This is a genomic window from Crossiella sp. CA198 (genome assembly GCF_052078295.1).
Taxonomy (GTDB): Bacteria; Actinomycetota; Actinomycetes; order Mycobacteriales; family Pseudonocardiaceae; genus Crossiella.
In genome coordinates, this window is record NZ_JBQJIM010000005.1 from 332,897 (window position 1) to 442,413 (window position 109,517).

Annotated in this window: 109 protein-coding genes and 1 tRNA gene (1 of these 110 cut by a window edge); 60 read left to right on the forward strand and 50 right to left on the reverse strand. The window is 70.1% G+C overall.

Annotated features, from left to right (window positions below; translation table 11 throughout):
- The 29 genes from ACTOWY_RS10625 to ACTOWY_RS10765 form a co-directional block, all read left to right on the forward strand.
- Nucleotides 1-168 carry the 3' end of a hypothetical protein gene (locus ACTOWY_RS10625; RefSeq protein WP_441309425.1) on the forward strand. The gene continues 267 nt to the left of window position 1, outside the view, so only the last 168 of its 435 coding nucleotides appear in the window; its start codon lies beyond the left edge, outside the window; its stop codon occupies nt 166-168.
- A 27-nt stretch (nt 169-195) separates the two neighbouring features.
- A complete protein-coding gene (locus ACTOWY_RS10630) occupies nt 196-1,227 on the forward strand; it encodes a phage tail tube protein (protein ID WP_441309538.1) in 1,032 nt (343 codons plus the stop codon).
- Between the two features lie 112 nt (nt 1,228-1,339).
- Nucleotides 1,340-1,672 carry a hypothetical protein gene (locus ACTOWY_RS10635; protein ID WP_441309426.1) on the forward strand — a complete coding sequence of 111 codons (333 nt, stop codon included), beginning with the start codon at nt 1,340-1,342 and terminating at the stop codon, nt 1,670-1,672.
- A 15-nt stretch (nt 1,673-1,687) separates the two neighbouring features.
- A complete protein-coding gene (locus tag ACTOWY_RS10640; RefSeq protein ID WP_441309427.1) occupies nt 1,688-1,963 on the forward strand; it encodes a hypothetical protein in 276 nt (91 codons plus the stop codon).
- Nucleotides 1,964-1,980: 17 nt separating this feature from the next.
- A complete protein-coding gene (locus ACTOWY_RS10645; protein WP_441309428.1) occupies nt 1,981-2,127 on the forward strand; it encodes a hypothetical protein in 147 nt (48 codons plus the stop codon).
- 11 nt (nt 2,128-2,138) lie between these two features.
- Nucleotides 2,139-4,793, forward strand: a complete 2,655-nt coding sequence (locus tag ACTOWY_RS10650) for a phage tail tape measure protein (protein WP_441309429.1) — start codon at nt 2,139-2,141, stop codon at nt 4,791-4,793.
- A 127-nt stretch (nt 4,794-4,920) separates the two neighbouring features.
- Nucleotides 4,921-5,682 carry a hypothetical protein gene (locus ACTOWY_RS10655; RefSeq protein WP_441309430.1) on the forward strand — a complete coding sequence of 254 codons (762 nt, stop codon included), beginning with the start codon at nt 4,921-4,923 and terminating at the stop codon, nt 5,680-5,682.
- A gap of 16 nt (nt 5,683-5,698) precedes the next feature.
- Entirely contained in the window at nt 5,699-6,769 is a 1,071-nt protein-coding gene (locus ACTOWY_RS10660; protein WP_441309431.1) for a hypothetical protein, read from the forward strand.
- The gene (locus ACTOWY_RS10665; RefSeq protein ID WP_441309432.1) at nt 6,766-7,833 is read left to right on the forward strand and encodes a hypothetical protein; all 1,068 of its coding nucleotides are present in this window, start codon (nt 6,766-6,768) and stop codon (nt 7,831-7,833) included. The genes ACTOWY_RS10660 and ACTOWY_RS10665 overlap by 4 nt, the downstream gene beginning before the upstream one ends.
- Nucleotides 7,826-8,611: a hypothetical protein gene (locus ACTOWY_RS10670; protein WP_441309433.1), complete on the forward strand. Its 786-nt coding sequence runs from the start codon at nt 7,826-7,828 to the stop codon at nt 8,609-8,611. Before ACTOWY_RS10665 ends, ACTOWY_RS10670 begins: the two co-directional genes overlap by 8 nt.
- A complete protein-coding gene (locus tag ACTOWY_RS10675; protein ID WP_441309434.1) occupies nt 8,604-8,912 on the forward strand; it encodes a hypothetical protein in 309 nt (102 codons plus the stop codon). The genes ACTOWY_RS10670 and ACTOWY_RS10675 overlap by 8 nt, the downstream gene beginning before the upstream one ends.
- A 26-nt stretch (nt 8,913-8,938) precedes the next feature.
- A complete protein-coding gene (locus ACTOWY_RS10680) occupies nt 8,939-9,733 on the forward strand; it encodes a peptidoglycan recognition protein family protein (protein ID WP_441309435.1) in 795 nt (264 codons plus the stop codon).
- Nucleotides 9,733-10,305, forward strand: coding sequence for a hypothetical protein (locus ACTOWY_RS10685; protein ID WP_441309436.1), 573 nt, complete (start codon nt 9,733-9,735; stop codon nt 10,303-10,305). The genes ACTOWY_RS10680 and ACTOWY_RS10685 overlap by 1 nt, the downstream gene beginning before the upstream one ends.
- Before the next feature lie 100 nt (nt 10,306-10,405).
- Nucleotides 10,406-11,152 carry a hypothetical protein gene (locus ACTOWY_RS10690; protein WP_441309437.1) on the forward strand — a complete coding sequence of 249 codons (747 nt, stop codon included), beginning with the start codon at nt 10,406-10,408 and terminating at the stop codon, nt 11,150-11,152.
- Between the two features lie 118 nt (nt 11,153-11,270).
- Complete coding sequence (locus tag ACTOWY_RS10695) at nt 11,271-11,936, forward strand: hypothetical protein (RefSeq protein ID WP_441309438.1); 666 nt, start codon at nt 11,271-11,273, stop codon at nt 11,934-11,936.
- A 53-nt stretch (nt 11,937-11,989) separates the two neighbouring features.
- The gene (locus tag ACTOWY_RS10700) at nt 11,990-12,334 is read left to right on the forward strand and encodes a hypothetical protein (RefSeq protein WP_441309439.1); all 345 of its coding nucleotides are present in this window, start codon (nt 11,990-11,992) and stop codon (nt 12,332-12,334) included.
- A 138-nt stretch (nt 12,335-12,472) separates the two neighbouring features.
- Nucleotides 12,473-13,267 carry a hypothetical protein gene (locus ACTOWY_RS10705; RefSeq protein WP_441309440.1) on the forward strand — a complete coding sequence of 265 codons (795 nt, stop codon included), beginning with the start codon at nt 12,473-12,475 and terminating at the stop codon, nt 13,265-13,267.
- A 34-nt stretch (nt 13,268-13,301) separates the two neighbouring features.
- Nucleotides 13,302-13,607 carry a hypothetical protein gene (locus ACTOWY_RS10710; protein WP_441309441.1) on the forward strand — a complete coding sequence of 102 codons (306 nt, stop codon included), beginning with the start codon at nt 13,302-13,304 and terminating at the stop codon, nt 13,605-13,607.
- Between the two features lie 66 nt (nt 13,608-13,673).
- Nucleotides 13,674-14,369 (forward strand): recombination directionality factor, encoded by a 696-nt coding sequence (locus ACTOWY_RS10715; RefSeq protein ID WP_441309442.1) that lies wholly within the window; start codon nt 13,674-13,676, stop codon nt 14,367-14,369.
- Between the two features lie 150 nt (nt 14,370-14,519).
- Nucleotides 14,520-16,853 (forward strand): phage/plasmid primase, P4 family, encoded by a 2,334-nt coding sequence (locus ACTOWY_RS10720; RefSeq protein WP_441309443.1) that lies wholly within the window; start codon nt 14,520-14,522, stop codon nt 16,851-16,853.
- Between the two features lie 71 nt (nt 16,854-16,924).
- Nucleotides 16,925-18,799, forward strand: coding sequence for a DNA polymerase (locus tag ACTOWY_RS10725; RefSeq protein WP_441309444.1), 1,875 nt, complete (start codon nt 16,925-16,927; stop codon nt 18,797-18,799).
- A 245-nt stretch (nt 18,800-19,044) separates the two neighbouring features.
- Nucleotides 19,045-19,449, forward strand: a complete 405-nt coding sequence (locus ACTOWY_RS10730; protein WP_441309445.1) for an HNH endonuclease — start codon at nt 19,045-19,047, stop codon at nt 19,447-19,449.
- 23 nt (nt 19,450-19,472) lie between these two features.
- Entirely contained in the window at nt 19,473-19,880 is a 408-nt protein-coding gene (locus ACTOWY_RS10735; RefSeq protein ID WP_441309446.1) for an endonuclease domain-containing protein, read from the forward strand.
- On the forward strand, nt 19,877-20,218 hold the full coding sequence (locus ACTOWY_RS10740) for a hypothetical protein (RefSeq protein ID WP_441309447.1): 342 nt from the start codon (nt 19,877-19,879) through the stop codon (nt 20,216-20,218). The genes ACTOWY_RS10735 and ACTOWY_RS10740 overlap by 4 nt, the downstream gene beginning before the upstream one ends.
- A 589-nt stretch (nt 20,219-20,807) precedes the next feature.
- Nucleotides 20,808-21,713 (forward strand): RNA polymerase sigma factor, encoded by a 906-nt coding sequence (locus ACTOWY_RS10745; RefSeq protein WP_441309448.1) that lies wholly within the window; start codon nt 20,808-20,810, stop codon nt 21,711-21,713.
- 4 nt (nt 21,714-21,717) lie between these two features.
- The gene (locus ACTOWY_RS10750; RefSeq protein ID WP_441309449.1) at nt 21,718-22,212 is read left to right on the forward strand and encodes a hypothetical protein; all 495 of its coding nucleotides are present in this window, start codon (nt 21,718-21,720) and stop codon (nt 22,210-22,212) included.
- Between the two features lie 664 nt (nt 22,213-22,876).
- Entirely contained in the window at nt 22,877-23,302 is a 426-nt protein-coding gene (locus ACTOWY_RS10755) for a hypothetical protein (protein ID WP_441309450.1), read from the forward strand.
- Between the two features lie 108 nt (nt 23,303-23,410).
- Nucleotides 23,411-23,734 carry a hypothetical protein gene (locus tag ACTOWY_RS10760; RefSeq protein WP_441309451.1) on the forward strand — a complete coding sequence of 108 codons (324 nt, stop codon included), beginning with the start codon at nt 23,411-23,413 and terminating at the stop codon, nt 23,732-23,734.
- Nucleotides 23,735-23,813: 79 nt separating this feature from the next.
- Nucleotides 23,814-24,239, forward strand: coding sequence for a hypothetical protein (locus tag ACTOWY_RS10765; RefSeq protein WP_441309452.1), 426 nt, complete (start codon nt 23,814-23,816; stop codon nt 24,237-24,239).
- Between the two features lie 55 nt (nt 24,240-24,294).
- Here the strand turns inward: ACTOWY_RS10765 and ACTOWY_RS10770 are convergent, their stop codons facing one another.
- Together ACTOWY_RS10770 and ACTOWY_RS10775 are read right to left on the reverse strand one after the other, a co-directional pair.
- Nucleotides 24,295-24,777 (reverse strand): DUF397 domain-containing protein, encoded by a 483-nt coding sequence (locus ACTOWY_RS10770; protein ID WP_441309453.1) that lies wholly within the window; start codon nt 24,775-24,777, stop codon nt 24,295-24,297.
- 17 nt (nt 24,778-24,794) lie between these two features.
- Nucleotides 24,795-25,661: a helix-turn-helix domain-containing protein gene (locus ACTOWY_RS10775; protein WP_441309454.1), complete on the reverse strand. Its 867-nt coding sequence runs from the start codon at nt 25,659-25,661 to the stop codon at nt 24,795-24,797.
- A gap of 867 nt (nt 25,662-26,528) precedes the next feature.
- On the opposite strand from ACTOWY_RS10775, the gene ACTOWY_RS10780 reads away from it, so the two are divergent.
- From ACTOWY_RS10780 to ACTOWY_RS10810, 7 genes are all read left to right on the forward strand, one after another.
- Nucleotides 26,529-26,984: a hypothetical protein gene (locus tag ACTOWY_RS10780; RefSeq protein WP_441309455.1), complete on the forward strand. Its 456-nt coding sequence runs from the start codon at nt 26,529-26,531 to the stop codon at nt 26,982-26,984.
- Between the two features lie 97 nt (nt 26,985-27,081).
- Nucleotides 27,082-27,348: a hypothetical protein gene (locus ACTOWY_RS10785; protein WP_441309456.1), complete on the forward strand. Its 267-nt coding sequence runs from the start codon at nt 27,082-27,084 to the stop codon at nt 27,346-27,348.
- A gap of 393 nt (nt 27,349-27,741) precedes the next feature.
- Nucleotides 27,742-28,095: a hypothetical protein gene (locus ACTOWY_RS10790; RefSeq protein ID WP_441309457.1), complete on the forward strand. Its 354-nt coding sequence runs from the start codon at nt 27,742-27,744 to the stop codon at nt 28,093-28,095.
- A gap of 510 nt (nt 28,096-28,605) precedes the next feature.
- Nucleotides 28,606-28,857, forward strand: coding sequence for a hypothetical protein (locus ACTOWY_RS10795; RefSeq protein ID WP_441309458.1), 252 nt, complete (start codon nt 28,606-28,608; stop codon nt 28,855-28,857).
- 2 nt (nt 28,858-28,859) lie between these two features.
- Complete coding sequence (locus ACTOWY_RS10800; protein WP_441309459.1) at nt 28,860-29,633, forward strand: DddA-like double-stranded DNA deaminase toxin; 774 nt, start codon at nt 28,860-28,862, stop codon at nt 29,631-29,633.
- Complete coding sequence (locus tag ACTOWY_RS10805) at nt 29,630-30,094, forward strand: Imm1 family immunity protein (RefSeq protein ID WP_441309460.1); 465 nt, start codon at nt 29,630-29,632, stop codon at nt 30,092-30,094. The genes ACTOWY_RS10800 and ACTOWY_RS10805 overlap by 4 nt, the downstream gene beginning before the upstream one ends.
- A gap of 241 nt (nt 30,095-30,335) precedes the next feature.
- Complete coding sequence (locus ACTOWY_RS10810; protein ID WP_441309461.1) at nt 30,336-30,704, forward strand: hypothetical protein; 369 nt, start codon at nt 30,336-30,338, stop codon at nt 30,702-30,704.
- Nucleotides 30,705-30,716: 12 nt separating this feature from the next.
- On the opposite strand, the gene ACTOWY_RS10815 is transcribed toward ACTOWY_RS10810, so the two are convergent.
- From ACTOWY_RS10815 to ACTOWY_RS10860, 10 genes are all read right to left on the reverse strand, one after another.
- On the reverse strand, nt 30,717-31,376 hold the full coding sequence (locus ACTOWY_RS10815) for a hypothetical protein (protein ID WP_441309462.1): 660 nt from the start codon (nt 31,374-31,376) through the stop codon (nt 30,717-30,719).
- 102 nt (nt 31,377-31,478) lie between these two features.
- Nucleotides 31,479-32,234, reverse strand: a complete 756-nt coding sequence (locus ACTOWY_RS10820) for a DUF2334 domain-containing protein (RefSeq protein ID WP_441309463.1) — start codon at nt 32,232-32,234, stop codon at nt 31,479-31,481.
- A gap of 67 nt (nt 32,235-32,301) precedes the next feature.
- The gene (locus ACTOWY_RS10825; protein WP_441309464.1) at nt 32,302-33,195 is read right to left on the reverse strand and encodes a phosphoribosylaminoimidazolesuccinocarboxamide synthase; all 894 of its coding nucleotides are present in this window, start codon (nt 33,193-33,195) and stop codon (nt 32,302-32,304) included.
- A gap of 160 nt (nt 33,196-33,355) precedes the next feature.
- Nucleotides 33,356-33,937 carry a TetR/AcrR family transcriptional regulator gene (locus tag ACTOWY_RS10830; protein WP_441309465.1) on the reverse strand — a complete coding sequence of 194 codons (582 nt, stop codon included), beginning with the start codon at nt 33,935-33,937 and terminating at the stop codon, nt 33,356-33,358.
- A 139-nt stretch (nt 33,938-34,076) separates the two neighbouring features.
- Nucleotides 34,077-35,510 carry an adenylosuccinate lyase gene (purB, locus tag ACTOWY_RS10835; protein ID WP_441309466.1) on the reverse strand — a complete coding sequence of 478 codons (1,434 nt, stop codon included), beginning with the start codon at nt 35,508-35,510 and terminating at the stop codon, nt 34,077-34,079.
- A gap of 135 nt (nt 35,511-35,645) precedes the next feature.
- Nucleotides 35,646-36,491, reverse strand: a complete 846-nt coding sequence (locus ACTOWY_RS10840) for a hypothetical protein (protein WP_441309467.1) — start codon at nt 36,489-36,491, stop codon at nt 35,646-35,648.
- Nucleotides 36,491-37,033 carry a SigE family RNA polymerase sigma factor gene (locus ACTOWY_RS10845; RefSeq protein ID WP_441309468.1) on the reverse strand — a complete coding sequence of 181 codons (543 nt, stop codon included), beginning with the start codon at nt 37,031-37,033 and terminating at the stop codon, nt 36,491-36,493. Before ACTOWY_RS10845 ends, ACTOWY_RS10840 begins: the two co-directional genes overlap by 1 nt.
- A gap of 66 nt (nt 37,034-37,099) precedes the next feature.
- Nucleotides 37,100-37,717, reverse strand: a complete 618-nt coding sequence (locus tag ACTOWY_RS10850; RefSeq protein WP_441309469.1) for a TetR/AcrR family transcriptional regulator — start codon at nt 37,715-37,717, stop codon at nt 37,100-37,102.
- Between the two features lie 26 nt (nt 37,718-37,743).
- Nucleotides 37,744-38,493, reverse strand: coding sequence for a hypothetical protein (locus ACTOWY_RS10855; RefSeq protein WP_441309470.1), 750 nt, complete (start codon nt 38,491-38,493; stop codon nt 37,744-37,746).
- Between the two features lie 32 nt (nt 38,494-38,525).
- On the reverse strand, nt 38,526-39,044 hold the full coding sequence (locus ACTOWY_RS10860) for a SigE family RNA polymerase sigma factor (RefSeq protein WP_247755244.1): 519 nt from the start codon (nt 39,042-39,044) through the stop codon (nt 38,526-38,528).
- A gap of 162 nt (nt 39,045-39,206) precedes the next feature.
- On the opposite strand from ACTOWY_RS10860, the gene ACTOWY_RS10865 reads away from it, so the two are divergent.
- Nucleotides 39,207-40,253 carry a threonine aldolase family protein gene (locus ACTOWY_RS10865; RefSeq protein ID WP_441309471.1) on the forward strand — a complete coding sequence of 349 codons (1,047 nt, stop codon included), beginning with the start codon at nt 39,207-39,209 and terminating at the stop codon, nt 40,251-40,253.
- Between the two features lie 15 nt (nt 40,254-40,268).
- Nucleotides 40,269-40,880 (forward strand): HAD family hydrolase, encoded by a 612-nt coding sequence (locus ACTOWY_RS10870; RefSeq protein ID WP_441309472.1) that lies wholly within the window; start codon nt 40,269-40,271, stop codon nt 40,878-40,880.
- On the opposite strand, the gene ACTOWY_RS10875 is transcribed toward ACTOWY_RS10870, so the two are convergent.
- Nucleotides 40,852-41,013 (reverse strand): hypothetical protein, encoded by a 162-nt coding sequence (locus ACTOWY_RS10875; protein WP_441309473.1) that lies wholly within the window; start codon nt 41,011-41,013, stop codon nt 40,852-40,854. The genes ACTOWY_RS10870 and ACTOWY_RS10875 overlap by 29 nt on opposite strands.
- Before the next feature lie 86 nt (nt 41,014-41,099).
- Here ACTOWY_RS10875 and ACTOWY_RS10880 point away from each other — a divergent pair, with 86 nt between their 5' ends.
- Nucleotides 41,100-41,618: a MarR family winged helix-turn-helix transcriptional regulator gene (locus ACTOWY_RS10880; RefSeq protein WP_247755240.1), complete on the forward strand. Its 519-nt coding sequence runs from the start codon at nt 41,100-41,102 to the stop codon at nt 41,616-41,618.
- On the opposite strand, the gene ACTOWY_RS10885 is transcribed toward ACTOWY_RS10880, so the two are convergent.
- The 10 genes from ACTOWY_RS10885 to ACTOWY_RS10930 all read right to left on the reverse strand — a co-directional run bounded on the left by ACTOWY_RS10885 (nt 41,619) and on the right by ACTOWY_RS10930 (nt 49,898).
- The gene (locus ACTOWY_RS10885) at nt 41,619-42,008 is read right to left on the reverse strand and encodes a hypothetical protein (protein ID WP_247755239.1); all 390 of its coding nucleotides are present in this window, start codon (nt 42,006-42,008) and stop codon (nt 41,619-41,621) included.
- Nucleotides 42,009-42,109: 101 nt separating this feature from the next.
- Entirely contained in the window at nt 42,110-43,285 is a 1,176-nt protein-coding gene (locus ACTOWY_RS10890) for a pyridoxal phosphate-dependent aminotransferase (protein WP_441309474.1), read from the reverse strand.
- Nucleotides 43,286-43,305: 20 nt separating this feature from the next.
- A complete protein-coding gene (locus tag ACTOWY_RS10895) occupies nt 43,306-44,421 on the reverse strand; it encodes a WXG100 family type VII secretion target (RefSeq protein WP_441309475.1) in 1,116 nt (371 codons plus the stop codon).
- Nucleotides 44,418-44,720: a hypothetical protein gene (locus tag ACTOWY_RS10900; RefSeq protein ID WP_441309476.1), complete on the reverse strand. Its 303-nt coding sequence runs from the start codon at nt 44,718-44,720 to the stop codon at nt 44,418-44,420. Before ACTOWY_RS10900 ends, ACTOWY_RS10895 begins: the two co-directional genes overlap by 4 nt.
- Nucleotides 44,721-44,738: 18 nt before the next feature.
- The gene (purD, locus tag ACTOWY_RS10905) at nt 44,739-45,986 is read right to left on the reverse strand and encodes a phosphoribosylamine--glycine ligase (protein WP_441309477.1); all 1,248 of its coding nucleotides are present in this window, start codon (nt 45,984-45,986) and stop codon (nt 44,739-44,741) included.
- A gap of 11 nt (nt 45,987-45,997) precedes the next feature.
- Entirely contained in the window at nt 45,998-47,167 is a 1,170-nt protein-coding gene (locus ACTOWY_RS10910) for a glycoside hydrolase family 76 protein (protein ID WP_441309478.1), read from the reverse strand.
- 63 nt (nt 47,168-47,230) lie between these two features.
- Nucleotides 47,231-47,881 carry a TrmH family RNA methyltransferase gene (locus tag ACTOWY_RS10915; protein WP_441309479.1) on the reverse strand — a complete coding sequence of 217 codons (651 nt, stop codon included), beginning with the start codon at nt 47,879-47,881 and terminating at the stop codon, nt 47,231-47,233.
- A gap of 5 nt (nt 47,882-47,886) precedes the next feature.
- Complete coding sequence (gene pyrE / locus ACTOWY_RS10920) at nt 47,887-48,450, reverse strand: orotate phosphoribosyltransferase (RefSeq protein ID WP_441309480.1); 564 nt, start codon at nt 48,448-48,450, stop codon at nt 47,887-47,889.
- Nucleotides 48,447-49,112, reverse strand: a complete 666-nt coding sequence (locus tag ACTOWY_RS10925) for a hypothetical protein (RefSeq protein ID WP_441309481.1) — start codon at nt 49,110-49,112, stop codon at nt 48,447-48,449. Before ACTOWY_RS10925 ends, pyrE begins: the two co-directional genes overlap by 4 nt.
- A gap of 6 nt (nt 49,113-49,118) precedes the next feature.
- Complete coding sequence (locus ACTOWY_RS10930; RefSeq protein WP_441309482.1) at nt 49,119-49,898, reverse strand: SDR family NAD(P)-dependent oxidoreductase; 780 nt, start codon at nt 49,896-49,898, stop codon at nt 49,119-49,121.
- A 106-nt stretch (nt 49,899-50,004) separates the two neighbouring features.
- Here ACTOWY_RS10930 and ACTOWY_RS10935 point away from each other — a divergent pair, with 106 nt between their 5' ends.
- From ACTOWY_RS10935 to ACTOWY_RS10950, 4 genes are all read left to right on the forward strand, one after another.
- Entirely contained in the window at nt 50,005-50,538 is a 534-nt protein-coding gene (locus tag ACTOWY_RS10935; protein ID WP_441309483.1) for a hypothetical protein, read from the forward strand.
- A 117-nt stretch (nt 50,539-50,655) separates the two neighbouring features.
- Nucleotides 50,656-51,177, forward strand: a complete 522-nt coding sequence (locus tag ACTOWY_RS10940; RefSeq protein WP_441309484.1) for a hypothetical protein — start codon at nt 50,656-50,658, stop codon at nt 51,175-51,177.
- Between the two features lie 35 nt (nt 51,178-51,212).
- Nucleotides 51,213-51,737, forward strand: coding sequence for a hypothetical protein (locus ACTOWY_RS10945; protein ID WP_441309485.1), 525 nt, complete (start codon nt 51,213-51,215; stop codon nt 51,735-51,737).
- On the forward strand, nt 51,734-52,291 hold the full coding sequence (locus ACTOWY_RS10950) for a hypothetical protein (protein ID WP_441309486.1): 558 nt from the start codon (nt 51,734-51,736) through the stop codon (nt 52,289-52,291). The genes ACTOWY_RS10945 and ACTOWY_RS10950 overlap by 4 nt, the downstream gene beginning before the upstream one ends.
- 1 nt (nt 52,292) lies before the next feature.
- On the opposite strand, the gene ACTOWY_RS10955 is transcribed toward ACTOWY_RS10950, so the two are convergent.
- Entirely contained in the window at nt 52,293-52,994 is a 702-nt protein-coding gene (locus tag ACTOWY_RS10955) for a hypothetical protein (RefSeq protein WP_185000829.1), read from the reverse strand.
- A gap of 133 nt (nt 52,995-53,127) precedes the next feature.
- The gene (clpB, locus tag ACTOWY_RS10960) at nt 53,128-55,710 is read right to left on the reverse strand and encodes an ATP-dependent chaperone ClpB (RefSeq protein ID WP_441309487.1); all 2,583 of its coding nucleotides are present in this window, start codon (nt 55,708-55,710) and stop codon (nt 53,128-53,130) included.
- Between the two features lie 115 nt (nt 55,711-55,825).
- On the opposite strand from clpB, the gene ACTOWY_RS10965 reads away from it, so the two are divergent.
- The gene (locus ACTOWY_RS10965) at nt 55,826-56,422 is read left to right on the forward strand and encodes a histidine phosphatase family protein (protein WP_441309488.1); all 597 of its coding nucleotides are present in this window, start codon (nt 55,826-55,828) and stop codon (nt 56,420-56,422) included.
- Nucleotides 56,423-56,482: 60 nt separating this feature from the next.
- Here the strand turns inward: ACTOWY_RS10965 and ACTOWY_RS10970 are convergent, their stop codons facing one another.
- The 4 genes from ACTOWY_RS10970 to ACTOWY_RS10985 all read right to left on the reverse strand — a co-directional run bounded on the left by ACTOWY_RS10970 (nt 56,483) and on the right by ACTOWY_RS10985 (nt 59,934).
- Nucleotides 56,483-58,123, reverse strand: coding sequence for an MDR family MFS transporter (locus ACTOWY_RS10970; RefSeq protein WP_441309489.1), 1,641 nt, complete (start codon nt 58,121-58,123; stop codon nt 56,483-56,485).
- Between the two features lie 65 nt (nt 58,124-58,188).
- Nucleotides 58,189-58,590, reverse strand: a complete 402-nt coding sequence (locus ACTOWY_RS10975) for a MarR family winged helix-turn-helix transcriptional regulator (RefSeq protein ID WP_441309490.1) — start codon at nt 58,588-58,590, stop codon at nt 58,189-58,191.
- Nucleotides 58,591-58,700: 110 nt separating this feature from the next.
- Entirely contained in the window at nt 58,701-59,180 is a 480-nt protein-coding gene (locus tag ACTOWY_RS10980; RefSeq protein ID WP_441309491.1) for a MarR family winged helix-turn-helix transcriptional regulator, read from the reverse strand.
- A gap of 58 nt (nt 59,181-59,238) precedes the next feature.
- On the reverse strand, nt 59,239-59,934 hold the full coding sequence (locus ACTOWY_RS10985) for a pyridoxamine 5'-phosphate oxidase family protein (protein WP_441309492.1): 696 nt from the start codon (nt 59,932-59,934) through the stop codon (nt 59,239-59,241).
- 575 nt (nt 59,935-60,509) lie between these two features.
- On the opposite strand from ACTOWY_RS10985, the gene ACTOWY_RS10990 reads away from it, so the two are divergent.
- Entirely contained in the window at nt 60,510-61,613 is a 1,104-nt protein-coding gene (locus tag ACTOWY_RS10990; RefSeq protein WP_441309539.1) for an FAD-binding oxidoreductase, read from the forward strand.
- 45 nt (nt 61,614-61,658) lie between these two features.
- Here ACTOWY_RS10990 and metG read toward each other — a convergent pair whose 3' ends face one another.
- From metG to dnaK, 5 genes are all read right to left on the reverse strand, one after another.
- Entirely contained in the window at nt 61,659-63,176 is a 1,518-nt protein-coding gene (gene metG, locus ACTOWY_RS10995; protein ID WP_441309493.1) for a methionine--tRNA ligase, read from the reverse strand.
- Nucleotides 63,177-63,358: 182 nt separating this feature from the next.
- Nucleotides 63,359-63,811, reverse strand: coding sequence for a heat shock protein transcriptional repressor HspR (locus tag ACTOWY_RS11000; protein WP_441309494.1), 453 nt, complete (start codon nt 63,809-63,811; stop codon nt 63,359-63,361).
- Nucleotides 63,808-64,992: a molecular chaperone DnaJ gene (gene dnaJ / locus ACTOWY_RS11005; protein ID WP_441309495.1), complete on the reverse strand. Its 1,185-nt coding sequence runs from the start codon at nt 64,990-64,992 to the stop codon at nt 63,808-63,810. The genes ACTOWY_RS11000 and dnaJ overlap by 4 nt, the downstream gene beginning before the upstream one ends.
- Nucleotides 64,993-65,024: 32 nt before the next feature.
- On the reverse strand, nt 65,025-65,666 hold the full coding sequence (grpE, locus tag ACTOWY_RS11010; protein ID WP_441309496.1) for a nucleotide exchange factor GrpE: 642 nt from the start codon (nt 65,664-65,666) through the stop codon (nt 65,025-65,027).
- Nucleotides 65,667-65,692: 26 nt separating this feature from the next.
- Nucleotides 65,693-67,546, reverse strand: a complete 1,854-nt coding sequence (gene dnaK, locus ACTOWY_RS11015) for a molecular chaperone DnaK (protein ID WP_441309497.1) — start codon at nt 67,544-67,546, stop codon at nt 65,693-65,695.
- Between the two features lie 209 nt (nt 67,547-67,755).
- Here dnaK and ACTOWY_RS11020 point away from each other — a divergent pair, with 209 nt between their 5' ends.
- Nucleotides 67,756-68,076: a hypothetical protein gene (locus ACTOWY_RS11020; RefSeq protein ID WP_441309498.1), complete on the forward strand. Its 321-nt coding sequence runs from the start codon at nt 67,756-67,758 to the stop codon at nt 68,074-68,076.
- A 22-nt stretch (nt 68,077-68,098) separates the two neighbouring features.
- On the opposite strand, the gene ACTOWY_RS11025 is transcribed toward ACTOWY_RS11020, so the two are convergent.
- Together ACTOWY_RS11025 and ACTOWY_RS11030 are read right to left on the reverse strand one after the other, a co-directional pair.
- Nucleotides 68,099-69,148, reverse strand: coding sequence for an alpha/beta hydrolase (locus ACTOWY_RS11025; protein ID WP_441309499.1), 1,050 nt, complete (start codon nt 69,146-69,148; stop codon nt 68,099-68,101).
- 35 nt (nt 69,149-69,183) lie between these two features.
- Nucleotides 69,184-70,500 (reverse strand): cytochrome P450, encoded by a 1,317-nt coding sequence (locus ACTOWY_RS11030; RefSeq protein ID WP_441309500.1) that lies wholly within the window; start codon nt 70,498-70,500, stop codon nt 69,184-69,186.
- Between the two features lie 162 nt (nt 70,501-70,662).
- Between ACTOWY_RS11030 and ACTOWY_RS11035 the strand changes: the two genes are divergently transcribed.
- From ACTOWY_RS11035 to ACTOWY_RS11060, 6 genes are all read left to right on the forward strand, one after another.
- Entirely contained in the window at nt 70,663-71,478 is an 816-nt protein-coding gene (locus tag ACTOWY_RS11035; protein WP_441309501.1) for an SAM-dependent methyltransferase, read from the forward strand.
- Nucleotides 71,479-71,485: 7 nt separating this feature from the next.
- On the forward strand, nt 71,486-73,648 hold the full coding sequence (locus tag ACTOWY_RS11040; RefSeq protein WP_441309502.1) for a putative bifunctional diguanylate cyclase/phosphodiesterase: 2,163 nt from the start codon (nt 71,486-71,488) through the stop codon (nt 73,646-73,648).
- Between the two features lie 121 nt (nt 73,649-73,769).
- Nucleotides 73,770-75,869, forward strand: a complete 2,100-nt coding sequence (locus tag ACTOWY_RS11045; protein ID WP_441309503.1) for an Ig-like domain-containing protein — start codon at nt 73,770-73,772, stop codon at nt 75,867-75,869.
- Nucleotides 75,870-76,052: 183 nt separating this feature from the next.
- The gene (locus ACTOWY_RS11050) at nt 76,053-78,038 is read left to right on the forward strand and encodes a hypothetical protein (protein ID WP_441309504.1); all 1,986 of its coding nucleotides are present in this window, start codon (nt 76,053-76,055) and stop codon (nt 78,036-78,038) included.
- A 102-nt stretch (nt 78,039-78,140) separates the two neighbouring features.
- Nucleotides 78,141-78,875 carry an ESX secretion-associated protein EspG gene (locus tag ACTOWY_RS11055; protein ID WP_246492863.1) on the forward strand — a complete coding sequence of 245 codons (735 nt, stop codon included), beginning with the start codon at nt 78,141-78,143 and terminating at the stop codon, nt 78,873-78,875.
- Nucleotides 78,876-78,987: 112 nt separating this feature from the next.
- Nucleotides 78,988-81,201, forward strand: coding sequence for a (Fe-S)-binding protein (locus tag ACTOWY_RS11060; protein WP_441309505.1), 2,214 nt, complete (start codon nt 78,988-78,990; stop codon nt 81,199-81,201).
- 47 nt (nt 81,202-81,248) lie between these two features.
- Here the strand turns inward: ACTOWY_RS11060 and ACTOWY_RS11065 are convergent, their stop codons facing one another.
- Nucleotides 81,249-82,334, reverse strand: a complete 1,086-nt coding sequence (locus ACTOWY_RS11065; protein ID WP_441309506.1) for an SdrD B-like domain-containing protein — start codon at nt 82,332-82,334, stop codon at nt 81,249-81,251.
- Between the two features lie 147 nt (nt 82,335-82,481).
- On the opposite strand from ACTOWY_RS11065, the gene ACTOWY_RS11070 reads away from it, so the two are divergent.
- Nucleotides 82,482-83,483, forward strand: a complete 1,002-nt coding sequence (locus tag ACTOWY_RS11070; RefSeq protein WP_441309507.1) for a cation diffusion facilitator family transporter — start codon at nt 82,482-82,484, stop codon at nt 83,481-83,483.
- 1 nt (nt 83,484) lies between these two features.
- On the opposite strand, the gene ACTOWY_RS11075 is transcribed toward ACTOWY_RS11070, so the two are convergent.
- Together ACTOWY_RS11075 and dcd are read right to left on the reverse strand one after the other, a co-directional pair.
- A complete protein-coding gene (locus tag ACTOWY_RS11075; protein ID WP_441309508.1) occupies nt 83,485-89,307 on the reverse strand; it encodes a DUF7507 domain-containing protein in 5,823 nt (1,940 codons plus the stop codon).
- 75 nt (nt 89,308-89,382) lie between these two features.
- A complete protein-coding gene (gene dcd / locus ACTOWY_RS11080) occupies nt 89,383-89,964 on the reverse strand; it encodes a dCTP deaminase (protein ID WP_441309509.1) in 582 nt (193 codons plus the stop codon).
- Nucleotides 89,965-90,037: 73 nt separating this feature from the next.
- Here dcd and ACTOWY_RS11085 point away from each other — a divergent pair.
- A tRNA-Gly gene (locus ACTOWY_RS11085) sits at nt 90,038-90,111 on the forward strand.
- A 247-nt stretch (nt 90,112-90,358) separates the two neighbouring features.
- Here ACTOWY_RS11085 and ACTOWY_RS11090 read toward each other — a convergent pair.
- From ACTOWY_RS11090 to ACTOWY_RS11100, 3 genes are all read right to left on the reverse strand, one after another.
- Nucleotides 90,359-90,559, reverse strand: a complete 201-nt coding sequence (locus ACTOWY_RS11090; RefSeq protein ID WP_441309510.1) for a DUF433 domain-containing protein — start codon at nt 90,557-90,559, stop codon at nt 90,359-90,361.
- Nucleotides 90,560-90,772: 213 nt separating this feature from the next.
- A complete protein-coding gene (locus tag ACTOWY_RS11095) occupies nt 90,773-90,970 on the reverse strand; it encodes a DUF433 domain-containing protein (protein WP_185000852.1) in 198 nt (65 codons plus the stop codon).
- A 136-nt stretch (nt 90,971-91,106) separates the two neighbouring features.
- On the reverse strand, nt 91,107-92,627 hold the full coding sequence (locus ACTOWY_RS11100) for a sodium:solute symporter family protein (protein ID WP_441309511.1): 1,521 nt from the start codon (nt 92,625-92,627) through the stop codon (nt 91,107-91,109).
- 206 nt (nt 92,628-92,833) lie between these two features.
- Here ACTOWY_RS11100 and ACTOWY_RS11105 point away from each other — a divergent pair, with 206 nt between their 5' ends.
- Nucleotides 92,834-93,466: a LysE family translocator gene (locus tag ACTOWY_RS11105; protein WP_441309512.1), complete on the forward strand. Its 633-nt coding sequence runs from the start codon at nt 92,834-92,836 to the stop codon at nt 93,464-93,466.
- A gap of 147 nt (nt 93,467-93,613) precedes the next feature.
- On the forward strand, nt 93,614-95,449 hold the full coding sequence (locus ACTOWY_RS11110) for an acyl-CoA dehydrogenase (protein ID WP_441309513.1): 1,836 nt from the start codon (nt 93,614-93,616) through the stop codon (nt 95,447-95,449).
- Nucleotides 95,450-95,515: 66 nt separating this feature from the next.
- Here ACTOWY_RS11110 and ACTOWY_RS11115 read toward each other — a convergent pair whose 3' ends face one another.
- The 4 genes from ACTOWY_RS11115 to ACTOWY_RS11130 all read right to left on the reverse strand — a co-directional run bounded on the left by ACTOWY_RS11115 (nt 95,516) and on the right by ACTOWY_RS11130 (nt 101,896).
- On the reverse strand, nt 95,516-96,322 hold the full coding sequence (locus tag ACTOWY_RS11115) for a DUF1206 domain-containing protein (protein WP_441309514.1): 807 nt from the start codon (nt 96,320-96,322) through the stop codon (nt 95,516-95,518).
- Nucleotides 96,323-96,372: 50 nt separating this feature from the next.
- Nucleotides 96,373-99,468, reverse strand: a complete 3,096-nt coding sequence (locus tag ACTOWY_RS11120) for a VanW family protein (protein ID WP_441309515.1) — start codon at nt 99,466-99,468, stop codon at nt 96,373-96,375.
- A gap of 71 nt (nt 99,469-99,539) precedes the next feature.
- A complete protein-coding gene (locus ACTOWY_RS11125) occupies nt 99,540-99,860 on the reverse strand; it encodes a GroES family chaperonin (RefSeq protein ID WP_185000857.1) in 321 nt (106 codons plus the stop codon).
- 107 nt (nt 99,861-99,967) lie between these two features.
- Complete coding sequence (locus ACTOWY_RS11130) at nt 99,968-101,896, reverse strand: NHL domain-containing thioredoxin family protein (protein ID WP_441309516.1); 1,929 nt, start codon at nt 101,894-101,896, stop codon at nt 99,968-99,970.
- Between ACTOWY_RS11130 and ACTOWY_RS11135 the strand changes: the two genes are divergently transcribed.
- Nucleotides 101,895-102,368: a hypothetical protein gene (locus ACTOWY_RS11135; protein ID WP_441309517.1), complete on the forward strand. Its 474-nt coding sequence runs from the start codon at nt 101,895-101,897 to the stop codon at nt 102,366-102,368. The two genes, ACTOWY_RS11130 and ACTOWY_RS11135, sit on opposite strands and share 2 nt — an antisense overlap.
- Before the next feature lie 661 nt (nt 102,369-103,029).
- On the opposite strand, the gene ACTOWY_RS11140 is transcribed toward ACTOWY_RS11135, so the two are convergent.
- The gene (locus ACTOWY_RS11140; protein ID WP_441309518.1) at nt 103,030-103,410 is read right to left on the reverse strand and encodes a hypothetical protein; all 381 of its coding nucleotides are present in this window, start codon (nt 103,408-103,410) and stop codon (nt 103,030-103,032) included.
- Between the two features lie 163 nt (nt 103,411-103,573).
- Nucleotides 103,574-104,140, reverse strand: coding sequence for a hypothetical protein (locus tag ACTOWY_RS11145; protein ID WP_441309519.1), 567 nt, complete (start codon nt 104,138-104,140; stop codon nt 103,574-103,576).
- Nucleotides 104,141-104,240: 100 nt separating this feature from the next.
- On the opposite strand from ACTOWY_RS11145, the gene ACTOWY_RS11150 reads away from it, so the two are divergent.
- Nucleotides 104,241-104,987 (forward strand): class I SAM-dependent methyltransferase, encoded by a 747-nt coding sequence (locus tag ACTOWY_RS11150; protein ID WP_441309520.1) that lies wholly within the window; start codon nt 104,241-104,243, stop codon nt 104,985-104,987.
- Nucleotides 104,988-105,254: 267 nt separating this feature from the next.
- Here the strand turns inward: ACTOWY_RS11150 and ACTOWY_RS11155 are convergent, their stop codons facing one another.
- Together ACTOWY_RS11155 and ACTOWY_RS11160 are read right to left on the reverse strand one after the other, a co-directional pair.
- The gene (locus ACTOWY_RS11155; RefSeq protein ID WP_185000864.1) at nt 105,255-105,401 is read right to left on the reverse strand and encodes a hypothetical protein; all 147 of its coding nucleotides are present in this window, start codon (nt 105,399-105,401) and stop codon (nt 105,255-105,257) included.
- 156 nt (nt 105,402-105,557) lie between these two features.
- Nucleotides 105,558-106,751: an AAA family ATPase gene (locus ACTOWY_RS11160; protein WP_441309521.1), complete on the reverse strand. Its 1,194-nt coding sequence runs from the start codon at nt 106,749-106,751 to the stop codon at nt 105,558-105,560.
- Between the two features lie 151 nt (nt 106,752-106,902).
- On the opposite strand from ACTOWY_RS11160, the gene ACTOWY_RS11165 reads away from it, so the two are divergent.
- Together ACTOWY_RS11165 and ACTOWY_RS11170 are read left to right on the forward strand one after the other, a co-directional pair.
- Nucleotides 106,903-108,681, forward strand: a complete 1,779-nt coding sequence (locus ACTOWY_RS11165; protein WP_441309522.1) for an APC family permease — start codon at nt 106,903-106,905, stop codon at nt 108,679-108,681.
- A gap of 97 nt (nt 108,682-108,778) precedes the next feature.
- Complete coding sequence (locus tag ACTOWY_RS11170) at nt 108,779-109,387, forward strand: SIMPL domain-containing protein (RefSeq protein ID WP_441309523.1); 609 nt, start codon at nt 108,779-108,781, stop codon at nt 109,385-109,387.
- Nucleotides 109,388-109,517: the final 130 nt, after the last annotated feature.

Sequence of the window (109,517 nt, forward strand, 5' to 3'; positions counted from 1 at the left end):
CGCGCCGACATTGACGCCGTGGTGCTGGATGAGTTCGACCTGGCTTCGGTGCCGGGGCTGATCGACGTGCGCCCGGTGCGGACGACGGTCACCAACGGCGAGACCGGCGGCGGGTCGGCGGCGCAGCTCGACTACATCGTGCGCATCCGTGCGCACCTGATGTCCTAGGGGGACACACTGGCTCTGGATGCCGCTATTTCCATTGGTACAGAACCAAGTTTCGGTCAGTCCGCGACCACCACCGTGGGGTACGAAGGGCAGGGGGACGCGTGGAAAACCAGCCGGGAATTCGTTGAGGCCAAAGGTTTCCGGAGCGGGCTGCAAACCGTCCGCGCGGACCGGCGGCGCATCGTCGACATGGGCGGAGAGGGCGAGATCGAGTGCGCCGTGCTCGACTCCGGCGCGGGGGCGTTGCTCGCCGCGGCGTTCGACACCACCACGGTGACCCCGGGTGCCGACGGTGCACCGTCGACCGTCCGGTGCCGTACCGCGCCGGTGCCGACCAGCCCGAGCATGACGGCGCAGATGATCAGGCCGTTCGTCGACGGCGGCCGTGTGGCGTACCGGCATCTGGGGTGCGCGGTCACCGAGTGGGAACTGACGCAAGAGGTGGAGGAACCGCTCACCCTCAAGGCGTCGTTCGACTTCCGCACGGTTAGCCACTCCACCACGGAATCGGAGTTTCTGCCGATCACCTACCCGGCGGCGGCCGTGGCCTATGACTGGACCCGCGGGGCGGTGTACCTGACCCGCAATGGGGCGGAAACCCTTGTGCCCGTTAGCCAGTGGTCACTCAAAGCCGAACGCGGGCTCAAGACCGACCGCAGGGCGGTGCAGGCGGATCCGTTGAAGCGCAGACAGGTTCGCGCAGAGCTGCCCGAGTATGAGGGCGAGTTTGAGTTGGAGTTCGACCGCTCGGCGTTGCCGTGGTACGAGGCGTTTGTTGCGGGTGAGGTGCTTGGCCTGCGGATCTCCTACACCGGAGTCACCAAGTCCGGCAACGGGTCTGCCGCCCGCCTGGACATCACGGTGCCCGCGGTGCAGTTCACCGGGGAGTCTCCGCAGGCGGAGTTGGACGACCTGTCCACGATGGCGCTTCCGTTCCGCGCGCTGGACCCGGGCACGGGCGACACGGTGACAGTGACCTACCTGGACCCGGCGGGTGGGGCCGGACTGTCCACACCGGACAGCGCGCCGCGGGCCGCCGGGCGGAGCCGGGCCGCGTGACCGCGGTTGGTGTGCACACCACAACATTCCAAGCCCGGCGGGCTCGGTGACAGGTGAGCCGTGGAAGGTTGCCGTTGAGGGACACCGAGAACTGCGGCGCAGCATCCGAGCGTTGAAGGACAAGGCCGTCACCGCCGAGCTGAAGGGCGCGCACAAAGACGCGGCCAACCTGGTAGTGCCGCCCGCCAAGGTAGAGGCGCCGGAACGCTCCGGTGAGCTGGCGGCATCGATCCGTCCAGCCTCGAACGTCAAGGGCGCGATCATCCGCGCCGGTTCAGCAAAGGTCGTGCCCTACGCCGGACCCATCCATTGGGGCTGGGAAGACCGCAATATCAGGGAAAACCGGTTCCTGATGCGCGCCGCGGCGGCCCGGATCAAGGACGTCGCGGCTCTGTTCGAGACCCGCATGCGCGAGCTGGTCAACCGGTTCATTGGATCAAAGTAGTTGGGGGACAACATCATGAACGCGCTCACCGTGCGCCTGGACGACCTGACCGTGGGCGAGATCGACACGATTGAGGAAGTTACCGACGCTCCGATTGATGCCGTGGGGCAGCCCGGCGCCCGCAAAGGAAAATTTCTGATGGCGGTTGCTCTGGTTGTCCTGCGGCGTAGCAACCCCGCGGCCACCCTCGCCGACGCTGCCAAGGTCAAGCTCGACCTTGCGGGGACGCCGGACCCTTCCGCCGGGGGCGTGGCCGAGCCCGCCCCCGATCCGGCCGCGCAGCGCGCGTAGTCACGAACGCCCGTCTGGTGGCCCATTTCCGGGGGCTCACCCTCGCCGACATTCGCGGGCTGCACCTGGACGAGTACCGCGCGCTGGTCGACGCCATGGCGGCCGATCTCAAGGCACGTCAAGGAAAGCCGGGCGGCGAGCGGCGCGAACCGGTCATGCGATGAAGGGGTGAGGCATGGCTAAACCTATTCAGGTCAGCATCCTGGGCGATGTCCAAGACCTCATGCGGTCGCTGGGAACGGCCGAGGGCGGCATCGCCGCGTTCGTCGGCAAGCTCGGCGGCGCAGCATCCTCGGCCACGGCCAGCGCGCTGAAGTTCGCCGCGGCAGGACTCACCGCCGGTGGCATCGGTGCCAGCATCACGGAAAGCCTGGACCGGGCGAAGATCAGCGCGAAACTGGGCGCGCAGCTCGGCGCGACGGCCGAGGAGTCCAAAAGGTACGGCGACCTAGCGGGATCGATGTACGCCAAGGGCTACGGCGCGAACTTCGGCGCGGTCGCCACGGCTATTAAGACCGTCACGCAGGACATGACCGGGCTCGGCGTCACCGGCTCAGCCGAGCTGGAGAAGATCACCGGCAAGGCTCTGACAGTCGCCGAGACCTTTGATCAGGACCTGGGCGGGGTGACCCGCGCGGTATCTCAGTTGCTGCGCACGGGGCTGGTAAAGGACTCCAACGAGGCGTTCGACGTGATCACCCGCGGCATGCAGCTTGGAGCCGACAAGTCCGGTGATCTGCTCGACACGCTCAATGAGTACCCAACCCAGTTCCGTGACCTCGGACTGTCTGGTCAGCAGGCAATGGGACTGCTGACCCAGGGTTTGCAGGCCGGTGCGCGAGACAGCGACATCGTCGCCGACGCACTCAAAGAGTTCGCGATCCGCGCCAAAGACGGGTCCAAGACCACCACCGAGGGGTTTGCCGCGATCGGCTTGTCTGCGGACAAGATGGCGCAGACCTTCGCCAAGGGTGGCCCTGCCGCGGCGCAAGCCCTGGACACCGTGCTGGACCGGCTCCGAGCGATCCCCGATCCTGCCAAGCGATCGGCGATTGCGGTCAACCTCTTCGGTACCCAGTCCGAAGACCTGCAACAGGCTCTGTACGCGTTGGACCCGTCGGCTGCGGTCGGCGCACTCGGTGAAGTAGCCGGGGCCGCCGACCGGGCTGGTGAGGCGTTGCACGGCTCGGCACAGTCCAGGTTGGACACGTTCGTCCGGGGCCTGCAAGGCGCATTCGTCAACGCCATGGGCAGCTACGTCATTCCGGCAGTGGAACGCCTGACCCAGCTCATGACCACCTACCTCGGCCCGGCGCTGACTGTGGCGGGCGCGGTGCTGACCGGCACCGTGATTCCAGCGTTGTCCGGTCTGGCCAAGTGGCTCGGGGACAACCACGAGTGGCTGTCCATTGTGGCCGGTGTCGTCGGCGCTCTGTTCGTTCCGGCGTTGGTGTCTATGGGAGTCGCGGCGACCGTTGCGCGAACCAAGTTGATCGCTACCTGGGTGGCTGCCCGGTACGAGGCGATAGCCACGGCCACCAAAACGGCGTGGGTTACCACAACGATCATTTCGCGGTTTGTGGCCATGGGGGCCGTCGCGGTGTGGGAAGGCGCCAAGGTGGTCGGCGCGTGGGGTTTGGTAGCTGCGGGTGCGGTGCGCGACGCGGCGACGACGGCCGGATCGTGGGCGCTGGGTGCGGCGAAAACCGTTGGTAGCTGGGCCATGCTCGCCGCGCGCGCGACCTGGGAGGGTGCGAAGACCGCCGGGGCGTGGGCGCTGACCGCGGCCAGGGTCATCGGCTCGGGCGCGTTGATGGCGGGGCAGGCCGTGGCGCACGGCGCGGTGGTGGCCGGATCATGGGCGCTGACCGCGGCCCGTGCGATCGGCTCGGCCGCGGTCATGGTGGGCAGCATGGCTCTCACGGCGGCGTCTGTGGTCGCCGGATGGGTTGCCATGGGCGCGGCGGCACTGGTTCACGGGGCTCGGATGGCGGCGGGCTGGGTCCTGGCCATGGGGCCGGTGGGCTGGATCACCGCGGCCGTCATCGCACTGGTGGCGTTGATCATCGCTAACTGGGACACCGTGGTCGAATGGACCACAAACGCGTGGAACGCCGTGTCGGACGCGATCACGTCAGTAGTCGACGCGATCGTGTCCATTGTGGACTCTGCGATTCAGAGCGTACTGGACGCCGTGGACGGGCTGAAGGAGTTGCACGTCAAGGCGTTGCTCTGGTTCGGGCGGCTCTACGAAGGCGCAGTGGCCAAACTCAACGAACTGTGGGCGTGGGTCAAGATGCTGCCTGAAAGGCTGGTGACCGGGATCGGTGACCTCGGGCAACTGTTGTGGGACAAGGGCACTGAGTTCCTGTCCGGCCTCTGGGCGGGCATCCAGGACCGGGCGCGCTGGCTGCGCGACAAGATTTTCGGGTTCTTCCGGAACCTGCTTCCGGACTGGGTGCGTGATGCGCTGGGTATCGCCTCGCCGTCGCGGGTCATGATGGAGATCGGCCGATGGCTGCCAGTGGGAATGGCTGCGGGTATCGACCGGACTGCCCGCGTCGCGCTGGCCGCGGCCGGTTCGCTGGCCGCCGGTGTCGCCGACGCCATGACTCCAGCCTCTATGCCGACCGTGGCGCCTGCGCAGTTCGGCCGGGGCATGGTGCCGGGCGGGCCGGGAGTGTTGGCGGCCCCGGCATGGGTACCGCGGATGGCGCCCGGCGCGACCGTGCCGACGCGCACGGACATCACGGTGCACGTGGCCACCAACGCCGACCCACACGAGATCGGGCGCGAGATCGCGTGGTCCCTACGCACACAGGGGAGGTGATCCACTGACAACCGAACCCGTTGCACTGCCCACAGAGTGGACCGCGGAGTACCGGGGACTGCGCATCGGCGAACCGGGCTCGCCGCTGGCACTGTTGGAGCTGTCCGGGCTGCTGGACTTGCCGCCGGTGCGTACCGCTGACCGCGCCGTTCTCGGCCGCCACGGCGAGATCACCGCGCCGGACTGGCTCGGCCCACGCACCATTACGGCCTCGGTGGAGGTCACCGCGGCCGAGCGTGCCGAGTTCGGCCAGGTGCTCGCGCAGCTCGCCGACGCGCTCGCGCCCGGCGTGCTCGCGCCGCTGGCGCTGAACCTGCCCGGGGTTGCGGGCGGTGGTCCGCGGTTCGTGTGGGCCAAGGTGCGTCGGCGCTCGGCGCCGCTGGATGTCTCCTACTCCCACTGCCGCGCGGTGGTGGCGGTGGAGTGGTATTGCCCGAGCCCGTATCTGCTGGACGTGCACCGCCAGAGTGCCAGCGCGCGCCTGCCGTCCGGGGCCGCAGGCACCGGCATCCGGTTCCCGCGGGCGTTCCCTGTGGTGTTCGGGACGGCGCCGGACCCAGGGGTGCTGCGTATCCACAACGCGGGCAACGGCCGCGCGTACCCGCGTTTGAGGGTGACCGGTCCTGTTGCCATGCCCCGGATTGTCAACCTGTCCGGCGGCGGCGAGCTGGCGTTGCGGTACGTGCTGCTGGCCGGACAGTGGCTCGACGTCAACACCGAAACCCGAGAGGTGCTGCTCAACGGGCTTGCCCCACGGTGGGTGACGCCGGGCCGGGACACCTGGTGGCCGGTGGCCGAGCCCGGCACCACGCCGATTGCCTTCCGCGGTGAGCGTCTGGACGGCGGTGAGGCGGAGCTGACTGCGGAGTGGCGTTCCGCCTGGATCTAGATGGAGGGGAGTTCTGTTGGCAGAGCAGCGAATGCCGTTGCCGCCGCTGTTGCTGGACGGCGCGGAGTACCACGCCGACCCGATCCGCCGGGCACTGTCCGCGCTCGCCGGAGATCGCGCCGGACGGTTCGCGCCGGGCGACCTGGCGGCGGCCATGGGCAGCGACTACACGATGACCGTGACACCGGGCCGGGCCAGCGTGCCCGCACCGGCCGACGGCACCGGCGGGGTGTACCTGGTCGAGTCGGCCGCCCCGGTGACGCTCGCGGTCACGCCGCCGCACGCCACCCGCGACCGCATTGACCGCCTGGTCGCCTATGTCGTTCCGGCGCAGGCCGGAGGAACGCCCGGCGCGTGGTACCTCGCGGTGCGCGAGGGCGAGCCCGCGGCGTCCCCGGTGCCGCCCGCGGTCGGGGCGGCCCTGGTGCTCTATGACCTGTGGGTGCACTCCGCGGCGTCGGGCCGTCCGATCGAGCTGTCCGACATGCGTCTGTCCGGCGGCCAGCAGATGTTGGCAGGGGGCACCCTGGCAGGCGCTGAGCGGCCCGCTACGGCCCCGGCGGGCACCGTGTGGACCTCGACCACCACCCGGCAATCCTGGGCCTACTCAGGGACAGCGTGGCGGCTGCTCGGTGTCCAGGACGACACCCTTGCCTCCCACGCGTTGTCCGGCTCGCGAGCCTGGGGACCTGGCGTCAATGAGCAAGCGGTGGACAACCTCACATTCGGCCCCGGGCGCAACGGCGGGCTGATCGAGCTATCCGCCGGGGTGGTGCACCTGTCCCGCCCGGGGCGCTGGGCGTTGAGCATGCAGGCGTTCAGCGACGACGGAACGCCGGGTTCGTCGAAAGTGTGGCTCGACTGGCCGGGCGGCCCATGGCTGACGCGGGATCTGTGCGACACCCGCATGCGCGGCGGCGGATTCGCCGGTGCGGGGGTGCTGCACCAGCCGATCAGTTGGACCGGGGTCGTCACCAGCGACCAGGCGCTGAACGCCATCACGATCCGCGGCGCGTTCACCCCGTCCACCGGCGGCAACCGCCCGAGCTACATGGTGTGGCTCTACGTCGACTACCTCGGGAGGTGAGCGCGGCGTACCGGGTGCTGTTTCAGGATGTGCTCTCCGGCTACATCCATGGCGAACTTCCGATGGAGAAACTCAGCTATACCAACACCTTGAACGCGCCCGGTGCGGCGGCGCTAACCATCCCGCTGGACCCTGGGGTGTCCACCGTGACCGCGCAGACCGTGGTTCCTGGCGCGGCCACGGCCGTCTACATCGAACGGTCCGGACGCATGGTGTGGTCCGGGCTGTACTGGGACGGCAACCCTGACTACACCGCAGGCACCCTGACCATGCAGTGCGAGGGGTGGTTGTCGTACTTCCGCTTGCGGAACATCTTGACCACGTTGCAGTACAACCAGGTCGACCAAGCCGCCATTGCCCGCGACCTGTTGCGGAATGCCGGAACCTACGGTCCGGGATCGTTGCTGGGCATGATCCGCTACGGCACGGAGACCACCGGCGTTCGCCGCGACCGCACGTTCAAAGAGAGCGAACGCAAGAGCCTCGGTGAGGCGGTAGAAGAACTGGGCGCAGTCATCAACGGGTTCGACTTTGAGTTTGTGTCCACTTGGGATGGGCCGGACATTGCGACGACATTCCACGTCCGGTACCCGCGTACCGGCCGCCGCCGGGAGTACGCGCTCACCGCGGGCACCAACTGTGAGATCACCTCCGCCACGGTCGGTGGCAAGAGCGTCCGAACCTTCGCCGTGGCAACAGGTTCTGGTGACGGTCCGGACCAGGTGTGGGCCAGCGCTGAGCAGTTCTCCAACGTTCACCCGCGGCTGGATCAGGTGGACAGCTACAGCGACGTCAAGGAATACGACACCCTGCACGCCAAGGCTCGGGGCCGACTCCGCGTCGGAGCAGCTCCGGTGATCCTGCCCACGGTCCGCCTGCACCCCGGCGTCATCGGGCTGGATGCCATCACCCTCGGGGACCAGGTGCCCGTGCACGGCGGCGGCGGGCTCGTGCCGATCCAAGGTGACTGGCGCGTAACGGAAATTGCGGTGTCGGTCGATCAGAGCGGCGACGAGACGACGGACCTCACTGTTGCCCCGGTGGAGGCGTTCGAGGATGCCTAACCCGACCCTGCCACCGAGCCTGGGCGCGGAGTTCGCCGCGGTCGACCGGCGGCTGTCCGCGCTGGAACGCGGTGACCGCCAACTCACCTACCGGCAGGCATTGACCACTAACGACGCGAGCGTCGCCCGTGAGCGCCGATCCGCCGACGGCGGGTTCGGTGACATGTACTCGGCCGCCCTGGTCAACCCTCGGTACCCGGTGATGGTGGCGCGATGGCTGGTCTACGTCATGCATCCGGCTCAGGCCCGTATCCAACTGCACGCGGGCATGCCGGGACACGAACGCCTATCGCGGGTGTGGGAACTGGTGCCCGCGTCGACCGACCCCGGGTTCCGGATCTACGTCATGACCGTGGCTTGGCTGCACGGGATGCCCATTGAGCAGTGGGGCGAGACCGCGGAGCAGACCAGGCTGAGGTTAGGCAACATCCAGTTCCGTTGCCAGGTCACCAAAGACGCGCTGGCCTACCCCCGGGAAGAACTGACCGCGGGCGGAGTGTTCACCGGGGTCCAAGCCGCAAGGCTGCGAGATTGGTTTGGCGACAAGAGCAACCTGTACCCGGTCTTCTTCCGCGAGCCGGAGTACGTGTTTCTGGCTCCGCGCACCGCTTTTCCCATGGCGTCGCCGGAGGGCACGGAGATCAATCCTGGTGCCGCGGCGGCGTACCTGGCGGACTCGAACAACGGGCCGGAACGCTCGCTGTGGCCGAACCAGCCGGGGGTTTGGCCGCTGCCGCCGCGCGATTTCGGTTACCAGACAGGGGGATCTGATGAGTGATGCAATCCTGGTCGCGCTGATCGCGTTGGCCGGTACCACGGTTGCCGCCGTCCCCGCTTACGTGGCGGTGCGGCGCTCGCGCCGGTTGGTGCACGAACAGGGAACCGCCATCACCGGCGCGGTCTCCACCCTTGAGGGCGCACTCGCGCCGCTGAACGCCCGGCTGGACGGGCTCTCATCGCAACTGACCGCCGTCGGCGCGGACGTGACGGATCTGCGGATCTCCGTTGCAGTGCATGACGATCGTTGGACTCGCGGCCGGATGCCGGTCGAGGTCCGGACATTGGAGGGGGAACGCTGAACTACACGTTGGGGTGGCTCGCGGATGTGCTGCGCGCCGCCGGGCTCCGAGTCCACGAAGAACCGGGCTGGCGTACCCGCGGGCACGGCCACATCCGTGCCGTTCGAGGTGTCCTGGTTCACCACACCGGAACCGATGCGGGCGGGGTGTACCCGTCGCTGCGAGTGGTCCGGGATGGACGGACCGGGCTGGCGGGACCGCTGGCACAGCTCGGACTCGGCCGCGACGGCACCTGGTACGTGATTGCCGCCGGACTGGCCTACCACGCTGGAAAGGGCGTCGCACCGGACATTCCGACGGACGCAGGCAACAACTACCTGATCGGCGTTGAGGCCGAGTCCACCGGCCGCGGCGACTGGACGGCGGCGCAGCGGGAGAGTTACCCGCGCGGGGTGGCCGCGATCCTGCGGCATGCGCGACTTGGTGCCGACCGGTGCATTGCGCATAAGGAGTACGCGCGACCCGTTGGCAGGAAAGTAGATCCGCACGGGTGGCCGGGCGATATGAACGGATTCCGCGCGACAGTGGCCGCGTGGCTCAGGGGAACGAACGAGGGGGACGACATGGCGAATGTTCCGCAGTGGCAATGGGATCGAATCTATGACCGCGTGCTGACCAACAGCAAGGGTGTGAGTGGCCAGAACCACGACGGCGCGCAATACGCGGAGCTGCGCACCGAGGTGTACGACCGGCTCGCCCGCGTTGAGGGGGTTGTTGCCGAGATCGCGCGCAAGATCAATGACATCCAGGTCGGCGGGGTGAATGAGGCCGAGTTGGCCGAGCGGCTCGCCGTGAACATTGCGGGGAGGCTGGCCGCCTGATGCTGCCCAGCATCGGTCTGGTGGGGCGCCAGGGCGCAGGCAAGGACGCATTGGCCGCGTGTCTGGGCGCCATGGGGTACGTGCGCGTGGCGCTGGCGGACCCGATCCGCCGGTACGCGCAGGCGCTGGACCCGATCGTGACTGTGACCGGCGGCGAGCCGGTGCGCCTGGTCGACGTGCTGGCCCGCTACGGGTGGGAGGGCGCCAAGCGCAGGGTCCCGGAGGTCCGGCGGGTCCTGCAACGGCTCGGCACCGAGGTTGGTCGCGAGCTGGCAGGGCCTGATGTGTGGCTGGACCTGGCGGTGCGCCGCGTCGCTGAGCTGCGCGCCGCCGGGCGGCCCGCGGTGATCACGGACGTGCGGTTCGCCAACGAGGCGCGGGCGCTGCGGGGGCTCGGCGTGGTGCTGGTGCGGGTGCTCCGCGACGTCGACCAGGTGGACGGCGAGGCGCACGAGTCTGAGCGGCAGGCGCTGGAGATCCCCACCGATGTGGAGATCGACAACCGCGGCACGCTGCCCGAATTGAGTGTGCAGGCACGGGGCCTGGTGGACCGCTTGCGGTCTGCTGCCTGAGTGCTGGTTGTGGTGTGCACACCAAGTTGGGGCTTGTGGTGTGCACACCACCTCGTGCTAAGTTACGAACATAGTGTTCGGAACTTAGGGAGGGGAAGCGATGTTGGAAGCGGGCTCGAAGATCATCGTCGCGATTGAGTCGGCGTGGCGGGACATGCAGGCCCACTGCCCGGAACTGCCGCCCGTGGTGGCCGTGACCGGCTCCGGCCTGCACCAGGCCGGTAGTCACCGCTGGGCGCACTTCTGGGCTGAGCGCTGGGCCGAGCACACCGACGACACCGGCCAGCCCGCGCCGCTCAAGCCCGAACTGTTCATCTCCGGACAGCTGCTCGCACAGCCCGGTTGGCGGATCATGCAGACCCTGCTGCACGAGGCGGCCCACGGGCTCAACCACGCCCGTAAGGAGAAGGGCACCAACGTCAACGGCCGTCACAACAAGACGTTCGTCCGCGCCGCCGTCGAACTGGGCTGCGAGTGGCCGGAGGGCAAAGCCGCGCACAAGTCCATCGGGTTCTCCGATGTCGAGATCACCGAGGACGCGCGGAAGCGCTACGCCGCGACGATTGAGGCACTGGAAGCCGCCCGGCTCGCGCACCTGCGCGACCTGGAAAGCGTCCAGGTCGGAACGACCGACGATGACGACGAGGACACCACCGAGACCGGCGGCAGGGGAAGCCGCGGCGGCAAGGGCGGCGGCCGGAGGCCACACGCGGTCTGCGCTTGCCCGGAGCCCGACGGGTTCCCGATCACCGCCGCCCGGCTACGGCGCACGCCGATCATTTGCGGTGAGTGTGACGCGCCGTTTGCCCACCCGGATGACGAGGACGCCGAGCGAATCGCCGCCTGACCAGCCGCCGACACCAACGCCGCCGGAGCCCACGGGTTCCGGCGGCGTCGCGCCGTCCGGGGCGGATCGCTCGCTGTTACCCTCGGCAAACTGCCTGCCTACCAAGGGGAATGCCGACATGGGATCGAACAAGCGTTCCCGGAACCTGCCCGTTGACACCGGCAGTCCGGAGTTCGCGGCGGCCGTGGACGCCGCGCGCGCGTTGGTCAGCCAACCGGATAGCAAGACGCGCGTAGCCGGACTGGCAACGGCAATGGTCGCCCTGCGGGGGACCTATTCCCGCGCGGACGGATTCCCTGACCTGGCAGGGGTTACCGCCGCGTGCAAGCTCGCCGCCAGGGAGGTCTACGGCCTGGCAGGCATCGGCGGGAAGGACAAGGCGTCGGTTGCACTGCAAGTCCGTGTCCGCCGTCAGGTGCAACGGCAGGTTCGCGAGGTGCTGAGGGGAATGGCGGGAGGCAGCGAGGCGAAGTACCGCGAGCTGTGCGCCGACTACGGCATTGCCGAGCAAACCCCCGTCCAGGCCCAGCATGCCCGGCAGGCGCAGGCGGCGGCCGGAACCAGCGAGCCCGCCCCGATGACCCTCAGTGCGGCCCTGGCCGCGCTAGAGGCCGCCTCGGCGCGCCTCGCGGAGGTGATCGACCACCCGCCGACGGCAGGCGGCCCGAGTGAGGCCGCGCGCGCCCGCGCGGTCAAGCGCATGGATGCGGTTGTCGAGCAGGTGCAGCACCTGCGGGGGCGGCTGGATTCGATCAAAAGCCTTGCCTCACAAGGGGAATGGTAGAATAGGGTTGACGCGGCGTTAGCCTGCGCTCTCTACGGCGTCAGGGGCACTAGATGACCATGGGCGAAGATTTCGTTGCAGGACAGGCGAAACTGCTGGACAGGCTCCGCGAAGAGACCGCCGACAGGAAGGCGCACGCGCGCTACCTGGACCGGTTGATTCGGGTGCCGTTCGACCAGATCGACTACGTAGAGCCGGATGCAGGGGTCGCCGACCGCGTGGCAATCGCCCTGCGGGATGACGTGCACTGGTGCCGCGCCGAGCCGCCGCCGCCGGGGTGGTTCTGCTCCGAGTTCCCGGGTGCGTATGCGGAGCTACGGCTCAAGGCTGCCCGTGCCGCCGTCAAGCGCGAGCGCGCCGCGGGCGACCTGGGGTCGCTGCTGCGGCTGGACCCGTAGCCGCATCCGTCCTTTGTGGCCTGTAGCCGAGCGGGCAGCCAGCTATGCAGAACTGTGACGCCAGTCACATGTGGTTGCTGATCGGTGCGGCACGGGGGGTGTCGGTGATGTCAGACAGCAGACATCACCGGAGGCCACATGACCGGACTATCCACGATCAAGCGCGGCGGCTCGCGCTACTACGTCCACCCGGAGACCCGGGAGAAGTTCCCCGGGGTTACCTCCGTGATCGACCAGCTTCCTAAACCATTCTTGAAGTTCTGGGCTGCCAAAGTTGTTGCGGAGTCCGCGGCCGATCACATCGGCTCGGTGGTTCAGTTGCTTGTGGATGGTGACCGTACCGGCGCGATCGACTATCTCAAGCGCTCGCCGCACCGCGTCACCTCCAACGCCGCCGACGTCGGCACCGAGGTACACGGGCTGTTCGAGCGCCGCGCCCGCGGCGAAGCGGTCGGCCGTCAGCACCCGGACATGGCGCTGTATCTCAAGCACGTCAACGATTTCCTGACGACCTGCCGCCCGGAGATCCTCCACCTTGAGGACACAGTGTGGTCGGACACCTACCGGTACGCAGGTAGCTTTGACGGCATCGTGCGTCTGGACGGCGAAACGGTGATGCTGGACGTCAAGACGTCCCGGTCAGGCGTGCACGATTCGGTGGCGTTGCAGCTCGCCGCCTACGCCCGCGCCGACCACATCATCACCCAGGCCGGGGACACAGTGCCGATTCCGGAGATCACCGCGCATGCCGTGCTGCACTTGCGGCCGGAGGGCTGGAAACTCGTACCCGTGCGCGCAGACGACGCGGTGTTCGCCGCCTTCCTGCACCTGCGCGCGGTATTCGACTGGGTGAACGAGACGTCCAAGGGCGTGCTCGGCACGCCGGTACATGACACCACTGCAAGCACCGGCGCTCAGCGTCGCGCAGCCTGAAACGCAAGGGGGACAAGCAATGCCTACGTGGAACGTGACCTACAGGACTACCGACGAACCCGACCGCTCCGCGCTGCCGGACGGCGCACAGATTCAGAAGACGTCCAACTATCCGGTCCTGATCTACGCCTCCGGCGTGCGCGTTGAGCTGCACCGCGTCAAGCCCAGTCCACTGGGATACAGCCCGTCGGAGGCAGTCCGGGTGGAAATGTCGTTGGGAGATAAGCGCATCGTGTGGCTTCCGTCCCTGAGTCAGGCTCAGACTTTCGTATCGGAGCTGAACACACTCGTGCGGGAACGGAGCCGGGCGGCGCTGAGCAACAGCTACCAGCGGCCCTGACCGAGTGCACCGGCTCTCGTGGGGGTGGAGCCGGTGCACCACAACACAATTCATGGGGGAGATCGTTTGTCGCTGCGGATCTTTGAGACCGATCCGGACGCAAAACCGCGCCCGCGCAACGTGTTCATGGACGACATCGTTGGCCGATTCCGCGGAGGAATGCTGGTCGGCCGTCGGCCGGTCGCGCTGGCCGAATGGCGGGTCACCACCGATGACCCGGACGTCGCTGACCGTATCGCCGAGCTGTTCGGCGGCACGGCGGAAGAGTGGGACACTGACCGGGCCGACAACCGGCAGGTCATGACCGAAACCGCGGCGGTGTCGATCGTGATCGAGCAGGCGGACCACCTGCGGGCGCGGATGGTGCTGCTCGGCCTACAGGGGCCGGTGCACCAGTGCGACGGTATGTACAGCCTGGCCGATGACGACCGCGGCGAACCGTGCGGATGCCCGCGTTCGTTGCAGGAACGCAAGGACAAGGCCAAGTCAGGCAAGGGGCCGCGCCCGGACATCTCGCTGAAGTTCCGGCTGGCCGATGATCCGGAGTTGGGCTACTTCCTGTTCGGGTCGGGTTCGTGGACTCTGGTCTCGGACCTGCCGGAGCTGGAGAACCAGCTCGCGCAGGCGGGGGGCCCGGTGCAGGCCGATCTGAAGATCACCCACGTCGCCTACACCACCAAAGCCGGTCGGGATGTGGAGTACCACCGGCCGGAGATCGTACTCAAGGGCGCTGTATCGGTGCCGCTGGCCGCGGCTGCCTGATCGCGCCATGCCAAGGGGGCGGGGCCGGTGACTGTCTGGGGAGACAGTCACCGGCCCCGATTTTCGTTGTGGGACAGGGGGATCGTGCACATAGACCAACTGCTACACCGGCTCGGCGGCGACGGGGGCGTAGTTGCAGAGCCCGGCGGGGTGCTCTTGCGGTGTCCCGCGCACAGCGACGGCCGCCCGAGCCTGTACGTCTCGCTCACCCCGGAGGGCCGGGCACTGGTGTACTGCCGCGCCGGGTGCCCCACCGACCTGGTGTTGCAGCGCGCGGCGGTGAGCACGGCCGAACTGTTCGACGTGCGCGGCGACCCCACGCTGACCGGCGGCCCGGTCACCGAGCTGGACGCCGCCGCGGTGGCCGCGCTCGGCGTCTATGTCGCCGCGGCGGCCGAGCGCTACCCGGGGTCCCCGGCGGCGGACTACGCCGCGCGCCGCTTCGGGCTCTCCGCCGACGCGGCGGCTCAGCTCCGGCTCGGGTACGACGACGCCACGGTGACCGTCGGGCAGGCACGGGACTACCGGCCCGCCGGGTACCTGGCCCACCCGCGGCTGGTGGTGCCCTTCGCCGACGCCGACGGGGTGCCCCGCGGACTACAGGGCCGCGACATCGGCGGCGCGTGCCCGGCGCGCTGGATGAACCTGGCCTCACCGGGCGGCCAGCAGTGGGACGCCTGCGCGGTGTTCCGCCTGCCCGGCGCGTTCACCACCACCGTGGTGACCGAGGGACCTGGGGACGGGCTGACCGCGGCAGGGGCCGGGTACACCGCCGTGGCCGTGCGGGGTGCTGGTGTTGCCCGTGCCGAGCGCGCCGCGCGCGAGATTGCCCGGGTGGCTGGGCAGGGCGGCGACGTGGTGCTGTGCGGGGACAACGATGACGCCGGGCGCGCGTTCGTCGCGGCGCTGGCCGCCGGGCTGATCGCGCTCGGCATCACCCCGCGCGTGCTGGTCGTCCCCGACGACGCTGACGACCTGACCGCGTGGCGGGCGCAGACCGGCGAGTCCTTTGCGAGCGAGCTGCATCGGGCGGTGGGCTCGGCGGCGCCGTGGTCGGCCGAGCCAATCTGGGTCACCGCGCCGACCAAACCGGCGGGCACCATGCAGGGCACCGACATTGAGAACGCCCGGCTGGCCCTGAGTATCGTCGGCCCGGACACGTCCTATGTGGACGGCATAGGATTTCTGAGCTGGACAGGGCGGGTCTGGCAGCCTATGAGCAGCACCCGGGAACGCGCCATCGGCCACCGGGTCGCCGACGCCATGCGCCGGGCATTGGAGGAGATGCCCCGCGGTGACGCCGACGGGTCCCGGGAACAGCAACGGCAGGCAGAGGAGCACGGGCACGCGGTGCGCCGGACCCGCCGGATGCACATGGATACCGGCATCCGCGCATGCCTGGATCACCTGCGCACGATCACCGCGGCCGACCCGGGAGATTTCGACCGGGCCGAACACCTGTTGTCGTTCACCAATGGCACGGTGGATCTCCGCACCGGCGTGTTGCGGGAGCACCGCCGGGAGGACCGGCTCACGCGGATGGTGCACCTGGACTACAACCCCGACGCCGAGTGTCCACGATGGACACAGTTTCTGGCCGAGGTGTTCGAGCACGACCCAGACCTGCCGGACTACCTCCGCCGTCTCATCGGCTACGGCATCACTGGCAGCACCCGTGAGCACGTGTTCGCGGTGCTGTATGGCAGTGGCGCCAACGGCAAGAGCGTGTTCGTCAACACCCTGGCACGGGTGTTCTCCGGTATCACCGGACACCTGTCGCAAGCCGCGATCGGCTACACCCGCTCGTTTGATCCGTCCGCGCCGAACCCGGCATTGGCTGCGCTGCGCGGGGTGCGGCTGGCCATGCTGTCCGAACTGTCGGACGGTCTGCGGCTCAATGAGGCTCTGCTCAAGCAGATCACCGCGGGTGATCCGGTGGTGGCGCGCGAGCTGTACAAGGGACAGTTCGTGTTCACGCCGACGGCGCTGTTGCTGTTGGCCACGAACTACAAACCGGATGTGCGGGGGCAGGATGACGGGTTCTGGCGGCGTACCCGGCTGGTCCCGTTTCGGCGGGGGTTCGTTGGGGCACAGCGTGATCCGGGGTTGCTTGGGCGGCTGCTCGACGAGACCACGGGGATTGCGGCGTGGGCGGTCCGGGGGGCGGTGGCGTGGTACCGCGACGGGCTCGGCGAGCCGGAGTCCGTGCGCGCCGCGGTCGCGGAGTACCGGCGGGCATCCGACCAGTTGGACGGCTACCTGCCCGGCGTGCTTGTGCGCGACCCCGGCGGCGAGATCCCCCTGGACGAGGCGTATTCGTCCTATGTGGACTGGGTTGACGTTGAGCAGGGCGGCGGGCAGCGCCCGTGGGGGAAGATCACGTTTAGGCGTGCGATGGAGTCCCGCAAGGTCGGTACGACCCGGCGCGCCCGCGGGGTGATCCTGCGAGGGGTGCGCCGCGCCCGCGCTGAGGAAATGGTTTAGCAGCAACGAATGACGGCCGGACCGGGGCGACCTGGTCCGGCCCGTTCGTGCTGCCCGGGGAGAGGGGGGTTGTGCGGGTACAGCATCACCGCATCGCAGGCGAACAGGTCGTCATCCGCGTGGCCGAGTCGCGCGCCGACCTGGACGAGTTCGAGCGTTGGGCCGCTGAGCAGGGACGGCGGCCGGTGGCGGTCGACACCGAGGCGACCGGGCTCAACGCGTTCTCCGCCGGGTTCCGGTTGCGCATGGTCCAGTTCGGTACCGCTCGTGAGGCGTGGGTCATTCCTGTTGACACGCAAGGAATCCCGCCCGAGATGAGTACAGCCGGACTGGGGTCTGCCCGGCGTGTTCTTGCCTGCCATCCGGCGCTGGTGGCGCACAACGCGCCCTTCGACGCCCTTGTGCTCGACCGGCACGCCGGGGTCGATCTGGACGCCCTGTGGCCGCGGCTGACTGATACCGCGATCCTGGCGCACCTGTGCGACCCACGCGGCCCGGAAGACGGCGGCCCGGGACTCAAACTCAAGGGACTGGCCGCGCTGCACGTCGACCCGGACGCGCCGGACACCGCCGACGGGCTCACCGCCGCGTTCCGCACGCTCGGCCTCACCACGGAAACCGGGTGGGCTCAGATCCCGCTGGACCACCCGACCTACACCCTTTACGCCGGACTGGATGTCATCCTGACGGCGCGTCTGCATACGGTCCTCGCCGACCTGGTGGCCGCCCGCGGCTTCACCCGGCTCGCCGAGTTCGAGGCCGCGGTTGCCCTGGTGTGCGCCAAAATTCAGCGCCGCGGGGTGCGAGTCGACCCGGAGTACCTGACCGCCTTGCGGGCGGATCTGCTCAGCGACGCGGAGCGGTGGACGGATGTCGCCGCCGGGTACGGGGTGCGCTCGATCAACGCCCCGGCGCAGGTCGTGAACGCGTTGCTGGGCATGGGCGAGACCCTGACCGAGATCACCAAGTCCGGCGCGCTCAAGGTCGACAAAGAGGTGCTGGCGCCGCTCGCGGACCTCGACCGTGAGTGGGAACGAATCGGTGCCCGGGAACCGAACCTGTTGGCGGATGCGGTAATCCGCGGCAAGCGGTCCGCCAAATGGGCGGTCAGCTACGCGGGTGCGATGCTCGACTACCGCGACGCGGACGATCGGATACATCCGTCGATTGCGTCCTTGCGGGCGCGGACGGCCCGCATGTCGATCAGCCGCCCGGCGCTGCAACAGTTGCCCAGCAAGGAAGCCAGGGTGCGGCGGGGCATGCTCGCCGACGACGACGCGTCGGTGTGGGGCTCGGTGGACTACCAGGCCGTAGAGATGCGCGTCATCGCAGCCCTGTCCGGCGACCCGGTCATGATCGAGGCTATCCGCGCCGGGCGGGACCTACACGGCTATACGGCCGAGCTGGTGTACGGGCCGGACTACACGCTGCGGCAACGGAACCTGATGAAAGGTGTGGGGCTGGGCAAGCTGTTTGGGGGCGGCGCAGACACCCTTGCCCGCCAGACAGGGGCACCGGTCGACCAGGTGCGCCACGCCACCCGCCGGTACGACCGGGTGTACCGCGGCATCACCCGCTACTCGGCCCGCCTGGTCCGGCGCGCGGAGTACGGGCGCAGGGAGGTCACCACACCGACCGGGCGCGTGATCCCGCTGGACCGCAACCGCCTGTACGCCGCGACGAACTACATCGTCCAGTCGACGGCACGGGATGTGCTCGCTGACGCGCTGTTGCGTGTGGACGACGCCGGGCTGCTCGACTACGTGCGGCTTCCGGTGCATGACGAACTGGTGTTCAGCGCGCCCGCCGACACCGCGCACGAGGTCGGCCGTGCCCTGGCCGAAACGATGGCGGTCACCGACTTCCTTGGTACGGGCGTGCCGCTGACGACCGATCTGGAGATTGGGGGGCGCTCGTGGGGGAGCCTGTACGAACTGGCCGCGTGATCCGGTGTACACGCTGCGGCACAACGGAAGCCGTGCGCGCCTACCCGGCGTGGCCGCGGCGATTGCGGCTGTGCAGGGAGCACGCCGCGGAGCACTTCAAGCGGGTCCGCCGGGATCAGTGCGCGAAAACCGTTGCTGTGTATGGGGATATCGCGCGCCGCGTTCGGCAGGCGGAGGCCCATCACGCGGCGCTGCGGGATGTGACCGTTGAGTACTTGGTGTGCACACCACAACAACTAGAGGACGTGTGCACGCTGCTGGCCGCCGCCGAGCAGCTGTCCGTCCGGTACTTCGCGGAGTTCACCGATCAGGCGTACCGGGTGTTCCCGTCCCGTCGCGACCGGGCCCGCGCGCGGGGGCACCAGGTCCGGGCAGCCGAGCGCGGCGCGTACCGCCTGGCGGTCGACGTGCCGTGGCTGCGCAGGCTCTACCGGGACCGCTGCCTGTACTGCGGGGCGCGCTCGGAGCACCTGGACCACCTGTGGCCGCTGGTGCACGGCGGCGACGATGCCGCCTGGAACCTCGCGCCCGCGTGCGCGCGCTGCAACTTGTCCAAGGGCGGCCGGTCGCTGGGGCAGTGGCTGCCGGGCCGTCTGGACGCCGTGCCCGCCGCGCACCGAGCCCAGTGGGTGACGTGGGCGCAGAGTTGACCCGGTGCCCACGGTGCGGAGCGGTGAAACCGGCCGCGGCGTTCCCGCGAGATGCCACGCGCCCCGGCGGGCGCCACCCGCACTGCTCGACCTGCCGCCGTGCCTACCGCGCCGGGCAGCGTGACGCCGCCCGCGACCGGCGGTACCGGTCCCGGTACGGGCTCACCGCCGACCAGGTCGACCAGGTCCGCGCCGACCAGCACTACCGGTGCGCGGTGTGCGGGCGGCACGAGGACCAGCTTCCGCACGGCCTGGTGGTCGATCACGACCACGTGTCGGGGCTCGTGCGCGGGCTGCTGTGCAGCACCTGCAACGCGCTACTCGGACTCGCCCGGGACTCCGCCGCCGTACTCGCCGCGGCACAGCACTACCTGCACAGGGCGGCCGAGGCCGCCGCGACCGTCGACACCGACAACAGGGGGACTGGATGACCATGCGCGCGGAGAAGTTCACGGTGCTCGCGCAGCGCCTGCGGGCCGCGGCGGACAAGGTGGAGGACTGGGCGGCCGTGGCCGAGGCGACCGCGGAGCAGCACCCGGAGGTGGTGCCACGGGTTGTCGTCGGCGGGGCGCTGCGACCAACCGAAGCGCTCGCCCTGGCCCGCGTCGACCAGGGCGTCACTGCCGGGCTGGACGCCGCCCGCGCCCATCTCATTCAGGCCGTGCTGGCCGCGGAGGCAGTGCCCGGCTACGTCGGCGCGGCCGAGCGGGCACTCACTCAGGGTCGCGAGACCGTGACCCGAGTAGAACCACCTAGCTCGACCGGGTGATAGCGGAGCACTCCGGCGACAACCGTGATACATGTCACGTTCGTTGTTGATCGTTCAACTATCACTCGAACGGATTAGTTGACGGACGGTCGTGTTTACGAATTCTGGAACGATCGCCCCATAATGTCACGGTCCGTATCCGGTCCAGTCACGCAGGGACAAAAGCCCGGTTACGCAACGTGATAGCGGCCCGTTACAGGGGTAACCGCGAGTGGTCGCGGACCGACTGGTCCATTTCCGAAGTGGGCGTTGCGTAACCGGCCTGCCCGTGTTTGGCTCGAACGAACCTAGACAAGACGGGCAGACGACACACGACGCCGGGGGGCAACGTGGACAGGGCGGCACACCAACGCAGGCAACGCACGAATCCCTTACGTGCCATACCCGTCTAGGTGACCGGGACGGCGTCGCCGTCCACAGTAGACAGACCGGCTGATCAGCCGAGGACCCGCCGGGGCATCCCCCGGTGCGGAGTGCACCAGCGCGTGCGGGGGCGCGCGGAGGGCCGCAGTAGCGCCCGCGCTGCCGACTATCTCTAGTAGACGGCCGCGCTGGATGCTGCGCGCACGAAAGAGGGGGGCGTACACGAGTGTGCAACTTCTGCGCGGGGACGAACGCGCGGGACCTGATCACCGACATCCGGGCGGGACTGGATGCGGCCAAACCACCGGAACACCGGGGCGCGGCGCTGCCGCGCATGCTGCGCTCGCTGGCCACCAGCTCGACCGCGGCAACCGACTACGCCGACCCGCGGTCGACACCGGAACTGCTGGCCGCGGTGGCCGAGGGCGACCGCGCGGCCGAGTCGGCGCTGTACCTGCGCGCCGCGCCGGAACTGGACAAGATCGCCTCCGCATCGGTGGGCAGCTCGGCCCTGGACCGGGAAGACCTGCACCAGGAAGGCGCGGAACGCCTACTTGCCGACGCGCGTTCGGGGAAGATCCGCAACCAGTTCGGCGGGCATCTGGGGCCGTATCTCGGCCTCGCCATCCGAGGCCACATGGTCAACGTTGCGGGCACGCAGGTGTGCGGCAAGCCGTCCGACCCCGGGCGGTTGACGCAGAAACTCCGGCAGTCCCTGCGCGCGACGGCAACCGTCGACGGCGAGTACGACATGGTGGCCGCCGCCGCCCACGCCCGCGAACACCATGGGTGGGCGCTGGACACGTTCTGGGCAGTCCGGGACGTGATGTTCGGGCAGTACGAACCGCTGAGCGCGGCCGAGATGGTCGCCGACGACGCGGTAGCCGACCGGCTCGCCCGGGTTGGGGTGATCACCGAGGTACGGGCGCTGCGCGCCGCGGCACGGCTGAGCCCGCGCGAGCGCGAGGTGATCGACGCCCTCTACGGCGAGGAGCAGTCCACGGTGAGCGCGGCCACCACGCTCGGGGTGTCCAGGCAGGCCGTGAGCAAGTCGCACCTGAGCGCGCTCGGGAAGATGCGCAAGCACGCGATCGTGAAGGGGGACAACGAGATTGCAGACGTGGCCGTGTAAGGAGATGCCGGGTGATCACCTCTCGCTCGCACGCACCGTCGACGGGGTGGTTGTGGTGATCAAGGAGACCGCGCAGCCCGGCGCGGCGGAGATGACGCTCCGGGGGGCGGAGATCGGCGAGGCCGCCGGGTTCCTGCACGGGCTGGCCGAGGGTGCCGACGGCGAACGGGAGTTCGGAGCGCTCTCCGTTGCCCGCGGCGTTGAGGCGGACACGGTGCTGTTCTCGGCCACCAGCGGCACCAGCCGGAGCCCGGTGAACTCGGTGATCCTGGCCAACGCGGCGGCAGGGGAGATCGCCGCGGCCCTGTGGACTGCCGCCGCAGACGCCGAGCTGGGCGGGCTGGACACGTCGACCAGCTCGGCCCCGGTCGCCGTGCCGCCCGAACTGGTGGCCGAGATGGCGCCGCGCGTGCTGGCGGTCGCCTCCGCCTACACCGCGCTCGGGCAGCAGCGCGCCGACGTGGTGGCCGCCGCCCGGTTCATCCACACGGGGCGGTGATGCCGTGGCGGCGCAGGACCCACCCGTGCCACCGGCCGAGCGCGGAAGCCGTCGCCGCCGCCGGAGCGGGGATCGGGTCGGAGTGGGCATGCCGGGAGTGCGGGGCGGTGCACGTCGTGGTCGACGTCGACATGCGCGAGTACGCCGGAATGGTTCAACAGGTAGTGCAATGGCTCAGGAAAGAGGGGGGAAATGAGCAGAGATAGCGTGATTCTTCACGTGGTCAATCCTTGTGAACATGGCATCGTGCATGATATTTGCGAGCTGACTCCGAACGCCGAGTTCACGATCAGCGCGTGCGTGAACTCACGCGGGCGGCGGCGGGTGCACCGGGTTACTCCAGAGAGCTACCCGCGGACAGTGCACCGCGCCTGACTAGGGTTCCCTGCCTGATCAGGTCGTTCGTCGACCTACTGAGCGGCCCGCCGGTCAGCGCGGCGTGAGCGGCGTGAACAACAACCGTGAACCATACTGTCGGCATGCAATTAGGGCGTGCTAACCTGCGTGCCAGGGGTGGACGTAAAAGCCAGCCCCAAGAGGCCCCCGCCCGGTTATCCGGGTGGGGGCTTTCTTTTTGTTGTGCACACCACAACGTAATGATTCGGATCGCTCGCGCGACGTAACGGGCGCGCTACCGACACGCACCACAGAGGGGACGCTCTACATGTACCGAATCGCCAGGCTTGCCGTTGCTGCCGCCGCGCTGACCGCGCTCGCCGGATGCGGCGGAAGGGACGCCGCCGCGCCGCAGAACACCACGAGCGCCGCCACCACCAGCTCCGCGGTGAGCACCAGCTCCGGCGGCGACGAGACCGTGCAAGGGGCCACGATCAAAGCGGCGCTGGACAAGGCCCACGGCAAGGCAGCGTGGCTGACGGCCGTGAAGTCGGTGACGCTGGACGGGGCCGCGGTGGTCGTGGTCGCCGACCTGCCGAAGCGGGACCCGGCGGCCGTGCCGATGTGCGAGGCCGTGTACGCCGCGGCCGAGGCGGCGAAGGTCGAGTTTCAGAGCGTGGCCGTGCGCTCGACCACCAACAGCACCCTGTCCAGCCGGAACAAGCTGTCCAAAGACACTGCCTGCAAGGCGTAGGGGCGGCCAGGTTGACCCGGGGCACCTGGACAACCAGGTGCCCCGTTCTGTGCGCGCCAACCATGATCGGGTTGGACGTGCACCGCTCTAGGTATCAGACTCGAACACATGTTCGATGCGGAAGCGTGGGATCGAGCCCACGAACTCGTTGCCGCGGTGCGCGATCCGCCCGTGGCCGTGGACATCAGGCTGGCCGAGCTGTACCGCCACGTCGACCCCGGGCCGGAGCGCGAGGCGGGGCGCCTGATCGTGAGGGCACAAGGGCTTCACCTGCCGGAGGTTGCCCGGGGGCAGCTCCACTTGTGGCGGCGGACGATCACCGGGGCCTACATGGGCTGGGTGACCTATGAGCTTCCCGGGCCGATCAGCCTCCCGGCGCTGCACGCGGCGCACTTCGTTCCGCGGACCCTGCTCAGGCCGGTAGTCGAGTAGGCCACGGTGCCGCCGGGGCGGTCACCACGCGGACGCGGATAGTATCGGGATCGTGGCTGACCGTAGCGACACAGAGCTAATGAGCCGACGGGAGGCGCGTTCCGCCGCCGTCCGGGCGGCCGTGCGTGCCCAGCCTGCGGTGACCTGGGCCGTGGTCGAGACCTGCCCGGCGGAGAACCTGCGTGACGCCGACGGCATGCCGACGCCGGACATCACCACCGCAGGCTACGGCGGCTACATCCAGCGGGAGCAGTTGCCGCAGTTTCGGGACGCCGTGTTTGACCACCTGGTCGCGCACGCCGACTATGCCGTACACGGTCGCGTTGAGACATGCTCGGTGCGCGACGGGCGAGTGTTCGTCGGGTGGGAGTGGGACGACGCGCCGACTCCCACCGAGCGGGCGCAGGTCGAGGCCGCCGAACGGGAAGCCCTGCGCGCGGAACGCCGTGCCGCCTTGCAGCTGGGTGCGGCGCGACGCCGGGCGCGTGAGGAACTCGGCGGCTGACAGCAACGGGGCACCCGGATGACCGGGCGCCCCGTTTTTCGTTGCGCTGCAATGGCTATGCGGGTGTAAGCGCCGGGTTGAACTCGTTGTCCATCGCGCCGAGCACGAAGGCGCTCCACTCGGCCGCATCGAACAAGAGCTCGCCGCGCCACTCGGCGCTGTTGCGCATGGCGACGAACACCGCGCCCGCGTGCGAGAGGAACGCGTACTCGACCCGTGCGCCATCGTTCGGATCAGCGCCGCGCCAGTCGGCGTGTGCGAGGTCGAGCAGCGGCCGGACGCCGTCCTTGTCGCCGCGGCGACCGGGGACGTAGATGCTCATCGGCCATGTGGCGCGCTCGGCCGGGTCGGTGATCAGCGCGAGGTGGGACGTCCAGGCTGTGCGAGAGAAGGTCAGTTCGCCGCGATGGCGGTTCTTGCTGTCTCGGACAGCAACCGCGTTCGGCCGGAACTCGATCTCCACACAGTCCTGCTGTCCGCCCCCTTCACTCCATCTGCTCTTGATCCAAGCAGCGTTGCTTGCCGAGTGTGGCGACATCGTGTGGCACTCCTAGTTCAGCGGGGATCAGCAAGCTCCATCATGATGGAGCTGGTCGCCTTCCAATCGAGCGCGACGGTCTCCGCGAGCCAGTTGAAGTTTTCGCTATACCCACTCACAGCCGCAGGGTTCTCGACGTAGATCGGTCCCTGGTGCGAGTCGAGGATGGCCACATCTGTGTAGGAGCGGTGCGGGAAGGACAAGACAGCGAAGGGCTGCCCCATGCTTGTGTGGAACTTGACCCTGGACGGGATCACCTGGATGTTGACCGTCTTCCCGTCATTCTGATTGATCATCTTGTGTAGTTGCTCTCGCATGATCGGGGCAACCACGGGGTCATCCTGGTCGAACTCAAGCACTCGCATAGACAGCACCGCGTGCACCGTCAGCGGGTTTTCACCGGTGAGCCGAGCCTGACGGCGCATGCGAATCTCAGTGGTCTTCGCAACCCCTTCCGGGGTGGTTGGCGGCACCCACAGTGTCCCGAGATTCCTGGTGTACGCCTGCGTCTGAAGCAGCCCAGGGACCAGTTCGTTCTGGAACGTCCGGAGTAGGTTCGCCTCGCTCTCCAGTTCAATGCGGTCGCCGAGCCCGCCGGGGCGTGCCTGGTCTTCGTAGCTTGCCCACCATCCGCGTACCCCGGCCCGCTCGTTCAGGTTGACCGTGTCGTCTCGCTCGTCTTCGGGTACGCGGTAGTGGGCGGCGAGCGCCAGGATGTCCCCGGTTGTCGGTGCCTGACGCGCAGTCTCGATCTTCGAAATCTTTGACTGCGGCCACCCCAAGACCTGGGCGACGGCGTTGGCCTTCAGCCCCTTGGCCTCCCGCCAGTCGACCAGTATCCGCGCGACCCATCGCTGACGGATGGTCGGCGCGTACTCCGCCATGCCTGCACCTCCCTTGCTGCCCTGGGCGTACTGATGCGCGGTACAGCCTACGGCCGCAGTTGATCTACCTCTCTTAGCCCGAATGAGTGTATGAGAAACTATTCTCGGGCAGCCTGCTTGCGTGGCGAGAATTTATTCTCCACCCTGGGTGTGCCCCGCTCCGGCGGGGTGGCGCGGGGATCAGCAATCAGCCGCGCCGGTGGACAGGGCCGGGTCCCTCCACGGCTCCCGGCCCTGTTCACCCCGCAGACGAGCACCACCATCCGCACGTGCCCCCGGCGCACGCGGAGTCAGCGGCCAGTCGTCCCCCGACGAATGGACGCGGCGGTGCTCAGGCGGGCGGGGCTACCCATCTCCCTCGCAGGCAGCCCCGCCCGCCCGCAAGCGGCACCCGCGTTGCAGGGGCGCGGGTGCCCCGAGCACGGTCGTGTCGCCCGGCGTTCTCCCCGCCAGGCGGCGTCTGGTCGCTGACGCGGCCGTGCTCACCCGGGTGGACGGGGCGGCTGGGGTCACGCCGACGCAGTCCCGTCCACCCGCCGAAACGGCGGCGGAGCACGGGAGCATGGCGCGGACCGTGCTCCGCCGTTCCCAACGGTGGACAGGGGTAGGGGCATGGTCAGTTCGATCGTGGACGCGTTGGCGGGGTTCGTCCTCACGCTCGCGTTCGTCAACGGGGCACGGTGTGCGCGGTGAACCGGCCGCCCGAACCGTTCCTGTGCGCCGGATGTCAGGCGCACCAACACAAGGCGGACCCAGGAGCGCGTTGCGAATGCCACGAGTGTGACTGCGGAGCTACCGCGTTCGTCAACAACATCGTTCCTGCGCAACAGGAATCGCCCGCACCAGCCGACACCGAGGGGGCCGACGATGCCCAGCACTGACTACCTCCACGGGATGGCGGCCGGGTTCGTCTCCCTGCTCATGATTCTGCTGCTGGTCGGCGCAGCGATGGTGTTCCGGGCCTGCCGGATGGAGGCCGAGGCCGCCGGGTTCGACGCGCACAGGCTCATCCAGGCCGAGCGCACCGGCGCGGCCGAGGCAGACCAGGCGGCGGCCGATCCTCTCTCCGAAGCCGAGCAAACCCTTGATGCCCAAGCGGATCGGCGCGACCACTACGCCAAGCTGAAGGATGGCACGTCTCAACACGCCGTGCCATACGGAACCGTCCGGATCGAACAGACGGGGCCGCAGAACCTCCCCGCTCCCATCATTCCCGTTGCGCGCCACGGCAATAGTCCGCGGCACGCATTGGTCCGACCCAGACAGCTCGACCAGCCCACAGAACAGATCCCTGTGATCCGCGACGTCCTAGCCGGGTTGTGACGTCATGGCTCGCTGGGAAACGGCGCGTCTGTCCCTTTCGGACAGAGAGCAACGGGACATACAGGTTGCGCTCTGGCACAAGCTAGACACGTGCGGCATGAACCTGTGGGGGGCAGCGCAGGCGCTGGATGTGCCGATGGACGTGATCAGGTCAATCTTTAGCGGCTTGGGGCGTCCGACATACCGGACGCTCAACCCTGATGAACGCCGCCGCCTCGCCGGTGTTGTCCGCGAGCTTGTTACCCGCAAATCCCCTGTGCCCATCAGCGATATCGCGGCGGTCATCGGCTACAGCTCCTACGCCGTCACCGCGCTGTTGGCCGAGCTGCAACGGGGATCTGAAGACCCGGCGGGGGTGGCGTGATGACAGGTAGCACAAGGCGGACTGACGAGCAGAAGACCAGGGACGCCAAGCTGTTCAAACGGCTCTACCTGGGCGAGATGTGGAGTACTCCGAAGATCGCGGCATATGCAGAGGTCAGCACACAGACTGTGTGGCGCACGCTGAGGAGCGCGGGCGTGCGGATGCGTCACCGCGGCCCGATTCCGAAGAGGAGTGGTGCCGAATGACTGTCGACGTCGCCGACGCACACGACCCCGGCGTGTGCCACCACGGCCCCAACACCGGACAGCCGCACAACTTCGCCGTCGACTCGGCCCGGGGCTTGGAATGCATGTGGTGCAGCGCAAAGCATTCGCCGCACCCGGTGTTCTGGACCGGCCACATCGTGTGGCCCAACCAGGGAGGGACGGACTCGTGATCCCCGGGGAAGACCACCTGCGGGACCTGTTCGAGCGCCAAGACAGGCTGCGAGGGCAGGCCATCCACCACATGCAGGGCACGCAGCGCGCGCAGATGCTCAGGGACCGCTGGGCGATAGTCGAGAACCGCGCGAAGCCGTTGACGTGGTTTCTCAACAACGAATCTCGGCCCGAACACATGACGGAAGCGCAGGCGGGCGCAGCGTTCCTCGCGCTGTTCCACGCGGTTGCCGAGCTGGGCAGCGATTTTGCGTACTGCATGCGCACGGTACGGGACGTCGCGGACGCCCTGTCGGCCGCGGAGAAGCTCCTCGCAGCCCGCCCTGACCGCGAGTCCACGCCCGACTGACCGCCCACAAGCCCCGGCGGGCATGCGCACCGCCGACCGCACAACAGGAAGGAGACCGACACGACACCGCTCTGACCCTTTCGCACGCCGGACGAACGCGACGCTGCGATGTCCGGCCCCGGCACGCGTTGTATCCCCAATGTGCCGGGGTTTCGGGGCCGGTACGCCTTCCTCGCCAGGTCGGGCGTACCGGTCCCGCCATTGCTGTCGACAAGGAGAGGTAACCCGATGGCGTGCCAGAAGTGCGGCGACGTTGGTCGGCTGCTCAGCAGGCCGGTCGTCACAGTGCACCGGCTAGACGACGAACGTACCGAGGTCGGCAGACAGGACCGGGGAGCTACCGAGTTTCCCTGCCCGGAGCCGAGCTGTACGGCAGGCGAGCGCGAGCGCCGCCGGACGAACGGCACATAGCCCCATCCGGCCACCCTCGGCCGGGTTTGTGGTGCACACACCAACGCCTGTCGGCCCCCGATGCCACCATGAGGTGAACCGAGCATCGGGGGCCGTCGTATGTCCGCTGGAGAGCTAGCCGCCCTGTACGGGGTCATCGCCGACGCGGTGGAGAACATGCCACTGCTGGACTACGCCGAGACCACCGATCGCGTCCAGGCCGAGTGTGCCACCGTGCTCCGCACCTCCAACCGCCCCGGCGGCGCCACGATCCCCGCCACGCTCGCCGGAATGACGGGTGACCTCCGGGAGGCTGCCACGGTCGCCGCCGCCGCGGTAGAGGCGCTGCGGACCGCCGCGAGGGGAGTCTGAGCGTGACCACCGAAACCGACGTCGCGGACGTCCTGCGCGCCGCCCTGGGCCGCTTGCCCGTGCCCGCCGTCCAGGGCTGCATCACCGAGCTGGACGACCTCCGCGGCCAGCTCGGCCGCGCCGCCGATGGCAGCGCCTCCACCGCCGGGGCCGAAGCGGCGGGGCTGCTCGCCCGGCTGGACGGGCTGCTGAACGACGCACTGAGGAATGCCGGCATGGCTGCGCGCGAGGTGGAGAACTGGGCCGCGGCCAAAGCGCCAACGGCCGCGCCACCGACGAAACCGGCGGCAGGCGAACAGCCGTCACGGCCGACGCCGACCGCCGATCCAGTCGCGAAATGGGCGCGAGACCCTCGGCCACCCGCAGAGGTCATGCGCGACGTGCTCACGGCATTGCCGGAGCGTCCCAACAGCGATGGACTGACGCGCGGGTTGTGGATCAATCCGAGCGAGCGGACCGGCCGCCAAGAAGTGAGCGGCCAAGCCGACCAAGCCGAAGCAGTCGCTGTGCTCAAGAAAAACGGCCTGATGCCCCCTAGCGGGTCGTTGAGCGTGACTGCGCACGTGGAAACCAAGGTCGTTGCGAAAATGCACGAGAGTCCCGAAACGCGTGACGTGCACCTGGCCATCAACAACGCCGACGGGCCTTGCAAGGGGCCGCGCAGCTGCGACCGCATCGCACCGATCTTGCTGCACCCCGGGCAGTCCCTCACGGTCTACTGGCGCACCGGCGATACGATCAAAACGAAGACATACACGGGTAGGGAACCGAAATGACGCCTGAACACTGCGTACACGCGACCGTCGTTCCCGATGACGAGCCCTTCGTGATCACCACGGCAGAAGACGTCGATCGGCTGTACGACTACGTGCATCAGCGCATCCGCGAACGCGGCGGAAGCCCCTTGTTCGTCGAACTGGCATACATGACGGACGTAGCCGAGGACGAATTCCCAGTCGCGGAGTTCCGACTCGGGCTCAACCCGCGCAATGGACGCGGCGTGCTCAGCTATTCCGGCATCGAGCCGCCGGGAACCTGGTTCAGCATCGATACCCAGACGACGCCCCCCGGCGTAGACATCACGGTGACCTACCAGGAATGGGGAGGCGAGCGCGACGTACCGGCCAACAGCGAGATCCCCGAAGAGGACACGAAGCGCGCCATGGTCGAGTTCATGACCTCCGGCGGGGCACTGCCCACGGTGATCGAATGGCAGGCAACGGGGGCCGGGCAGTAGCCCAGAACGGGTGACCGCCCGTTGCCCGCCGCGGCCGGACTCGGTATCGTCGCGGCCGTCCCGCTCCGGCTAGACGGTCCCCGCCCCGGCGGGGTTGGTCCGTCTTACTGCTTGACGCGCCATAAATCCCCGCGCTTGCGGAGTTGGTCCGGTACCCGTGCACGCCGATGACGCGACGGGGTATCTGTCCCCGCACATGCGGGGCTGCCATACGCAAGATTGCGACTGCGAGGGGACCTCTGTGCACCTTGACGTATCCCGTTGGCGCGCGGGTGCCCGTGATCCGGCCGCCAGGGAGGCCTACAACGATGACTCCCGCGACTGGCGGCGAACCATCAACGATGCAGTGCTTCCGCCGGAACTCCGCGAACAACTTGTTGCTGACCTGACCGCAAACGGGGACGTGCACGCCGCCGCTGATCGGCAAGGGCTGCACTCCAATGCGGTGTACGGCCGCATGCGCTGGGATCTTGAGTTTGAGGCGGCCATAGAGGCGGCGCTCAAGACGTACTGCGATCAGCACAACCCGAAGTGCGGCAGTGCGTCCGGCTACAAGTACTGGCGCGGGCGGTGTCGGGCCTGCCGCGCGGCACACCGGCCCGGCGGATGACGACGGGCGGCGTCAGTGCAGGTCAACCATGGTGTGTGGTTTATACTTGTTGGTGAGCATGCGGTTCTTCTCGCCGACCCGCCAGGCGGTGCACAGCGAGGAACCGTTGCGCAGCAGCTTGGCTACCGGCTTGGTGCGGGCGAACTCGGTCGGGTTCGAGGTCTGGTAGCAGGCCACGTCCTGGTAGTTGTTCGCACCGCAGATGCTGCGGGTCTGCCTGTCCTGCGCGGCCTTGAACTCCGCCGGGGTGAAGCCGCGGGTCAGCTTGTCGATGGTGGCGGTGGAATCGGGCGATGCCGGGCCGCCGTCCTTGCCGGCCAGGCTCAGCACCGCGGTCTCCCCGGTGACCGACATGGCCCAGAACCCGGTCGCGTCCGGGCTGGCGGCTACATCGTCCGCGCCGGTGTAGGTGTAGCTCTCCCGGCCGCTGGGGTCGGAAATGCGGAGCACATCGCCTGACCGCAGTTTCAGGCCGGTGACGTGTGCCTTGACGTAGCCGGATTCCGCGCGCCGCAGGGTCAGCGCGCCCTCGCCACCGGCAATTGTGTGCGCCACGTTTTCCTCGGCGCCGACCTTCTCGTCCTGGGGCACACTCGCCGCGGCTGCCGGGGCCGGGGTGGAAAATCCGAACGAGCCCGCCGCCGGGATGGCCATGGCGGCAACCAGGAACAATTTCGTAATTCTGTTCATACGCACCTCACCGCAGGGTTGGGAGGGGACGACCTCGATCGTCCGGTGCGGTGATTGGCGCCGTCACTCGTTCATGCGCCGTAATTATCCGGCATTCAGCCCACGACGTTCGGCGATACGGCCCAGACCGAGGTCTGCATATGTCCCACCGAGCGCGCCCAGCGCCAGCGCGCCGCTGATCGCACCGAGCACCGCGCGGGCCGGTTGCGGCCGGGACAACTCGGCCGCGTCCACCGCGATCCGGACCAGTCCGCCGCGCCGCCCGCCGCGCAGCGCGGCCCGCACCCACAGCTCGCCCCGGCCGACCTGGTGCACCCGGCCCCGGTGCAGCACCCCGGTGCGCAGGTCGTGCACGCCGGCGGCGTCCGCGCAGACCTCGAACCCCCTGCGCCGCAACGCGACCACCGTGCCGGCCGAGGCCAGCCAGCTCGGTGGCGCGAAGCACTTGGTGCGCAGTTCCAGGCGGTCCAGCACCGCGGTGGCGGCCAGCAGCCGCAGTCCGGCCTCGTGTGCGGGCAGGTCGGCGAACTCGGCTCGCCGCCAGATCCGGCCGCCTGCCCAGCTGGCCGCGGGGGCCAGCCTTGGCAGCGGCAGCCAGGCCCCGCTGGGCTGGGCCACGTGGTCAAAACCGTGCAGCACCAGGGCGTCCCCGGCCTGTTCGCGGGCCCTGATCCAGTCCAGCACGGGCGAGTCCCTGGTGGGGCGCTCGCTGTTGGGTTTGGGGGTGAGCAGCAGGGACAGCGGCAGGCCGCGCCGGTCCAGCGCGGCGGCGAACGCGGTGCACTCGGCCAGGGTCGCGCGGCCGATGCCCGAGAGCGAGACGAGCAGTCTGGGGCGCATGACCCTATTGCGCCATGGCCGCGTGACCACGACCTGCCACTGAGGTTGCGCGCAGGCGCAACTCTGCTTAAGCCTCCGGGGACGGCCAGTCCGCCAGCGAGCGGCCGGTGATCCGCTCGTACGCCTCGACGTAGCGGGCCCTGGTGGCCGCCACGACCTCCGCGGACAGTGGCGGCGGCGGGGTGTCCGAGGCCCGGTCCCAGCCCGAGGCGGGCGAGGTCAGCCAGTCGCGGACGTACTGCTTGTCGAAGGAGGGCTGGACCTGGCCGGGGGTGTAGCCCTCGGCTGGCCAGAACCGGGAGGAGTCCGGGGTGAGCACCTCATCGGCCAGCACCAGCTGCCCGGCGGAGTCCACGCCGAACTCGAACTTGGTGTCGGCCAGGATCAGGCCCCGGCTCTCCGCGTGCGCGGCCGCCCGGCCGTAGACGGCCAGGGTCAGGTCACGGAGCTGCCCGGCCTGCTCGGCGCCCACCGTCTCGACCACGGCGGCGAAGGAGACGTTCTCGTCGTGCGCGCCGATCTCCGCCTTGGTGGCCGGGGTGAAGATCGGCTCCGGCAGCCGGTCGGACTCGACGAGACCGGCGGGCAGTTCGACCCCGCAGACCGCGCCGGTGCGCCGGTAGTCGGCCAGGCCGGATCCGGTCAGGTAGCCCCTGGCCACGCATTCCACCGGCGCCATCGCCAGCCGCCGGACCAGCAGCGCGCGGCCGCGGACCTCGGCCGGGATGCGCGGGTCGTCCCAGGCCACCACGTGGTTGGGCACCACGTCGGCGAGCAGCTCGAACCAGAACACGCTCATCGCGGTGAGCACCCGGCCCTTGTCCGGGATGCCGTTGGGCAACACGAAGTCGAAGGCCGACATCCGGTCGGAGGCGACGAACAGCAGGTGCTCGTCGTCGACGGAGTACAGCTCACGAACCTTGCCCGCGGCGATCAGCGGGTAGTCGGCGAGGGAGGTCACGGCCTCACCCTAGGCAATGCACCGCACGTGACCTGCGTCGCACCACAGGTGTCAAGAACCGACAAACCGTGCCATCATCTCGGCAACAGTTTTCCGCCACTTTCTCGGGGATCGTCCGGCGGATTCGGGATCGCCCGGCTCGGGGGCTGGGCGATCCTTTTTATTGCCGGACCATCGCGGTCGCCAGGTCCAGCACCAGCGATTCCGGCACCGCCTCGCCCCGCAGCCGCCGCTGCTCGAAGCCCAGCACCAGCGCGCGCACGCCCAGCGCCAGGTACCCGGCCCGCCGCTCGTCCACCACCAGGCCGCGTTCGTCCCGGCGGCCGGTCAGCGATTCGGCGAACTGGCGGTCCGAGCGCACCGAGATCTCCCGCAGCCGGGTGCTGACCACCGGATCACTCTGCGCCAGCCCGGACAACTCGGTCTCGAAGGCCAGCAGCGGCGCGGCGTCCTTGGCATCGGCCGCGCGCAACCGCCCGGCCACGTAGACCGCGATCACCTGTTCCAGCGAAAGTCGCGGATCGCTGAGCTGTTGCAGATCGGCAATGACACGTCGGTGAATGTCCTCGATGACCGCAATCAACAGGTCGCGCTTGCTGCCGAAAATCGAGTAAATGGCGCCGGTGGTGAGGCCGGCCCGGCCCGCGATCACGCCAAGGGAGGCCCCGCGATGCCCTTCCTCGACGATGACTTCCCTGGCTGCTTCCAGTAGCGCGGTGCGGTTTCGGGCCTTCCCCTCCATCCGTGCGACCAAAGTTCACTCCCCAGTGACCCGACATGTTGTCTCGCGAGTCATTCTCAGGGGCGAATGTGCGCAATGCCCCGGTACTTAGAGGGTTCCGAAGTACCGGGGCACCAGTTCTGCCGGTTCGAAACCGGGTTCAGAGGATGGCGCCGGGGCTGTACTTGGCCGCCTCCGGGTACCGCGCCAGCACTGCTTCGATCCGCGTCACCACCGCGCTGACCTGCGCGCCCGCCGCGCCGGTGAACGGCAGCCGGTCGGCCAGCAGCGCGTCCAGCGCGACCCGGTCCAGCGGCAGCCGGTCATCGGCGGCCAACCGGTCCAGCAGGTCGTTTCGTTCCAAACCTTCACGAAGCTCCAGCGCGGTGGCGACCGCGTTCTCCTTGATCGCCTCGTGCGCGGTCTCCCGGCCCACTCCGGCCCGCACCGCGGCCATCAGCACCTTGGTGGTGGCCAGGAACGGCAGGTAGCGGTCGAGTTCGCGGCCGATCACCGCGGGGAAGGCGCCGAACTCGTCCAGCACGGTCAGGAAGGTCTCCAGCAGCCCGTCGAAGGCGAAGAAGGCATCCGGCAGCGCGACCCGGCGCACCACCGAACAGGACACATCGCCCTCGTTCCACTGGTCCCCGGCCAGCTCGCCGACCATCGAGGCGTGCCCGCGCAGGATCACCGCGAAGCCGTTGACCCGCTCGCAGGACCGGGTGTTCATCTTGTGCGGCATGGCCGAGGAGCCCACCTGACCGGGCTTGAAGCCCTCGGTGACCAGCTCGTGCCCTGCCATCAGCCGGATCGTCTTGGCCAGGCTGGACGGCCCGGCGGCCAGCTGCACCAGCGCGGTGACCACCTCGAAGTCCAGCGAGCGCGGGTAGACCTGGCCGACACTGGTCAGCACCTGGCCGAACCCGAGATGCCCGGCCACCGCGGTCTCCAGCCGGGCGAGCCGGTCCGCGTCCCCGTCCAGCAGATCCAGCATGTCCTGCGCGGTGCCCACCGGGCCCTTGATGCCACGCAGCGGGTACCGCGCGAGCAGGTCCTCCAGCCGGCCGAACCCGGTCAGCAACTCATCGGCCGCGGTGGCGAACCGCTTGCCCAGCGTGGTGGCCTGCGCGGCCACGTTGTGCGAACGCCCGGCCATGACCAGCTCGGCGTGTTCGGCCGAGAGCGCGCCCAGCCGGGCCAGCACCGCGACCACCCGGTCCCGCACATGCTCCAGGCTCAGCCGGATCTGCAGCTGCTCCACGTTCTCGGTGAGGTCCCGCGAGGTCATGCCCTTGTGCACGTGCTCGTGCCCGGCCAGGGCGTTGAACTCCTCGATCCGGGCCTTCACATCGTGCCGGGTGACCCGCTCCCGCTCGGCGATGGAGCCCAGGTCGACCTGCTCCAGCACCCGCTCGTAATCGGCCAGCGCACCGGCGGGCACCTCGATGCCGAGATCCACCTGGGCCCGCAGCACGGCCAGCCAGAGCTGCCGTTCCAGGACCACCTTGTGCTCGGGCGACCACAGGCGGGCCAGCTCAAGCGAGGCGTACCGGGAGGCCAGGACGTTGGGAATGCGCGGCTTGGTCGAGGTCACGTTCACACAGCCTAGTTGACCAGCGCGTATATGAGCACGTGGCGGTCGGCACCCCCAGTGTCGACCGCCACGTGGCCGACGCTGAAGATCAGCGCCGGCCACTGTGAGATGTCCGGATCCCCCCGTTGGTTCCGGCTAATTCAGGTTCAGCCCGGGATTGGTGACGATCCGGACCGCCTCGTTGTCGGTGAGCGCCTGCGGTACTCCCATCGGCACCCCAATCGTCCCCAGCAACTGGACCAGGGTGCCGTCGGTGCGGAAGTGGCTGACGGTCAGCATCTTCAACTTCTCGCCCTCCGGGACCCCGCTCGCGCCGATCGAGCCATTAAGGGTCACGATCTGCTCCTCGACCACCACCGTGCTGCCGTCCTTGCGCGGGAACTTCTGGCACCGGGTGCCCGGTCCCGGCTCCTCAGTGCGCGGCTTTCCGTTGACCGGCGGGTAGACCAGCACCGCGCACTTCTCGTTCAGGTTGAAGCCGCCCTGGTACTTCATCGCCTTCCCGAAGATGCCCAGGTTGTAGTTCTGCTCGCCGCTCGGGCCGACGAACCCGACGCCGATGGAGACGTGGTCCCAGTTGTTGGGCTGATACTGGTCAATCCGCCCCACCTTGAGCTGCGCGCCCGGCTTGGCCTGCTCGATGATCTCCGGCAGCTCGGCCTTGAGCCGTTCCATCTGCTTGCTGAGGTCCACGTTGGGGCTGGGCATATCCGACTGCCGTGGCGCCACGGTCACCGTGGGCCAGCTCGTCGGCGCGGCCGCCATCCCGATGTCCTCCTCGGCATCGCCCGGCAGCACCAGGCTCACCGAGAAGGCGGTCGCGGCCACCGCCACCGCGACGCCGAGGCTGACCCCGGTCAGGGCCCGCCGCCGCTTGTGCAGCTTGGCCGCGGTGTCGGCCACCCGGTCCGGGTCAAAGCCCAATGGCGGCTCCGCTCCGCCGATTCCGCGCAGATCGTCGATCAACTGGTTGTCCTTCATCACACGCTCCTCCCGGCGGCCGGCACGTACTCGACGTCCAGCCGCTCGACGACCGCGCGCAGGGCGTCCAGCCCCCGCGCGGCCTGGCTCTTGACGGTCCCTTCCGAGCAGCGCAACGCGATCGCGGCATCCGCGATGGACAGGTCTGCCCAGTAGCGGAGGACCACGGCGGCGCGCTGCCGCGGTGGGATCTCGGTGAGCGCGCGCAGCAGTAGGTCCCTGGTCCCCGTGGCCGGTCCGGCCAGTGCGGGATCAAGGTCGGCGCCGGGCTGGTCGGGCACCTGGCCGTCGCGGTTCTCGACGGTGCGCCAGGGTTTCCTTCGCTCGTCCAGCCAGCAGCGGAGCAGGACCTGCCGCGCGTAGTTGTCGACGGTGTTCTTCCGTTGCACCTTGGGCCAGGCCCGGTACATCTTGATCAGCGCTGTCTGCGTCAAGTCCTCGGCGAGGTGCCAGTCCGCGCACAACAGGTAGGCCAGCCGCCGTAGCGACATGGCTTTCGCTCTGGCGAACTCTCGATAGCTCGCGTCATCCTCGGCTCGCATCCAGCGCCTCCCATCACCCAGATCCGCCTTTACTCACGGAGGCAGCCGGGAACAGGTTGCACGGTGTCAGCCGCGGCCGGGCAGGTTCGCCCGCAACATCCGGCGGGCGCCGTCCCTGGGATCCGGGTTGCTCTCGATCAGCGCGTTCACCACCGCGCCGTCCACCAGCGCGACCAGCTCGTTCAGCCTTTCCCGGCTCACCGGGGTGCCGGAATGCGCGAACAACTCGGTGAGCAGGGCCATCAGCTCCTCGCCAAGGCCGCGCATCAGCTCGGTGAGGAAGGGCCGCCGGGCGCTGCCGACCAGGCGTTCATAGCGCAGCAGCACCGGCTCCAGGCCGCCGTCCCTGGAGGCGCGGCCGAGCAGCAGGTCCAGCATCAGCTCGACCAGGTCCGCCGCGCACACCGGACCGTCCCGGTCGGACAGCTCGTCCAGGCAGGTCCGGCCGAAGGTCAGCTCGGCCCGGGAGCTGTGCTCGATCGCGGCCGCCACCAGATCGTCCAGCGAGCTGAAGTAGTAGGTGGTGGAGGCCAGCGGCAGTTCGGCCCGCTCGGCCACCGCGCGATGCCGGATGGCGTCGAACCCGCCCTCGGCGAGCAGCGCGGCGGCCGCCTCGATCAGCGCGTGCCGCCTGCGCTCGCCCTTGGGCGTGCTCGCGGGATGTCTGCCGGGGGTCTCGGACATAACCCGCGATCGTGCCAGAAACGGACTCAGAACACCTCGGAGAGCGCCTTGGCCAACCGTTCCAGATCAGCGGCGTACGGCGGGGTGGGCTTGCCCTTGACCGGTTTGCTGAACAGGGTCAGCGGGGCGCCCTTGGCGGTGTAGGCGGTGTAGCCGCGGCTACGCTCCGGCCCCTCGAACGCCTGGCCGTTCCTGGCCATCGGGCCGCCGTCCGGGCCGAGCACCACGGTCAGCTCGCCGTCGGGCAGCTTCAGCGCGACCCCACGCGAACCCGGTGCCGTGCACAGCTCGCCCTGGGGCTGTTCCAGGGGAAGGGAGGTGACGGCCGGAAGCTCGGCGGCGAGGGCGGCTGCGAGCTTCCGGTCCGCCATCCCGCACCCTTCGGTGCCACCGGCCGAGGGGCCGGCGCTCGCTGATGTTTCCCCCTGCTTGGAAACATCAGGCGAGGTCTTGGGGTTGGACCGGCTGGTGCCGGGGTTGCCGGGATCCGCGGTGGAGGCATCACCGCCGGGGCCGCGCAGCACGCCGCCCTCCGCCGTGGCCTCACCAGAGGACGCCGTGTTCGCCGGGGTCGGCTCCGGTCCGAGCAGGTTGCTCACCACCAGCGTGCCGCCGAGCAGCAGCGCCGCGCCGAAAGTCGATCCGGACAGGATCAGCTTCCGTTGCCGCGCGCTCGCCCGGTGCGAGGCGGTGACCACGTCCTGCTCGTTGAAGGACGGCGGTGGCACCTCACGCACGGCATCGCGGAGGGCGTCCGCGAGTTTGTGCTCGTCCACCTACATCCACCTCCTCGACCCGATGATCCCGCTCATGTGGCGGACCTCAGATCGTCCAGTGCGTCACCCAGCGCCTCCCGCAGGGCATCGAGCCCGCGGGCGGTCTGACTTTTCACGGTTCCCTCCGAACAGCCCAGCGCCTTGGCCGCGGCCGAGACGTCCAGACCCTCCAGGAACCGCAACACGAGCACCGCGCGCTGACGCGGCGGGACCCGCCGCAAGCCGTCGAGCAGAGCCGACCTGGTGGCCACCGAGTCACCGACCTCCGGTGTGCTCGCCGGAGTCTCCGGCAGCTCGTCCACGACGCGTTCGCGCCGCCACGGCCGCCGGGACTCGTCGATCGACGCGCGCACCAGCGTGCGTCTGACATAGGCATCCAGGGCACCCTTGTCCCTGACCTTGCGCCAGCGCCGGTGCAACGCGACGAACGCGGTCTGGGCCAGGTCATCCGCCCGGTGCCAGTCGCCGCAGAGCAGGTAGGCCGTCCGTCGCACCGCATCGCGCCTGGCGAGGAAGTACTCGGCGAACTCCTGCTCCTCGTGATGGTCCACGCGGAACTCTCCGCTCGTCTGCTTGCACCTACTGGACGAAACAACTGCGCACAACGGTTGCACGTTCCCGGGAAGAGATCCACGTCACCCCCCGCGTGCCCGAGCCCGCGAGCTGGGCATTCGCCGCTCGATCCGCGGCGGCGAGTGTGGTGTGATCGTATCGTGACCTACTCGGCTCCGATTGACCTGCGATCGGACACCGTCACCAAGCCCGATGACCGGATGCGCGCGGCCATGGCCGCCGCCGAGGTCGGTGACGACGTCCTGGACCGCGACCCGACGATGCGCGCGCTGGAGGAACGCGCCGCCGAACGACTCGGCATGGCCGCCGCGCTATGGGTGCCCAGCGGCACCATGGGCAACATCATCGCGCTGATGATCCACCTGCGCCGCGGCGACCGCTTCCTGGCCGCCAAGGACGCGCACGTGCTGCAGAACGAGCTGGGCGCGCCCGCCTGGCTGGCCGGCGGCATGCCTGCCGAACTGCCCTGCGAGCTGGGACCCGGCCGGATGGCGCCGGAGACCGTGCGCGCGGCGGCCGGCGCCGCCGGTCCGTACTACGCGCTGCGCACCACGCTGCTGTGCCTGGAGAACACGCACAACGCGGCCGGTGGCGCGGTGGTGCCGATCGAGGAGCACACCCGCCTGGTCGCCACCGCGCGCCAGACCGGGCTGCGGGTGCACCTGGACGGGGCCCGGATCTGGAACGCCTCGGTGGCCCTTGAGGTGCCACCGGCGGCGCTGACCGTGGGCGCGGACTCGGTGCAGTCCTGCCTGAGCAAGGGCCTGGGCGCACCGGTGGGTTCGGTGCTGGCCGGGTCGGCGGAGTTCGTCGACGAGGCGCGCCGGGTGCGCAAGATGCTCGGCGGCGGGGTCCGCCAGGGCGGTGTGCTGGCCGCGGCCGGACTGCTCGCGCTGGAGCGGGTGGGCGAGCTGGCCGAGGACCACGCCAACGCCCAGCTGCTCGCCGACGGGCTGACCGAACAGGGCTGGCGGGTGCAACGGCCGCAGACCAACATCCTGCTGGCCGGGGTGCCGGACCTGGACCTGGCGTTGCAGCGGCTGACCGGCGCGGGCGTGCTGGCCACGCCGATGGCCGGGCAGGTCCGGTTCGTCACGCACCGGGATGTGGACCGGGCCGGGATCGTGGAGGTCCTGCGCCGGATCGAGAAGGAAGACGTGCTCCGCAACCAGACCGCGGCGCGATAAGGGGAGAGGGAACACATGTACTGGGTGGTTTTCGACTACGGCGAGGTGCTCAGCCGGAAGACGGCCGCGCTGCCCGCGCTGGCCCAGCAACTCGGCGTGACCGCGGCGGAGTTCGAGCCCGCCTACTGGGCCGAGCGGGAGGCCTATGACCGCGGCTGCCCGGACGCGCAGTACTGGCGCGCGGTGGGCGATCGGCTCGGGGTCGCGGTGGACGAGGAGACCGTGGTCGCGCTGACCAAGGCCGACGGCGAGGGCTGGCTGGTCTTCGAGCCGGCAGCCGAGGCGCTGCTGGACGAGCTGCATGTGCGCGGGGTGCCGCTGGCACTGCTGTCCAACGCGCCCGCCGCCTTCGGGCGTGCGGTGGAGCAGCGGGACTGGTCGGCCAAGTTCCGCACGCTGGTCTTCTCCGGCGACCTGAAATACGCCAAGCCCGACCCCGAGATCTGGGCCGAGCTGGTGCGCAGGCTGGATGCCCTGCCGGAGCAGTGCGTGTTCTTCGACGACCGCCAGGTCAACATCGACGGCGCGCTGGCCGCGGGACTGGACGCCAGGCTGTGGGCCGGGGCGGCGGACGCCCGCGCCTACCTGGCCGGGAAGCTCAGTGGATCTGGCGGTTCTGCTTCTTGACCCAGGCCACCGCGGTGGCCCCGACGAAGATCACGCCACCCACGATGGCCAGCCAGAACAGTCCCTTGACCAGGAACCCGATCACGGACAGGGCGATCCAGCCGACCAGCAGGATCCCGATGATCATCAACATAACGCTCTCCCCTCGCGAACCTCTCGGTCGATGAACGATCGAACGGCCAGCGGAGTTCCATCCGGCCCTTTGGCAATAATGGCCAGGTGAGCGAACCACGCTGGCTGAGCGAAGCCCAGATGCGCGCCTGGGTCCACTTCCTGGACGCCAGCCGCCTGGTGGAGGAGCGGGTGGCCCAGCAGCTGCGCCGGGACCACGGCATCACGCACTTCGAGTACGAGGTGCTGGTGCGGTTGTCCGCGACCCCGCAGCGGCGGATCAGGCTGGCGGACCTGGCGGCGCAGGTGGTGGCCGCCAGGCCGCGGCTCACCCACGTCATCGACCGGTTGCAGCAGCGCGGCTGGGTGCGCCGGGAGGCGGTGCCCGATGACGCCCGCGGGTACTTCGCGGTGCTCACGCCGGAGGGATACGCCGCGCTGGAGAGCTTCGCGCCCAGCCATGTGGAGACGGTGCGGGCCGCGCTGATCGACCAGCTCACCCCGGGGCAGATCGACGCGCTGGGCGATGTCATGTCGCACCTGTCGGTCAAACTGCGCTCGGACCGCGAGGGCGGTTGCGGCTGGCCGTCGGCGGGAGTGCGCGGCACCGGCACCGAATCCGGCTGATCAGCAGTCGTTGTACTTGGCCCCGATCGGCGGGAACTCCTGGAGATCGGCCCACAGTGCGAGACAGCGGCCGTTGGGGTTGAACGGCGAGGCGACCAGGGTCACCACGAACTTGGCCACCGGTCCGCACAGCGCGTTGGCCGGTGCGGGCACGATCACGCTGCACCCCAGCGAGACCAGGGTTTCGCCGCCGGTCTTAGCCGCGTCGTAGAGGAACTTGGTCTCCTCCTTGGTGAACTGGTGCCGCAGGCCCTGCTGGGCGACGGCGAGTTCAGCTCCGGAGAGGGTCATGACGGGTTCGGCGCTGGCCGGGGCGGACAGGCCGAGGCCCGCGACCACGGTGACCACGGCGGTGGCGGCCAGGCGGCGGAGGAAGGTCGAGGCGCGCATCCGTTCGTCCTTTCTGGACGGTGAGGGAAGGACGTCCCGACGCTAGGCGCGGGTTTTCCGCGGCTGCCGCCCCGTTGGTCGGGTATCGGCTATGCCCCGGGTCACAGCGTGGGCAGCCAGCTCCCGATGCGCGCCACGGCCTCGGTGATGGTCGCGGTGGCCGAGGCGAAGGAGAGCCGGACGAACCGGTTGCCGTGCACCGGGTCGAAGTCGATGCCCGGCACCACCGCGACCCCGGTGTCGGCCAGCAGTTTCCGGCAGAAGCCCATCGAGTCCTCGGTGAGGTGGCCGATGTCGGCGTAGACGTAGAAGGCGCCGTCGGCCGGGGCCACCCGGTCGATGCCCAGTCCGGCCAGTCCGGCCAGCAGCAGGTCCCGGTTGGTGCGGTAGCGCAGCACGTGCGCGTCCGCCTCGGCGTAGGACTCCTGGGTGAAGGCGGCCACCGCGGCGTACTGGGACAACGCGGGCGGGCACAGGGTGAAGTTGCCGGTCAGGCAGTCCACCGCGCGACGCAGTCCGGCGGGCAGCAGCAGCCAGCCCAGCCGCCAGCCGGTCATCGCGAAGTACTTGGAGAAGCTGTTGGCCACGATCGCTTCCCGCGAGGTCTGCCAGGCGCAGCCGAGTGGCTGGCCGTAGCTGATGCCGTGGTAGATCTCATCGCTGACCAGCCGCACCCCGTTGGCCGCGCACCACTGCGCGATCCGGGCCAGCTCGGCCGGGTCCAGTCCGGTGCCGGTGGGGTTGGCCGGACTGGCCACGATCAGCCCCTTGATCGGCTGGTCCAGGGATTCCAGCAGCTCCACGGTTGGCTGGAACCGGGTCTCGTGCTCACACGGCAACTCGACCACCTCGCAGCCCAGCGCGCGCAGGATGTTGCGGTAGGCCGGATACCCGGGCCTGGTCAGCGCGACCCGGTCACCGGGATCGAAGGCGGCCAGGAAGGCCAGCAGGAACCCGCCGGAGGACCCGGTGGTGACCACCACGTCCTCCGGGCTGACGTCCAGGTCGTAGGTGCGCCCGTAGTGCCCGGCGATGGCACTGCGCAGCTCCAGGATGCCGAGCTGCTCGGTGTAGCCCAGGGTCTGCTTGGCCAGCGCCTCGGCCGCGGCCGCGCGCACCGGCGCGGGCGCGGGGCTGGACGGCTGCCCGGCGGCGAGGGAGAGCACGTCACCGCGTTCGCGTTGCCGCCTGGCCGCCGCGGAGACCACGTCCATGACGTGGAACGGCGGGATGTCGGCGCGGGCGGCGACGGAGAACAGCGAGGTCGGCTGGGCCATGGCCGCAGCCTAAACAGCGCCTAGTAACCCCGGTAACCCGATCCGGTTTTCACGCCGACCACTCCCGGCACGTTCGAGACCGAGCCGTAGCGCTCCACCGAGTACCGGATGCCCGCGATGATGTTGTCCACCGGGTTCCAGATGTCCTTGTGGCCTGGCACTGACCAGCGGTCGAAGGTCGGGTCGATGGTCTGCATGAGGCCCTTGGACGGGGTGCCCTTGGCCGCGTTGGAGTCCCAGTTGTTGATCGCCTGCGGGTTGCCGCCGGACTCCTTCTGGATGATCATCCAGATGTCGTTGGGGTTCATCTTGTCCACCGGGTAGCCCTGGGCCTTGAGGATCTCGATGGCCTGGTTGATCCACTCGGCCACCTGGCCCTGTGGCGCGGGCCCGCCGCCGGGCGGTGGTCCGCCGCTGGGGCCAAGGCCACCACCGCCGCCTCCGCCGGTGCTGCCACCCCCGCCGCTGGAACCGGACCCGCCGCCGCTCTCCCGCGGTCGTTCGGCCGGTCGGTCTTCCTTCTTCGGCTCGGGGCTGGGCTGCCAGTCGACCTTCTTGCCCGGTGCGGGCGCGAAGGGCTGGCCGTCGGGGGCGTCGAGCTTGGCGAACTTGGGTTCGGCGGACCGGCCGCGCAGGGCGCCGAGTGCGCCGCGCAGGGCGGATTCGGCCTCGGTGACCTTGGGCTGGGCGTCGGCGATGGCCTCCTTGACGAAGCCCTCGATCACCGGCCGCACGTCCTCATCCGGCTGGTTCCGGTTCTGCTGTTTGAAGGTGCGCACCCGGCTGAGCAGGTTCTCGCAGATGGTGTTCACCGACTGCTCGGCGCCGGAGAGGGCGTCCGCGGCGGCCCGGAGGTCGCCTGCGGCCTGGGTGAGGGTGGTCTGCGCGGCGGTGGCCGCGGTGTCGAACTTGCCCATGTAGCCGACGAAGCCGTCCGCGGAGCTGCCCTGCCAGGCGGCGTCCAGACTGGTCACCGACTTGCGCACCGCGCCGGCGCACTCGCCAGCCTTGCCCGCGGCCTCGGTCCACCGGGTGGCGACCGCGCGGATGGCCTCCGGATCGCCGTTGACCTTGTCGCAGATCTCGGCGAGGGCCTGGCCGCCGGGCAGGCCGGCGACCGCGTCCCTGGCGCTCACCGGCGCACCCCGTCGGCGTTGGCGCGCTCGGTGTCCGCCACCGTGCGCGCCACCGCGTCCAGCGCCCGGTCGATCTTGCCGAGCAGCGTCTCGGCCGCGTTGAAGTCCTCGTTCATCGACTTGTCCAGGGCGTCCAGGGCCTGGGCGAACGCGCCGGAGTCGGCGAGTTTGCCGAACATGGCCGCGTTGCTCGCCGCCTTGGGGAAGCCGTCGCCGACCGCGCCGAACTGACCGGCCTGGCCTGCCACCGTGGTGCGGCAGCCCTCCAGCGCCTCCCGGTTGAACTTGACCATCCCCACAGTGGGGAGGGTAGGACGTCAGCGGGCTCCCTGGGCTGCCTTCAGGGCAATGTCCGTTCGGTGGTGTGAACCGGTGAGGTGCACCCCGTCCACCCGCCGGTACGCCTCGGCGCGCGCGGCGTCCAGGTCGTCCCCGGTGCCGACCACGGACAGCACCCGGCCGCCCGCGGAGACCACCGCGCCGTCGTCGCGGCGGCGGGTGCCCGCGTGCAGCACGCCCTCGGCGTCCGCGCCGGTGATCACGTCGCCGGTACGCGGCAGGCTCGGATAGCCCTCGGCCGCGACCACCACGGTGACCGCGGCGCCCTCGGCCCAGTCCAGCTCGGCCTGCTCGTCCAGCCCGCCCTCGGCCACCGCGAGCAGCAGACCGGCCAGCGGGGTGCGCAGCAAGGCCAGCACGGCCTGGGTCTCCGGGTCGCCGAAGCGGCAGTTGAACTCGATCACCGACGGGCCCTCGGAGGTGACCGCCAGGCCCGCGTAGAGCACGCCCTGGAACGGGGTGCCGCGCTTGGCCAGCTCGTCCACCACCGGCTGGGCCACCGTGGCCACGATGGTCTCGACCAGGTCGGGGGCGGCCCAGGGCAGCGGGGCGTAGGCGCCCATGCCACCGGTGTTCGGGCCGCTGTCGTTGTCGCCGACCCGCTTGAAGTCCTGGGCCGGCAGCAGCGCGCGCACGGTGCGGCCGTCGGTGAGGCAGAACAGCGACACCTCTGGACCGTCCAGGAAGGACTCCAGCAGCACCGGGTGGCCGCCGTCGAGCAGCTTCATCGCGTGCGCGCGGGCCGCGTCCAGGTCCCTGGTGACCACCACGCCCTTGCCCGCGGCCAGCCCGTCGTCCTTGACCACCCAGGTCGGGCCGAACCGGGCCAGCGCGGCGTCCAGCCGGGCCGGGTTGTCCACGATCTCGCTGTGCGCGGTCGGCACACCCGCGGCGGCCATGACCTCCTTGGCGAAGGCCTTGGAGCCCTCGATCCGGGCGGCTTCCTTCGACGGCCCGAAGCAGGGGATGCCCGCGGCACGCACCGCGTCGGCCACCCCGGCCACCAGCGGGGCCTCCGGGCCGACCACGACCAGGTCGGCCTTCCACTCCGCGGCCAGCGCGGTCACCGCGGCCGGGCTGGTCGCCTCCACGCCGTAGTTCTCCGCGACCGCGGCGGTGCCCGCGTTGCCGGGGGCGCAGGCCAGCGCGGTCACCCCGGGATCACGGGACAGGCCAAGCAGCAGGGCGTGCTCTCGGGCACCGGAACCAATCACCAGGACGCGCACGGAGCGGCAGTTTAGAGGGTGCGGGGGCGGCGGGCGGAGCCGCGGTCGTCGCTGTGTTTGCCTTTATGGCCAGCCCGCTCCAGCAGCGCCGCCGACTCCAGCGCCAGCCAGCCCGCGAGCTGCACGGACAGCTCCCGCTCGGCCCGCGGTCCCGGCGCGGGGGCCTCCCCGGCCACCGGGCGTTCAGTGGGTGAGATGGCCGGGACCGTCCACTCCGGACCGAACAGCGGGCCGCCCCTGGCCACCGCCCGGTTGCGCCAGGCCGCCTCGGCCGAGGCGAAGACCACCCGCGCGGCCAGCACCGCCGCCGGATCGTCGCGCAGGGCCAGCGCGGCCGAAGCCAGGTTGCGGGACAGGATGCCCAGCGCCGGACCGGGTTCGTGACCGCGCAGCACGTCGTCGGCGTCGGCCAGCCGGTCGGCCACCGCGGTGACCACCCCGGCGGCGGCCTCCGGCCAGCCGCGTTCGCCGGTGCTGACCGCCAGCCGGGCGCAGGCGCCGAGCAGATAGGCGTTGCCGGTCACCGAGATCGCCCGGTCCAGCGCGCCGGGGCCGCCGTCTGGGGCCACGCTCAGGCCGGTGACCACCAGACCGTCGTCGAGCAGGTGCTGCCGCATCCAGTCCACTGTGGACCGGGCCCGGTGCAGATCGGCCTTCTCCCCGCCCTCGGTGGCCAGCTGGGCGAACAGCAGCGCGGCCGCGCCGTTGGCAGGCGCGCCCTTGCGCCCGGCCGGTTCGTCCGACCACAGGCCGCCGCCTGCGTGATCGCTCCAGCTCTCCCGCAGCCTGCGCAGGGCCAGCCGGGCCAGCGCGGGCCGGGCGGGTGCCGCGGCCCGGCTGTGCGCGCGGTGCAGGGCCAGCGCGAGCGCGGCCAGTTCGGCGTTGCCCAGCTGTTTCGGCCGCGCCCGCAGCCCGCGGATCAGCCCGGTCAGCCGGGCCTGCCGATCGGCGGTCGGCGCGCGCAGCCAGGCGTCCACCGCGCAGTCCAGCAGGGTGGCCCGCCACGGCGAGCGCCGCGGCGGCCGTAACCGGCTCGCGGGCCAGACATCGAGTTCGCGCAGGCGGCCGGTCAGCAGGCCGCGGCGCAGCTGGCGGGCGCAGACCGCGCGTTCGGCCACCGCCGCCCGCGCCGCCCACAGCTCGGGCCGGTCATCGCCCCGGCCGCTCCGCCTGCCACTCATCCGCCCATGGTCCGGGCCGCCTGGGACGGATCGGCGCAACCGCCACCCGACGCACCGGGAATCTCACCAGGCCGTGTCCAGATCCGCGTGCGCCCGCACCCAGGCGTGCATGACGATGCCCGCGGCCACGCCTGCGTTGATCGAGCGGGTGGAGCCGAACTGGGCGATCGACACGGTCAGCTCGGCCGCCCGCGCCGCCGCCGGGGTGAGCCCCGGCCCCTCCTGCCCGAACAGCAGCACGCAGTCCCTGGGCAGGGTCACCGTCTCCAGCCGGGCCGCGCCAGGGGTGTTGTCCACCCCGACCACCACCAGGCCCTGCTCACGAGCGTGCGCCGCCAGCGCGGCGATGTCCTCGTGGTGGTGCACGTGCTGGTACCGGTCGGTGACCATGGCGCCGCGCCGGTTCCATCGTTTGCGCCCGACGATGTGCACCGCGCGGGCGGCGAAGGCGTTGGCGGTGCGCACCACGGTGCCGATGTTGTGGTCGTGCTGGAAGTTCTCGATGGCCACGTGGAAGCCGTGCCGCCGGGTGTCCAGGTCGGCCACGATCGCCTCCCGCCGCCAGTACCGGTAGGCGTCCACCACGTTGCGGCGGTCGCCCTCGGCGAGCAGCTCGGGGTCCAACCGCGGATCATCAGGGGCCGGACCCGCCCACGGACCCACCCCGACCTGCTCGGCGCCCCATTCGGTTGGGCCAGGTTCGTCGACGAACACCGTGGTCAGAGCCCCAGGTCTGCCAGGTCGAGCAGGTAGCGGTAGGGCAGCCCCTCGGCTTCGATCGCCTCCCGCGCGCCGGTGCCCCGGTCCACCACGGTGGCCACGCCGATGACCTCGGCGCCGACCTCGCGCAGGGTGGTCACCGCGGTCAGCACGCTGCCGCCGGTGGTGGAGGTGTCCTCCACCGCGAGCACCCGCTTGCCGACCACGTCCGGGCCCTCGACCGAGCGCTGCAGGCCGTGTGCCTTCTGCGCCTTGCGCACCACGAAGGAGTCCACCGTGCGCAGCGCGGGATCGGCGGCGCTGGCGTGCATCATCGCGGTGGCCACCGGGTCCGCGCCCAGGGTGAGTCCGCCGACGGCGGCGTAGTCCCAGTCCGCGGTGAGCTGGGCGAGCAGGCGGCCGATCAGCGGTGCGGCCGCGTGGTGCAGGGTGGCCCGCCGCAGGTCGACGTAGTAGTCGGCCTGTTTGCCGGAGGACAGCGTCACCTTGCCGTGCACCACGGCCAGTTCACGCACGAGAGCGGCCAGCTCGGCCTTGGCCTGGGGGTTGATCTGGGAGGTCACGAAGGGTCAGCTAAGCACATCAGCTCACCGGCGTACTCGGCGAGCCACCGCACCGCGGGCAGCTCGAACCGCCCCGGCCACCACAGCACCAGATCACCTGGCCCCCAGCGCAGGCTGACCTCGCGGGCGTGCGGATGGTGCAGCAGCCAGTGCCGCAGCCGCGGGTTGAGCAGGTGCCCGACGAACTCGGGCACCTGGCACTCGACGAAGAAGTCGTCGTCGAAGGCCGGATCGCCGGTGGGCTGACGCCGGGTGCCGAACAACCGCAGCAGCCCCTGCCCGGCCCGGCGCTGGACCAGGGTCAGCTCGGGCGCCGGTGCCCGCAGCGGCAGGGCGAGCACCACGAAGTCGATGGTGGACTGGGCATCGTGCACCTGCTGGCTGACCTGGGCGCGGAAGGCCACCAGCGGCAGCCCCCGGTGCGTCCCGGTGATCGACTCACCGCTGGGCAGTCCCGGTCCGAACGGCGAGTTCCGCACGGTGAACCGGTCCCGCAGCACCTTGGGCGGGGTCCAGCCGTGCTGCCAGCCGAGCTGGGCGGCGGCCACGGTCAGCGCGGCCTGCCGCGCCCGCTCCCGGCGATGCGCCCACACCAGCAGGACCGGCACCCCGATCGCCACCGCGGCCACGAAGACCAGCACCAGCACCAGCAGGAAGGCCATCGCGGATCAGGTGCGGCCGCGGCCCCCGCCGACGCGGGAGGCCAGTCTGCGGAGCAGGGTGCGCGGCAGGAACTTGGTGATCGCGACCAGCGCCTTGTACTGGAGGCTGGGCACCGAGACGATCTTGCCGGCGCGCAGGTCGGCCAGGCTGTCGTGCACCAGGCGGTCGGCGTCGAGCCAGAAGAAGCCCGGCGTGCCGGACATGTCGATCTGCGCCCGCTGGTGGAACTCGGTGCGCACGAAGCCGGGGCACAGCGCCATGACCTTGACCCCGGTGCCTGCCAGGCTCATCGCCAGGCCCTCGGACAGCAGGGTCACGTAACTCTTGCCCGCGCTGTAGGTGGAGCCGCGGCCGGGGAAGAACCCGGCCACGCTGGACACGTTGATCACCGCGCCACTGCCGCGCTCGCGCATGCCCGGCAGCACCGCGTGGGTCAGCCGCAGCACGCTGGTCACGTTGACCTCGTGCTGGTGCAGCAGCTCTTCCGGGCTGTTCTCCAGGAAGTCCCGGCCGGTGCCCAGACCGGCGTTGTTGACCAGCAGGTCGATCGGCGCGGCGGTGTCCCGCAGCCGCGCCTCCACCGCCGCGCGCTGCCCGGGGTCGGCCAGATCGGCGACCAGCACCTCGGCCTTGATCCCGTGCCGCGCGGTGAGCTGATCAGCGAGTTCACCCAGCCGGGTGGCATTGCGCGCGACCAGCACCAGATCGTGCCCCTCCGCGGCCAGGCGGCGGGCAAAGGCCGCGCCAATCCCTGCGGTGGGCCCGGTAACTAGCGCGATCGGCATAACAAGCAACCTACCGGGCTGCACTCGGCGTAGAGAACTGGTAACGAAGTGGATATAACGGGACGAAGTCACCCGTGTAGGTGATCAAGCACTCGGGGGGACGTGCATGCGAACGACCATCACAGCGCTGGTGATCGTCTCAATCGGCTTGCTGGGCGGCTGCGGACTCACTCTGCCCGCGCCGCCGACACCGACCACCCAGTCCACCTCGACCATCCCGCCGATCCCGAGCTTCGGCGGCCGGTTCGCCTGGCCGAGCGGCCTGGAGATCACCCTCGGCGCGGCCACCCCGCACACCCTGTCCGAACAGGCCCGCGGGCTGTACCCGAACATCGGCCGGGTGATGGCCTTCGCGGTCACCCTGGTCAACCGCACCGACCGCCCGGTCAAGCCGGCGATCATGGTCTTCTCCGCCCGCCGCACCGGGGTGCCCGATCCGGAGGCCGCCAAGGCGCCCAGCATCCGCGACCAGGCGGCCAACATCGGCATCGGCCTGGACACGCCCGACCTGGCGCCGGGCCAGACCTTCCAGGGCACGGTCGCCTTCGGCCTGCCGGAACAGCCAGGGCCGCTGCGCGTGGAGGTGTCCCCTGACCTGGTCGGGGCGCAGCCGAGGGCGGTCTTCGAAGGCACCGCCTGAGCCGTCAAGACCCGGCAGGGAGGTCTGCCCGTTAGGGCCGAATAAGGTGACCAGGAAGTTGATCAGCGGGACAATGACAGCCGGGGGGCGATCATTGTTGATCGAGGGGGACACACCATGAAGCGTGCGGCATTCGCCACCGCTGTCTGCGGCCTGACGCTGGGCGCGACCGGCTGCCTGCCCGCACTGCCGGAGCAGCATGGTTCGACCGGGCAGTACACCGCGACCGTGCCGCGCACCGCGCAGTTCGGGCAGCGCTACAGCTGGGCCGACGGCGTGTCCGTTGAGTTCTCCCGCCCCACCCCGCTGCGCTCGCCGCTGATCGGCCCCGGCCGCCGCGGCGTACAGCTCACCATGACCGTCAGCAACGGCGGCAGCGCGCCGCTGCGGCTGCCGATGACCAAGCTGGACGGCACCTTCTCCGAACGCGGCACCGGCCGGATCGTGGACGCCGAACCGCTGGTGGACAAGGTCGGCAAGATCGGCATCAGCCCGGATGCGGCGGAACTGCCCGTCGGCCGCACCATCCACTGGCAGGTCGGCTTCTCCGTCAGCGAGTCGGCCGGGACCCTGCTGGTCGCGGCCTCGCCCGACCAGGGCGCGAAGTACCAGGACGTCACCTTCGCCGGCGAGGTCTGACCGGCAATTCGGGCGCAGCTCTGGGGGAGATCAACTTGCGCGCAATTTCCATCGTTGTAATCGGCACCCTGCTACTCGGTTCGGCGGGCTGCACGCTCATCCCGGTGCCGGTCCCGGTGCTGCCGAGCGGCCTGCCAGGGCCCAGCTCCACGGCGGCGCGGACGGGCAAGTTCGGCGAGGCGGTGGAGACCCCGGGCAAGGTGAAGATCGAGTTCGCCAAACCGGAGCCGTACCAGCTGGACCAGACCCTCGACGAGGACGACCGCAAGCACGCCCGCTGGGTGCTGCTCGTCGCGACCATCACCAACAACACCAGCAAGACCCTCACCGACCTCTTCATCAGCCGCTCCGGCTCCTTCACCGAGAACGGCGGCAAGGAAGTCGTCGAGGTGAGCGCGGTGACCGCGTCGGACACCACGATCAGCGTGCCGGACCTGCCGCCAGGCAAGCTGACCAAGGTCCGGCTCGCCTTCGGGCTCGGCGCGAAACCGGGTCTGCTCCGGCTGGACGTACGGAACCTGGCCGGGGGCGCCCAGGTCTACTTCGAGGGGGAGGTGTGAGCACCCGGCGCGGCACACTGCCGCTGGGCCTGGCCGTGCTCGCCCTGGCCGCCTGCACCCCGGAACCGCCACCCGAACCATCGGCGCCCGCACCGGCCACCAGCATGGTGGTCCGCTTCGCCAACCCGCCCGGCACCGCCTTCGACGCCGAGGTGACGCTGGCCGCGGGCTACCGGCTGACCGTCTCCACGCCCCGGCCGATCCCGACGGCCGAGCTGCCCGAGGACGCCCGGCGTCCCGGCAAACGCGCAGTGGTGTTCACCGTGACCGTGGTCAACACCAGCCCGGCGCCGCAGCCCTTCCCGGATCCGACCTTCAGCGGCTCGTTCGCCGCGCACGACTCGGCCGAGGTGGTCAGCGCGACCGGCCAGCCCACCGAAGAGTTGACCAAGCTGCGCGACGAGGACAAACCGGTCCCCGCCGGTGGCACGGTGCGGGTGGACCAGTGGCTGCTGGTGCCCGACCGGCCAGGCGTGCTCCAGCTCAAGGGGCTCACCCGCGGCGCCAAGGACGGCGCCGGCTACGAGAAGTTCGCCTACGAGGGCGAGGTCTGAGTCAGTGCGGGGTGTGCTGGGTGCCGTCGGCTGAGGGCGCCGCGGTGTCGTCGGCGGCGTCCACGTCGAACGGGTCGACGAAGTCGGCCACCTCGCCCAGATCGCTGAGCAGCCGCTCCAGCCGGGCCGGGTCGGCGTTGGGCGGGGCGGCGGCCAGCACCCAGGAGCCCTCCAGCCAGACCACCATGATGTCGTCGCCGATCTCGTCGATGGTGTCGACGAAATCCGGCGTGATCAGCGGGTGCACGATGGCCATGTCAGTGGTGAAGCCGTAGCGGTTGCCCACCGGGCCGTACAGGTCCAGCTCGGCCTCGCGTTCGCGGGCGAACGGGACGCTGGGCTCCCACAGCTCCAGGATGGTGGGCACGGTGCGGCGCATCCGGACCGCGGCGATCACCATCGTCACCTTGTTCGACTGCTGGTGATCAAGCACCTGCACCAGGCGGCGGCCGTCGGCGGTGAACATCGAGCCGGTCACCACGTCGACCGCGACGCCCTGCTTGGAATAGGCGAGCCCGCCGTGTTTCCACTGGGTGAGCAGCACCTGGTCCTCATCGGTGAACCGCCAGCCGCGCAAGGCGGCCCAGCGACGGCGCTCCCGATTGCGCGCTGTGCGTTGCGCCCGGTCCGTGCCCAGCAAGACCGCGCCGGCGATGGCCGCCAGCACGGCCACCGAGAACCAGATCCACGCAGGTATGCCCACAGTCGCAGCCTAGCGGTGCGAGCCGTCATAGCCGAGATCACATTCGGTCCAGTAGGCACCAATTGGCCCTGAAGTCGGACCCGGAACGGCGTAGCCCACCCGTCTGGCGGAGTGGGCCACGCCGATTCCCGCCTTATGCCTTGGCAACATCCAGGCCGGAATTGTCGTCCCGGACATCGACCATGACCTTGTCCCCGTCGGTGATCTCCCCGGCCAGCAGCTTGCGGGCGAGCTGATCACCGATCGCCGAGGACACCAGCCGCCGCAATGGCCGCGCGCCGTAGACCGGGTCGAAGCCCTGCAGGGCCAGCCAGCCCTTCGCCGATTCGGTGACTTCCAGAACGAGTCGCCGCTCGGCGAGTCGCCGGGCCAGCCTGCGCACCTGGATGTCCACAATGGAGGTCAGTTCCTCGGTGGCCAGCGCGTGGAAGACCACCACGTCGTCCAGCCGGTTGAGGAACTCCGGCTTGAAGTGCCGCTGCACCACCGCGAGCACCGCGTCCTTGCGGGCCAGCTCGGACATGGTGGCGTCCGCGATCACCTGCGAGCCGAGGTTGGAGGTGAGCACCAGGATGGTGTTGCGGAAGTCCACCGTGCGGCCCTGGCCGTCGGTGAGCCTGCCGTCGTCGAGCACCTGGAGCAGCACGTCGAAGACGTCCGGGTGCGCCTTCTCCACCTCATCCAGCAGCACCACGCTGTACGGCCGCCGCCGGACCGCCTCGGTGAGCTGACCGCCCTGGTCGTAGCCGACGTACCCGGGCGGCGCGCCGACCAGGCGGGCGACGGTGTGCTTGTCGCCGTACTCGCTCATGTCGACGCGGATCATGGCCCGCTCGTCGTCGAAGAGGAACTCCGCGAGGGCCTTGGCCAGCTCGGTCTTGCCGACGCCGGTGGGGCCAAGGAACAGGAACGAGCCGGTCGGGCGGTCCGGGTCGGCGACCCCGGCCCTGGCCCGGCGCACCGCGTCGGAGACCACCCGGACCGCCTCGGCCTGGCCGACCACCCTGGCCCCGATGGCCTCTTCCATCCGCAGCAGCTTGGCGGTCTCGCCTTCGAGCAGCCTGCCTGCCGGGATGCCGGTCCAGGCGGAGACCACATCGGCGACATCGTCCGCGGTGACCTCCTCCTTGAGCATGGCCTGCTTGTCCTCGGTGACCGCGGTGGCCGCCTCCAGCTCCTTCTCCAGCGCCGGGATCCGGCCGTAGCGCAGTTCGGCGGCCCGACCCAGATCGCTGTCCCGTTCGGCCCGCTCGGACTCCCCGCGCAGCTGCTCCAGCTGTTCCTTCAGCTCCCGGATGCGGTCGATCGCGCCCTTCTCGCCCTTCCAGCGCACGGTCAGCTCGGCGAGCTGCTCGCGCCGGTCGGCCAGTTCGGCGCGCAGCGTGGCCAGCCGGTGCCTGGACCCGGCATCGTCCTCTTTGGACAGCGCCATCTCCTCGATCTCCAGCCGCCGCACCGCCCGCTCGACCTCGTCCAGCTCCACCGGCCGGGAGTCGATCTCCATCCGCAGCCGGGAGGCGGCCTCGTCGACCAGGTCGATGGCCTTGTCCGGCAGGAAGCGCGCGGTGATGTAGCGGTCGGACAGGGTGGCCGCGGCGACCAGCGCGCCGTCGGTGATCCGCACGCCGTGGTGGACCTCGTAGCGTTCCTTGAGCCCGCGCAGGATGCCGATCGCGTCGGCCACACTGGGCTCGCCGACCAGCACCTGCTGGAACCGCCGCTCCAGTGCAGGGTCCTTCTCGATGTGCTTGCGGTACTCATCCAGCGTGGTCGCGCCGACCAGCCGCAGCTCACCGCGGGCCAGCATCGGCTTGATCATGTTGCCCGCGTCCATCGCGCCCTCGCCGGTGGCGCCCGCGCCGACGATGGTGTGCAGCTCGTCGATGAAGGTGACCACCTGGCCGGCGGAGTCGGTGATCTCCTTCAGCACGGCCTTGAGCCGCTCCTCGAACTCACCGCGGAACTTCGCGCCCGCCACCATCGCGCCCAGGTCCAGGGAGACCACTCGCTTGCCGCGCAAGGATTCCGGCACATCGCCTGCCACGATCCGCTGGGCAAGGCCCTCCACGATCGCGGTCTTGCCCACGCCCGGCTCGCCGATGAGCACCGGGTTGTTCTTGGTGCGCCGGGACAGCACCTGCACCACCCGGCGGATCTCCGCGTCCCGGCCGACCACCGGATCCAGCTCGCCCTTGCGGGCGCGCTCGGTCAGGTCGACGCCGTACTTCTCCAGCGCCTGGTAGGTGCTCTCCGGATCGGCGCTGGTCACCCTGCCCGAACCGCGCACCTTGTCGAATGCCTCGCGCAGCGCCTCGGCACTCGCGCCGTGGCGGCGCAGCAGATCGGCCACCTTGCCGCCCTCGGCGGCCAGGCCGACCAGCAGGTGCTCGGTGGAGACGAACTCGTCGTTCATCTCGGTGGCCAGCTGCTGGGCATGGGTGAGCACCCGCAGGCTCTCCCGGGAGAACTGCGGGGCGGAGACCGTCGCGCCGGTGGCGGACGGGAGTTGCTGGGCCAGCCGGTCCAGTTCGGGCCGCACCCTGGCGACATCCGCGCCAACCGCGGCCAGCAGCGGCGCCGCGAGGCCGTCGGCCTGCGCCAGCAGCGCGCCCAGCAGGTGCACCGGCCCGACATCGGGATTTCCGGCCACCCCGGCGGCCTGCACCGCCGACGTGATCGCCTGCTGGGTCTTCGTGGTCGGGTTGAAAGCGTCCATCCCTCACCTCATCGGCACGTTCGTCCAGTCACAGGGATAACGTCAGAAAAGTTGAGCGTGTTCCGCTCAACTCCACTTTTGACAACCGAGATCCGGGCCACACGTCCCACAAGATATGGCGAACCGACTGCTGTACCTCCTCCGGCACGGCGAGGCGGCCGAGGACGACTCGCTCACCGAGCTTGGCCGCAGGCAGGCCCGGCTCACCGCGGCCCGGCTGGCGGAGGTGTCCTTCGCCGCGGTGCACCACAGCACCACGACCAGGGCGGTGCAGACGGTCAAGGTGCTCGCCGAGGTGCTGCGGGATATCCCGCACTACCCCTCTGACCTGCTGCGGGAGTGCGTGCCGAGCATCCCGGAGCACCGGTTCCTGACCCCGGCCCAGGCCGGGTTCTTCACCGGGTTGTCGCCGGGGGTGCTGGCGGATGAGGGGCCGGGACAGGCCGCGGCGGCGCTGGCCCGCTACGCCGGGACGGCCGAGGAGGACCGGCGGGAACTGGTGGTCACGCACGGGAACCTGATCCGGCACTTCGTGGCCGCGGCCCTGGGCGCGCCCAGCCATGCCTGGCTGAACCTGGCCGACTACAACTGCGGGCTCTCGGTGATCCTCTACCGGCCGGAGCGGCCGAGCGTCGTGGTGGTCTACAACGACGTCGGCCATCTGCCGCCGGAACTCCGCGGCACCGAGTTCCCGGCCGAGCTGCGGGTGTGAACAGCGGGAAAACGGCGGGTTATTTGTCCACAGGTGGCTCATCCCCAGCTCAGAGCGGTTTTACACAGGGTTGTCCACAGCCTTGTCCACCGTCCGTCGGCAGCCCTCCACAACCTGGGCAAACCTGCCCCCAACTGCACTGATGGGCCGCGAAGGCGTCAACAGCCTGTCCACCGGCGGGACGCGGTTATCCACAGCTTCCCCAGGGTTGTCCACAGGTTTGGGGGTGGCTGTGTGTTCACCTGTGGAGCCTGGCGTGTTGTTGCGCAGCGGGACTTCCTTGATCAGCGCGATCGAGACCAGGGCGACCAGGGCGAGTGCGGCGGCGATCAGGAAGACCAGGCCGCTGGCATCGCCCTGGGCGTCCCGGACCGGCTCGCCGTGCCCGACCAGCTGGCCGACCCGGCCGGCCAGCACCGCGCCGAGCACCGAGACCCCGGCCGCGCCGCCGAGCGAGCGGAAGAACATCACCGAGGAGCTGGCCGCGCCGAGGTCGGTGGCCTGCACCGCGTTCTGCACCGCGAGCACCAGGTTCTGCATGGTCAGGCCCATGCCGATGCCGACGATCAACAGGTAGCCCGCGAGCAGCCAGACCGGGCTGGTGTGCGTGATGGTGGCCAGCAGGGCGAGCCCGGCGAAGAGCGCGATCGCGCCGGTGACCAGGTAGATCTTCCACCGGCCGGTCTTGGTGATCCGGCGGCCGGACCAGGTCGAGGTGAGCACGTAGCCCAGGGCCAGCGGCATGCCGAGCAGTCCGGCCACGGTCGGGCTGAAGCCGCGGGCCTGCTGGAAGTACTGGCCGATGAACACCGAGGCGCCGAACATCGCGGTGCCGATGCCCAGGCTGGCCAGCACGGACAGCAGCACGGTGCGGTCCCGGAACAGCCGGGGCGGCACCACCGGCTCGGCCGCCCTGGACTCCACGAACACCGCGAGTCCGAGCGCGAGCACCGCGCCCAGCAGGTAGAGCCCGCTGGTCGGGGAGATCCAGCCGAAGTCCTTGCCCGCGAAGGAGACCCACAGCATCAGCAGGCTGACCCCGCCGATGATCAGGGTGGCGCCCAGCCAGTCGATCCGGACCTTGCGGCGCAGCACCGGCAGGTGCAGCGTCTTGTGGATGACCACCATCGCGGCCAGGGCCAGCGGCACGACCAGGAAGAAGCAGTAGCGCCAGCCCAGCCACGGGGTGTCCACGATGAACCCGCCGACCAGCGGTCCGCTGACTGTGGCCACCGCGATCACCGCACCGGTGTAGCCGGCGTAGCGGCCGCGTTCGCGCGGGCTGACCATGGCCGCGATGACCACCTGGGCCAGTGCCTGCAGGCCGCCGACGCCCAGGCCCTGCACCGCGCGGTAGGCGATCAGCTCGGGCATGGAGGTGGCGATCCCGGCCAGGATCGAGCCGAGGGCGAAGAGCCCGATGGCCACCTGGTAGAGCAGTTTCTTGCTGAGCAGGTCGGCGAGTTTGCCCCAGATCGGGGTGGTCGCGGTGGCGGCCAGCAGGGTCGCGGTGACCACCCAGGTGTACTGACCCTGGCTGCCGTGCAGGTCCTTGAGGATGCTGGGCAGCGCGTTGGCCACGATGGTGGAGCTGAGGATGGCCACCAGCAGGGAGAGCAGCAGGCCGGTCAGCGCCCGCAGGATCTCCCGGTGCGACATCGGCGCCAGCGCCTCGGGATCCCGGGGTTCGGGCGGGCTCACCCGGTGGCCGCCACCCGCTTCGGACTCAGTCCGCCACGCAGGTCGCAGGTCAGCCGTTCGATCAGTCAGCTCGCCCTGGCGAGATCCTCGTCCGTCCAGTCCGACAGCGCGCTCCGCATCCACTCGATCTGCTCCTGTTTCCACTGCTCGATCAGCGTGATCCCGGCCGGGGTCGCGCTGAGCAACATGGCCCGCCCGTCCTCCGGCGAGATCCGGCGTTCCACCAGACCGGCGCGTTGCAGCTGGGCCACCTGCCTGCTCACCACGGAGGGATCGACCGCGCGTTCCTGGGCGATCTCGCCGGAGCGGCGCGGTCCGTTGACCACCAGCTCGGCCAGCAGGCCGACCGCGGCGAGGTGCAGCTCGCGCTCGTCCCGCCAGACCCGGTGCGCGACCGCGTGCCGGATCTGGACCAGGTTCTTCACCTGCCGGAGCAGTTCGAAGACGGAATCGGGTCGTGGGTCCACGTTGACCACCCCCATGGTTGCCTGACGCAACTATATCTCGTTAGTTGCAGATAGCAACCTTTTTACGGTCGGTAGCCGCTGAGGTCTCGATCACACCTTCGTGGAGTGGGTCAGAGATCCTGGTTGAGCCTGCCGAGCAGACCCGACAGCGATTCGAGGTCGCCGGTGCTCCAGGTGCGGAAGTGCTGACGCAGTTTGCCGCGCCGTTCGTGCCGCACCTCGGAGAGGCGCTGGCGGCCGGAAGCGGTCAGCTGGACCAGCCGGGCCCGCCCGTCATGCGGGTCGGCCACCCGCTCCACCAGCTCCAGCCGGTGCAGCTGGGCGATCTGCCTGCTCAGCGTGGACTTGTCCAGGCCGAGCTGTTCGACCAGGTCAGTGGCGCGCACCGACTCGCGGTCATCGATCAGCAGCAGCAGCGCGTAGGCCGCGGAGTCCAGCTCGGGGTGGATCCGGGCGGCCAGGGACATCGACATGCTCCTGGACCGGCGCATCAGCAGGGCCAGCTCACGCTCCACCGCCTCGGCCGCCGTCCGGCGCACCGGGTCGTCGCTGTCTCCGGAGACCTGCTTGCCAGGGTCGACCAATGTCACAGCGCTCCCGTACGTACAGCCTGCCCCCAGAACCAGGACATACCGTACCCAGTGCAGGTCAAGACCCGGTGGAGTCCCGCCACGGCTTCGGCATCGCCTTGGCCTCGAAGTAGTCGCCGCCCTTGCGCTTGACGTCGTCGGTGCCCCAGTCCCGGTCCCGCAGCACCGGCACCATCCGCGGGATGTGCTTGCGGCAGTGCACGTAGGCCTCCTCGACCTCGACCACCACCCAGCGTTCCGGGGTGCGCCCGCGCTCGAAGTCCGCGGGCAGCCGCGGGTGCTCGGTCCGCAGGTCGGCGTCATCGACGATCCGGGCCCGCCCGTTGACGTGCAGACCGATCACGTCATCCACGAAGTCGATCATCATCAGGCCGACGTGCGGGTTCTCACTGATGTTGCCGAGACTGGCCAGCACCCCATTGCCCCGGTACTCCGGGTAAGCGACGTGCTTGTCATCCAGCACCTGGATGAACCCGCGCGGCCCAGCACGCAGTGAAGAATCACACTCTCCGTGACCATCGGCGGTGGCCACAAACAGCATTTCCATTCGCCCGACGAACTCGGTCATCACCGGATTGAGGTGATCCAGCACCTGATCCGAGTAGAACCGGGCCGCCCTGGACTCGGTGCCGAAGGCACGCTGCAACAGGTGCTCGCCGCGGGATCCGGGCAGGCCGGCGGGGGCGGGCGGCAGTGGATCGGCCGGGCCGGAGAGGCCGCGCGGGGGCAGTTCGATCCGCCTGGTGGTCTCCATGCCGAGGCTCAGTTGCTGTGCAGGCCGGGCGATGACCCGGGTGGGGGCATCCAGTTGGCGGGTACGCGCGGCTGAAGTGTCGTTACCGCTCGTCGCGCTGCGAGCGGAATCCGCAGATTCCTCGACTGGCACACTGGACGTGACGGCCTGCTGCCGTGTGTGATCACCGGGTACGACCGCCGCCACCTCGGTGACACGGGCCGGTGAATCGGACAGCTCCAGTAGCAACAAGTCAGGATCGGCAGTGCCGGTCGGGACCGGAGTGTCGGGCATCACGGTGCCCACCGTGTCACGAGGAGGTGTGGTCACGCACATCGCCCTGCCAACGGTAGCCCGTTGCGCGGAGCACATGTACACACGCAGTAAGCAAATTGCACTCGAACGTGGCATCAAGGCTCCGATGACCCGAGGGAGGGGTTAATGTCCAACTCTGTCGGGGGATGCTGGTCACCATCGGTGCGTCGGATGGGCGTGCCGAACAACGTGGAGAAGACTGCGCCCGGACTATGACCGCGAACGCCGTGCTCAACCCGACCCAGCCCCCGCACCGGGAACCTCCGCCAGGGGTCACCGCGATGGTGCGCCTGATCCGCGAGAGCTTCGCGGTGATCGAGCCGCGCGCCGAGGAAGTCGCCCAGTTCTTCTACGGGATGCTCTTCAGCCTCGCACCGACCACCCGTGAGCTGTTCCCGGCCAATATGGAGGTGCAGCGCAGCCGCTTGCTGCGCGCCCTCGTCCACGTCGTGCAGATGGTGGACCGCCCAGACGATCTGGTGCCCTTCCTCAAGCAACTCGGCCGCGACCACCGCAAGTTCGGTGTGGTCTCGGTGCACTACGAGGCGGTGGGCACCGCGCTGCTCGCCGCGATCAAGCGGTTCGCCGGCGACGCCTGGACGCCCCCGGTGGAACGTGCCTGGGCCGAGGCTTACACGATCATGGCCCAGACCATGCTCGAGTCGGCGGCCACCGACGACAATCCGGCGTTCTGGACCGCCAGCGTGATCGAGCACCAGCGGCTGAGCTGGGACCTGGCCGTGGTCCGGCTCAAGCCCGACCACCCGGTGCCCTACCGCGCCGGGCAGTACCTGAGCGTGGAGACCCCGCAGCGCCCCCGGCTCTGGCGCTACTTCTCCCCGGCCAACGCGCCCAGCCCGGACGGCGTGATGGAGTTCCACATCCGCGCGGTGACCAACGGCTGGGTGAGCCGGTCCGTGGTGGGCCACACCCAGATCGGCGATACCTGGCGGGTCGGCCCGCCAATGGGCCGGATGGGCATCGACCGCACCAGCAAGCGGGACATCCTGATGGTGGCCGGCGGCACCGGCATCGCGCCGATGCGGGCGATGCTGGACGAGATGGCCGCCTACGGGGAGAACCCGAAGGTGCACCTGTTCTACGGCGGCCGGGCCCGCGGCGACCTGTACGACCTGGACACCGTGCAGCGGCTGGCCATGGGCAACCCGTGGCTGACCGTGGTGCCGGTGCTGGAATCCGATCCCGGCGCCCGCGGCGTGGAACACGGCACCCTGGCCGATGTGGTCACCCGCTACGGCGCCTGGAACGACCGGGACGTGCTGGTGTGCGGTTCCCCGGCGATGATCAGGGCCACCGTGTCCCGGATGCTGGTGGCCGGCACGCCGCTGGACCGGATCCGGTACGACCCGTTCACGCTGGACTGACGCCGGACGGTGCCGCCCGCGGCTGGGGCGGCACCGGCGCCAGGATTATTCGGCGGCAGCCAGTTCCAGCCGGGGGAAGACCGGCTTGGGCTCGGCCACCGTGTCGCCGCCGTCGCCGACCTGCTGGGCGATCCGGGCGGTGGCCGAGGGCAGGAACGGCACCAGGTGCTGGGCCAGTTCGCGAACCGTGGCCACCAGCTCGGCCAGCACCGCGTCCAGCGCGGCAGGCGGGGCGTCGTCCTTCTTCTCCGCCTTGGCCAGCGCCCACGGGGTGGTGGCCTCGACGAAGCGGTTGGCCTCATCGCCGATCCGGCTGATCGACTCGACCGCGCGCCGGAAGTCGAAGTTGGCCAGCGCCTCGTCAATGGTCGGCCCGGCCTCGGCCCGCGCGGCGCGCAGTGCGGCGGCGGCCGGGTTGTCGTCGGCCACCGGCGGGATCGCGCCGTCGCGGTACTTGCGCACCATGGACACCGCGCGGTTGACCAGGTTGCCCATGTTGTTGGCCAGATCCTCATTCGCCCTGGTGACCAGCCGCTCGGCGGTGTAGTCGGTGTCCCCGGCCCTGGCCACGTCACGCAGCATCCACCAGCGCATCGCGTCACTGCCGTAGGCGGCCACGATGTCGGCCGGGTCCTCGGCGTTGCCCAGCGACTTGCTGATCTTCTGGCCGCCCGCGGTCAGGTACTCGTGCACGAAGATCGTCGAGGGCAGCGGCAGCCCGCCGGAGAGCAGCATGGCAGGCCAGTACACCGCGTGGAAGCGGATGATGCCCTTGCCGATCACGTGCACCTGCTCGACGTCCTCGGACCACCAGTGCCGGTAGCCGGCCTCGTCGGTGCCGAAGCCGGGTGCGGTGATGTAGTTGGCCAGCGCGTCGAACCACACGTAGATGACCTGCTCGGGGTCGCCGGGCACCGGAATGCCCCAGCCCCTGGCCCTGGCCATGCTGCGCGAGCAGCTGAAGTCCTCCAGGCCGGAGGAGATGAAGGCCAGCACCTCGCGCTTGCGGTGCGGCGGCTCGACCCGCAGCTTGTCGGTGGAGATCAGCTCGATGAGCTGGTCCTGGTACCGGGAAAGCCGGAAGAACCAGTTGTTCTCCTCGATCTCCTCCGGCACCGTGCCGTGTTCAGGGCACTTGCCGTCGACGAGTTCGGCCTCGGCGTAGAACAGCTCGCAGCCAACGCAGTACAGACCGGTGTAGCTCTTGCGGTAGAAGTCGCCCTGCTTGGCGCACAGCTCCCACAGCTTGTCCACGCCCGGCTTGTGCCGGGGGTCGGAGCTGGTCTTGATGAAGTCGTCGAAGGACAGCTCCAGCGCCTCGCCGAGCTTGAGGAAGTTCTGCGCCACCCGCTCGACGTAGTCGGCCGGGGTGATCCCCTCGACCTCGGCGGCCTGCACGTTCTTCAGCGCGTTGTCATCGGTGCCGGTCTGTGCGCGCACCTCGTCGCCGCGCTGCCGCCGGTGCCGCGCCAGCACATCGGCCTGGATCAGTTCCAGGGCATGGCCGACGTGCGGCTTGCCGTTGACGTACGGAATGGATGTCATGACGTTGTAGCGGCTCATCGCTACCTTCCTGGCCCCGGGCGGATGGTGCCGGCCCGGTGAGGGGCCGCCGGTTGGGGGGCCTCCTCAGCAGTGGTCAGGACATGCGGAGGAGGCCGGAGAACATCATCATCCGGCCGCGCATGGTCATGCTGTCGCACGTCCTCAGCATGGGAGCAGGGTACACCCGGGCCCCGCGCGATTTACCGCTGCGGGGGCCTCCAGACGACCAGCGCGGTCTGCTGGGGGCGGAGCGGGACCAGGTCGCGGCGGTAGGAGGCGTGCACGGCGGCGGCCGCGTGGTCGGCGGCGGCGTGCGCGGCGGCGAGCTGGCGGTGCAGTTCCTCGACCTCGGCGCGCAGGCGCTCGGCCTCGGTGGCGAGTTCGATGATCCGTTTGACGCCTGCCAGGTTGACGCCCTCCTCCTGGGAGAGCCGCTGGACTTCCTTGAGCAGCGCGATGTCCCGCGCGGAGTACCGGCGGCCCCCGCCCGCGGTGCGGCCGGGGGACACCAGGCCAAGCCGGTCGTAGGTGCGCAGGGTTTGCGCGTGCAGTCCGGACAGCTGGGCCGCGACCGAGATCACGAACACCGGGCTGTCCTCGGACGCTCCTGGCGGGAACGGGATCCCGCCGCCCTGCTCACCGAACTGGCTCATGGCTCATCCCGTCCCAACAGTGCGGTCAGCGCCGGTCGTGGGTCGAAATCCGCGGTTGCCGCGGCGTAGGCCTCGAGTGCGGCGCGGGCTTGTTCGTCCACAGTGGACGGAACCGCCACCTGCAGGGTGACCAGCAGGTCGCCGAAGGTGCCGTCCTTGCGGGCAACGCCCTTGCCGCGCACCCGGAGCGTGCGGCCGCTCGTGGTGCCTGCCGGCACCCGTACCGACACCTTGCCCTCCAGCGTGGGCACGGTCAACGTGGTGCCCAGCACCAGTTCCGGGAACGTGCACGGGATGGTGACGGTGATGTCGTCGCCGTTGCGGCCGAACAGCTCGTGCGGGGCCACGTGCACCCGGACGAACAGATCGCCTGCCGGCGCGCCGTTGCGACCGGGTTCGCCCTGGCCCGCCAGCCGGATGCGCTGGCCGTCGTCCACGCCCGCCGGGATCCGCACGGTCAGCGAGCGGGTGCGGGTGCTGACCCCGTCGCCGCCGCACTCCCCGCACGGGTCGTCCACGATCCGGCCGGAGCCTCGGCAGTCGCGGCAGGGCTCGCTGAAGGCGAAGGCGCCCTGGCTGCGGCTGACCACGCCGGCGCCGGCACAGGTGCCACAGGTGCGCGGCGAGGTGCCGGGCCGGGCGCCGTTGCCGCCGCAGGTGCCACAGGTGGCCGGGCTGGACAGGCGCAGCGACACGGTGGCTCCCCGGACGGCCTCGGTGAAGTCGATCCGGACCTCGGTCTCCACGTCCTTGCCGCGCTGCGCCCGGGTGGCCCCGGCGGCCTGACCGCCACGACGGCCGAACAGCCCGCCCAGGATGTCGCCGATCCCGCCGGAACCACCGGCCTGGGCAGTGCTGCTCGCCCCGCCGAAGAGGTCGCCGAAGTCGAAACCGCCGGAACCACCGCCACCGCCGAAGCCGCCGCTTGGCCGGAACCCGCCGGAGCCGAAGAGCCTGCGGGCCTCGTCGTACTGCTTGCGCTTGTCGGTGTCCGACAGCACGCCGTAGGCCTCGGAGACGGACTTGAACCTAGCCTCCGCCTTGGCATCGCCCGGGTTCGCGTCCGGGTGCAGCTCACGGGCGAGCTTGCGGTAGGACCTCTTGATGTCCTCACCCGGCGCGTCGGGAGGGACACCCAGTTCGGCGTAGAAGTCCTTCTCGATCCAGTCCCTCGCACTCATCCGGACGCCCCTCCCTTCCCGCTGGTTGTCATTTACTGCTGGGTGTCTTCGCCCGCGCCGGTCTCCGGTGCGGCGTGCCGCCCGGTGGCCTCCGGCGCTGGGGCCGCCGCGCCTGGCTCGTGGTCGGTGACCCCGACCATGGCCGGGCGCAGCACCCGCTCGCCGAAGCGGAAACCGCGGCGCAGCACCGTGGTGACCGTGGGCCCGGCCACCTCGGGCGAGGTGTCGTGCTGCACGGCCTGGTGCACCGAGGGGTCGAACTCCTCGCCGTGCTGGCCGAATGCCTCCAGGCCCGCCTTCTGCAGGGTGGTGACGACCTTGTCCGCCACCGCCTTGAAGGCGCCGGTCAGATCGCCGTGCTGCTCGGCCCGCTCGAAGTCATCGAGCACCGGCAGCAGTTCGGAGACCACGCCTGCCTTGGCGTTGGCCACCACCAGCTCGCGGTCGCGGTCGACCCGCTTGCGGTAGTTGGCGTACTCGGCCTGCAGGCGTTGCAGGTCAGCGGTGCGTTCCTCAAGCTGCTTCTGCAGCTCCACCAGGGCATCGACATCAACCGGCGCCGCCGGGACGGTGGCGTCAGCGACCGCCTCCGCGGCGGCCAGCTCCTCGCTGGCCGCCGCGGAGCGAACCTCGCCGGTCTCCGGGTCGATGCGACGGCGGTCGCGAACCACCACGCGCTCGGATTCTGGCTGCTGTTCGGTCACTTCTTGGTGCCACCCTTGTTGTCGTCCTCGACGATCTCCGCGTCGACCACGTCATCGGCCTTGGCCTGGCCAGGGGTCTCCGCGCCCGGCGCGCCGGGGGCGGCCTGCTCGTTGCCCTGGTACATCGCCGCGCCCATGGCCTGGGACTCGGTGGAGAGCTTCTCCATCGCGGCCTTGATCGCCGGGATGTCGGTGCCCTTCAGCGCTTCCTTGGACTCGGCGAGCGCGGCGTTGACCTTCTCCTTGACCTCGGCCGGGAGCTTCTCGTCGTTGTCCTTGACGAACTTCTCGGTCTGGTAGACCAGGGTCTCGGCCTGGTTGCGGACCTCGGCCTCCTCGCGGCGCTGCTTGTCCTCGTCCGCGTGCGCCTCGGCGTCCTTCATCATCCGGTCGATCTCGTCCTTGCCAAGGGCGGATCCACCGGTGATCTGCATGCCCTGTTCCTTGCCGGTGGCGAGGTCCTTGGCCGAGACGTGCACGATGCCGTTGGCGTCGATGTCGAAGGTGACCTCGATCTGCGGCACGCCACGCGGGGCGGGCGGCAGGCCGGTCAGCTCGAACATGCCGAGCTTCTTGTTGTACGCGGCGATCTCGCGCTCACCCTGGAACACCTGGATCTGCACCGACGGCTGGTTGTCGTCCGCGGTGGTGAAGATCTCCGAGCGCTTGGTCGGGATCGTGGTGTTGCGCTCGATGAGCTTGGTCATCACGCCGCCCTTGGTCTCAATACCAAGGGAGAGCGGGGTGACATCGAGCAGCAGGACGTCCTTGACCTCGCCCTTGAGCACACCGGCCTGCAGGGCCGCGCCGACCGCGACGACCTCGTCCGGGTTCACGCCCTTGTTCGGCTCGCGACCGCCGGTCAGCTCCTTGACCAGCTCGGCCACCGCGGGCATCCGGGTGGAACCGCCGACCAGCACCACGTGGTCGATCGAGCCGACCGGGATGCCGGCGTCCTTGATCACGTTGTTGAACGGCGCGCGGCAGCGGTCCAGCAGGTCGGAGGTGATCCGCTGGAACTCGGCGCGGGTCAGCGACTCGTCCAGGAACAGCGGGTTCTTGTCCGAGTCCACGGTGATGTAGGGCAGGTTGATGTTCGCGGTGGAGGTGCTGGAGAGTTCGATCTTCGCCTTCTCCGCGGCCTCCCGGATCCGCTGCAACGCCATCTTGTCCTTGGTCAGGTCGATGCCGTTGCTGGACTTGAACTTCTCCACCAGCCAGTCGACGATGCGCTGGTCCCAGTCGTCACCGCCGAGGTGGTTGTCACCGGAGGTGGCGCGGACCTCGACCACACCGTCGCCCAGCTCCAGCAGGGACACGTCGAAGGTGCCGCCGCCGAGGTCGAAGACCAGGATGGTCTGTTCCTTCTCGCCCTTGTCCAGCCCGTAGGCCAGCGCGGCCGAGGTGGGCTCGTTGACGATGCGGAGCACGTTCAGGCCGGCGATCTGCCCGGCCTCCTTGGTGGCCTGCCGCTGCGCGTCCTCGAAGTACGCGGGCACGGTGATCACCGCGTCGGTGATCTCCTCGCCAAGGTAGGCCTCGGCGTCGCGCTTGAGCTTCATCAGCACCCTGGCGCTGATCTCCTGCGCGGTGTAGGCCTTGCCGTCGATCTCGGTCTTCCAGTTGGTGCCGATGTGCCGCTTGACCGACCTGATGGTCCGGTCCACGTTCGTCACTGCCTGGTTCTTGGCGGGCTGACCCACCAGGACCTCGCCGTTCTTGGCGAAGGCGACGATGGACGGCGTCGTCCTCGAGCCCTCCGAGTTGGCGATAACCGTCGGCTCACCGCCCTCGAGGACGGTGACGACGGAGTTGGTCGTCCCCAGGTCGATACCGACCGCTCGCGCCATGAATCTTCCCTCCACTGCTGGTCACGCTGTACGTAGGCGAATCGCGCAAGGTTGCCCTTGAGCGATCCTGGCTCAAGTCTGAGCGTAAGCGTCGCTCCTCGTCAAATGCGAGGTTGAGTCCGCCACACTCAAGCTTCTGACTGCTCCAACGGACGGCGCCGCGGCTTTGTTCCGGCCTCGTTTTTGACTGTGTCCCGTGCCACAGCGGAATGCGGGTCGGGGATGACTTCGCGGGGCTGCTGGCTGCGCTGAAGGCAAGGACAAACCGGGACCAGCCGGGCGGAGCTGGCGCCACCGGGGCGGTGCTGATCACCCGGATGGGTGGCGAATTCCGGGATGACGAGCTGATCGACGCCGCCCGGATCCGGGTGGACGCCTACGGACCGGCCACACCGGCCGAGGGCGCCGCCGGGGACACGGCGCTCGTGCGGCTCGACCGGGCCGGGGAGATCACGGTGGCCGCGCCGTGCGCGAGGACGGTGCGGAGGTGCGGGTGCACGCGGTGCTGGGGACGGCCGTCCGGGCGGTGATGGCCGTCCCCAGCGGGCCGGTCTAGCGACCGACCAGCTCCTGCGCCCACCTGGCGGTGGCCTGGAAGAACTCCGAGGCGTTCGGCGCGTAGTTGAAGGAGTGCCCGTAGTTGGGCAGCACGAAGGTGCGCAGCTGGGCGGCCGGCGAGAAGTTGGGCGCCTCGAACTGCTTGAGCGCCTCCGCCGAGGAGCAGTCGCTGCCCAGCAGACCACCGCAGAACACCTGGTCGTTGCCGCCCATGGCGAGCAGCACCGGCACCTTGATCAGCTTGCTCAGCGGCAGGATGGTGCCGAGCAGGATGCCGTCCACCGCCTCACCCGCGGCCAGGCCGTCCTTGTTCGCCTCGTCCTCGGCGACCGCGGCCTCGACCAGCGGGCCGCCGCGGTGGAAGGCGGTGTAGCGCTGCCCGGCCGCGGTGGTCAGGAAGGTCGGGTCCAGCAGCCGGAACGCCGGTTTGGGGTCCAGCAGCACCGGGGTCAGCGTGGTCAGGGTGGGGATGATGCCGGTCAGGTTCAGCCGGTGCAGCTGGCCGGCGATCAGCACGCCGTCCACGTTCTGGTGCTTGGCCGCCACGATCACCGAGATCGCCGAGCCCAGTGAGTGCCCGCCGAGGATGACCTTGCCGAACCTCGGCCCCAGCGAACCGGACTTCATCGCCTTGACCACGTGGTTGACCGCGTTGGCCTGGGTGAAGGCGGTCAGCAGCACGCTCAGCGGCTTGGAGCTGCGCCCGCTGCCGATCCGGTCCAGCGCCAGCGTGGCGAAGCCCGCCTTGTTCTGCGCCTTGCGGTACGAGCGGGTCTCCGGCGTGTGCGCGATGTCCCAGTAGGAGCTGTTGTAGGTGCCGCCGGGAATCAGCACCTGCACGGTGTTGCTGCCGCCTGCCGGGGTGCACAGCCTGCCGTACATGGTCTGGTCCAGGCTGAGCACGGGCAGGTCGAGCAGGGAAACCGGGATGGACAGATCCCGGCAGGCCGGCTCGGCGGCGCCGGCCGGGATGGGGGCGATCAGCGTGCTCAAACCCAGACAGGCGGCCGTGGCCGCACCGATCCGGCGCCAGAACAAACGCACGGGAAGAACCTCCGAATGGATGATTTGCGAAGCAACTAATGACGTGGAACTGCCGTCATCGGCAGGGCGTTCGGATACGGCGCGTTGGTGAACTTCACCCGCACCGGCCGATCCGGCACCGGAACGAGTCGCCATTGCGCGGCGACCGTGGCGATCGCCGTCAGCAGCTCGGTCAGCGCGAAAGAGTTTCCGATGCACTGCCGCATACCGGCGCCGAACGGGATGTACGCGCCCTCGGGCACCGCGGCCGTCCGTTCGGGCGACCACCGGTCCGGGTCAAACCGATCCGGGTCCGGGAAGGACCGTTCGTCGAAATGCATGGTGTACGGGCTCACGATGACCTCATCGCCCGGTTGCAGGCGCAGCCCGCCGAGGTCGACCTCGCGGTTGGCCCGCCGCATCAGCAGCCACAGCGAGTACATCCGCAGGCCCTCGGTGGCCACCCGCCGGGTGTACTCCAGCCGGGGCAGATCGGCGAAGGTCACCGGGCGGCCGCCCAGCACCTCGTCCAGCTCGGCGTGCAGCCGCGCCTCGACCTCGGGGTTGCGGCCCAGTTCGTGGAAGATCCAGCCCAGCGCGAGCGCGCTGGTCTCGATGCCCGCGGTGAGCAGCGTGATGACCTCGTCGAAGACCTGCTGCTCGGTCATGCCCTCGCCGGTGTCGGCGTCCCTGGCCAGTAGCAGCAGGGACAGCAGATCACCGTGGTCCACGCCGTCCCAGCCGGTGATGACCTGGGTGACCACCTCGCGCATCCGGCTGATCGCGGTGTCGAAGGCCCGGTTGCCGGGGATCGGCAGGCGCTCGACGAAGCTGGGCGAGAGCGAGCGGATGATGCCCTGTTTGACGATCACCGGGATGGACCGGCGGGACTCCTCGATCGCGGGCCCGCCCAGTTCGGTGGCGAACAGCGCGGCGCCGACGATGGTGACCGCCAGGCCCTGCATGTCGGCGTCCACCAGCCGGACCTCGCCCGGCCGCCAGGAGCCGGTCAGCTCGGTGGCCGCCCGGATCATGTTCCCGGCGTAGTGCTCGATCCGCCCCTGGCGGAAGGCGGGCAGGATGAGCTTGCGCTGGCGCCGGTGGAACGCGCCGTCCGACATCGCCAGGCCGTTACCCATGTAAGGCCGGAACTTGTCGAACATGGCGCCTTTTCCGAAACTCGCGCCGTCCGTTACCAGCACGCGATGGACCAGTTCAGGACTTGTGATGAAATAAGCCTGGAGTGGTCCCAGATACAGCTTGACAACGTCGCCGTGGTCGCGGAGTCCTGCGGTGAACCGGAATTTTCTGCGCAGCAAGGCCGGTGTGTGCCCAAGTAACGGCCACTGACCGGGTGCTACCCGGACGGGCATTCGCACTCCTTGCGCCGGGAATGGGGAAGTGGCCACACTAGGGCCCATTCGGCCGCAGGCGACAGTACCCGTCCGAGTGGGGTGTCATCCCATTGGTCGATCACCAACCCAGCCGAGAAATCTCGCTATGCTGGTCACCGCTACGAATCGAGGTGTTTCTCCGTGCCGCAGACGCAGGACTGGGTCCCGCCCGGCGTGGACATCACGACGCCGAGCATCGCCCGGGTCTACGACTATGTGCTCGGTGGCAGCCACAACTTCGCGGTCGACCGCGCCACCGCCGACACGCTCAAGCGCATCGCGCCCGGCCTGCGCCGGGTGGCCAGGCTCAACCGCGCCTTCATGGCCAGGGCGGTCCGGTACCAGATGGCCCAGGGCATCCGGCAGTTCCTGGACCTCGGCTCGGGCATCCCGACCGTGGGCAACGTGCACGAGATCGCGCAGCGGATCGACCCGGCCTGCCGGGTGGTCTACCTGGACCGCGATCCGGTCGCGGTCGCGCACAGCGAGCTGATGCTGGAGCACACGCCTGGCACCGGCGTGGTGCACGCGGACATGCGCGAGTTCGAGCTGGTCCTCAACAGCCCTGCGGTCCGGCAGTTGCTCGACTTCACCCAGCCGGTCGGCCTGCTGTGCATGCTGGTGCTGCACTGGCTGCCGGATGAGTCCAAGCCTGCCGGGCTGATGCGCGAGTACCGCGAGGTGCTCGCGCCCGGCAGCCACCTCGCGCTCACCCACGCCACCCACGACGAGCAGAAGCAGGACCTGGAAGACCTCGGCGACGCCATCCGGATCTCCCGCAGCGCGGACCAGGTCACCCCGCGCTCCTACGAGGAGATCCTGACCATGTTCGGCGACTTCGAGCTGGTCGAGCCGGGGCTGGTCGGCTGCGCCGACTGGCGGGCCGAGGGTCCGGGCGACATCGCCGATCCGTCGAGCAACGAATACACCTACGCCGGCGTCGCCAGGAAGCGCTGAGCGAGCCATGCCGGATCTCAGCCTGCAGAAGAGCCCGGCGCCGCCGCCGGAGGACTGGCGGCGCAAGCGCCGCACCCTCGCGCGCAAATGGGCCTACGTGCTGGCCGAGACCGACTACGTGCCGCTGGTGCACACCGAGTTCGAGGACGAACTGGCCGGGCTGGTGGACACCTTGTGCGCCACGGTGCACAGCGAGCAGGCTGGCAACGCGGCGGCCGAGGCGGCAGGCGCCCGGCTGGTCACGCTGAACTGCGCCAGCCAGCAGTCGCTGGCGCTGACCATGGACATCCTGGGCAAGGGCCTGCTGGCGCTGCCGGAGTTCCGCGGTGGCAAGTCGGCCGAACGCGTGGTGGGCGCGCTCGGCGCGCTGGCCGCCGGTTTCCTCGCGGCCGCGCAGCGGGCCACCCTGGAACAGCAGGAGAGCATGAAACTCTCCCTGCTCAAGGCGGTGCGCGATGCCAAGTGGAACCTGCGTGCGGCCGAGGCCCGGTTCGAGGAGGTCGCCACCTGCTCGGCCAGCGGCATCCTGATCACCGATCTGGACGGCACGCTGCTGCGGGTGAACGGCTCGGTCGGCGCCATCCTCGGGCACACCCCGGCCGAGCTGACCGGCCGCAGCCTGTTCGACCTGGTCCCGCCCGAGCACGCGGCCGCGCTGCGCGAGGACTACGCGGCCCTGCTCAACGGCCGGGTGCAGCGGATCAGGCAGTCCCAGAAGCTGCTGCTGCAGGACGGCGACCACGCGGTGGTCACGCTGACCGCCTCTTTACTGCGCGGCGAGGACGCGGCGCCCAGCCAGTTCGTCACCGTGGTGGAGGACGGCACCGAACTGCGGTTGCTGCAGAGCGAGCTGAGCAGGCAGGCGCTGCACGATGTGCTGACCGGGCTGCCCAACCGCCAGTACTTCGGCACCCACCTGGAATCCGTGCTGCGCCAAGCGGATCCGCGTTACGGCGTCACCCTGTTCCACCTCGGCCTGGACGCCTTCGCGGTGGTCCGCGACGGTCTCGGCGAACACGCGGGCGAGCACCTGCTGGTGATGGTCGCCCAGCGGCTCAAGACGGTGGTGGCCGGGGAGAAGGCCATGGTGGCGCGGATCGACGGGTCCGAGTTCGCGGTGCTGGTGGAGAACTGCTCCAGCACCCCGGCCCCGATGACCATGGTGCACATGATCCGGCGCGAGCTGGCCGAACCGACCTACGTGGACGGGCACGGGCTGGCCGCCTCGGTCAGCATCGGCGTGGTGCACCGGCCGCCGCCGGAGAGCACGCCCGCCGAGCTGCTGCGCGGCGCGCATCTGGCGTTGCGCCGGGCCCGCGGCAACGGACCGGGGCAGTGGGAGCAGCTGCACCCCGAGCAGGACCGGCTGGACCGGGAGCGGGACGCGCTGGCCGCCTCGATGCCGGGCGCGTTCGAGAACGGCGCGGTGGAGCCGAGGTACCGGCCGCTGGTGCGGCTGGCCGACGGCCGGGTGCTCGGGGTGGAGGCGTTGCTGAGCTGGGAGCACCCGGAACTCGGGCCGCTGGCGGACCAGCGGTGCCGGGAGCTGGCCGAGTCGACCGGGCTGATGGCCAACCTGGGCGAGTGGCTGCTGCGCACCGGGTGCCGGCAGACCGGCTGGTGGCGGCAGCGGCTGGGCCGGGACCTGGTGCTCGCGCTGAGCCTGACCCCGCACCAGGCGGCGGACGCGGACCTGGTGACCAGGGTGGTCGGCGTGCTGAAGGAGACCGCGTTCCCGGCGACCAGGCTGCTGGTCGAACTGCCCGCGCCGGTGCTGACCGCGGACCGGGGCGAGGCCAGGGACAACCTGCGCACGCTGGCCGACCTCGGCGTGCGCACCGTGCTCAGCGACTTCGGGCTGGCCGCTGGCGACCTGGCCACGCTGAGCGAACTTCCGGTGAACTCGGTCCGGCTCAACCGTGAACTTCTCGGCCGGGCAGGCGCCGCGGGTCCGGCGGTGACCGATTCGCTGCGGGCGCTGCCCGGCCTGGCGCACCGGGCCGGTGCCACCGAGGTGATCGCGGACGGTGTGTCAACCGCTGAGCAGGCAGAATTCTGGCGCGCGGCCGAAGCCGATCTTGCTGTTGGCGCTCATTTCGGACTGCCGTGCAGGCCAGACGAGCTGGCGGCGGCCTTCGGCAGCCCGGCCTGGCGAGTCAAATCTTCGTAACGAAGTTCGCACCTTTTTTCACAAACCCGGTCCCAAGTAGATGGAACTACAGCTAGCTTCCCTGCGTCACCCCTCCGAGGTAACCCAATCGGGTCATGGTGGGGTCTGGGGAAGGAGCTAGATGAGCAAGGCAAGCCTCCGCCGGAGGGTGGGCGCCGCGGTTTCGGTGGCGGGTGTGCTGGTGCTGGGCACCGCGCTGAGCACGGGCATGGCGCCCGCGCAGCCGACCGAGGTCACCGCGGACGCGGTCGTGCAGTCCATGCCGGCTGAGCTGAAGGAAGCGATCCGTCGCGACCTCGGCAAGGACGCCAAGGAGTACGTGGCGACCGCTCGGGCCGCGGACAAGGCCGCGCTGGCCGGTTCGCGACTGCGCAAGGAGCTGGGCGAGAAGTTCGGCGGCGCGTGGTTCGACAAGAACAGCAAGAAGCTGCACGTCGCGGTCACTGACGCCGCCGTGGCCGCCAAGGTGCGGGCCGCCGGTGGCGAGGTGCACCAGCGTGGGGTCTCCGCCGGCGCGCTCGACCGCGCCGCGGACACCATCACCAACTGGGTCAAGGCCCTGCCCGCCGAGAAGAAGGCCGCGTTCCAGGCCGTCGCGGTGGACACCAAGGACGGCAAGCTGGGCGTGACCCTGTCCAGCTCGGAGGCGGGCAAGGCCCTGGCCGCCGAGCTGCCCAAGGTGAACGTCCAGGTCGAGATCGGCCACAAGCAGGAAGAGCTGCAGGCCGAGAAGGACATCCGCGGTGGCGACGGCTACACCGTCTCCGGCGCGGGCAGCAGCCTGCGGCTCTGCTCCCTCGGCTTCAACACCGTGGACAAGCTCGGCCGTGGCCAGATCATCACCGCAGGCCACTGCTTCGACGGCTTTGACGGCCGCAAGGTCAACGTCGAGATCAAGGGCGCGGGCAACCCGGTCGGCGAGGCCATCGGTCTCGGCGAGAACGTCCGGTTCGACAACGCCCCCGACGGCGACGACTCGGCCACCATCAAGGTGACCAACGGCGGCAACAAGCTGCTGCCCGAGGTCAACCGCTACAACGGCAGCGGCCTGAAGCTGGACGGCGTCACCGACCCGATCCAGGGCCAGGAGATCTGCAAGTCCGGCCGCACCACCGGCTGGCAGTGCGGCAACGTGGTCAACGTCGACGTGCAGGTGCGGATCAGCAACCACCTGCTCTCGCTGTTCCAGCACGACGCCTGCAGCATCCCGGGTGACTCCGGCGGCGCTGTGGTCCTGGGTTCCAAGGCGCTGGGCATCACCTCCGGCGGCGCGGCCAACCCGGGCGACAAGTGCCCCACCGCGGGCCAGCCGAAGGACCGCTCCTACGCCGAGTTCGTCGGCAGGGACATCCTGCCCGACTACAAGGGCGACGCCCAGCTCACCGTGCTGACCAGCAACGGTGACGTGGACGAGGACGGCGTGCTCGACATCGACGAGCTGAACGCCGACATCACCAAGATCAAGGACACCAACAACAACGGGGTCGCCGCCTACCGGGACGCCGACGAGCCGAACCTGTCCGCGCCGAAGCTGACCAGCCCGGCCGACAAGGCCCGGATCACCGAGCGCAAGCCGGTGCTCACCGGCACCGCCAAGCCCAACGCCGCGGTCACCCTGTCCTACAAGGGCCAGACCACGGAGATCAAGGCTGACGCGAGCGGCAAGTGGACGCAGGCCACTGGCGCGGAACTGGCCTACGGCGAGCACGAGGTCGGCCTGAAGCAGAAGGTCGGCGAGCTGACCTCACGCGAGGTCAAGTCCAAGTTCACCATCGTTCCGGCGGCTCCGGTCATCACCGAGCCCAAGGAAGGCGCCAAGAGCGAGAACGCCCGTCCGGTCATCTCCGGCACCGGCACCGCCAAGGCCACCGTCACGGTGACCTCCGGCGAGACCAAGCTGGGCGAGACCACCGTGGGCGCCGACGGCAAGTGGACGCTCACCCCGGCCGCGGACCTGGCCAAGGGCAAGCACACCATTTCCGCCAAGCAGACCATCGACAAGGTGGACTCGGACGCGGACACCGTGGCCTACGAGCTGACCAAGGGTGGCGCGGCCCCGCCGACCACCAGCCCCGCCGGCAACGGTGGCGGTAACGGCGGCCTGGCCAAGACCGGTGTGGACGGCGTGGTGCCGATGCTGATCGGTGGCGCCGTTGCCGTCGCCGGTGGCATCGCGCTGCTGGTGTTCTTCCGCCGCCGCAAGGCTGGCGTGCAGTCCTGAAGTGACTGAGTAAACACCGCGAAACGGGCGGTCGTCCTCCGGGACGGCCGCCCGTTTCTTTGCCATACCGCGACCTTCGTAACGAACCCGGCAGCGACCGGCGGAACTGCCCCTTCGGGCGGCTAGCGTTTGGCCACTCCCGTTGTCATGGGCGGGTTTTGGTGGTGGCGAAGAAGGTGCGGGATGCGCAGGGCGCTTGGGTTGTCCGGAGCCGCCTGCCTGCTCGTGCTGGGTGCGATGCCTGCGCAGGCCGCGCAGCAGCCCGGTGAGCAGGCGCTGCTCGCCGCGCACGCCGAGGCGCTGCCGCCGCAGCTGAAACAGGCGTTGCGCCGCGATCTCGGCCTGGACCCGGTGACCTACCTGGCCAACGGCCGCGCGGCCCGGCAGGCCGCGGCCGCCGCCGACCGGCTGCGCGCCGAACTGGGTTCGGCCTTCGGCGGCGCCTGGTTCGAGTCCGGCAACCGGCGGCTGCGGGTCGCGGTCACCGACGAGGCCGCCGCGGACCGGGTCCGGATCGCCGGCGCGGGCGCGCAGGTGCGGCCGGTCAGCGCCGAGGCCCTTGACCAGGCGGTGGACACGGTGGCCCGCTGGTCGGCCACGCTGCCACCGGCCGAGCGGGCCGCGGTCTACGGCATCACCCCGGACGTGCGCGCCGGGAACCTGCGCCTGCTGCTGGCCGACTCCCCCGCAGGCCGCAGGCTCGCGAACTCCTTGCCCCGCCCCGGGGTGTCACTGCGGGTCGAGCACACCGACCTGCCGCCGCAACCGCCCGCGGTGCGCGCGCAGGGCTGCGGCTACGGCCTCAACGCGCTGGACCGGCTCGGCCGCGCGGTCTCCCTCGGCCCGGCGCACTGCGCCCCGCTGGGCTCGGTGGACAAGTTCACCCTGGCCTCCCTGGACGGCGACGGCCCCGGCGACGACCTGGCCTCGATCCGGATCGCCGACCCGCACGCCACCCCACTGCCCGAGGTGGCCGGACCCGGTGGCGCGCAACGGGTCGAGTCGCTCGCCGCGGCCATCCCCGGCGCCCAGGTGTGCGCGGCGGGCCGGGCGGGCTACTCCTGCGGCACGGTGTTCGCCCCGCGCTCGGTATGGCGGCTCGGCGAGTCCGGCGCGATGGCCTTGCGCGGGTTCGAGGTGCACGGGCTGTGCGTGGACGGCGGCGGCGCGCTGCTGGCCGGTGGCGCGGCCCTGGGCTGGACCTCGGCCGCGCACCTTGGCTCGGCGGCCGGTCGCTGCCGCCCCGCGCCCGGCCCCGGCGGACTGACCACGCTGGCGCTGGGCGAATCGCTGACCGCGGACGTGCTGCCCAGTTTCGGCGGCGAGCTGCGGCTGCTGACCACCGAGGGCGACGCGGACGCCGACGGCGTGCGCGATGTGGACGAACTGGCCCCGGACCGCACCCGGCCGCGCGATGCCAACCGGGACAAGCTGGTGGCCTACCTGGACCCGGACGAGCCTCGGCTGCGCGCGCCTGCCCTGCTGGGCCCGCTGGACGGCAGCCGGGGCACCGAGGCGCTGCCGGAGGTGCACGGCACCGCCCGGCCCGGCGCGCGGGTGAGCGTACGCCTGGACGCCAAACCACCGGTGCTGATCACCGCCGACGGCGAGGGCCGCTGGCGGCTGACCCTGCCGGAGCAGCTGTGCCTCGGCGGGCACCAGGTGGCGCTGAAGCAGAGCGTGGACGGGCAGGAGTCCCCGGAGACTGTCGGCAACTTCACCGTGATGCCGCCGCCACCGGTGATCACCGCGCCCGGCCAGGGCGAGCACGGCGACCTGCCCCGGCCGCAGATCGCGGGCAGCGGCAAGCCCAAGGCGCTGGTGACCCTCTCGGTGGACGGCGTGCCAGCCGGGTCGACCACGGTCGGCGCGGACGGCCAGTGGCGGCTGCGGCCCAGCGCCGATCTCAGGCCCGGCGCGCGCTCGATCACCGCGCGGCAGACGGTGACCAGGGTGGACTCGGCCGAGGCGAGCGTGCGTTACCTGGCCGGCGGCGCGGCCCCGCCCAGCCGGGACGCGGTGGAGACCGGCGCGAACCCCGGGCTGGCCGCCGAACTCAAGGGCGGCGGGCACCCGGTGGCGGTGGCGGTGACCCTGGGCGGCGGGCTGCTCCTGCTCGGCCTGCTGCTCGGGCTGCGCCGGTTCCGGCGGCGGGCCGGCGCGGATTAGCGCGTTGTGCGGCCGATGCCGCCTGTTCGGGGGTACCGTTGGCCGTCTGAACCTGGTGGGAGACAGGGAAGGAAGGCCATGGCGGCGGTCGTGCTCACGCCGATGGAGTTTTTCGTGAGCTGGGAAGACCTCGCACCGGGGGCCCGGCCGCTGGTGCTCGACGTCGTGCCCGATCCGGCCAGCGACGAGGAGGCCGAGCAGATCCGCAGGTCGGCCTGGGTGGGCCTGGCGGACAAGGGCCTGGGCTGGCCCGGTCAGCTCAACTCCTGGTACACGGATCTGCTGCACCAGTTCGCCCGCCCGCGCACCGCCATCGACCTGCGCTTCAACCTGGACCGGGAGCGCTCGCTGCGGGCCATGGTCACCGGCAGCGGCGAGTTCGTGGCCTGCGGCAGCGTGATGGACAACCAGATCCGGATCTCCGAGATCGGCCCCACCACCATGCCCGAGGCCGCGGTGGAGCTGCTGCCCGAGCACCCACCCGGCCACGGCGACTCGATCACCGTGCCCAACGATCTGCTCCAGTACGCCGCGGCCCGCGCAGGCAAGTCCTACGACGCCTTCGCGCACCAGCTGGAGCTGGGCGGCATGCCGGCCGGACCGGCTCGCGCGCTGGCCCAGACGGTCAGCGCGGAACGGCTGCGCGGCGGTCAGTTCGGCGCCACCGGCTGGGACCACTGGGGGGAACGCAACCGCGCTGAGCACGTGGTTTCCGTGGTGGACAACATCGAGGGCCGTTACTCGGTGCGCGCGATCGGTCAGTACACGACGGTCGCCCCGGCGGACACCGAGCGCTTGGTCGAGAATCTGTCCGAACTGCTGATCTCGGTCAACTAGCGCCAACCGGTGCGACACCGGACACGCCAGGTGGTTACTGGTGAGTAATATGGCGTAGTCTCCGGGCGAGGCAGGATACCGACGCCGCTATCACCTGGGAGGACTGCCGAGCATGGGTGCTGTGCATATCGTGTTGGGCCTGATTTCTCTGGCCGCCACCCTCGCCTGGGTCGTGCTGCTCTCCAGGGCCGTGGTCCAGATGGTGCGCACCGTGCGGCTAGGTCAGCCCGACCCGACCCGCAACGGTCCGCTGTTCGGCCGCCTCAAGACCATGCTGACCGAGATCCTCGGGCACACCCGGATGCTCAAGTGGGGTGTGGTCGGCGCGGCGCACTGGTTCGTCATGGTCGGCTTCGGCTCGCTGGTGCTGACCCTGGTGGAGGCGCACGGCGAGGTCTTCGACCCCTCCTTCGAGCTGCCCATCATCGGCGGCTGGTCGCTGTGGGGCCTGTTCGTCGAGCTGATCGGCCTGACCACGGTGATCGGCATCCTGGTGCTGATCGCCATCCGCCAGCGCAACCACCCGCGCCGCGCGGACCGCCAGTCCCGCTTCCAGGGCTCCAACTTCTGGCAGGCCTACTTCGTCGAGGGCGTCATCCTCAGCGTGGGCGTCTGCATCTTCGCCATCCGCGCGTTCAAGGCCTCCAGCGGGCTGTTCCACTACCCGGTCTGGGCCACCCCGATCTCGCACGGCCTTGGCGCCGTCCTGCCCAGCGCGGCGATCATGGTCTCCATCTTCGCGGTGCTGAAGATCTTCATCTCGGCCGCCTGGGCGATCACCATCTCGCGCAACCTGAACATGGGCGTGGCCTGGCACCGGTTCACCGCCTTCTTCAACATCTACTTCAAGCGCGAGGCCGACGGTGGCGTGGCGCTGGGCGCGGCCAAGCCGATGATGAGCGGCGGCAAGCCGCTGGACTTCGAGGAGGCCGACCCGGAGAAGGACGTCTTCGGCGCGGGCAAGGTCGAGGACTTCTCCTGGAAGGGCTGGCTGGACTTCACCACCTGCACCGAGTGCGGGCGCTGCCAGTCCCAGTGCCCAGCCTGGAACACCGGCAAGCCGCTCTCACCCAAGCTGGTGATCACGGCGCTGCGCGACCACGCCTACGCCAAGGCCCCGTACCTGCTGGCCGGTGGCCGCAAGGACATGGGCGGCGACGAGATCGGCATCACCGGCGAGGACGCCGAGGCCCGGCTGGCCAAGATCGACGTGCTGGCACTGGCCGAGTCCGAGCGCCCGCTGATCGGCGGCCCGGACGAGCTGGGCGTGATCGACCCCGAGGTGCTGTGGTCCTGCACCACCTGCGGCGCCTGCGTCGAGCAGTGCCCGGTGGACATCGAGCACGTGGACCACATCGTGGACATGCGCCGGTACCAGGTGCTGATCGAGTCGAACTTCCCGAGCGAGCTGGGCGGGATGTTCAAGAACCTGGAGAACAAGGGCAACCCCTGGGGCCAGAACGCCAAGGACCGGCTGGCCTGGACCGAGGGCCTGGACTTCGAGGTGCCGGTCTTCGACGGCGAGCTGGGCGAGGTCGAGTACCTGTTCTGGGTCGGCTGCGCGGGCGCGTTCGAGGACCGGGCGAAGAAGACCACCCGCGCGGTGGCCGAACTGCTGCACCTGGCTGACGTGAAATACACCGTGCTCGGCCCCGAGGAGACCTGCACCGGCGACCCGGCCCGGCGCGCGGGCAACGAGTTCCTGTTCCAGATGCTGGCCCAGCAGAACGTCGAGGTGCTGAACTCGGTCTTCGAGGGCAGGCCCAAGGGCAAGCGCAAGATCGTGGCCACCTGCGCGCACTGCTTCAACTCGCTGGCCAACGAGTACCCGCAGCTGGGCGGCGAGTTCGAGGTCGTGCACCACACCCAGCTGCTCAACCGCCTGGTCCGGGAACGCCGCCTGGTCCCGGTCGCCCCACTGGCCGAGGACATCACCTACCACGACCCGTGCTACCTGGGCAGGCACAACAAGGTCTACACCCCGCCGCGCGAGCTGATCGGCGCCACCGGGGCGGCCTTCCGCGAGATGCCCCGGCACGGCGACCGGTCCATGTGCTGTGGTGCCGGCGGCGCCCGGATGTGGATGGAGGAGCGGATCGGCAAGCGGATCAACGTCGACCGCGTGGACGAGGCCCTGGCCACCGCCCCCACCAAGATCGCCACCGGCTGCCCGTTCTGCCGGGTGATGCTCACCGACGGCGTCACCCAGCGCCAGAGCGAGGGCCAGGGCGCGGGCGTCGAGGTGATCGACGTGTCCCAGCTGCTGCTCAGCGCGGTCAAGCGAGGCGCGCCCGGGACGGCCGAGCCGGACGCCGTCAAGGAGTGAGCCAGGCTGCCCGGCCAGCGCGCTGGCCGGGCTGCTCGACTACTGAGCTAAGGCTTGCGGCCCACCCACAGGTAGCCGCCGTCGTTGCCCGGGTCCCGGTCGCCGCCGACCTCGGGGCGTTGCCGGAACCGCAGCGGCTCGGTCAGCGGGCGCTCCAGCACCACGGTCAGCGTGAGCGCGCATTCCCGGGCGCCGGGTTCGATCGCATGCACCGAGTTGGCCAGCACGGTCGGGCCGGTGGAGACCACCGTCCAGTCGCCGCTGACCCCGGAGATCCGCACGCCTGCCGGTGGGTACAGCGAGACCGCCACCCGCTGGCCGGTGTCGCCGCGGTTGGCCAGGTGCACGGTGATCTTGAGCGGCTCGCCGACCGCCACGGTCTGTGGGTCGCGGTCGGTGCTGATGCCCAGGGTGCCGTCGTAGCGGGACTCGGCGTAGCCCGCGTCCACCCCGCCTACCGTCTCGCCCGCACGGACCCGCAGTTCACGGGTGGTGTAGCTGCCCCAGGTGAAGGCGTTGTCCCGGCCGGGGCGGGTCAAGGTGAGCTGGGCGGGGCCTGCCACTGAACTGGCCTTGAGCTGGAAGCGTCCGGCCGGCAGGTCCGCCAGGGCGTAGCGACCGTCCGCGGCGGAGACCGCGTACCGGGTGACCGGCTTGACCGAGGAGAGCTGCACCTCGGGCAGTGCGGGTTCGCCCTTGTCCTTGCGGCCGTCCCGGTCGGTGTCCTGCCAGACCATGCCGGTGACGGTGGCGCCGCGGATGCCGAAGTCGGCCGGGCGGATGCCCTCGGCGGAGACCAGCACGAACCGGACCGGGCCGGTGGTGGCCGCGTACTCGGCCCGGTGGTGGCTGACCTTGTACAGCCCGAACCGCAGCGCGGGTGAGGTGTACCGGCCGTCCTCGTCGGTGACCGCCTTGCCTGCCGGGCGCAGCCGCAACACGTCATAGAAGCTCACCTCGGCCTCCCACGCGCCGGGTTCGCCGGGCTGGGCCGCGCCGTCGGCGTTGCGGTCGAACCAGACTCTGCCGGTGACCACGCCGGTCGGGGCGGTGTCCTCGGCTTGGGCGGGCATTCCGGTCAGGGACAGCAGACTCACACCGGCCAGGACCACGGCAGTGCGCCGCAGGTTCATCTGGACTCCCATCGGCCTCGAAGTTGGTTGACATCCAACACACGTGCGATGTTGCCCGTTGGTTGTCCACATCGGGGTGGATTCACCCCTCCGGCGGCACCGCGTGCCCGGTGTGCCGGAAACCGCTCTGGAGAGCACGATGTGCGCATGGCGGAGGAGAGCAAACCGGGCGGCGAGAGCACGCTCACCGTGCTGCTGGCACTGATCGTCAACTTCCTGATCGGCATCATGAAGGCGGTCGCCGGGGTGCTCACCGGCTCGGCCGCGCTGCTGGCCGAGGCCGGGCACTCGGTCGCGGACACCTTCACCGAGGGTCTGCTGCTGACCGCGCTGCGCCGCTCCGGCAAGCCCGCCGACGCCCGCCACCCGTTCGGCTACGGCAAGGAGCGCTTCTTCTGGTCGCTGATGGCCGCGGTGGCGATCTTCGCATCGGGCGCGGTGTTCGCGGTGGTGGAGGGCGTGCACACACTGCTCAGCGGTGACGACGAGCAGACCCGGCCGTGGGTGGCCTACCTGGTGCTGGGCCTGGCCTTCGTGCTGGAGTCGGTCTCCTTCATCCAGGCCAGCCGCCAGGTCCGGCGCGAGGCCAAAGCCGAGGGCCGTGGGCTGACTGCCTACCTGCGGCACTCCGACGACCCCACGGTGAAGACGGTGTTCTTCGAGGACACCGCCGCGCTGATCGGCCTGCTGCTGGCCTTCCTCGGCGTGCTGCTGCACCAGCTCACCGGGTCCGCGGTCTGGGACGCGGTGGCCTCGCTGGCCATCGGCGTGCTGCTGGCCGGGGTGGCCTACCTGCTGGGCCGCACCAACCTCGGCCTGCTCATCGGCCGCCAGGCCGATCCGGTGCTGGTGCGCGCGGCCTACCGGCGGATCGAGGCGCAGCCCGAGGTGGAGGTGGTGGTGGACATCCTGAGCATGGTCACCGGCACCGACCGGGTGCTGCTGTGCGCCCGGCTGGACTTCGACGACAGCCTGGGCGCGGCCGACCTGGAACGCGCCTGCGTGCGCATCTCCGCCGAGCTGCACGCCGAGTTCGCCGAGCTGGACGAGGTCTTCCTGGAACCGGTCCCGCGGGCCGATCCCGAGCTGCGGGCCAGGGTGCTCGCCCGCTACGGCGAGCTGTTCCCCCGGCCCGCGGACGGGCACTGACTCAGCTCCGGCGACGCCGGGTCCCGGCGACCAGCACCACGCCGAGCACCAGCAAGGCCAGCCCTGCCCACAGGAACACGGTGGGCGCGGCGCCGGTCTTGGCCAGCGGCGGAGGCGGCGGGGTCGGCCCGCCGGGCACCCGCACCGAGGCGGAATCGGTGTCGGTGACCGGGTTCCCCGGCCGTTCGGTGTCCGGCTGACCGGTCGCGGTGGCGGTGTTGACCATCGTGCCGCTGCCGGGCGCCGCGGCGGTGCAGGTCCAGGTCCGGCTGTCGTTGACCGGCAGCCGGTCAAGGCGGCGGTCGCAGCCGGGCAGGCTCGGGTCGGCCACGGTGACGCCGATCAGGTCGACGGTGCCGGTGTTGCGCACGGTCAGCTTGAACGTCACCGTGCGGCCGGGCGCGGCCTCGTCCTGGTCGGCGGTCTTGGTCAGGTCGATGCCCGGCTTGCCGAGCTTGGCGGTGGCCTGGTCCGTATCGGTCACCGGCCGGCCGGTGGGGTCGGTGCCGGTGGCGGTCACGGTGTTCTCGATGTTGTTGTCCCGCATGGTCACCGTGCAGGTCACCGGCTTGCTCGACTCCCCTGGCGCGAGGTTCCCGACGGTCACCGCGCAGCCGGGCGCGATCGGGTCGGTGAGCACCACGTTGGTCAGCGGCACGTCGCCGGTGTTGCGCACCACCACGGTGAAGGTGGCTTCCTGGCCGGTCAGCAGTGGTTTCGCCGGGCCGGTCTTGGTCACCTCGATGCCGGGGCCGATCACGTCCAGCACCGCGTCGTCGGTGTCGGTCACCGGGCGGCCGGTCGGGTCGTTCCCGGTCACCGCCGCGGTGTTGGTGACGTCCTGCGTGGCGGTGACCGCGCAGGTCCGGGTCTCCACTGCGCCGGCCGGCAGCTGCGGCAGGGTGAACCCGCAGCTCGCCTGCTTGTCGTCGGTGACCCGGACCTCGGTGAGCGGCACGTCGCCGGTGTTACGCACGACGATCGTGTAGGTCACCTGGTCGCCGGGCCGGGCGGTGGCCGGGCTGACCGACTTGTCGATGGTCACCCCAGGGTGCAGCACGTCCACCGGGGCATCGTCCACATCGGACACATCCGGTCCGGTCGGCGGTTTTCCGTTGGCGGTGGCCGTGTTCACCACGTCATCCGCGGGCGCGATCATCGTGCACGGGTAGGTCTCGACCGCCCCGGCGGCCAGTTCCGGGAAGCCGCGGCGGCATTCCGGCGCGAGCTGGTCGGTCACCGTGACGCCGGTCAGCGGCACGTCGCCGGTGTTGCTGACCTTGATCCGGAAGGTCACCGAGTCCCCGGCGCGGAACGGCCCGCCCTCGACGTCCTTGGTGATGGCGATGCCCGGGTGCTGCACATCCACCCGCACGGTGTCCTCGTCGGTCACCGGCGGCCCGACCGGCGGAGTGCCGGTGCCGGTCGCGGTGTTGACGAAGTCGTTGCCGGGCGCGGTGATCACGCAGGTGACGCGCTGCTCCGCGCCCACGGCCAGCTGCGCGATGGTGGTGCCACAGGCAGGCGCGGCCGGGTCGGTGATCACGACGTTGGTCAGCGGCACATCGCCGGTGTTGCGCACCACCACGGTGAAGGTGACCTGGTCGCCCTCGCGCACGGTCTTCTTGTCCGCGGTCTTGGTGACGTCCAAGGCCGGGTGGATCACGTCCACCCGCGCGTCGTCCGTGTCCGTGACCGGCGGCCCCACCGGCGGTGTCCCGGTCACCGCGGCCGTGTTGACCAGGTCGTCCTGCCCCGCGGTCCAGGTGCAGGTGTAGGTCTGGATCTCCCCGGCGGCGAGCTGGTCGATGGTGCGGGCGCAGCCGGGCACGGCCTGGTCGGACACGGTGACCGCGGTCAGCCCGGTGTCGCCGGTGTTGCGCACCCGGATGGTGAAGGTGACGGTGTCCCCGGCCCGCACGGTCTCCGGCGCGGCGCTCTTGTCCAGTTCGACGCCAGGGTGCACCACATCGACCTCTGCACCGTCCACATCGGACACTGGTGGCCCGGTCGGCGGGGTGCCGGTGGTGCTCGCGGTGTTCTGGATGTCGTTGGCGGGCGCGATCATGGTGCAGGTGTAGGTCTGGCTGGCGCCCGGTGCGAGGTCGGGCAGCGTGCGCGCGCAGTCCGGGGCCACCTGGTCGGTGACCGAGACCGCGGTCAGCGGGGCGTCGCCGGTGTTGGTCACGGTGATGCCGAAGGTGACGGTGTCGCCTTCCCGGAACGGCCCGCCGCGCACGTCCTTGGCGATGTTGATGCCGGGGTGCAGCACCGAGACGACCACCTTGCCGTCATCGGTGACCGGCGGGCCGACCGGCGGGGTGCCGGTGGCGGTGGCGGTGTTGGTGAACTCCTGGGCGGGCGCGATCATCGTGCAGGTGATCTCCCGCTCGCCGCCGGCTGGCAGCTCCGCGATGGTGGCGCCGCAGCCCGGCGCGACCGGATCGGTCACCACCACGTTGGTCAGCGGGACGTCCCCGGTATTGCGCACGAGCACGGTGAAGGTGACCTGGTCGCCCTCGCGCACGGTCTTCTTGTCCGCGGACTTGCTGACGTCCAGGGCCGGGTGGATCACATCCACCTTCGCGTCGTCGGTGGCGGTCACCGGCCGCCCGGTCGGGTCGGTGCCGGTGGCCGTGGCGGTGTTGACCAGGTCCTCGCTGCCCGCGGTCCAGGTGCAGGTGTAGGTCTGGCTCGCGCCCGGCGCCAGGTCGGGCAGGGTGCGGGCGCAGGCCGGGACGGCCGGGTCAGCCACGGTGACCGAGGTCAGCGGCGCGTCGCCGGAGTTGGTGACCTTGATCGTGAAGGTCACCTCATCGCCGACCCGGACGGTGCCGGGTTCGGCGGACTTCTCGATTTCCAGCCGCGGGTTCACCACGTCGACCGCGGCGTCGTCGGTCGCGGTGACCGGCGGGCCGACGGGTGGGGTGCCGGTCACGGTGGCCACGTTGGTGAGGTCCTGGGTGGCGGTCATCGTGCAGGTGTAGGTCTGGCTGGCGCCGCTGGCCAGGCTGGCGAACACCCGGTCGCAGGCCGGGGTCAGCGGGTCGGCCACCCGCACGTCGGTGAGGCCGACATCGCCGGTGTTGTCCACCTTGATGGTGAAGGTGACCTGTTCACCGGCCCGCACCTGGGCGGGTTCGGCGGTCTTGGTGATCCGCACCGACGGGTGCTGCACGTCCACCCGCGCGGTGTCCGTGTCGGTCACCGGCGGCCCCACCGGCGGGGTGCCGGTGGCGGTGGCGGTGTTGGCGAAGTCCTCCTGCGGCGCGGTCACCGTGCAGGTGAACCGCTGCTGGCCGCCCACGGCCAACTGGGCGAGGGTGCCGCCGCAGCCGGGCGCGTCCGGGTCGGCCACCACCACATCGGTCAGCGGCACGTCGCCGGTGTTGCGCACCAGCACGGTGAAGGTGACCTGATCGCCGACCCGGACGGTGCCGGGCTCGGCGGTCTTGGTGACCTCGATGGCCGGGTTGATCACGTCCACCCTGGCGTCGTCGGTGTCGGTCACCGGCGGCCCGACCGGCGGGGTGCCGGTGACGGTCGCGGTGTTCACCAGGTCCGTGCTGACCGTGGTGCCGCACGTGTAGGTCTCACTCGCCCCGGGCGCGAGCCGCTCGAACTCCTTGGCGCACACCGGCAACGCCGGATCGGACACGGTGACCCTGGTCAGTTCGCTGTCCCCGGTGTTGGTGACCTTGATGGTGAAGGTGACGGTGTCTCCGGCCCGCACGGTCTCCGGCGATGCGGTCTTCTCGATGTCCACCGCGGGTTTGAGCACCTTGACGGTGGCCTGCGCGCTCGCGTTGACGTCCTGCCCGGAGCGGTCCCGGCCAGTGGCGGTCGCGATATTGGTGGTGGTCTCGGTCAGTCGCGCGGTGCAGGTGTAGGTCTGGCTGCCGCCCGCGGGCAGCGCTCCGGTCAGGGTGCGCGCGCAGTCCGGGGTGCGGTCGTCGGTGATGCGCACCGGGTCCAGCGGCGAGTCGCCGGTGTTGCGCACGGTGATGGTGAACGTGGTCTGGTCCCCGGCCCGGATGGTGCCGGGATCGGCGGTCTTGGTCAGCTCGATGCCGGGCCGCACGATCGGCGCCGGGGCGTCGTCACTGGCTTCCACCTTCAGCCCGAGCGAGTCAAAACCGCTGGCGGTGGCCGTGTTCACGTCGTCGGCCACCGGCGCGGTGGTGGTGCAGGTGAAGGTGCGGCTGGCGCCCGCGGCGAGCACCCCGCCGAGGTTGCGCGCGCAGTCGGGGACCTTGGCGTCGGCCACCTGGAGCCGGGTGAGCGGCACGTCGCCGGAGTTGGTGACCTTGATGGTGAAGGTGACGGTGTCACCCGCGCGGTAGGCGGGCTTGTCCGCGTCCTTGGCCACCGTGATGGCGGGGTGGATCACGTCCACCTTCGCGCTCGAGGTGCCTTCCAGGGGGTCGCCGAGGCTGCTGGTGCCGGTCACGTTGGCCACGTTGGTGACGTCGTCGGCGGGCGCGGTCCCGGTGCAGGTGTAGGTGCTGGACCGCCCGGCCGCCAGCGCGCCGATCACCCGGTCGCAGCCGGGGAAGGCCGGATCGCTCACCTTGACCCCGCTGGCCGCGGCGCCACTGGGATTGGTCACCGTGATGGTGAAGGTGATCTGCTCGCCCGCGTGCACCACGGCCGGGTCCGCGGACTTCTCGATCTGCAACTCGGGCACCGCGACCGAGAACACCAGGTTCTGCGCCAGGTAGGAGTCGCCGTTGGTGACGAAGGATAGGTCGGCGCTGGCCGCCCCGGAGCGGATCGCGGTGGTGCTGAAGGACTTGGCGTCCACGCTCCAGTTGTTCACCGAGTCTGGACTGGACCGCCCGTCGGCCAGCGAGACGAAGAAGTTGTCCGTGTTGCCGGTGCCCGGTTCGGGGATCGAGGTGTTGTTGACCTTGAACTCGTCCCGCGAGATGTTCCGGTCGCCCTCGTAGGCGGTGACGCCGATCCGGGTGGTCGCGGCGGCGGAGCGGAAACCGGTGACGGTGACCGTGGTGGCCGCGTCGCTGCTGTTCTGCCGCACGTGCCCGTCGTAGACGAACACCTCCCGCTTGCTGGGCGCGTTGACCGGATCCCGCTCGGCGTACTTGTAGACCACCACCAGCGACCAGCCCGCCATGCAGCCGAACCCGTTGACGCCCCACACGTTGCCGGTGGTGATGCTCAGGTCAGACCCGGTGGCCGCCCCGGCGAAGGCCGAGGTCACGTCGGCGTAGGCGGAGTAGTACTGGCCGCCGGTGTAGCCGCCAGCCGGGTCCCTGGTCAGTGCGGCCGGGCTGACCTGCTGGGACTTCTCGCCCACGGTGAGCTTGACCTGCTGATCCTCCGGCGAGGCGGCCGCGCCGCTGGGCACGGTGGCCGGGATGAAGCTGCGGTTCTGGCACATCAGGGCCCGCGAACCGTCGTAGGTCCCGGTGTTGCCCGCCCAGTTCAGCCGGGCGAAGTCGACCGTGGCGCCGGCCGGGATGCGCAGGGTGGCCCTGGAGGAGTTGAACGTGCCGGCGTCGCCGTCCACGTCCGACTGGAGCATGAAGTAGTCGTCGTTGTAGTCACCCGAGCTGCCCTGCGGCACCCGCCCGCCGTTGGCCACCCCGGCGCAGGCGGCAGGCGTGGCGTTACGCCACTGCGGTGCGTTGTCCGCCGCGGTCGGACAGCGCAACGAGCCGTTGCCGACCTCCAGGAAGTCGCCGTAGACCACCTGGTCGTAGTTCAGCGCGAACGCCTTGACCACCCCCGCCTGCGCGGGCAGGCCGGCCAGCAGAGCGCCGAAGGCGAGGAGCAGGGCGAGCAGGACCCGGAGCAGCCGCATACCCGGCACACTGGGCCCGCGCCGTTGATCTCACCACCGGAGCACGCCGGACATTCCTCCGATGAGGGGAACGAGTTACCTCTTGGTGGTGGCCCGGTGGAAGTTCAGGTAGGCCCGCGAGGGCGTCGGCCCACGCTGCCCCTGGTAGCGGGAACCGACCGCGGCCGAACCGTAGGGGTTCTCCGCCGGCGAGCTGAGCCGGAACAGGCACAGCTGGCCGATCTTCATCCCCGGCCACAGCGTGATCGGCAGGTTGGCCACGTTGGACAGCTCCAGCGTGATGTGCCCGGTGAAGCCGGGGTCGATGAACCCCGCGGTGGAGTGGGTCAGCAACCCCAGGCGCCCCAGCGAGGACTTGCCCTCCAGCCGCCCGGCGAGATCATCCGGCAGCCCGACCCGCTCGAAGGTGGAGCCGAGCACGAACTCACCGGGGTGCAGCACGAAGGCCTCGTCGTCCTCCTTCTCCACCAGCGAGGTCAGCTCGTCCTGCTGCAACGACGGGTCGATGTGGGTGTACTTGGTGTTGTCGAACACCCGGAAGAACCGGTCGAGCCGGACGTCGATGCTGGAGGGCTGGACCAGGTCGACGTCGAACGGATCGAGGTTGAGCCGACCGGCCTCGACCTCCTTGCGCAGGTCGCTGTCACTGAGGAGCACGTGCCCCAGCGTAACCCGGCCCGGCTGGACACAGTCCCGCCCAGTCCCTGTATGCTCGACCGCGCACGATCACGCGGGTGTAGTTCATTGGTAGAACGACAGCTTCCCAAGCTGTAGAGGCGGGTTCGATTCCCGTCACCCGCTCCACTCCGCCCTGGTTTGCTCGCCCTTTTGGGCTCGCCGGGGCGTTTCGCATCTCACTGGGGGCCGAGCCCCCAGGCCCCAGCCGGGGGTGGCCCCCGGACCCCCTGGTTGCGTGGGTGGCTGAGCTTGGGCGGATGGGTTTACGTGGGTGGCTGGTTCTTTGGTGGCGAAGCCCGGATCTTGGGGACGCGAAGGCCCGGATCTCGGTGAGGTCCGGGCCTTGTTGTTTGTCTGGTTGGAGTTCTTGGGGTTAGCGGCCGCCGTTGCGGGAGTACTCGGCGCAGGCGTCGACGTCGTCCAGGGTGATGCTGGGGTGCCGGGTGACGATCTCGGCGGGTGAGAGTCCCTGGCTTAGCAGGGCGTTGACCACCGCGACGGGCACGTTGGTGCCGGTGACGAACGGGACGCCGTGCGCTACCCCCGGGTCATGGGAGATCTGCTCTAGAGCCACCGCGTCAGTGTGCTTCCGGGGCCTGGGGTCGTCAATGGCCCGCGCGGCGGGTTTCGGAGATCCGGAAGGTCGTGATCACCGGGCGTGACCGGGCTTACCGGATATGGCGAAGACCACATTTTTCCGTTCGGAAAATGGTCTTGAACCATCCGGTTTGCCCGGTCCGGAATTACGGTCCTGGCGCGGAGAGAAATGCGGTTGCCGGGTGTTTGACTACGCTCCGCCGCGCAGGTATTCAAGGCAGAAGTCCACGTCGCCGATCTCCAGGTCCGGGTGCTTCAGCACGATCTCCGCGGCGGTGAGACCCTCGCAGACCAGGGCAACCACCGTGGCGACCGCGATCTTGGTGCCGGTGACGACGGGAACCCCACGGAGCACAGCGGGGTCCTGTGAGACCTTGAGAAAAGACATGAAAATATCCTGCGCCTTCGACCGGATTGATGTCGACTGCACATGGTAGCGAAAATTCTCTGCCCACTGGGGCGGTCCTGATCCGCCGACTGGCGGATCAGGACGCCCCGGAAACCCGGCGGAAGCCGGAAACCAATCAGGCCTTGGCCGCGACGGTCTCCGGTCCGGTCGGCTTGTCGGCCTCGTCGGTGCTGAGCGAGTCGATCAACTCGTCACGGTCCGTGGTGCGCTCCGGCTTGATCAGGCCGACCACCAGGAACAGCACCAGCGAGGTCAGCAGCGGGTAGGCGACCAGCGCCTCCTTGGCCACCGTGGTGCCCATCTGCTGCGAGATGTAGAGCACCGCCCACACGCCGAGACCGCCCAGGGTGGAGGAGATCGCCGAACTCGGGCCCATCCGGCGGAACCAGGGCAGCATGCCCAGCATCAGCGGCACCGCGATCGGGCCCATGGTGGCGGCCACTAGGTCGACCACCACCTTGAGCACGCCGCCGTTGGTGTCCAGGGACACCGCCATCAACATGCTCAGCCCGATGAAGCAGAACGTGGTCACCCGCGCCAGTTTCAGCTGGGCGGCGGCGGTCATCCGCTTGGCGCCCTTCCAGATCCTGGGCAGGATGTCCCTGGTGATCACCGCGGTGATCACGTTGGCGTCCGAGGAGACCATCGCCATGGTGTGCGAGAAGAACCCGGCCAGCACCAGACCGATCATGCCCGCGGGCAGCATCACCTTGCCCAGCTCGATGTAGGCGTCCCCGGCGTTGCCCAGGTCCGGCACGATCAGCGGCGCGGCCCACATCGGGAAGAACAGGATCAGCGGCCACACCAGCCACAGCACGCTGGACAGGATCGCCGAGCGCCGGGCCTCGTGCCCCGAGGGCGCGGCCATGTAGCGCTGCGCCAGGTTCCACATGCCGCCGTTGTACTCCAGCGTCTTGATCACGAACAGCGCCATGAAGAAGGTCGCGGTGTAGGGCTCGCGCAGCGGCTCGCTGTTGGCGGCGGGCAGCTTGTCCCAGATCTCCCACATGAACTGGATGCCGCCGAAGTGCGCGGCCACCGCCACGAACATCACGATGCCCGCGGCGCCCTGGATGATGAACTGGCCGAAGTCGGTGAGCGCGTCCGCCCACAGGCCGCCGAGCACCGAGTAGATCATCGTGACCACGCCGACGATCAGGATGCCCCAGACGATCGGCACCCCGGCGAAACCACGCAGCAGGATGGCCACCGCGGACCACTTGGCCGCGATGTCGACCACCTTGAGCACCGAGCCGGACCAGGCCATCAGCTGCTGGGCAGGCACGTTGTAGCGCCGGGCCAGGTACTCCAGCGGCGAGGCCACCCCGTGCTTGGAGCGCAGCCGGTTCCAGCGCGCGGCGAACAGGAACGCCCCGATGCCGATACCGATGCCGATGGTCAGCGCCCACCAGACGTAGACGGTCAGGCCGAGCCGGTAGGCCTCGCTGGCGAAGGCCACGAACATGACGGCGCTGTAGCCGGACATGTGGTGACTGATGCCGGAGAGCCACCACGGCATCTTGCCGCCCGCGGTGAAGAAGTCGATGACGTTGGCGATCCGGCCGCGCGACCACCAGCCGATCGCCACCATGACGAAGAAATACCCAGCGACCACAACCCAGTCGAGGGTGCCCATGACACCTCCAGCATCAGTACCCGCCACGGGCTGGCGGTCCCTAAGTTGTGCTCCGTCTTACGAGGTAACCCTTGGGTTACGGAACGATTTCCCATGAACCGAGTCACATCTGTGACGAACGGTCAGATATGTGAACACGAATGTGATAAAGCGCCGCGGATCTCGCCCACTCGGTCGCTTGCGGTGACACTGTCATCGTGGACCTCGTGACCTGGCCTTTCGTCCTCACCTGCCTCGCGGTGGTGGTCTCTCCCGGACCGTCGCTGGCGGTTATCGTCAATCAGGCGCTGCGCGCCGGGCGCACCACCGGCCTGGCGACCATCGCTGGCAACACCAGCGGGCTGGTGTTCTGGGCCGCGGCCTCCGCGCTGGGGCTGACCGCACTGGTGCGCACCTCCGAGGTGGCCTTCGTGGCGCTCAAGGTGGCCGGCGCGCTCTACCTGTGCTGGCTGGGCGTGCAGACCCTGCTGCACTCGCGCAGGCACCAGGAGCAGCCGCCCGAGGACCTGGCCGCAGGGGAGCGCCCACGGGGCCTGTGGGCGGCCTACCGGGCCGGGCTGCTGGCCAACCTGAGCAACCCCAAGGCCGCCGCGCTCTACCTCGCGCTGCTGCCCCCTTTCCTGCCGCCGGAGGGTTCGGTGCTCGCGGGCACCGCGATGCTGACCGTGGTGCAGATGGCGATCAGCGCGGGCTGGTACGTGCTGGTGGTGCTGGCCGTGGGCGCGGTCCGCCGGGTGCTGTCCAAGCCGGCCGTGCGGGCGCGGTTGGACCAGCTCAGCGGCTTGATCCTGCTCGGCATGGGAGTACGGATGGCCACCCTGACCCGTGCCACACTCTGAGTGAGCCGGGTCACAATCGACACTACCGCCAGAAGGGTGACCAATCCCGCCTTGCTGAGGGTTACTCACAGGTAATACCCTGTTGTTACCGGCCAGTAGGGGACCGGCCCGGAAGGCCAGCACCCCGCACAACACGGGAGCGACGAGATGGGCCACTACAAGAGCAACCTGCGCGACCTCGAGTTCAACCTGTTCGAGGTCTTCAAGATCCAGGAGCGCCTGGGCAAGGCGCCCTTCGAGCAGGCGGACGAGGACACCGCGCGCGGGATTCTCAGTGAGCTGAACAACCTGGCGACCGGCCCGCTGGCCGAGTCCTTCGCCGACGCCGACCGCAACCCGCCGGTCTTCGACCCCAAGACGCACTCGGTGGCGCTGCCCGAGTCGCTGCGGTCCTCCTACGCGGCCCTGCAGGACGGCGACTGGGGCAAGCTCTACCTGCCGGAGGAGCAGGGCGGCTACGGCCTGCCGCGCACCGTGCAGTGGGCGGCCGCCGAGCTGATCCTGGGCGCGAACCCGGCCGTGTTCATGTACCTGACCGGCCCGAGCTTCTCCACCATCGTGCACCGCAACGGCACCGAAGAGCAGCAGCGCTGGGCCCAGATCATGCTGGACAAGGGCTGGACGGCCACCATGGTGCTCACCGAGCCGGACGCCGGTTCCGACGTCGGCGCCGGCCGCACCAAGGCGGTGCTGCAGGAGGACGGCAGCTGGCACCTGGACGGCGTGAAGCGGTTCATCACCTCCGCCGAGCACGACCTCAGCGAGAACATCATGCACCTGGTGCTGGCCCGCCCCGAGGGTCCCGGCATCGAGGCCAAGGCGGGCACCAAGGGCCTGAGCCTGTTCCTGGTGCCCAAGTTCCACTTCGACACCCAGACCGGCGAACTGGGCGAGCGCAACGGCGCCTACGTCACCAACGTCGAGCACAAGATGGGCCTGAAGGCCTCGACCACCTGTGAGCTGACCTTCGGCCAGCACGACCTCCCGGCCAAGGGCTGGCTGCTTGGCGAGGTGCACGACGGCATCGCGCAGATGTTCCAGGTGATCGAGTACGCCCGGATGATGGTCGGCACCAAGGCGATCGCCACCCTGTCCACCGGGTACCTGAACGCGCGCGACTACGCCAAGGAGCGCGTGCAGTCGGCGGACCTGACCCAGATGCTGGACAAGACCGCGCCCCGGGTGACCATCACCAACCACCCGGACGTGCGGCGGATCCTGATGCTGCAGAAGGCCTACACCGAGGGCCTGCGCGCGGTGTACCTCTACACCGCCACCTTCCAGGACTCGATCATCGCCCAGGAGAACACCGAGCTGGCCGAGCGGGTCAACGACCTGCTGCTGCCCATCGTCAAGGGCGTCGGCTCCGAGCGCGCCTACGAGCTGCTCGCGCTGTCCCTGCAGACCCTGGGTGGTTCCGGCTTCCTGCAGGACTACCCGATCGAGCAGTACATCCGGGACGCCAAGATCGACACCCTGTACGAGGGCACCACGGCGATCCAGTCCCTGGACTTCTTCTTCCGCAAGATCGTGCGGGACAAGGGCCAGGCGCTCGGCTTCATCGCGAGCGAGATCCAGAAGACGCTGGAGTCCGAGGTCGGCAACGGCCGCCTGAAGGAGGAGCGCGCGCTGCTCAAGACCGCCCTGGAGGACGTGCAGGGCATGCTGGGCGCGATGATCGGCTTCCTGACCACCGCGCAGGAGGACCCGCGCAACACCTACAAGGTCGGCCAGAACACGGTCCGGCTCTTGATGAGCGCGGGCGACCTGCTGGTCGGCTGGCAGCTGCTCCGCCAGGCCGAGATCGCCATCACCGCGCTGGACGGCGGCGGCGCCTCGGTCAAGGACCAGGCTTTCTACCAGGGCAAGCTGGCCGCGGCCTCGTTCTTCACCAAGAGCGTGCTGCCCGAGCTGACCGCCCGCCGCAAGATCGTGGAGACCACGGACAACGGGCTGATGGACCTGGACGAGGCCGCGTTCTGAGTCGCACCACCTGACGCTGTCGGGGCCGCGCCGGGATTCCCGCGCGGCCCCGCCGCACGTCCGGGGTCAGGCGCGGTGGCAGCGAGCTTCGGCGAAGCAGTAGATCCCGAAGGCGGCCACGCCCAGCCCGACCACGGTGAGCAGGTAGGGGCCGTACTCGGCGTCGGCCAGCGTGCGCAGCGCCGCGTCGAGCCCGCCGGCCTGCTTCGGATCGTGGTTGATCGCGGCCAGTCCGATCAGCACGCCGACCACCCCGTAGGCCACGCCCTTGGCCACGAATCCGGCCTGACCCAGTCGCACGGTGAGCCGCTGGGTGCCCTCGGGCAACCTGCCCAGCTCCAGCTCGTCGGTGAAGGTCCGGCGGATGCCCTTGACCGCGGCGGCCACCCCGACGCCGAGCACGATCAGCGCGAGCACTCCGACCAGGAATTGCCCGTACGGCAAGGACATCAGCCAGCCGGTGATCTCCTGCTGGCTCTGATCTCCTTGGGTGGCACCGGATCCGCTCAGCAACTGCACCGCGACCACGGTCAGCACCGCGGCGGCGAAGCCGTGCGCGGCGGCGGAAATCCGTTTGGTGACCTGCCTTCTGCCGGAGAGCCAGCGGTAGCCGCCGACCGCGGTGAGCAGCTGCCAGATCGCGAAGAAGGCGAGTCCGGCGGCCAGCGCGGCCAGCAGCACACCGCCCAGCGGCTGCTCCGCCAGCGCGGCCAGCGCGCCCTTCTGGTCCGCCTCACCGGCGCTGTCCCCGAAGGCGATCTGGATGGCCAGCCAGGCCACCAGCAGGTGCACGATGCCGAAGCACACCGCACCGATCCGGCCCAGCAGCACAACCCACTGCCTGCCCTGTTCAGCACTCCGCGTGGACACCATGTGCTCGGGGTGTCCACGCGGAGGAGGTCAAAACGGGCTGAATGGCCCAGTCAGGGCGTCGGCGGCCCGCAGACGATCTTGTCCTGCGCCTTGTAGGTCACCGTGCGCCGCTCGGTGCGGCTCTTGCCGGTGGTGATGTCCTTGATCGTCCGGGTGTCGGTGATCGTGAAGCCGTCCAGGCCGGGACTGGGCTTGCAGTCCGGCTTGTCGGTGACGTGCCGGGTGTTGGGCGTGGTGACGTTGCTGCGCTGGCCGTCCTGGCCCTGCACCTCGTAGGTCTTGGTGCCCCACAGCTGCACGGTGATCGAGTTGGAGGTCCAGATGGTCTGCACGTAGATGCCGGTCTTGCTGTCGTTGCGGAACTTCACGTCGATCAGGCTCTGCCCGCTGGGCCCCTGGAAGACCGTGGCCTCCCGGCCTGCCGGGTAGCGGCTGATGTAGTTGCTGTGTTCCTTGTGCTCCACGTCGACCATGCCCGCGTAGTAGGCGGCGTTGTAGATCGTGGTGGCCATCTGGGACACGCCACCGCCGACCCCGCGGCCGGGCAGGCCGTGCTCCAGGATGCCCGCCTCGACGTAGCCGGTGGCCGCGGTGCGCGGGCCGGTGCGGCCGTTGAGGCTGAACGTCTCGCCCGGCTTGACCACCGCGCCGTTGATCTGTTCGGCGGCCCGGCGGATGTTCTGCCCGGAGTCGGCGGCGAAGCCCTTGGTCTCGAACCGGCTGACCAGCTCCTTGACGCCGAGCTGGTTGGCCTGGTCGGTGGTCAGCTTGGCGGGCTGGTCGCCGTACTCGGCCTTGATGGTGCGATTGTCCGTGCGGCGCAACACCTCTGACAGGCCGGCCAGGGTCTTCTCCCAGTCCACGCCCCGGCCGTCCGCGGACTCCTTGACCACCGGCTTGCCGCCCTCGAAGGCGAAGGTGGCGTCCTTGCCCGGCTTCTCGGTGGAGGCCAGCTGCGGCTTGGCGTTCTCGACCACCTTGCCGTTGTCCAGCTTGGGGATCAGGTTGCCGCCCTCGTCGACCTCGAACTTGAGCGCGTTGGCGATCGCGGCTGGCGGCACGTTGGCGTTCTTGCCCTCGCCCTGCACCACAACGGGTCCGGAGACCGCGGGCTTGGCGATCTCCTCCACCGCCTTGCGCACCGACTCGGGCGAACTCTTGACCTGGCTGGCGCTGACCGGCAGCTCGACGACCTTGCCGTCGGCCCAGTCCGCGACCATGGCCGCGCTGGCCTTCTCCACGTCCAGCTTCTGCCCGGACTTCGGGTCCACCGCCACCGGCTTGGCGTTCTGGAAGCGCACGGTGCCCTCGACCGGGTCCCGGTCGGTCTTGCCGCGCAGGCCCTCCAGGGCCGCGGTGAGCTTGGGCCCGTCCGCGCGGGTGACCACGCCGACGTCCCTGGTGCCGAAGAAGGAGGTGAGGCGGGTCAACGGGTTCAGCGGCTGCGCGCCCGCCTGGTCCAGGGTCGCGGGCCAGTCCAGCGTCAGCCCGGCTTCCTGCGGGTTGACGCCTGCCTCGACGTCACCGGCCCGCACGGTCACCGGCTTGGTCAGCCGCGGCTCGATCTGCTGCCGCAGCTTGGCTTCGGCCGCGGCCCGGTCCAGCCCACCGACGTCCACCCCGGCCACGGCCACCCCACGCGGCACATTGCCCTGGGTCAGCAGCAGATCAACCCCGTAGAGCAGGCCGAAGACACCGAACGCGGCGGCCACACCCATGATCGTCCGGCGCTTGCGCCTGCTGCGCCGCTCGTCCGCGCCACCCTCGTCGAACCCGTCGGCAGGTCCGCCCGGCGGCGTCGGCGGCAACGCGGCCACCACGGTCGCGTCCGCCTCCCGCGCGGGGGCGGGCAGGTAGGAGGTGGCGGCCTCGATCTTGGGGATCTGGATGGTGTCGGCATCCGGATCGGGCTGCCGCCCGGCGCCGAGTGGCCGCGGGATGGACTGGGTGGGCTGCTCCACCGGGCGGCCCCGCTGCGGCAGCGCCTGGGTGGGCTGCTCGACCTGCCGGGTCACCTGCTCGAAGGCGCGCGCCGGGATGGCCTGCGTCGGCCCGTCGATGGACCGCGCCTGCAGCTGCTCCATGCCCCGCGGCGGGGTCTGGGGGCGGGCCTGGCCGCGGGGCGGCGTGCCGGGGCCCTGCGGGGCGCCCTGGCCCTCCGGGCCGCGCGGCGGGAGGTGCTGGGTCTGCTCCGCGAAACCCCGCGGCGGCGTGCCGGGAGCCTGGTTCTGGAACCCGCGGGGCGGCGTCCCCGGAGTCAGGCTCGCGAAGCCGCCGGGCGGAGTCCCCGGGGTCTGATTCGCGAAGCCACCGGGCGCCGTGCCCGGGGCCTGGTTCGCGAAGTCCCGCGGCTGCGCTCCCGGGGTCTGGAACCCCGGCGCCTGGAATCCCGGCGGCGGCGTGCCCTGCCCCTGGCCGCCCGGCGGCGGGGTGCCCTGGAAGCCGCGCGGCGTGGGCCCCTGACCGGGTGCGGCGAAGCCACGGGCGGGAGTACCGGGTCCGCGGGGCGAGGTCTGTTCGACCGGGGTGTCCCGCAGCGACGGGTAGGACTGGGACGACTCGGCCGGCCGGATCGGCGCGAACAAGCCCCTGGTCAGCGGCTCGGGCTGGACCGGGGGGTTCGGCGGCGGCGTGCTCTTGACCTGCTCCGGGCTGTCCTGGGCCGATTCGCTCTCGGCCGCCGGAGTGTCCGGGGTGCTGGGCTGCGGAGCCGGGCTCTGCGGGGCCGAACCGGCGCGACCGGCCAGCTCGTCCAGCGGCGAACGCTCGTTCCGGGTGACCGGTTCCTCGGCGGGGCCTGCCGGGTCGTGCTGCGGGGACGACCCGTTCGGCGCAGCCGGCTTGGCCGGTGCGGACAGTCCGGCGAGCCTGGCCAGCTCGTCCTGCGGCGCGGCCCCGTTCCGGACCGGCTCAGCCTGCGCGGACGAGCCGTTGTCCGAGGCCTGCACGGTCACCGTGGCCTCCTCGGCCGCGGCGTCCGCCACGGCCGCTTCGGCGTCGGGACGCGCGGTGAGTTGTTGGGTTTGCGGGTCGAGCCCGTTGGCGGGCGTCCCGTCCTCGGCCGTGGGCTGCTCTACCGGCTGCGGGGCGGACAACACCGTCGTCTGCTCTGACCGCGGGCCGGGCCGCTGCTCTTCCTCCGGCACCGTGTCCCCTTCTGACGTGGGCGCGAGCACGCGCCTGGCTAGCTACCCGGCTGTCACGTCGAGGGCACGCGTCACAGGTACAAACCCGTGCCGTGCTCGGCTTGCTCGCTGGCGACGGCGTGCAGATCGCGCTCGCGCATCACCAGGTAAGCCTGGCCCTGTACCTCGACCTCGAACTGCTCCTCGGGGTTGAAGAGCACCCTGTCACCCACCTTGACAGTACGTACGTGATTCCCGACCCCGAAAACCTCGCCCCATGCCAGCCGTTTGGCCACCTGGGCAGTGGCTGGGATCACGATCCCGCCGCTGCTGCGTCGCTCCCCGCCCTCCTGCGCGATCCGCACCATCACGCGGTCGTGCAGCATCTGGATCTGGAGCTTGGCATCGGGCACCTTCGGAGTTTACTTGCCCCGCCGAGGCCAACGCGGGGCGGCTCTGTCTGCCCTATACCCCGGAGCACGCTGTTGAGCAGGCAACCAGCTCAACAGCGTGCGACAGATCACACCGCGGATTCGTCCATTCCGCCCATAACGAGCGCGAGCCGTACGGGCGCAGCCGACCGGATCTGGACCGGGACTCCCCAGTCCTGCCTGCTCAGACGGCAGGCGGGATGCTCGACACCCTCGTCACAGCTTGCTGCCTGGGCGACCACATGGAGTACACCCGATGGCACATCCGGCGCAATCACCAGCCGCCGCACCAGATCCGTGCCGACCCCCGCGCCCTCGACCAGCAGCTCCGGCGGCGAGGCGGTGACCTCCAGCCGGGTGGACGGCCCGTACCGCTCGTCGAGCTTCTGCCCCGGCGGCGGCACGAACACCACCGCCAGCTCCACCGCCCCCGCGGCCAGCTCACTCGGCGGCCGCCGAACCTGTTGCGCCGCACCGGAGACCAGCCTCGCCGCCACCCCAGGCGGCACCGGCCGCTCCAGCCGGTGCGCGGCGGAGGCCACCACGATCACCTCACCATCGAACACCAGCACGCCGGAGGGCTCGGCCAGCTCGCCCGCGAGCGTGCTCACCTCGCCGGATTCCGGGTCGTAGCGCCGCAGCGCGCCGTTGTAGGTGTCGGCCACCGCGATGCTGCCGTCGGGCAGCACGGCCACCCCGAGCGGGTGCTGCAACAGCGCCTGCTCCGCCGGACCGTCCCGGTGCCCGAAGTCGAAGAGCCCGGTGCCGATCACGGTGCGCACGGTGAGCACGCCGTCTTCATAGGCCAGGTACCGCAACGCCGAGGTCTCGGAATCGGCCAGCCACAACCGTTCCCGCGCCGGATCCACCGCCAGTCCCGAGGTCTGCGCGAAGAACGCCTCGGCCGCGTCCCCGTCCCGCAACCCCTCCACCGTGGTCCCGGCGAAGCGCGAGACCGTGCCCGCCACCGGATCGAACAACCCGATCGTGTGGTTCCCTGCCAACGCGATCACCACCCCGCCCGCGGGTTCCCACCAAGCGAGGTCCCACGGACTGGTGAGGTCGATTTCCGTTGCCACACCGTGGGTATCGCCGTCCCGCCACTGCTCGCCGGTACCGGCCACAGTGGACACGAACCCATCGCTGAGCCGCACCCCGCGCAGCAGATGGTTGACCGTGTCCGCCACCACGACGTCGTACCCGACCCGCTCGGCGACCTCCGGCGGCAACAGCGAAAGTCCAGCGGGCTCAGCGAAACTGGCCGCTCCCGCCGCTCCGTCAGCCCGCCCACGAACCCCGGAACCAATGCGCCGCAACAGGGTCTCCCCATCCGCGGCCAGCTCCGCCAGCGAATGCCTTGCCGAATCCGCCACCAGCAAGGTCTGCCGCGGCGTGACGATCGCCTTGGCGGGGAACCGGAGTTCGGTCGCCGCGGCCACCGGCGGCACGTACGGCCCGTCCCCGCGATGCAGCGTGCCCTTGGCGGTGTGCTCGGCGACCAGCTCGGCCAGCACCCGCCGCAACGCCTCGACATGCCCCTCACCCGCGGCCACGTGCACCACGTAACCCTCGGGATCCACCAGCACCAGCGTCGGCCACGCCTTGACCGCGTATGCCTGCCAGGTCACCAGCTCCGGATCGTCCAGCACCGGATGGTGCACCTCGTACCGCTCCACCGCCGCGGCCAGCGCCACCGGATCCGCCTCATGCGCGAACTTCGGCGAGTGCACCCCGACGGTGACCAGCACATCGGCGAACTCCGCTTCCAGCGGCCGCAGTTCGTCCAGCACGTGCAGGCAGTTGATGCAGCAGAAGGTCCAAAAGTCGAGCAGGGTGATCTTCCCGCGCAGATCCGCGAGCCGGAGGTCCTTGCCGCCGGTGTTCAGCCAGCCACGTCCGGTCAGCTCGGGGGCACGGACACGGGCCCGACGTTTCGCAGTGGTCACATCCGTAGTCAACACAGCGATTGACCAGCGATGTTCCCCGGCCCACCAGGTGAGACGGCAGCATGGCGGCATGAGCGAGTTGCGCTGGGACGAGGTCGCGGACCTGTTCGACCTCGACAACGGGGTGCTGCCGGACGTCGAGATCACCGGAACGACCGTGGCGGACTGGCAGACGGTCTTCGACCTGGTGCGGGCCCGCGGCTGGCAGCACCGGTACGACCCGGAAGTCGGGGACGCCGAACTGCCTGCCGCGGCGGAGATCTTCGCCGGTGGGACGGTGCTGGACGCGCAGTTGAACGTGTGGCCGGCGCCGGAGGTGATGGCGATCTTCCGGTTCTACCGGGTGGAAACGGTGGACTTCGACGTCGATCTGCGGGAGTTGCAGGGGCAGGGGCCGTTGGACGTGTTGTGCGAGTTCTACCGCGCCATCGGGCGGGCGCTGGGCAAGCCGGTGGTGATGACCTTCGAGGGGCATCAGGAGCTGCCGATGATCGGTTACGACGTTGGGCTGGACCGGGTGGTCCGGCTCGCTCCGCCGGACTAGGGAACGCGGTGGCCCACTGGTTCTCGGACCTGCGGCGGTTGTGATGCCGGTCACAGGCTGAACCGGGGCTGGGATTTGCTCGTCTTCGAGTCTGAAGCAAGGGACAAACAGGGACGGATGGGCCGGCTGGGCCCTGATCCGCTGGTGCTGGGTGGCGCTGGTGGGGTGGGGTCCGGGCGGTGCCGGGGTGCTCGGTGGGACGGGGTCAGTCGGTTCGGGCGGTGCCGGGCCGGGTGGTTTCCCCGGGCGCGGAACCGGTGTGGGCCGTCTCTGGAGACCCCGCGGCGCAGGGGCAGTGCTGTCGGGTCTCGGGTGGCCTGTCCATGGGCGGACAGGTCGCCGCGGTCGCGCGCCGGCTACTCCACACCGGCGCGCGGCCGCGGTTCTTTTTCCTTCTCCGCCAACGGGAAGCTCGCCCGTACCCCCACGGCCGGACGACCTTCCCCGCTCGCGCTCATGGCCTGGCTCTCAGTTTCGGCACCGCTGCTGCACCGTGTTCGCCTCCTACACGTCCGGGCGGCGGTGCCGGTTGCCGGGAAAATTGGCCAATATCGCCGAATTTCCGGGGCAACCTCGGGTGTCCTCAGACGTCCAACACTGTTGGCGGACAAGAAGAAGGGGAGCCCGGAAACCGGACTCCCCGGTGGACGGGTCACTCAGTTCAGTCGAGCACCCGCACGGTCACCTGAACCTGGTGCCCGGGGGTGCAGCCCACGGTCACCTGGTACTCGCCCGGCTCGACCGAACCCAGCGCGACGCCGGCGTAGAGCACCGGTCCGGGCTTGGTCAGCGGAGTGGCCGGGAACAGCGAGGACTCCACCCAGGGCGAGTCGAGCCGGGGGCAGAGCCGTTCGGCCACCACGATGTCGACGTCGTTGCCGGGCAACACCCCCTGCCGGTTGCCGGGGATCCCGGCGTAGCTCACCGTCCGGTCCGCGTTGATCTCAATGGTCTGCACCGTGCCTGCGCTGGCCAGTGGCGCGGCGAGCACCGCGGTCCCCAGGGCAATGGCGAACGCGGCGATGGCGGTCTTGCTTCTCATGCTTTTCCTCCCAGTGGCGACACGACGCCCCCGCGTCGTGTTCGCTTCACTGGACGTGCCGGAGGGGCCGTCGGTTGTCGGCGAAATCCGGCGAAACTCGCTGGACTTTCCGGGCAACCGGCGACCCCGCCGGACGCCTAACGGTGTTGTGGCACAAGCGCTTTCAGCTCTGCGCGCCATCCCGGCGGCGGCGCAGCAACCAACCGCCGAGCGCGGCACCGGCCAGCAGTGCGCCGCCACCGGCGAGCACCCCGCCGAGGCCGGTGTCCGTGGTGCCGCCGCCACCGGTTTCCGGGGCGCCCTTCGGCTTGGTCGGCACCGCCGCGCTGGTGCTGGGCCGGGTGCGGGAGGTGACTGGCGGCGAGGCCTGGATGGTGAACTCGCCGCGGTAGGCGACCGGGCCACAGCTGAAGGTCATGGTGTGCTTGCCGCCCTTGACCCCCTTGGGGATGGTGAACTCGCCCATCGCCACTCCGGCGCTGCCGCCGTTGAGCTGGATCTCGCCCATGCCGCTGAGCTTGACCTTGCTCGCCTTGTCCGGCGCGCAGTCGGTGCCGATCATCACCCTGGCCGGCAGGTGGAAGGTGCTGCCCGCGCCGAAGGTGGTCTTCCCGGCTTCGAAGTCCACGGTGTAGGCGTTGGTGCCAGGCTGGGCCATGGCGGCTGGTGCGGCGAGCAGCGCGGCGCCCGCGGCTAGGGCGAGGGTGGCGAGGGCGGTCCTGGTCTGCATGGCGAGTCTCCCCGACTGTCTTGCCGTGACTGGTGACTTCTACACGTTGATCGCGCCCTAGTTGGTTGCCTGTTGACGAGGAAATCCTGGGGAGGATTCTGTGACCAGCGAACTCAACACCTACGACGCCGCCACCGCGGCCGCCTACCGGCAGGCCAGGGAGATCCCGCGGACGGGACTGACGCACTGGCGGGCGGCGATCGAGCGGCACCTCGCCCCGGCCGCGGGCTCGACCGTGCTCGACCTGGGCGCGGGCACCGGGCTGTTCGCCACCGCGCTGGCCGACTGGTTCGGCGTCCGGGTGCTCGCGGTCGAACCCGCCGACGCCATGCGCGCGCACATTCCGGCACACCCGCTGGTGATGGTGGCGCCGGGGGACGCGACGACCATCCCGGCCGAGGCTGGCTCGCTGGCCGGGGCCTGGCTCTCCACGGTCATCCACCACGTGCCGGACCGGGTGGCCGCCGGGCACGAGTTGCGCCGGGTGCTGCGGCCGGGTGCGCCGGTGCTCATCAGGGGTGTCTTCCGGGAGCGGCCGCTGGAGTTGACCGTGCTCCGGCACTTCCCGGAGGGCAGGCGGGCGCTGGCGCGGTTCCCGACCGTGGATGAGGTCTGCGCGGACCTCGGTGTGGCCGGGTTCGAGCAGGTCAGCCTGGAGTCGGTCCCTCAGACAAGTGCACCCGATCTGGGGACAGTGCTCGGCCGGATCCAGCAGAACGGTGACACTTTGCTGCGGGGGCTGAGCGCCGAGGAATACGCCACGGGCCTGGACCGGCTACGGGCTGCGGTGGCGGCTGGGGCCAGCGGGCCGGTCATCGACCGGCTTGACCTGCTGGTTCTGCGCTGACCCCTGGATATGGGAAACCCCGCAGTGCTGCCAGGTCGGGGGTCCGACAGCACCGCGGGGTCATCTAGAACATCGCTACGCCCCCCAAAGGCGTTACACCCGATTGGGTAAGTGACGTGGGTCACTTCAGCGATGCGTGATCGTGCAGGTGAAACAGCACGACCCCGACCGGCGGGAGGCAAGTCGGGGCCGTGCGTCTTCCCCCGTGGGGTCACGGCGACGGGAGGGCTCGCCCAATCGAGGTAGGGCGTCCGCGCCGGACCGGGCTCAGCGGAGGGAGGTCACCTGGGCGGCGGCAATGGCCATCAGTTCGTGCCGCATGGCCGGAGTGGCGGCGGCGTCGATCGCGCGGTTCACGGCTCGCCGGGTGCGGGCCTGTGCACGGCGGGACCGGATCTTCGCGACGAGGTTCATCTGAGTTGCATCCCCTTAGTAAGCATCTCGTTGTCTGTGCCTCAAGTATGCACCACCCAAACCCCGATTGCACACGATTATCCGGTGAGACGGGCCACAGGCCGATGATTCATCGGCAAAGCCTGGGAAGTTACCGGCGATTCGTCCGGTGTTCACCTAGTCACCGGCGGTCAGTAGGAAGCGGCCGAAATGCGGCACGGTGAAGGCGATCCGGCCCCGTTCGGCGGAGTAGACCAGGCCCTTCTTGATCAGAGAGTCACGTGCCGGGGACAGCGAGGAGGGCTTGCGCGCGAGGTGTTCGGCCAGGTGAGCGGTGCCGACCGGCTCGTCCCGGCCTTCGTTGAGCACCGCCATCCCGTGCAGGTACTCCCGTTCGGCCGGGGTGGCCCGCTCGTAGCGGGAGCCGAAGAAGCCCACCGCCAGCTCGCCCGCGGCCTCCGGCTCGGCCACCGCGACGTCCTCGGCGGTGATCGGATCCCCTGGCGCGGCGTCCCAGGCGGCCTTGGCGTAGGCCTGCACGAAGTACGGGTAACCACCGCTGGCCTCGAACAACGCGGCCAGTGCCGCCGGGGCGATGCCCGCTTCCTCGCGTTCGATCGGCGCGGTCACCGCACGGTCGTGCTCGGCCCGGTCCAGCCGGTCGATCTTGACGTAGCGGAACAGCCGCTCGGAGTAGGACTTGCTGGCCGAGAGCACCGCGGGCAGGTGCGGCAGCCCGGCGCCGACCACCACCAGCGGCGCGCCGGACTGGGACAGCTCGTGGCAGGCCGCGCACAGCGCCGAGACGTCCTCCGCCGGCACGTCCTGCATCTCGTCGATGAGCAGCGCCACCCCGGTGCCCACGTCCGCGGCCAGCTCGGCCACGTCGGTGAACAGCTCCACCAGGTCGATCTCGATATCGCCGGAGTCGGCCCGGCCGCTGGCCGCTGGCACGTCGATGCCGGGCTGCCAGCGGTCCCGCAGCTTGGCGCCCTCCGGAGTGGCCCGCAGCGCGAACGCCTTGAGCACGCCGAGCACCTGCTCCACCCGGTCCGGCGCGCGGTGCCGGACCGCCAGCTCGCGCACGGCCCGGTGCAGGGCGGCCGACAACGGCCTGCGCAGCCCGGAGTCCGGGCGGGCCTCGATCTTGCCCGCGCCCCAGCCACGCCGGATGGCCATCGAGCGCAGTTCGCCGAGCAGCACGGTCTTGCCCACCCCGCGCAGCCCGGTCAGCACCAGGCTGCGTTCCGGGCGGCCCCTGGCGATGCGTTCCAGCACCACCTCGAACGCGCCGACCTCCCGGTCCCGGCCGGCGAGTTCGGGCGGCCGCTGGCCTGCCCCTGGGGCGAAGGGATTGCGCACCGGGTCCACGATCGGACCGTATCGGCGTTTCTAGGTCCACTCCGATACGGCGGCAGAAAGAGCGGCCCGCGTGTCGGCGGCGTCAAGATCAGCCCGGCCGGGCTCAGGATCACGTCAACGCGGCCGGGCGCGGTGGATCCGGGACCGCACAGTGCGGCGTGTGCTGACCCTGACTCGCGCCGAGGCCGGTGAGAACCGGCACCGGCTGACCGCCACCACCGGTGTCGCCGCCCTCGGCCTGGACGCGCTCGCCTCGGTTTCCTACGGCCCGCAGGCCATCGTGCTGGCACTGGCCGCGGCCGGGGCGGCTGGCATCGGCTGGACGTTGCCGGTGACCGTGGCGATCGTGCTGCTGCTGGTGGTGCTGGTGGCCGCGTACCGGCAGGTGGTGCACGCCTACCCGGACGGCGGCGGCGCGTACACGGTGGCCCGGCGCAACCTGGGTGAGCGGGCCGGGCTGGTCGCGGCGGCCTCGCTGATCGTGGACTACGTGCTCAACGCGGCGGTGGCCACCGCGGCCGGGGTGGCCGCGCTGACCTCGGCGGTGCCCGGCCTGCTGCCCTGGACCACCGAGCTGTGCCTGGCCGTGCTGGTGCTGGTCACCCTGGTGAACCTGCGCGGGGTGGCCACCAGCGCCCGCGCCTTCGCCGCGCCGACCGCGTTGTTCGTGCTCACGGTGCTGGTGGTGATCGGAATCGGCCTGCTGCGCGGTGCGCCGCTGAACCCGTTGCCCGATCCCGCGCCCGCCCAGACCACCGCGGCGGTGGGCGTGCTGCTGGTGTTGTCCGCCTTCGCCAACGGCTGCGCCTCGCTGACCGGGATCGAGGCGATCGCCAACGCCACCCCGTCCTTCCGCAGCCCGCGCCCGCAACGCGCCGCTGCCGCGCAGACCCTGCTCGGCCTGCTGCTCGGGGTGATGCTGCTGGGCCTGGCCGCCCTGGTCGAGCTGTTCGACCTGCGCCCGGTCGAGGGCCGCACGGTGCAGTCGCTGCTGGTGGAAGGCGCGGTCGGGGACGGCGCGATCTATCTGGTCGTGCAGTTCACCACGGTGCTGCTGCTGGCCCTGTCGGCCAACACCTCCTTCGGCGGCCTGCCGGTGCTGGCCGCCCGGCTGGCCGCCGACCACTACCTGCCGCACGCCTTCGGGCTGCGCGCGGACCGGCTGGTGCACCGGATCGGCGTGCTGGTGCTGGCCGGACTGGCCGCGGCGCTGATCATCGGTTCCGGCGGGCAGCTGGACGTGCTGGTGCCGATGTTCACCATCGGTGTCTTCGTCGGGTTCGCGCTCTGCCAGACCGGGATGGTGCGGCACTGGCTGACTCGCGGCGAACGCGGTTGGCGGCTGTGGCTCAACCTGGTGGGCGCCGTGCTGAGCACGGTGGCCGCGGTGGTGGTGACCATCGTGAAGTTCACCGAGGGCGCCTGGCTGGTGGTGCTGGTGCTGCCGCTGCTGGTGTTCGCGCTGCGCCGGGTGCACCGGGCCTACGCGGTGCTCGGGCGGCAGCTCGGCCTGGGCTCGCTGCCCGAGCTGCCCCGGCCGGAGGCGGCGCTGGTGGTGGTGCCGGTCGCCGGGCTCTCGGTGCTGACCTCGCACTGCCTGAGCACCGCGTTGTCCTTGGGGCACAAGGTGATCGCGGTACACGTGGCCGGTGGCGGACAGCCCGTCGAATGCCAGCGCGAGCTGGGCGCGGACTGGACGGCCTGGCATCCGGAGGTGCCGCTGGTGCTGCTGGAACGGTCCCGCGGCGGACTCGGCGCGACCATCGCGGCCTACGTGCGCGGCATGCCGGACAAGCAGGTGGTGGTGCTGATCGGCGAGCTGCGGCCGCGCAGCGCCTGGATCCGGTTGCTGCTCAACGGTCAGGGCGGTGGCATCGCTCGCGCGGTACGCGGCCGCAGCCAGGCCGCGGTGTGCCGGATGCACTACCGCCTACCTTGATCTAGCACTTTCTAGAACTAAAACTAGAGAGCTGTATACGCCGGAATCGTTGCGAGGCGGGCTCAGGGAGAGTTGGCTGGGTGGCGTGGCTGAAGTTGTGACGAAGGGGACCGGAGAAGTCGAGCGGATCGCCGATCGGGCTCAGTTGTGGGTGACCTTCGCGGTGACCGCCACCGAGCGCGCCGAGGCGGTCCGCCTGCTCGGCGAGAAGATCGAGCGGGTCGAACCACTGCTGACCCAGGATGGCGTCGAGGTGCGCTCCCGGCGGGTCTCGGTGCACCCGTACTGGAGCGGTGACAAGGGCGAACAGGCCGGCGTGCACGCCGAACAGCAGTACCAGCTGCGGGCCGCCGACCAGGCCTCGCTGGAGACGCTGGTGGCCGCGCTGATCGGCCAGGAACCGACCGCGCTCAACGGCCCGGACTGGGAACTGAGCGATCAGGCCGAGGCGGCGCGCGAGGCCCAGGTGCTCGCGGTCGCCGACGCGCGCCGACGGGCCGAGGGCTACGCCGAGGCGCTCGGCGTGCGACTGGGCGCGTTGCTGCGGATCAGCGACGGCGACGATCAGCACTACGCGCCGATGGCCAGGGCGGCCGGGTTCGCCATGGAGGCCGACCGGCTGCCCAGCGTGCAGTCGCTGAATCTGGAACCGCAGGCGGTGGTGGTCAGCGCCCGCTGCACCACCGCGTGGTCGCTGTTGGACTAACGCCAATGCCGCGTAGTTAGTGTTTGGGGCTGGTTGTCAAGCCTGGTGAAACAGCCAACGGAGTCCCTGCTAGAACAGAAATCGACCAAGATCACTGTCGGCAGGAACTCCGTTGGACAACCAGTCTGTC

Coding starts and splice junctions, on each gene's coding strand:
- ACTOWY_RS11155 (WP_185000864.1), bottom strand. CDS start 105,401: ATGAACCTCGTCGCGAAGATCCGGTCCCGCCGTGCACAGGCCCGCACC.
- ACTOWY_RS10750 (WP_441309449.1), top strand. CDS start 21,718: ATGCCGGGTGATCACCTCTCGCTCGCACGCACCGTCGACGGGGTGGTT.
- metG (WP_441309493.1), bottom strand. CDS start 63,176: ATGAGCCGCTACAACGTCATGACATCCATTCCGTACGTCAACGGCAAG.
- ACTOWY_RS10670 (WP_441309433.1), top strand. CDS start 7,826: ATGCCTAACCCGACCCTGCCACCGAGCCTGGGCGCGGAGTTCGCCGCG.
- ACTOWY_RS10910 (WP_441309478.1), bottom strand. CDS start 47,167: ATGAGTGGCAGGCGGAGCGGCCGGGGCGATGACCGGCCCGAGCTGTGG.
- ACTOWY_RS11130 (WP_441309516.1), bottom strand. CDS start 101,896: ATGCCGCCATGCTGCCGTCTCACCTGGTGGGCCGGGGAACATCGCTGG.
- ACTOWY_RS11060 (WP_441309505.1), top strand. CDS start 78,988: ATGGGTGCTGTGCATATCGTGTTGGGCCTGATTTCTCTGGCCGCCACC.
- ACTOWY_RS10890 (WP_441309474.1), bottom strand. CDS start 43,285: ATGGCCCAGCCGACCTCGCTGTTCTCCGTCGCCGCCCGCGCCGACATC.
- ACTOWY_RS10650 (WP_441309429.1), top strand. CDS start 2,139: ATGGCTAAACCTATTCAGGTCAGCATCCTGGGCGATGTCCAAGACCTC.
- ACTOWY_RS10700 (WP_441309439.1), top strand. CDS start 11,990: ATGACCATGGGCGAAGATTTCGTTGCAGGACAGGCGAAACTGCTGGAC.
- ACTOWY_RS10640 (WP_441309427.1), top strand. CDS start 1,688: ATGAACGCGCTCACCGTGCGCCTGGACGACCTGACCGTGGGCGAGATC.
- ACTOWY_RS11040 (WP_441309502.1), top strand. CDS start 71,486: ATGCCGGATCTCAGCCTGCAGAAGAGCCCGGCGCCGCCGCCGGAGGAC.
- ACTOWY_RS10965 (WP_441309488.1), top strand. CDS start 55,826: ATGGCGAACCGACTGCTGTACCTCCTCCGGCACGGCGAGGCGGCCGAG.
- ACTOWY_RS11100 (WP_441309511.1), bottom strand. CDS start 92,627: ATGGGCACCCTCGACTGGGTTGTGGTCGCTGGGTATTTCTTCGTCATG.
- ACTOWY_RS11145 (WP_441309519.1), bottom strand. CDS start 104,140: ATGCAGACCAGGACCGCCCTCGCCACCCTCGCCCTAGCCGCGGGCGCC.
- ACTOWY_RS11055 (WP_246492863.1), top strand. CDS start 78,141: ATGGAGTTTTTCGTGAGCTGGGAAGACCTCGCACCGGGGGCCCGGCCG.
- ACTOWY_RS10935 (WP_441309483.1), top strand. CDS start 50,005: ATGCGAACGACCATCACAGCGCTGGTGATCGTCTCAATCGGCTTGCTG.
- ACTOWY_RS10840 (WP_441309467.1), bottom strand. CDS start 36,491: ATGAAGGACAACCAGTTGATCGACGATCTGCGCGGAATCGGCGGAGCG.
- ACTOWY_RS10930 (WP_441309482.1), bottom strand. CDS start 49,898: ATGCCGATCGCGCTAGTTACCGGGCCCACCGCAGGGATTGGCGCGGCC.
- ACTOWY_RS10940 (WP_441309484.1), top strand. CDS start 50,656: ATGAAGCGTGCGGCATTCGCCACCGCTGTCTGCGGCCTGACGCTGGGC.
- ACTOWY_RS10830 (WP_441309465.1), bottom strand. CDS start 33,937: ATGGAGGGGAAGGCCCGAAACCGCACCGCGCTACTGGAAGCAGCCAGG.
- dnaJ (WP_441309495.1), bottom strand. CDS start 64,992: ATGAGTGCGAGGGACTGGATCGAGAAGGACTTCTACGCCGAACTGGGT.
- ACTOWY_RS10925 (WP_441309481.1), bottom strand. CDS start 49,112: ATGGCCTTCCTGCTGGTGCTGGTGCTGGTCTTCGTGGCCGCGGTGGCG.
- clpB (WP_441309487.1), bottom strand. CDS start 55,710: ATGGACGCTTTCAACCCGACCACGAAGACCCAGCAGGCGATCACGTCG.
- ACTOWY_RS10755 (WP_441309450.1), top strand. CDS start 22,877: ATGTACCGAATCGCCAGGCTTGCCGTTGCTGCCGCCGCGCTGACCGCG.
- ACTOWY_RS10685 (WP_441309436.1), top strand. CDS start 9,733: ATGCTGCCCAGCATCGGTCTGGTGGGGCGCCAGGGCGCAGGCAAGGAC.
- ACTOWY_RS11135 (WP_441309517.1), top strand. CDS start 101,895: ATGAGCGAGTTGCGCTGGGACGAGGTCGCGGACCTGTTCGACCTCGAC.
- ACTOWY_RS11095 (WP_185000852.1), bottom strand. CDS start 90,970: ATGTCTTTTCTCAAGGTCTCACAGGACCCCGCTGTGCTCCGTGGGGTT.
- ACTOWY_RS10985 (WP_441309492.1), bottom strand. CDS start 59,934: ATGGAGACCACCAGGCGGATCGAACTGCCCCCGCGCGGCCTCTCCGGC.
- ACTOWY_RS10870 (WP_441309472.1), top strand. CDS start 40,269: ATGTACTGGGTGGTTTTCGACTACGGCGAGGTGCTCAGCCGGAAGACG.
- ACTOWY_RS11045 (WP_441309503.1), top strand. CDS start 73,770: ATGAGCAAGGCAAGCCTCCGCCGGAGGGTGGGCGCCGCGGTTTCGGTG.
- ACTOWY_RS10770 (WP_441309453.1), bottom strand. CDS start 24,777: ATGTCGCCACACTCGGCAAGCAACGCTGCTTGGATCAAGAGCAGATGG.
- ACTOWY_RS10705 (WP_441309440.1), top strand. CDS start 12,473: ATGACCGGACTATCCACGATCAAGCGCGGCGGCTCGCGCTACTACGTC.
- ACTOWY_RS10990 (WP_441309539.1), top strand. CDS start 60,510: ATGGTGCGCCTGATCCGCGAGAGCTTCGCGGTGATCGAGCCGCGCGCC.
- dnaK (WP_441309497.1), bottom strand. CDS start 67,546: ATGGCGCGAGCGGTCGGTATCGACCTGGGGACGACCAACTCCGTCGTC.
- ACTOWY_RS11065 (WP_441309506.1), bottom strand. CDS start 82,334: ATGAACCTGCGGCGCACTGCCGTGGTCCTGGCCGGTGTGAGTCTGCTG.
- ACTOWY_RS11070 (WP_441309507.1), top strand. CDS start 82,482: ATGGCGGAGGAGAGCAAACCGGGCGGCGAGAGCACGCTCACCGTGCTG.
- ACTOWY_RS10780 (WP_441309455.1), top strand. CDS start 26,529: ATGCCCAGCACTGACTACCTCCACGGGATGGCGGCCGGGTTCGTCTCC.
- ACTOWY_RS11075 (WP_441309508.1), bottom strand. CDS start 89,307: ATGCGGCTGCTCCGGGTCCTGCTCGCCCTGCTCCTCGCCTTCGGCGCT.
- ACTOWY_RS10885 (WP_247755239.1), bottom strand. CDS start 42,008: ATGCGCGCCTCGACCTTCCTCCGCCGCCTGGCCGCCACCGCCGTGGTC.
- ACTOWY_RS10740 (WP_441309447.1), top strand. CDS start 19,877: ATGACCATGCGCGCGGAGAAGTTCACGGTGCTCGCGCAGCGCCTGCGG.
- ACTOWY_RS10875 (WP_441309473.1), bottom strand. CDS start 41,013: ATGTTGATGATCATCGGGATCCTGCTGGTCGGCTGGATCGCCCTGTCC.
- ACTOWY_RS10690 (WP_441309437.1), top strand. CDS start 10,406: ATGTTGGAAGCGGGCTCGAAGATCATCGTCGCGATTGAGTCGGCGTGG.
- ACTOWY_RS10775 (WP_441309454.1), bottom strand. CDS start 25,661: ATGGCGGAGTACGCGCCGACCATCCGTCAGCGATGGGTCGCGCGGATA.
- ACTOWY_RS11000 (WP_441309494.1), bottom strand. CDS start 63,811: ATGAGCCAGTTCGGTGAGCAGGGCGGCGGGATCCCGTTCCCGCCAGGA.
- ACTOWY_RS11030 (WP_441309500.1), bottom strand. CDS start 70,500: ATGCCCGTCCGGGTAGCACCCGGTCAGTGGCCGTTACTTGGGCACACA.
- ACTOWY_RS11020 (WP_441309498.1), top strand. CDS start 67,756: ATGCGGGTCGGGGATGACTTCGCGGGGCTGCTGGCTGCGCTGAAGGCA.
- ACTOWY_RS10850 (WP_441309469.1), bottom strand. CDS start 37,717: ATGTCCGAGACCCCCGGCAGACATCCCGCGAGCACGCCCAAGGGCGAG.
- ACTOWY_RS10845 (WP_441309468.1), bottom strand. CDS start 37,033: ATGCGAGCCGAGGATGACGCGAGCTATCGAGAGTTCGCCAGAGCGAAA.
- ACTOWY_RS11050 (WP_441309504.1), top strand. CDS start 76,053: ATGCGCAGGGCGCTTGGGTTGTCCGGAGCCGCCTGCCTGCTCGTGCTG.
- ACTOWY_RS10695 (WP_441309438.1), top strand. CDS start 11,271: ATGGGATCGAACAAGCGTTCCCGGAACCTGCCCGTTGACACCGGCAGT.
- ACTOWY_RS10675 (WP_441309434.1), top strand. CDS start 8,604: ATGAGTGATGCAATCCTGGTCGCGCTGATCGCGTTGGCCGGTACCACG.
- ACTOWY_RS10795 (WP_441309458.1), top strand. CDS start 28,606: ATGTCCGCTGGAGAGCTAGCCGCCCTGTACGGGGTCATCGCCGACGCG.
- ACTOWY_RS10765 (WP_441309452.1), top strand. CDS start 23,814: ATGAGCCGACGGGAGGCGCGTTCCGCCGCCGTCCGGGCGGCCGTGCGT.
- ACTOWY_RS10785 (WP_441309456.1), top strand. CDS start 27,082: ATGAACCTGTGGGGGGCAGCGCAGGCGCTGGATGTGCCGATGGACGTG.
- ACTOWY_RS11110 (WP_441309513.1), top strand. CDS start 93,614: ATGGGCCACTACAAGAGCAACCTGCGCGACCTCGAGTTCAACCTGTTC.
- ACTOWY_RS10805 (WP_441309460.1), top strand. CDS start 29,630: ATGACGCCTGAACACTGCGTACACGCGACCGTCGTTCCCGATGACGAG.
- ACTOWY_RS11140 (WP_441309518.1), bottom strand. CDS start 103,410: ATGAGAAGCAAGACCGCCATCGCCGCGTTCGCCATTGCCCTGGGGACC.
- ACTOWY_RS10760 (WP_441309451.1), top strand. CDS start 23,411: ATGTTCGATGCGGAAGCGTGGGATCGAGCCCACGAACTCGTTGCCGCG.
- ACTOWY_RS11115 (WP_441309514.1), bottom strand. CDS start 96,322: ATGGTGTCCACGCGGAGTGCTGAACAGGGCAGGCAGTGGGTTGTGCTG.
- ACTOWY_RS10820 (WP_441309463.1), bottom strand. CDS start 32,234: ATGCGCCCCAGACTGCTCGTCTCGCTCTCGGGCATCGGCCGCGCGACC.